The sequence below is a fragment of the Candidatus Methylomirabilota bacterium genome, assembly GCA_028870115.1.
Taxonomy (GTDB): Bacteria; Methylomirabilota; Methylomirabilia; order Methylomirabilales; family Methylomirabilaceae; genus Methylomirabilis.
This window is the reverse complement of sequence record JAGWQH010000082.1, coordinates 1-115,343: the sequence shown is the minus strand read 5'-3', so window position 1 is coordinate 115,343 and position 115,343 is coordinate 1. Positions and strand designations below refer to the sequence as shown.

Below are 115,343 nucleotides of genomic sequence, written 5' to 3'. Positions count from 1 at the left end.
CCTCCCCTCGCCATTATGGGGGCGCGACCAAAGGCGATCGACTATGTGAGCCCAATCGCCAGCGCCCAGGTTAAATCCGCGATCCTGTTGGCCGGTCTCTTTACCGACGGGGAGATGACAGTCACAGAGCCATCCCTCTCGCGCGATCACACGGAACGGATGTTCGAGGCGGTCGGTATACCGATCCACCGTAATGGTTTACGTCTTCGAGTCGGTGGCATCGAGAAGATTCCCGCGTTTCAGATCGCGATTCCTGGCGATTTTTCAGCGGCTGCCTTCTTTCTTGTCGCGGCCCTGGTAATCCCCGGGTCAGAGCTGACATTGCGAGAGGTAGGCATCAATCCGACTCGAACCGGCCTGTTGGATGCGCTGCAATCGATGGGTGCAGTGATTGAGGTCAGCCGAAGGCGTATCGTCTCCGGTGAGCCGGTCGCCGATCTCCATGTCAGGAGTCAAGCGCTGCAGGGGACCGAGATTGCCGGGGCCCTAATCCCCCGGATGCTCGACGAGATCCCGGTGTTTGCCGTGGCTGCGGCGCATGCCGCGGGTGTCACCACGATACGGGACGCCGCCGAACTCCGGGTCAAGGAGGTGGATCGGCTTGCCGCGCTTGTCAAGGAGTTCCGTCGGTTCGGAGTTCAGATTGAGCAACACCCTGATGGTTTGGTGATTCAGGGAAACTCTTCACTATCCGGATGTCACTGCGACAGTTGGGGAGATCACCGGATGGCGATGGCGTTGGCCGTAGCGGCCTTGTCGGCAAGGGGGAGCACCACCATCTCCGATCCAGCTTGTGTCGGCAGCTCGTTCCCGGATTTCTGGAGTCGGTTGGACGCTGTCATACCGGGGGCGGCCGTACCGTTGGAGATCTGACGTCTCAATGCAACGCACGAGGGACAATAACCAATTGAGAAGTACAACGAATTGTCTTGTCATCGCCATCGACGGGCCCGTAGGGGCAGGAAAAAGCACGGCGGCTCGCCTGCTCGCCAAGCGACTGGGGTATCGTTATATCGACAGCGGAGCCATGTATCGCGCGCTATCGTGGAAGGCGCTGCGAGCAGGCCTTGACCTGGACGATGAACGATGCGTGCGGCGGCTGGCCGATGAGACTTCCATTGTCATCGAGCCTGCCGGTGATCGAGAACTGATATTGGTCGATGGACAAGAGGTCAGCCGGCAGATCAGAGAGCGCGAGGTAGAACAGGCAACTTCGAGAATCGCTACCCACCCGAGCGTTCGTCGTGTGATGGTCACACACCAGCGACAAATGGCAGCGCAGGGTGGAGTAGTCATGGACGGGCGTGATATCGGTACAGTGGTCTTCCCGGACGCCGATGTGAAATTCTATCTCACGGCTCATTTAGATGTACGGGCGAAACGTCGTTATCTCGAGGTACAGGCGACAGGCGCGACCCGTGAGATGGATGAACTTGCCGAAGACATCAAGTTGCGGGATACAAGAGATATGGGCCGACGCGACTCGCCACTACGAAAAGCCGACGAGGCCGTTACCATCGATACAAGCGATTTACCTGTTTCTCAGGTGGTTGATGCGATGGAAGAGGAGATCAGACGAAAGCTGACCGCTTTAAAAGGCTTTACCTGAGTGCCCTGAATTTTTTCTTGCGTTTCAGGGAGATAGTCGGATAACATGGGGGTCACTTTCTTTCGGGGTCTTGCTCTCAAAAAGGCGATCGGCTATTCTATCTTTACCTTGGGTCGCCTTCTATGCCTCGGCATTGCAAAGGTCGCGTTCCGTCTCCATGTCGGGGGGCAAGAGTTTATTCCCCGTACGGGACCGGCGATCCTGGCGGCGAATCATGTGAGCTACATAGATCCCATTATCATCGGGATCGCGATTCGGCGTCCGGTTCGTTTCATGGCAAAAAAAGAGCTGTTCCGTTTCCCGTTGTTTGGCTGGCTGCTTCGGCAGTTCGGCGCTTTTCCGGTCAATCGGGCCCGCACCAACCTGCAGACCTTTAAGCAGGCGATCTCTCTTCTGAAAGCAGGGGAGATCGTGGCAATCTTTCCCGAAGGAACGCGCGGAGATGGCGTCGACTTGCGGCCCGCCAAGCCAGGGATTGGACTGATCGCGGCGCGAACTGGCGCACCAGTGATTCCAGTGTTTCATCGGGGAACGGAGAAGGTATTTCCCAAAGGCGCATGGCTTCCGAGACCGTATCGAATCACGATGAATTTCGGGGCGCCATGTCGGTTCGTCGAAGAACAGGCTGGTAAAGAACAGGGCCAAGTCATGATATTCAGCCGGACCATCATGGAGAAAATCGCCGCTCTGAAGACTTGGTCGGAGAGCGGTTCTCGATCAGGAGACGATCGGACTTACGCAACAGGAGAGGCTATGCCGACAAAGAAGCGAGGGATCAATGAGCGGACGTGAAGGAAACGAGTATCTTATCAAAGGGAGGAATTAAAGGGTATGATGTCTGAGACGGACAAGGTGGAAGAGGCTGTGCACACATCGACGGACACGCTGGATCGTGAGATTCCCGCTCAGGAGCACCCCCAGGAGTTAGTTGATTTATACACCCAGAGCCTGCGGGAAATCACTGAGGGGGAGATCGTCAGGGGGACTGTGCTGGAGATCAGGAACGATATGGTCCTGATCGATATCGGCTACAAGTCTGAAGGGGCTATACCAATCAAGGAGTTCCAGACGCCCTCTGGAGAAGTCACGGTCAAGGTCGGCGATGTTGTCGATGTCTATTTAGAGCAGAAAGAGGATAGCGACGGCCTCATTGTCCTCTCGAGAGAGAAGGCGGAGAAGACCAAGATCTGGGATGACATTCGGCGGGCCTACGAAAAGGGCGAAGTGATCAGTGGGATGATCCTGGGCCGCACGAAAGGTGGCCTGACGGTAGATATTGGCGTCAGGGCCTTTCTCCCGGGCTCTCAAGTTGATCTGCGGCCTGTCCGCGACCTTGACAAACTGATCGGGAAGAGCTTCCCGATGAAAGTGATAAAGCTAAACCAGCGCCGGGGCAATATCGTGTTGTCCAGGCGCGAGTTGCTTGAAGAAGAGCGTCGATCCCTCAAGGAGAAGACCTTGCAATCGTTGGAGGAGGGGAAAATTATACGAGGCAAGGTCAAAAATATTACTGAGTACGGCGCGTTCATCGACCTAGGAGGACTGGACGGGCTGCTTCATATCACCGATATGTCCTGGGGCCGCGTCGGTCATCCTTCCGAGCTCTTTTCCGTCGGCGACGAGATCGAGGTCGTGGTCCTCAAGTTCGACCGGGCGGCGGAACGGGTGTCGCTCGGCCACAAGCAGCGCCTGAAGGATCCATGGGAGGATGTCGATCAGCGTTTTGCTGTCGGCTCCCGTGTTCGCGGTAAGGTTATAAGTTTGACTGACTATGGCGCATTCGTTGAGCTCGCCGAGGGGATCGAGGGGTTGGTGCACATCTCTGAGATGTCCTGGACTCAGCGGGTGAAACATCCTTCTAAGGTCGTCTCAGTCGGGGACTCGATAGAGGTTATCGTCCTGGATGTAGATAAGGTGAACAAGCGGATTTCTCTAGGGCTTCGCCAGATCGAACCCAACCCATGGTTGTCGATCGAGGAAAGCTACCCTGTGGGAACGCGCGTCGAAGGGACCGTCAGGAATCTGACCGACTTTGGCGCGTTCGTTGAACTGAATGATGGAATAGATGGACTGATTCACGTGTCCGATATGTCCTGGACCAAGCGGGTCCGCCATCCTTCTGAGGTCTTGAAGCGAGGAGACAAAGTTGAGGCGGTAGTTCTGCACACCGATAAAACGAATCGGCGAATCTCCCTTGGCCTCAAGCAGAGTCAGCCCGATCCCTGGCAATCTACCGTCCTCGATAAGTACCGCGTCGGTATGGACGTGAAGGCCAAGGTGGTTCGGCTTACCGATTTCGGAGCCTTCGTGGAATTGGAAGACGGGGTAGAGGGGCTCCTGCATATCTCCGAGCTGAGTCATGAACGGGTCGCGAAGCCAGAGGATGTCGTCTCCATCGACCAAGAGCTGTCTCTCAAAATTATCAAGTTGGACGCCAACGAGCGCAAGCTCGGGCTAAGTCTTCGCGCCTACCTCGACACCCAGGACGCGTCGGACCAGAAAACTGATCAGCCCTCCCCCGATCAGCACCCATCAGATCGTCAGGAAGAGGGGGTCGAACCCGAGTAGAGGCAAGCGGGGTGGTGAAACGGACTTGGCTGGTCGTCAGTCTGGCAGTGTTCGTAAGCCTGCTGCTCCTGTTCGGCTTGGCCTTCTCGCTCGGTAGATGGGAGCGATTAGGCGGAAGCAAGGTCGCGCTGATCACGGTTGAAGGGGTCATCCTGGATTCCAAGGAGGTTATCGAGCAGCTCGAAAAATACCGAGAGAACCCATCCGTCAAAGCCATTGTCCTCAGGATCAACAGTCCGGGGGGTGGGGTGGCGCCCTCTCAGGAGATCTATGAAGAGTTGCTCAAGACTCGTCAGACCGATAAGAAACCGGTAGTCGCCTCTATGGGGAGCGTCGCTGCGTCAGGTGGCTACTATATCGCGAGCGCAACGGATCTTATTGTGGCGAATCCCGGCACCATTACCGGCAGCATAGGAGTTCTACTTCAGATTCCAAACATCACTGGTCTTATGCAAAAAATCGGTGTAAAGTCGGTGGTCGTGAAGAGCGGCCAGCACAAGGATCTCGCGTCTCCTACCCGCGAGATGACCGCTGCCGAGCGCCAGATCCTTCAAGGCATGCTGGACGATATCCATGACCAGTTTATCGATGTGGTGGCCAAAGGCAGGCAAATAGATCGTAAAAAGATCGAGGCCATGGCAGACGGGCGGATTTTCAGTGGGCGAGAGGCGCAATCGCTTGGATTGGTAGACCAACTTGGTAATCTTCAGGACGCCATCGAGCGGGCAGGAGCGTTAGCCGGGATCCACGGGAAGCCGGCCATCATCCAGGAGCGAAAGCGGGGATTTTTTCTCATTGATCTGCTACGTGGCCTGAATCTACTTAATATCGATTTGCCGATCTTTCCATCCTCAACGCTCTCTGTGAACTATCTTCTCTGGTAATTGAATCGTTCCACCATACCGGGCCGATGCAGTTTCCGAACGCGGAGGAGTTGCCAGTCATGACAAAGGCCGACTTGGTAGAATTGGTTGCTGCCCAAGTGTACCTGACTAAGAAAGACACCGAAGTCGTCATTGATACCATCCTCGAAAGCATCTCGAAGGCGCTCGCTTCGAAAGATGACGGGAAGGTGGAGCTTCGCGGCTTCGGGAGTTTCCGTACCAGGCAGCGCCGCGCGCGGCAGGGTCGTAATCCGCAGAGCGGTGAAGCCGTTCACGTTCCCCCAAAGCGAATCCCCTTCTTCAAACCGGGAAAGGAGTTGAGGCTGCTCATCGATAGCTAGTCCTGATGAGTCGCCTACCGCGTCCGTAAAGGGCATACGCTGCACAAGCCCTATCCCGGCTATCCCCAGATTCTAACATTGCATGAAGAAAGCGTCGATACGAGAGATACCACCTTTATCAGCAACGATAAGCCGCATAAGGGCTTGCCCCCTTCCGGCCAGTACTCTCGAAGTCGCGAAATCCGCTCCCTACCGCGATCGCAACGCCCTAAAAAGATCTTGCGACAGCCAGGATTGAGTGTTAGATTTAGTCAGATACATCAGATACAGTCGTCGGCAATTTATGCCGGCGTTGGTGTAAGGCCGTAGCCTTGGGCAGGTGCAGATTGCCGTATGATGGAAACGCTATGGGCACCATGGAGAATGGTATATGTAGAGAATATCGGGCCTTCCGGCTGCCTATTTTGCGAAGCGCCGGCATCCCAACAAGACGAACAGAATCTCATCCTTTATCGAGGGAAGCTCGTATTTATTCAGATGAACCTGTATCCATACAATCCTGGACACATTATGATCGCTCCATATCGGCATCTGGACGACCTACAAAAGCTGTCGGTGGAAGAACGACTCGAACTGATCCAAGAGGCCGCCAGAAGCACGTCGATTCTGCGTGAGATCATGAGTCCGGACGGGTTCAACCTGGGCATAAATCAAGGAAAGGTTGCGGGAGCCGGTGTCGAACACCATCTTCACTTACACGTAGTTCCGCGTTGGAGCGGAGACACCAATTTTATGCCCGTCGTCGCACAGACCAAAGTTATCCCTGAAGAGTTGACTGTTACCTATCGGAAACTTGCTTCCATCTTTTGTAGGACTTCGTCATAAGGAGAGCATGATGCTCATCAAGATGACCGTACGCGGCATTGCGCTGGATCCGATTACGAATATGCCGATAGTAATCTTGAAGGATCCTGATGAGCGCCGTGCCCTGCCGATCTGGGTCGGGATCTTTGAAGCGAATGCTATTGCGTTGGAACTCGAAAAGGTATCGACGCCTCGACCGATGACCCACGACCTACTCAAAAATATCCTGGACGGTCTCGGTATCACCGTTCAGCAGATTACTGTCAACGACCTGAAAGAAAATACGTTCTACGCGACCATCGACCTGAATCACAACGGTAGCGTCGTCAAGATCGACTCCAGACCGAGCGATGCCATTGCATTGGCCCTCCGCACAAACGCCCCGATCTTCGTCTCTGAGAACGTCGTTGCGCAAGCCAAGAACATCGAGGTCTCAGAAGAGAAAGAAGAAACGGACAAATGGAAGGAGTGGCTTGAGAATCTGAAGCCGGAGGATTTCGGAAAATATAAAATGTGAAGCGCGATTCCCTCAGCTCATCTCTATGTTTTTACCTTCCTTCCCCACCTAGTGTACTGATTCTTCAATTCGTTTACCCAATCCGTAAGTTCCGGTCACACCTCCGTTCTACAGGCAAGCAGCAAAGAATGAACGTCCTGTTATTTATTCAAGTTGAATATAATAGTTGACATAATCTCTCTTATACGACGTTACATACTTAGTCAATACCCCATGCGATGCGGCGTACCCGTAAGCATGAAAGTATGTCGCGAGGCCATGCTACTCAATAAGTTGTCATTGCGAGCGACCAACGGGAGCGTGGTAATCTCAGCGTACTTCAGATTGCGAAGAACGGTGAGATTGCTTCAGTCGCTACGCTTCCTCGCAATGACGTGGGCGGGAGACTGTCGAGACGACAGGCCAGATCTGATGATCGTGCAATACCTGCACCTGGAGCCTGTCTTACTGCCCAAATGAGGGATCAGTCGCGAGGTAAAAGAGAGAGATAAAAGGAACTACAAGCGTTGGATGATTAACGAGAGGTCAGGCCAGACTTATACAATTCGGCTTGTGCACGCTGGGCCCAGCCGGTATTGGGATAGGTCGCAACGATTTTTTCGTACAGTGCGCTCGCCTCTTTCAGTCGATTCATCCCAACATAGGCTGCGGCCAGATGCAGATCCGCCTCAGGAAGCAAGGGCTCTTGAGCAAACTGTTCGATAAGCCTGGAGTACGTCTCGATCGCTTTCTCATAACTTCGCTCCGCCAGATAGGTATCCCCCAGTCCGAGACCGGCCGAAAAGGCAATGAGGCCCTTGGGATTTTTTTCGAGGTAGGTGGTGTACGCAGCCCGCGCCTCGTTGTACTTGCCTGCCGTGTAGTACTGGTTACCGAGACGTAGCGTGGCCTCCGCGGCGGCAGTACTCTGGGGATAACGACTCATCACCTCTTGCAGGAGCCGAATTCCCTCCTCCCGTTTCGCGTCGTCAGAGCCGCTTCGTATACTGGCATCGAGCTGGCTGACTGCCTTATGTAGAAGGGTCGCAGAGTCAGTTTCCTTCCTGCCGCTCCAAGCGAAATACCCGGCGGTCACGGCGGAGAGAGCCAATAGCCCGATCACTGCGGCGGCAGCCAACTTCCACTTGTCAGTGACGAACGTGGTGAGCCGTTTCGCGCTGTCCGCCGCAGAACGGCGTGGATCTGTGTGCCAATCAGGATTGGTGGTATGAAGCCGCATCGTCATTTGTTTTCACTCCCCATGGGACCGCATGGGCTGGTGCGCCCGACAGGACTTGAACCTGCGGCACAGGGTTTAGGAAACCCTTGCTCTATCCATCTGAGCTACGGGCGCCTGTTGCACGTTTGACTCGGTCAAGACGCTGATCAGAACTGGATCAATGAGAAGACTTCCCGATCCCCGAACCGTTCTCTCCCCTGCAGAGATAACAGCTCAATCAGGAAAGCCACGCCAACGACATGGCCGCCGAGGCGAGTAATGAGGTCGATCGCAGCACTCATCGTACCGCCGGTGGCGAGTAAGTCGTCCGCCATCAGGATCCGCTGGCTTGGCAGTATGGCATCCTGATGGATCTCAAGCGTGTCGGCGCCGTACTCCAAAGCATACGTCGTGCGGTGTGTCTTATATGGCAGCTTCCCGGGCTTTCGGATCAACGTTGTACCCGCATGAAGCCTATAGGCCAATGCCGCAGCGACAATGAAGCCCCTCGCCTCTACACCTACCACCAGATCGATATGTCGATCGTGAAATCGCTCAGCAATCTGGTCAATGGCCGCATGGAAGGCCTTACCGTCCGCCAGCAATGGCGTGATGTCTTTGAAAACGATCCCCTTTTTTGGAAAATCCGGGATATCCCGAATTTTCTGCTTCAGCGATTCAGTAGGCATCTCTACTGTCCCTCACTAATGGTGGGGAACCGTCCGATGGCGGCCTGCATCACAATCGTCTGAATAACCGACAAAAAACAAGCCCGCATAGCTTACCGTTATATCGAGCGACGATCCGGGATATCCTGACTGCTGCCGGCACCTATCAGTCAAGAGACTCGCCACATTAGGAAAAATAATGGTCGGGGCGATTGGATTTGAACCAACGACCCCTTGCTCCCGAAGCAAGTGCGCTACCAGGCTGCGCTACGCCCCGACATCATCCGTCCCATCCCTGTTGGCCAATCAATTTGACAAATGCACAATGTCCGAGATCCGTCCACCGTATGGTCGTCCCTCTCTTTACGCCTTTCTTGAGAACCTGATTCCATGGTTGGCCGACCGGCAGCACCAGACGCCCATGATCAGCGAGCTGTTCGGCCAGAGACATCGGGATCTTAGGAGCGCCAGCGCTCACAATGATAGCGTTAAAAGGCGCCTTCTCCTTCCAACCAATGGAGCCGTCCCCTGCACGAATCCACGCGTGGTAGTACCCGAGTGACTCAAGTCGATACCGCGCGCGTAACGCGAGCGTTCGATTCCGCTCAACCGAATATACCTTCACGCCCATTTCCGTCAGGATCGCTGTCTGATATCCGGAGCCAGTCCCGATCTCCAGCACCCGCTGATCCGCTTCGAGCTCAAGCAGCTCTGTCATAAGCGCTACCATAAACGGTTGCGAGATCGTTTGCTTCTCACCAATCGGCAAGGGACAATCGCCGTAGGCACGCCCCCAGAACGCTTCTTCCACAAACAGATGTCTGGGGACCTTGCCCATTGCCTGCAGGACCCCAGGGTGCGTAATCCCGCGTCTCACCAGCTGCTCGGCTACCATTCGCTGCCGGGCAACCGCGTAATCCATTATGCAAACGCAACGCTGTTATTCACACCCATCGACAACCATGTTACGCTGTTGCGCGCCGCCGCCCCGCTGTGGCCGATACGTCGTCCCAGCGGAATTCCCACCTCTGGAGCGCTTCGACAACGCTCGAGTTAGTCAGATCCAGGTGAAGCGGCGTAATCGAGATCGACCCCGCCATCACCGCGGCATAATCGCTGTCTTCCGATGGCTCCCATGTGGGTTCCTTCCCACCGATCCAGTAATAGGCCTTCCCGCGTGGATCGACCTTTCTCACGATAATGTCATCATAGCGTCGCCTTCCCTGTTGCGTGATCGCCACACCTTTAATCGCTGACGGTCGACAATTCGGAACGTTCACGTTCAGCATGGTATTTGATGGCAGTCCATTTTTAGCAATCAGCTTCGCCATCATAACCGCGACCAGTCCTGCAGCCGTAAAGTTGACCCGACGATGAGCCACGACGGACAGGGCAAACGCCGGGACCCCGAGCAGCGTCGCTTCGAAGGCGGCCGACACTGTCCCGGAGTAGGTCACATCATCGCCCATATTCCCGCCAACATTGATCCCCGAGGCGACCAGATCGAACTTCCGGTTGATCATACCCATCAGCGCCAGTGCGACGCAATCAGTAGGCGTACCGTCGACCGTGAACCAGGTCGGTGCAACCTTGGTGACACGCAGCGGCCTGTTTAGTGTAAGGGAGTGGCCGGATGCGCTCCGTTCGCGATCGGGTGCCACTACCCACACCTCACCAAGGTTGGATAGGGCATCCGCAAGCACCCGAAGCCCTCGAGCGTGAATACCGTCATCATTAGAGATCAGAATATTCATTCACAACTGAAAAAAAGAGCAGATATATCATCTGCCCTTCGATGGTCTCGAATACCAATGGGTCAAACTGGTCGGGGCGATTGGATTTGAACCAACGACCCCTGGCCCCCCATGCCAGTGCGCTACCAGGCTGCGCCACGCCCCGAGGATGCCAAGTCTTCACGTCAGGGGGAATCTCTACGCAATAACGAAGAGACTTGCTTCAGTTCTTCCTTCACCAGTCGGAGAGAATCCAACACCGTTGGCGGGAACGGTTCCTGCTCAGATGCGAGATGGCGCTTCGCGCCCGCAATGGTGAAGCGCCTCTGGTAAAGCAACTCCTTAATGCGAAGTACAGCCAACACATCATTACGTCGATAGAGGCGCTGCCCGCTTGGGCTCTTGGTTGGTCGCAGTGTCGTAAACTGTGTCTCCCAGTAGCGGAGGATGTACGGTTGAACCCCGGTCAGCTCAGCAACCTCTCCAATCTTGAAGTACAGTTTTTCAGGGATCTCGGAACCGCTATCAAGACCTGGGAGAAGCCTTTGTAAAGCCCGAGGTTTTGTTCTAACCAACCTCATCCGTGCGCTGGGCACAGTCTTGCCTCTTCCGCCGACTCGAAAGCTACCCGCCGAGGTCGTTCACAGCCTGATGCAGGGCCTTACCCGGCTTGAACTTCAGTACCTTGCGAGCCGAAATAGTAATCGGATCACCGGTCTGAGGGTTCCGCCCTTTTCTCGCCCGCTTGGCTCTGACCTGAAAAGAGCCGAAGCCGACAAGCTGGATCTTCTCCCCTTTCTTGAGGGCGTCTTTCACAATGTCGAGGGTCGCCTCCACTGCTTCCATCGCCTGTTTCTTGGCGAGGCCTCTTTCGGCGACGATCGAAGCTATGTCAGCCTTGGTCATTGTTTTCCTTCCCTCTTACGAAAATACACCATTTCTTTGAGTGCTTCAGTTCCTATATCAGCTTTCGCTACGGATCAGAGAGCTTTCTCAACCTTTCCCCTCCACTTTCGTTGATATGATAGAGAGCACGCGGAAGGTTGTCAAATCCTTTTTCCAGGTGGGTGTACCGGCTACTGAGATGTAGAGTCGTGTCGGCTCGACGAGTCATCGGAAACGAGATGGAGCGGGTCACCTGCAGCCGGAGAAACAGCAGCACGATAGGCATAGCTCAGGGTCCGTCCCATCACCGCCACGTAAATCAGGCCTCCCAGTGCGAGGACCATGGCACCCAGCCGAGCGATCGCCACCTGGGCCGTGATCAGGCCACCAGCCAGCGTCAGGACGCCGACGTTCAGTAAGACAAAGACGAGCGGCCGGCAGCTCTGGAGGGACAGCTCTGCGATTGCCAGCCTGGGCCATCCTCTGCGGTCACGCACACCAACGACGAATCCTGGAAAGAGCTTGAAAGACATCCCGATAATGAGGTTCGTCACCCACCCGAGCAGCCCCAGCACTCCGTACGCTCCCGCAATCCTATTGCCAAGGGCGCTATCCGGATCAATCCACAGCAGCGAGAATCCGAGTCCAACGGCAAGCAGCAAACACACGATGCCGGCCAGCGCGTGCCGCATCGTCCAATCGATCGGTATCCGCCGATGACGCATAAGCGTCTGAAGTATGCCGACATAGGTAAGCAGAGCCAACAGGATCACCACACTCCAGACGGTTATCCCGGGAATCCAGCCAAGAAGCGCCATCGCTAATCCGGCGACGCCGACGGCAAGGCCGTACACTTGCCAGACTGCCACACGCGGTAGCGTCAGTTCGGACAAGAGAAACGCCGGAGCCATCCGATAGGAGACGGAACAGATGGTCAGGCTCACCCATCCGAGCGCCGCAAGATGCGCGTGACCGGCCAGGTTAGTGAGAACGTTGCCGGGAAGAAACCCGCGAGCCTTATCGAACGCCAGGAGAAAGCCGAGCGTTGCCGCAAGCAACAGAAATCCGATCGATATGCACATGCCGGTTTCGGCCGCACTCTTGTGCCAAGCAGGACCAAGGCAGTGCCACATGTTCATCGCAAAGAAGATCACGCTGAGCACAATGGCCGCCGCCGCCATCCAAGTGGGTGGCCATGCTCCAATCAGCATGTGCGCCATGAGACCTGTCGCGCTGAAGATGAAGAGCCCGAACTGCCAGCGCGCTAATCTCGGAAAGCGCAAGGGCCGTTTCGTTATGGCTGGAACGAGCCGGTACATAACCCCCATGATGGCGGAGCTGATCCATCCCAGCGTAAAGGTATGGGTCACGGCCAGGATCCGAGGCTGATAGAAGAACTCCACGAGATCGCCTACCACCCAAGGCACCGACGCGACACCCACTCCGAAGAGGATAATAGCCGACATGAAGAAGTGGATCGGAAGTCGCGCCATTCGGATGACGTCGCGAGACGGCATGCCTTTTGCTATCGGTTCGGTATCCTGCTCCGGAACCACGTTCGCCCCTTCTCTCGGATCAAGATCGATCCGCAATCTTTCGGATCGGTGCAACGTCATGGGATATCCCTTTTCTGACCTCAACCTGCTTGCCCCCCAGCATCTACCAACGAGCCTGATCGTTTTCCAGACACAGCAGACAACGCCATGTTGCCCAGAAAGAGTAGTACGGCTACCACATTGAACAGTCCGCCCGCCAGTCTTCCGGGCTGCCACATCGCCACATCCCCCACTATTCGCAGCACAAGCGACAGATGAAGCAGGATGAGATGGCTGTAGAAGGCGGGGCGAAAAGGCAAAGGAATTCCCAGCACAGACGGAAAGATGATCGGGGCGTGCCCGATAATCATAGAAAACACAAAGCCCACAAATATGGCGTGTAGAGTCGCATCATAGCCGTTCTGAATGTCAGGTCCGTGCATAGCGTGCAAAGTTGCATGATGGTGAGCCGCCACTCCGCCAAAAATTAATGTGAGCATCCCGGCTACTGCCAGCCACACGTAGCCTGAAAGCAGGCTGAGCGCCACAAATCGGTGGAGTCCTGTTTTTTGCACCGCATGTCGCGCCATATCGTGCCGCAATAACCAGACACTCAGCGCAATCAGCCCCAACCCGCTCAGGCGCGCCCCGATGTCGAACGCAATCCCGACGGGAATGAGTCCGGCCACAAACAACCCCAGCGCGGCGAGGAATGAGAGCCGATGTCGTGGCGCAAGAGGGAGAAAGCGGCTCAACTCCAGTCGTTCGCCGGCAATGGTCAGGATCAGGAAGGCGGCCCACCAACTCACTACGCTGGCAATCGACCATCCGTTAAGCCAGAGGATGTTGCCTCCCAGCCACACGAGCGCCCCAAGCCCCATCGTGATTGTAAACAGGGCCGGCTGCTCCCATATGAGGCGAGCGAACGTGACGACCAAGATGAGGCTGCCCATGGTCATCAATGCCGGACCTACTGTACCGGGCACACCGGTAATCAGCGCCACGGCGCCCGCCCCGGTACACAGCGGTCCAACAGCAGACCACCACTTCCCCATTGCCACCGCCCGTTCCAACCCGATAAGCGTCCCTAAGAATCCGGACACCATCAGAGGACCATGTACATCCGGCAACGTCGCAGGGACGATTGACCAGTCCCAACCTAAACGGTAGAGTCCTCCCAGCAATGCAGCGAGCAGGGCGAGCATCCCCGCCGCCATCAGCGGAAACCTGTAGGCGCGTCGCAAAGCCCCTGTTGGAACTTGCATTGTTCGTGGTGGGATCGCCCGTTCCGACAGCGCTAGAGGTCGTATCGTGAGAAACGCACTCAGGCTCAGACTAAAGAGCGACGTCATCGTGAAGGCCGAAAGGACGCACCACGAACAGATCGATTCAATCACTGCGACCTGCAGATAGATCAGCCATGCCGACACCGCGACGCCGATTCCGGCGATTGCGACGATCATCCCCAGCACCCGCCGACTGAGAAGCGTTACGGCCACGATCGAGAGAGTAAGTAGCAGCAGATACCCCCCGATACCGAAGGCGGCAAGAGGGATTCCTCTGATCTCAGAGTATGCGCTTTGATTGACAACATCGCATCCCCCTGCAAGACAGAAGGCCGCAGTGTCCGCGCGATGCTGCCAGAGCAGATAGCTTGAGTCGCCCAGGCCTAACAGGGCGAGTACAGGGAGCGCCAGCAGCCGCCGCAACGTTCGACGGCTACCGACTGCCTCAGTAGACCTCAATTGGAACATGGGCGCGCCGTCGCGCGTAGCCGGCAATCGACTCGAGTACCCCCCTGGAAACCGGCGTCAAGCCGGGGTCGGCTGGGACCCGGTCGAGCGTATAGATATGAACACCACGCGGGCAAATCTCACCCACCCGGTCGGACCATTCGCGAATCGCTAAAGGGGCCGTATTCGCCACTCTCCCCCACACGAACATCGTTTGCAGTAGTACGCCGTCGAGCTCGGCTAACCCCTGGAGCATCGTACCGAAGTCCCACCCGGGGGCCGGCAGATTGATCCGACGCACGAGTGTCTCGCTTCCGGCATCCAACTTCATCAACTTTAGATCGATCCTCAGCAGGGCGGCGCGCACCTCCGGCCGATGCACAGTAGAGCTATTCGAAAGAATGGCGAGCTTGGCGTAGGGCGTATAGAGGTCCCGCAGGTCAGCGGCGGCCTTGACAATCGCCTCCAACTCCGGATGGAGCGTCGGCTCGCCATTGCCTGAGAAAGTGATGACGTCGATGGGGATCTGCTCACGGCGCAGTTGCTGAAGCTTCGTCTCCAAGGCATCGGTAACCTTTTGAGCTGAAGGCAACTCCGCGCTCTGCTCGGTGGGCTTCAGGATCGGATGCACTGTCCAGCCGCACTGACAATAACGACAGTTGAAGGAACAGAGCTTCGCGCCGGCCCCAAGCAGATTCACGCCCAGCGAGCGGCCGAGCCGTCGGGAATGCAGCGGCCCGTAGACCAGATCCTCTTTGACCAGACGGTGTCGGCGTGTGTCCCTCGTCATCACGTTTGGCGTACGACTTCCATCCTGGCGGGGTCTACTGTCTCAAGTACGGCCACGTACGGAAGCCCCCGTCCCTGCCCATACGCGTCGAGGCCGTAGCCGATCATCCAGGCGTCGGGTACCTCAAAGCCGACGTAGTCGGCGTTGATCGCCACCTGTCGTCGACTCGGTTTGTCCAGGAGGACACAGGTGCGCAGCCAGCGTGGGTTCCGGGCGGCCAGGTGCGCGCGGACCATGCTGAGCGTCCGTCCCGAATCCAGGATATCATCGACAAGCAACACCACCCGTCCGTCGAGATCCAATGCGCTGTCCTTGTGGAGCTGTACCAGGCCACTGGAGGCCACCAACGGCCCGTAGTGTGAGACGGCCATCAGGTCAACCTGGGGCTCGATCTCCAAGCGTCCCAGCGCCCGTACCAGGTCGGCGAGGAAGATAAACGCGCCGGTGAGCAGACCGATCAGGACCGGCGTCGGCTCCGGCAGGTCCTGGGCGATCGCGTACGCCAGCTCATCCACCCGCGCTGCAATCGTCTGCTCATCGAACAGAACCCGATGTGTCAGCACACCATTCCGCCTTGCAGGTACAGGGGGGTAGCCCCTGTAATCGCCACTGACACGACGCTCCCGTCCGCTACCCCTCCACCTCCAAAGTGGACAATCTTATTCTGCCGTGTCCGACCGGTATGGCGATCGGTATTCCCCTTGGCATCTTCACGATTCACCAACACCTCGACTGTTCGGCCGAGGTACGCGCGGTTGCGCTCCAGCGACAGTCGGTTCATGAGCGCAAGCGCCTGCTCCAACCAACGGGCTTTCACCTCCTCAGAGAGCTGATCAGGCATCCGTTCCGCCTCTGTGTGGGGTCTCGGCGAATACTTGAACATGAAGGCGCCATCGAACCCAACCTTCTGCATCAGATTCAGAGTCGCCTGAAAATCCTCCTCCGTTTCACCGGGAAACCCGACAATAATGTCCGTAGTGATAGCGATCTCTGGTGTCCTGGCCCGCAGCAGTGCGATCTTTTCCAGGTACTCATCCCGAGTATGGCCGCGCTTCATTTGATGCAGGATCCGATCAGAGCCCGATTGAACCGGCAGATGGATCTGTTCGCACAGACTCGGCAGTTCGGCGATTGCCGCCGCCAGCTCATCGGTCACATCGAGAGGATGCGGACTCGTAAATCGAACCCGCATCTGACCGTCTACGAGCTGATCGATCTGACGGAGCAGTTCCACAAAGCTGACCGGAGGCGTGAGTTTCCTCCCGTAGGAGTTGACGGTCTGACCCAGGAGCGTGACCTCGCGATACCCCTGGCGCTTGAGCCCGCGGATCTCCTCCACGATCTCCTGCGGAGGCCGACTGCGCTCACGGCCACGAGTGAAAGGAACTACGCAAAAGGTACAGAAGTGATCGCACCCCTCCATGATGCTGACCCAGGCCCTGATATTGCTTTGACGCTGAACCGGCGCGTTTACGGGGTAGGAGTAACCTGGTGTTCTTGCGGTCGCAACGCCTCTCGCCGTCCCGGCCTGAAGCAACGATGGAATGGCTGTGAGCTGTCCTGGACCGACAACGAAGTCCAGGTATGGAAAACGATTAAGGAGCGCCTCCCCTTCCTGCTGCGCGACACATCCGCAGATGCCGATCTTCAGTTCGGCGCGCTCCCGTTTCAATACCTGAAAAGACCCGAGGCGGCTGTAGACCTTATGCTCCGCCTTCTCGCGGATCGCGCAGGTATTGAGAAGAATCAGGTCGGCCTCCTCCTCCCGTTCGGTAAGGGTATACCCCTCGCGAAGCAGCAGGCCGGTGATCCGCTCTGAATCAAGATCGTTCGCCTGACAGCCAAAGGTGATCAACTTCAGTTTAGGCATTGCCAACCTCTTGCGGTGTACAGCGTGCGAGCGTGCGGCGTTTTGAGAAGCGATGGAAGCTGACGCACCACGCAGTACGTAATAACGCAATACACGCAATGAGCATCAGCCACGAAGCACGTCAAGGGCCCGCTCGATCCGCTCTACTCCCTTGCTGATACTTTCCATCGGCGTCGCGTACGAAAGGCGAAGATGCGCGTCGCTTCCGAATTCGCTCCCTGGGACCAATACGACACGGGCAGTCTGCAATAGGTAGGTTGCCATCTCGGCGGAGTTCCGAATAGGGCGGCCATTCGCCACTGCTCCGTAGAAGCTGGAGACATTGGGAAAAAGATAAAATGCGCCTTCAGGGTTCGTGCATGTAATACCGGGAATGACATGCAGCCGATCGATGAGATACTTCCGACGTCGATCGAATTCAACCACCATAGCGCGCAGATCATCATGCGGGCCGAGGAGGGCGGCAACCGCTGCCTTCTGCGCGATCGAGGTGGGATTCGACGTGACCTGACTTTGGATAGTGCCCATCGCCTTGATGATCTCCGCCGGTCCCGCCGCGTACCCGATCCGCCAACCGGTCATGGCATACGCCTTCGAGACGCTATTGACAAGGATCGTTCGACTTTTTATCTCCTCGCCGAGCGAGGCGATGCTCGTATGGGCATGCCCGTCGTAGGTCAGCGATTCATACGCCTCGTCCGAAATCACCAACAGGTCTCGCTCCACCGCAAGCGCGGCGATCGCCCGTAACTGTTCCAGCGGGACCATGGCGCCGGTCGGGTTGCAGGGACTGTTCAGCAGGATCGCCTTGGTCTTCGGCGTAATGGCCGGCTCCAGCGCCTCACGGGTCAGGTGGAACCCATCCTCTTCCCGCGTCTGCACGATGACCGGCCGTGCATCGACAAGGCGAATCTGTTCCGTGTAGGTGACCCAGTAAGGGGCCGGGACAATTACCTCGTCCCCAGACTCAAACAGCACCTCGGCGATGTTGAACAACGAATGCTTCGAACCGCACGATACAATCACCTCTGGCGGACTGTAGGAGAGGCCGTTATCGCGCTTCAGCTTGGTGATGATCGCCTGTTTCAACTCGTCGATGCCGGCGGCAGCGGTATATCGTGTGAACCCCTCCCGGATGGCGGTAATTGCCGCTTCCTTGACGTGAGCCGGCGTCTCAAAATCCGGCTCTCCGAGTCCGAAGTCCACAACATCGATTCCGTCCGCCTTCATCTGCTTGGCGATAGCAGCAATGGCCAGCGTGGCAGAGGGACTGGCATTCCTGGCGCGACTTGACAGATTTATGGTCATTGTCCTTGTCTCCGTTTTTCTCCCTAACGTAAGGTGACCTGCTCCTTCAGCATCCTTTCCACCATGGGTGTGACGAATTGGGAAACGTCCCCGCCCAGTAAGGCGATCTCTTTCACGAGCCGCGAACTCAGGTAAGAATACTTTTCGTGGGGCATAAGGAATACCGTCTCGATCTCTTCGTTGAGTTTTCGATTCATCAACGCCATCTGAAATTCGTATTCGAAGTCGGAGAGAGCGCGAAGACCACGGATAATCACGCGCGCTCTCCTTCGTTGCATGTAGTCCACCAGGAGGCCGTCGAAGGAGTCGATAGAGACACCTCGCATCCCCCGAACAGCGTTCCGGATGATCTGTTGCCGCTCCATAAGGCTGAACAGCGCGGCTTTCTCCGGGTTGGTGCTCACAGCGATAATAAGACGAGAAAAAAGGCGATGGGCCCGCCTGGCGATATCAATATGACCGAAGGTAAACGGATCGAAGGTCCCGGCGTAGACAGCCAGCGTCGTCACATTGCCTCCTGTTGGTAGAGCTGAAGGGCTGTGCCGCCATGTCGGACCTCGCGAATAAGCGTCAGCCCGGCAGGGACGTGGATCGGGACGGCCTTTACAGATCGTTCCAGAATCGTCATGCCGGTCGGTGCAAGGATCCTAGTCGACGCGATCAAACTAATGACCGCCCCCGCATCAGTGTGCAGGTAAGGCGGATCCAGAAATATCAGATCGAATTGTCGTGATCCGCAGACCGACCGGCGCAGGTATCGGAGAACTTCCATCGGAACTACCTCAGCCCGGTCACGAAACCCCGACGTGTCGAGATTTCGATGCAACATCGTAAGGGCCGACCGATTATGCTCAACGAAGACCGCCACAGCCGCGCCACGGCTCAGGGCTTCGATCCCCACCGCTCCGGTCCCCGCGTACAGGTCGAGAAACGTCCTGCCTTCTATCTGTTGCGCCAGCAAATTGAATAGGACCTCCCGCAGATAGTCCGAGGTCGGCCTCGTCCTTCTTCCGCGAGGAGCCAGAATCCGTCGCCCCCTGGCGAGGCCGCCGATCACCCTCATGAGTCGTATGAAGCAGATGTGTGCGTCTGCGCTTGATTTTACTTCGTGGTCGCAGTATAATTATTGGTCGTTGCGAATAATCATTCAGTGGTCACCAACCATCGGAGGTGCTTCAATGCCGATCACGCATGCCAGTCAATGTGAAATGTGCGGACGAGGTCCGCGAGTAAGCAGTCAGGTCAGCCATGCCCACAACGTCAGTAAGCGCCGTCAGCAGATTAATATCTCGCGTCATCACATTGTCATGAACGGCACTCGCCGCTACATGGCACTCTGCACTCGCTGTCTGCGATCCGGGCGCGTCCAGAAGGCCGGATAAACAAAAGCGCCATTAACTGGTAATCATTAGCTCATGGCTGATCTTGGTCAGCCGCGAATGCGCTCTACTCCCATCACCCCGTCGATCTGGCGGATCGCTCCCATCGCTGACTGAAGCTGCTTCAAATTGGCTACCTCAAGCGTAAAGGTGTTTAATCCCTTCCGGTCTTCCGTCACGCGTATATCAGCCTGAGCAATATTAATCTTCGTGGCGGAGATTGCCGAGCTGATTGCAGCCAGAATCCCTGGTCGGTCCTTCCCGATCATCACGCGGATTTTGACCTGATGGGCGGTCTTCGGTGCTGCATCCCAGGAGACGTTAATCTTTCGATCCGGGTCGTACAGGAGTTGGTCTATATTCGAGCAATCCGCCGTGTGGACCGAAACCCCGCGTCCACGGGTAATGAAACCGACAATCTCATCACCAGGGAGCGGGCTGCAACACCTGGCGAACCGAATGAGAAAATCGTGTGCCCCTAGAAGAGTCACGCCCTCATCGGGCTGCTGGCGGACCTTTCGCTCCGGCTTTATCTCCCCTTCATGGGGTAGCTCTTCTGCGGGCAGGAGCTTGGCTATGGCCTGGCGAGGGGAGAGCTTACCAAATCCGACGGTGGCGAAAAACTCGTCCGGGGCCGCATAGCCATAGCCGACGAGAACCTTGGTGATCGCGTCCGGCTTGAGGATCTGAGAGGGGCTCTTACCCAACCGCCGAAGCTCCTTTTCCAGCAGGTCTTTCCCGAGACTGATACTCCGGACCTTCTCCTCATTTTTGATCCACTGCTTGATCCGCCCCCTCGCCCGCGAGGTCTTCACGAGTTTCAGCCAGTCGCGGCTCGGATGGTGCTTTGAGTCGGTCAGGATCTCGATAATGTCGCCATGTTGCAATTCGTATCGCAGGGGGACCAGACGGCTATTCGCCCTGGCCCCCACACAGGTAAGGCCGATATCGGTGTGGACACCAAAGGCAAAGTCAATGGGGCACGCCCCCTTGGGGAAGTTCTTCACATCTCCTTTCGGCGTAAATACATAGACTTCTTCAGGGAACAGATCAACCTTCACCGTTTCCAAAAACTCCCGGCTGTCTTTCAGATCGCGCTGCCACTCCAGGAGCTGTCGAATCCAGGCAAACCCTTTGTCGGCCGGGTCAAGCGCCGCCTTCCCCTCCTTATACACCCAATGGGCCGCTATCCCCTCCTCCGCCGTTTTGTGCATCTCATGGGTTCGGATCTGTATCTCCACCGGTTCGCCGACCGGGCCGATCACGGTCGTGTGCAACGATTGATACATGTTGGACTTCGGCATCGCAATGAAGTCCTTGAACCGACCCGGAATCGGCTTCCATAGTGAGTGGATCACGCCCAGCGAACCGTAGCAATCCTTGACTGATTCGGTGATTACCCGGACCGCGGTCAGATCATAGATCTCATCGAATTCTTTATGTTGATCGTGCATCTTCTTGTAAATACTATAGAAATGCTTTGGCCGACCGATGATCTGGGCCCGAATACCGACCTCGGTTAACTTCTGCTGAAGGATCCCGATGGCCTCATTGATATCCTTCTCACGCTCCCGCCGTTTCTTCGCGATCCGTGCTGACAAGTCCTGGTAGACCTCGCGTTCAAGGTGGCGGAGCGCCAGGTCTTCGAACTCGGCCTTCATCCAATAAATTCCAAGGCGATGGGCGATGGGCGCGTAGATGTCGAGTGTTTCCCTGGCAATCAGTCGACGCTTCTCCTCTCGAAGCGGTTCGAGGGTGCGCATATTGTGAAGCCGATCAGCCAGCTTGATCAGGATGACACGGATATCTTTCGACATCGCCAGCACCATCTTACGGAGGCTCTCGGCCTGGTGCTCCAGGCGACTACCAAAGGGGAGCTTACTGATCTTCGTGAGACCGTCGACGAGATCCCCGATCTCATTGCCAAAGGCCTGCTTGACCTCCTCCAGAGAGGCGTGGGTATCTTCTACCACATCGTGCAGGAGAGCCGCCGCAATGCTCGCTACATCCATCTTCAGATTCAGCACAATCTCAGCCACCGCTATCGGATGCGACAGGTACGGCTCCCCAGAGATTCGCTCCTGACCCTTGTGGACCCTGGCGGCAAAATCGTAGGCACGTTGCAGCAGGGCCACATCCGCATCAGGTGATGCTGCGCGAACGCGTTCAATAATCGGCTCAATTCCCATGGCGCTTGTACCTATCGTTGCTGATCTATGCTGTCAATATCCCATAGCCCTTTGTAACACTTTATTTTTAGCACATTTTCGCGGACTTTCCAAAAGCTTTCAGGAAGTTTCAATTCGACGTCACGCCCGCCTTCTTTGTAAAGTGTGCCTACAGTCCTAGCAGTCTCAGGATCTCTTCTTGCCGGACTGGACCACGTCTTACAATGACGGGCGGGCTGACGGTAACGTCCACAACGGTTGACGGACTCCGACCGGCCACAGGACCCCCATCCAGAACCAGGTCCACCTGATCCCCCAACTGCCGTAGCACCTCATGGGCGTCCAAGGGATCTTTATCCCTCGACCGGTTCGCGCTTGTTCCGGTCACCGGGCCGCCGAACTGGCGGATCAGCGTAAGCGCAACGGCTGCATCCGGGGCCCTGAGGCCGATTCGACCGGTCCCTGCAGTGAGCAGCGTGCAGATCCCGCGAGGGGCCCGCACGATGAGGGTAAGCGGACCGGGCCAGTAGCGCTCGGCAAGCCGAACGGCCGCCTCAGGCAGTTCACCAACCAGCCTGGTCGCCATCATGAGGTCGGCTACCAGCAGCGGGATAGGACTCCTCAGACTACGACCCTTCGCGACAAAGACGCGCCTGACGGCAAGCGGGTTTGAAGCATCAGCTCCGAGGGCGTACAGGGTGTCGGTGGGAAACGCGACCAGACCCCCCTTCCGGAGAACCAAGACGGCGCGAGCCACCGCAGAAGCTGACGGGATCTCAGGTACGACCGCAGGTCTTATCGCTTGAGCGTTCGATCGGTCACCTGTTCGAACCATCCTTGAAAGCTACCCCCTTTCTTGACCTGATAGATTACATAGGGTGGCTTGACCAGATCGCCCTTATGGTCCCACCGGAGCCGGCCGAGAGCGCCCATGTAGGTCATCCGATGCAAGACCTGCGAGACCCGAAGTAAATGAGGCCGCGACGGAGTTGTTGGCCTGGCATCGGCAATGGCCGTAAAAAGCGCGCCTGCCGCGTCGTACGCGTACAGCGAATATGGGCCGATGGCGCTGTACCGAGCGTGAAAGCGCTTGATGGCGGCCTCAGCAGTTGGCAGCAGCATAGGGTCGGGAGCGAAGGTCAGATAGGTCCCTGCCGCCGCAGCCTCTCCGGCCAGATTGACGAACTCCGTTCCGAACACCCCATCCCCACTGACCAGAGTAGCCTGGACACCCTCCTCCCGGAGCCTTTTCGCCAGCAGACCGCCCTCGTGATACAGCCCCCCGAAATACACCAGGTCCGGCTCCTTCGCCTTGATCTGTTCGACCACAGAGTTAAGATCTTTCCTGTCCGACGAAAGCGCCATGCTGGTCACACGAAGGCCGCGCAGCGCATGTACGATCCGCCGCTTGAAAGCCTCTGCAAGCGCCTGACCGTAAGCCGTTCGATCGTACAGGATCACTATCCGGCGAGGGTGAAGCCTGTCAAGGACGAACTCGGCCGCCACCCGTCCCTGCTGATCATCTCGACCGCACGTACGAAAGAGGCTCTGGAACCCCTGCTCTGTGAGTCGCGGGTCGGTGCTTGAGGGTGTGATCTGAGGAATTCCGGCTGCCTGATAGATCGCTGAAGCCGGAAGCGAGGCGGCTGACGTCAGGTCGCCGATCACACCCCAGACCCCTGCCTGCACCAATCGTTTGGCTGCAGCAACCGCCTCCAAGGGATCGTTACGATCGTCCTCCAGTAGGAGTTGAATGCGATGCCCCTGGATACCTCCCTTCTCGTTCCACTCCTCGACAGCCAATGCCGCCGCCTCCCGTACATAGCGGCCCAGGTGCGCCATGTCGCCCGACATCGGACCCACGATCCCGATCGTAATGTCGGAAACCCTCTGTGCGTCCCCCGCCGCTGACGTCTGCGGAATGTACGCCAAGGCGAGCGCCAGGAAGGCCACGACGATACGGGCTACAGAACAAGCCGACTTTTTCCGGCGATTACTCCCCAAGGTAGGCGCTTCGAACTTCACCATTGGCCATAAGGTTTTCAGCTTCATCGCTCAGTACGATCCGACCGACCTCCATGACGTACCCTTTGGCCGCGATCCGCAGGGCCATGTGCGCGTTTTGCTCGACCAGCAGGATGGTTGTCGATTGGGCATTAATCTCTCGAATCACCTCGAAGATTGTCTCTACCAATTTGGGGGCCAGTCCGAGCGAAGGTTCATCCAGCAGCAAGAGCCGTGGGCGCGCCATCAGGGCGCGACCGATAGCCAACATCTGCTGTTCGCCGCCGGAGAGGGTTCCGCCCGGTTGCAATCGGCGGTCTTTCAGCAGCGGGAAGAGTTGAAATACCCGATCGAGGTCCTGACGGATCTCTGCGCTATCAGCGCGGGTGTAGGCGCCCATCTCCAGATTTTCCAGGACGGTCAGCGTTGGAAAGATTCTCCGCCCCTCGGGGACCTGTGAGATGCCACGCTCGACGATGGCATGGGGTGGCAGGTGAGTCAGATCCTCATCCTCGAAGATGATCCGTCCGTTAGTTGGTCTCAGGATTCCGGAAATCGTCATTAACGTCGATGACTTCCCGGCCCCGTTGGCACCGATCAGTGTAACGATCTCACCCTCCTTCACCTCAAGACTTATCCCCCTGAGCGCGTGGATGGCGCCGTAATGGACATGTACCTCTTGCAGGCTAAGCATGTACCGACTCTTTCCCGAGATAGGCGCCGATCACTCTGGGGTCGGCCTTGATCTCTTCCGGTCTGCCTTCGGCGATCTTGATCCCGTGGTCGAGAACGACTACCCGTTCCGAAATGCCCATCACCAGCTTCATGTGGTGCTCGATGAGCAGAACGGTAATGCCCCGGGCGCGAATTGCATGGATCAACTCCATGAGGGCGTTGGTCTCCTGAGGGTTCATCCCCGCGGCCGGCTCATCCAGGAGTAAGAGGGTCGGGTCGCTTGTCATCGCCCTCGCGATCTCAAGGCGTCGTTGGTCGCCGTATGGAAGTTGGCTTGCCCATAGATCGCTTTTTTCCTCGAGGCCTACGAACCGCAGCAGGTCACACCCTTTTGCCACCAACTCCTCCTCTTCTTTGATCACGCCTTTCGGTCGGATGATCGCGCCGATCACTCCAGCCCGCATCCGACAGTGGCCCCCTACCATAACGTTCTCGAGCACCGTCATGTCGTGGAACAACCGAATGTTCTGAAAGGTGCGGGTCACCCCCTTCGCGGCCACCTGATTTGGCCTCAGGCCGACCAGGTTTTCACCGCGATAGCGGATCTCTCCGGACGATGGAGCGAAGAGGCCTGTCACACAATTAAAAAAGGTGGTTTTACCGGCCCCGTTGGGGCCGATCAGGCTGACAATTTCCCCCGCCTTCACGCTGAGATCGACCATATCAAGTGCTCGGAGACCGCCGAAATCTATCGACAGCTTTCGTGTTTCAAGTAGGATCGTGATCGTATCACTCGGCAGTTGTGGGGTCGGACCGACCCGCCGTAAGTCCGCCGAATGGGCCTGAGGCCCGCTCGCCACTGAGGCGCGAGACAACCCCTTATGCCCGATGGGGATCGTCCGTCGGCGCGCGGTAAGCAGCCCCCTTGGTCGAATCACCATCATCCCAACCATGGCCGCCCCAAAGACCAACATGCGGTACAGCGCAAACTGCCGCATTATCTCGGGCAGGATCAACAGCAGTGCGGCCCCAAGGATCACTCCTGGTATGCTTCCCATCCCGCCAAGCACGACCATACAGAGAACGATGACCGATTCAAAAAATGTGAAGCTCTCAGGAGAGATGAATGTCATCTTACTCGCAAAGAAGACACCCGCAACTCCCGCCCACGTCGCGCCAAGACCGAACGCGAGCAGCTTCGTCTTGACCAGGTCGATCCCCATCGCCTCAGCGGCGATCTCGTCATCGCGCATCGCGGTCCAGGCGCGACCAAGACGCGACTGATTGAGCCGATTGACTGCGAAGATTGTGAGCAGAACGACAGCAAGGATCAGGTAGTAGTAGTGGATCGGGTGGGAAAAGGTGAATCCGAAAAGACTCGGGCGTGCGATCCCGATAATCCCGTTAGGTCCGCCTGTCACGCTATCCCAATTGTTCAGAACGATCCGGATCATCTCACCGAACCCGAGCGTGACAATCGCCAGGTAATCGCCCCGCAGACGCAGGGCCGGGAAGCCGAGTACAACGCCGAAGATGGCCGCCAGAACCGCCCCCAACGGCAAGACCTCCCAGAACGAGAAGCCAACCCGGGTTGCGAGCAGACCGTACGCATAGGCTCCTACGGCATAAAACGCGATGTAGCCGAGATTCAGCAGCCCCGCCAGGCCCACGACGATGTTGAGTCCGAGCGCCAGCGTCACATAGATCCCCACCTGGGTCAACACATCGATGTAATACCGATTCAGACCAAGGGGGATCACAATCGCAGCGGCGAGCATCAGAATGTAGAGCGGGCGACGATTGATGCGCTGGGTCAGGCTGCGAACAGTAGCCCCACCGGCCTCCACCAGACGATCCATCCACACCGGTGATTTTCTTCGCCATTGGGAAACGAACCACTGCATGAGGCCGAGCAGCGCCACAACGCCGGTAACCATGAGGGGACGTCCCAGGCCAAAATAGTGGGCGTCCAACTCTATCATGAGAGGCAGCGACAGCAGTCCCAGCCACAGACTGGTTAGAATGATTTTCGCCAAAGGGCGGCGATAGAATGGAAGAGAATGCGACAAGGTTCGCATGGTGTTCCTAGGCGCGTTTTGATGTGTCCGTACCCAATAGGCCCGAGGGGCGAAAGATCAGTACAAGAATCAGGATAGCAAACGCGAACACATCTTTGTACTCACTGGAGATATAGCCCGCCCCCAGGCTCTCAATGAGACCCAGCAGCACTCCTCCCAGCATCGCGCCGGGAATGCTGCCGATCCCCCCCAGCACAGCGGCGGTAAAGGCCTTAATGCCGGCGATGTAGCCGATGTAGAAGTTAATCAGACCATAGTACATTCCGACCATTACGCCAGCCACTGCCGCGAGCGCCGAACCGATAAGGAACGTCACACTGATCACTCGGTTCACATCGATACCGACTAGGCTGGCCATCTGCTTATCCTGGGCTGCTGCCCGCATCGCCTTACCGATCTTGGTCCGGCGCACCAACAGGTGAAGCCCGCACATCATCAGGACAGAGGTGACTATGATGAAGATCTGGATTGCGCTGATCCTGCCACCCGGCAGGTCGATTCCACCCTGGATGAACAGTTCAGGGAACCCCTTATCCCTGGGCCCCTGGGCCAGCATGACGAAATTCTGGAGAAAGATCGAGACGCCCAGAGCGCTGATGAGCGGAGACAGACGCGGGGCGCTACGCAGCGGCCTGTAGGCCAACCGTTCAATGGTGATGCCGTAGGCGCCGCAGAAGAGAATCGCCGCGATCATCATGCAGAGGAGGGTGATGCCGGAATCCGGAGATGTCAGATGAAGCGTGGTCAGGAGACTGAAGGTGATGATTCCAATGTAGGCGCCCAACATGTAGATTTCGCCGTGGGCGAAGTTAATCAGCTCAATGATCCCGTAGACCATGGTATAGCCCAGCGCGATCAGCGCATAGACACTACCAAGCGTTAACCCGTTCACCAACTGTTGAAGCAGCATGTCCCCTCAACGCAAAGGGAGGGAAGAGATGGCTCCCTTCCCTCCCTTTTACGTCACAAGTACCCTTTCCGCCTACTGGAGTTCCACAAACTTTCCGTTCTTCACCTCCCAGATCACGTAGGGCGACACCAGCACGTCACCCTTTTTATCGAACTGAATCGGTCCGAGAGCGGTTTTCCATTTCGTCTTCCTGATATAGTCCGCGATCTTGACGCCATCGGTAGATTGAGTCGCGGCAATCGCATCGAAGAGAAGCACGGCGGCCACATAGCTATACACGGTGTAGGCTCCCACCGCGGTGCCAAACTTTTCTTTGTGCCGCTGGATGACTCCCTGGGCTTCCTTGATCTTTGTTTGGTCCGGGGTGAACGTGATAAAGGCGCCCTCCGCAGCCTTACCCGCAATCTCAACGAACTCCTTGGCCCAGACGCCGTCGCCACTAATAAAGATCGTTTTCATTCCCAGTTCGCGCATCTGCTTCGTGATCAGGATGGCCTCCGGATAGATGCCGCCGTAAAAGAGGACTCCCGGATCGGTCTGTCTGACAGCGGTCAGAACCGGTCGGTAGTCTTTTTCTCCCTGCGTAATACTCCCGTAGTAGACAGGCTTGATCCTGGCCTTTTCCAGGGCCTTCACCGTTTCATCTGCCAGCCCTTGTCCGTATGTGGTCTTATCGTGCAGGACTGCGACCTTCGCCTTCTTTAGCTTCTTCACAATGAAGTTGGCCGCCACACCGCCCTGCTGGTCATCCCTGCCGCATACGCGGAAGACGTTCCACAGGCCGCGTTCAGTGAATTGCGGATTGGTCGACGCAGGGGTAAGCTGCACAACCTTGCCGTCGCGATAGATAGTAGACGCCGGAATCGAGCAACTGCTGTTGAAATGGCCGATCACCCCGACGACCCCTTCATTGACAAACTTATTGGCGACCGCAACGGCCTGCTTAGGATCGTGTTGATCGTCACCCCAGACGATCTCAATCTTCTGTCCCAGGAGACCCCCTTTGGCGTTCCACTCGTCTGCGGCAATGATGGCGCCGTTCTTCAGCTCCTGTCCCAGAGCGCCTTGATCCCCCGTCAGTGGTCCGGCCACACCAACTTTTATAGCACCGGCCGCCTGGGCGTTTGCGGCAATGAGTAGGATAAGCGTGAGAGCCTTCCACAGCCACAACCACCGCCGTCCCATTCTTCCCTCCTCGATCGAATTAGTGGCAGCATGATGATGCTATGCAACGGATCCGATTCCATACACACATCGAATCGACAAGCACTTACGAGCGCAACCTTATTGCCGACTATAGAAATATTGTGAAAAGATTGCCGTTGGCTTCCTACTGTATTAGCACTCGCCCTTCGCTTGTCGAATCGCTGTTGCGAAGGCCTGAGTCGCTGTGGTGATGTCATCGGCGCCGACGATCGCCGAGATTACCGCGGCTCCGGCCGCCCCGGCTCGAATGACGATCCCAACGTTGCTCAATGTGATGCCGCCGATGGCCACGAGCGGAAGATCGACCCGGGCCTGCACCTGTCGGATGATCTCGCAGCCTTTTGGCTCGTAGCCGGTGGCTTTCGTTCCGGTCGCGAAGATCGGCCCGATGCCGAGATAATCGGCGCCCTCCTCTGCGGCCCGAACCGCCTGCTCCACGGAGTGAGTCGAAACCCCCAGAATCTTGCCGATTCCAAGGAGTGCGCGGGCGGCCTTTGGCGGCAGGTCGTCCTGCCCAAGGTGGACCCCATCGGCATCGACCGCCAGGGCCAGGTCGAGTCTATCATTGACGATGAAGCGTACTCCGCGCTCTTGACACAGTCGAGCGATCTGACGCGCCTCCTGTAGAAGCTCACGGGGTCCGGCCACCTTGTCCCGAAGCTGGATCATCGACGCACCGCCCTCCACCGCTCGCGCCGCGATGTTGAAGTGGCTCAAGCCGCGAGCATACCGGCGGTCGGTGATAACACACAGGCGACATGCCTGCCAGGGAATCACGGAGCTATCTCGCAGAGCAATACTGCATGTGTCTGCGATACGCCCATAGGCATATATTTCTCACAAGACACTGCAACTCAATGAGCTGTCATTGCGAGCGACCAACGGGAGCGTGGCAATCTCACCATCGTTGTTCTGAAGGACTGTAAGATTGCTTCGGCTTCGCCTCGCAATGACGCGACAGGTTGTCGACCCAATACAGAGATCGGTGAATCGCCTCAGGCTCGCTCTACATAACTACCGAAGCGCGTGTCTACACGAAGTAGATCCCCGACGTTAATGAACAGCGGAACCTGGATCGTGGCGCCCGTCTCGAGTGTCGCCGGCTTGGAGCCGCCGGACGCCGTGTCGCCACGGAAGCCGGGGTCCGTCTGGACCACCCTGAGCTCAACGAAGGTCGGTAGCACCACACCGATCGGTTCCCCACGATGGTTTAGGACCGAGATAATCATCTCTTCCTTCAGGAAGCCGCTGGCCTCTCCGAGCTGTTTCTCATTCATCGTGAATTGGTCGAAACTCTCCGTATCCATGAAGTGATAGACGTCACCGTCGTGGTAGAGGAACTGTACTTTGCGATCCTCTACCTCCGCCTTCGGAAGCTTCTCCTCGGTTCTGAATGTGCGGTCAATGATGGCGCCGGTCTTCATATTCTTCAGCTTGGTGCGCATGAAGGCGCCGCCTTTGCCGGGCTTGACCCACTGAAAGTCTGTGACAACGAAGGGACTGCCATCCAATTCAACCTTCACCCCAGGGCGCAGATCTCCTCCAGAAATCATCATCTCTTTTCTCCATGAGTAAACGAGACCTGAGCGTTCATCTCACGATCCCTTTTTATCAAGTAGCTGAAGGGCAGCCTCTAGCCCCAGCCGATAACTAAAGGCGCCGAATCCAGTGATCTGTCCGGCGGCAACATCGGCGATCAAAGAACGATGGCGAAACTCTTCACGGCGGTAGATGTTTGACAGATGGACCTCGACCGCCGGGATAGCCGCGGCAACGATCGCATCCCGCAGCCCCACACTCGAATGGGTTAAGGCGGCGGCGTTGACAATCATGGCATCAGCCCATCCCATGGCCTTGTGGATCGTATCGATGAGCTCGCCTTCGTGGTTGGACTGAACGAAACGGATTTCGACTCCTCGTGAGTCCGCATAGGACCTCAGTTCATCCTCAATCTCCTTCAGCGTTGTACGACCATACTGATCCGGTTCTCGACGTCCCAACAGGTTCAAGTTAGGTCCGTTCAACACCAGAATACGTTTTCCCGAGCTGCTTTTCACGTCACCCATGGTCACCGACTCCACGCCGCACGGAAGGCGGCCTTCAGCTCACCAAGGTCCGAAATGGCCGCTAATGTCGCATGGCCGATCCCCTTGGTTACGACGAAATAGATCATCTGATTTCTCACCTTTTTATCATAACGTATTGTGTGTAAAAGACTCGATGTATCTGCATGGGCGCTTGTCGGTAATCCGATTCTGGTCAGGAGGCTCCGCAACCGATCCAGATCTTCGTGTTCGCAAAGGCCTCGGTTAACCGAAAGCATTGTCGCTACGACCATTCCGATTGCTATCGCTTCACCGTGAAGAAGTCGATGATATCCGGCGGTGGTTTCAAGGGCGTGACCAACGGTATGCCCGAAGTTGAGGATTGCGCGCACCCCCTCCTCCCGTTCATCCTGTTCGACGACTTGCGCCTTGATCGCGCATGAGCGGGTCACAAGATGGGTCAGGGGCTCTTCCTCTGCGCGGAGGATTGCATCCAGGTGCGTTTCGACGTACGCGAACAGCTCCCGATCGGCGATCATGCCGTATTTTATCACTTCGGCCAGCCCGGCCCGCATCTGTCGCGGCGGCAGCGACCTCATGGTCTGAACATCAGCCACGACCAGCGACGGCTGGTAAAAGGCGCCGACCAGATTCTTCCCCGCTGGCAGATTGACGGCAACTTTTCCGCCGACACTACTGTCCACCTGGGCCAGAAGCGTCGTTGGAACCTGCACCAACGGCAGACCTCGAAGGAAGGTCGCGGCCGCGTACCCTGCCAGATCTCCGATCACCCCCCCACCCAGGGTAACCACGGCAGAGCGGCGATCCATCCGATTATGCAGGAAGGCCCGATACAGGCCGGCCGCCTGACGCAGCGACTTCGCCCGTTCCCCTGCCGGAACCTCTGTGATTGCCACCTGGAACCCGGCCTGCCGCAGCGAGGCTGACGCTTTGGCCTCGTAGAGTCGCCTTACGACGGGATTTGTGACAATCATCACTCGCCTGCTCGGAAGCAGCTCACCACACAGAGCGCCCAGTTGCTTCAGTAATCCACTCCCAACGACAATCTGGTAACTCCTGCTGCCGAGCGCTACGGGGACTCTGGCCACACTCTTCATCGCCCTCTATCCACGCTCCCGGCTGTCTCCAGGCGGAGACGGCACACGATCCGATCGACGATCTCTTCTATATCCGCTCCGCTCGTATCAATAGAGAGATCCGCTTGGGCATAGGCGACACCTCGCTGCTCCAGCAGCTCCCGGATCCTGGCGAGCCGGTCCGGAATGTGTAAAAGCGGACGATGGGTGTCGGCGCCCAGCCGCTGCAGGATAACGGCCGGCTCAGCTACGAGACACACGAGGACCGCTCCAGTTCTGAGATTCCGGACATTCTCCGGGTCGAGCACGGCGCCGCCTCCGGTGGCAATCACACAACTCCGGCGATTCGCCAGGCCCGCAATCAACTCCCGCTCTCTCCTCCTGAAGCCGGACTCTCCCTCAATCGCAAAAATCTCCGGGATCGCCATATTCGCCGCCGCTTCGATCGCGTCGTCCAGATCGATAAAGGGCAACGCAAGCCGTTGGGCGAGTCGACGACCCACCACACTCTTCCCTGTCCCCATGAATCCGGTGAGTACGATCTTCATATTAGCGTTCGCGAATCGAGGTGATATACCCCTGGTAATTGCGTGTCATCTCCTGTAAGCTGTCGCCGCCAAACTTTTCACGAAATGCCCGCGCAATCTCAAACGCCACAACGGCCTCCCCGATCACCCCGGCGGCGGGAACAGCGCAGATATCCGATCGTTCGATGCTCGCGTGAAATGGCTCTTTTGTGCGGAGATCCACTGAGGCCATCGGGGTGTACTGCGTGGCAATCGGCTTCATCGCGCCCCGAATGAGGATCGGCTCGCCGTTTGACATCCCCCCTTCCAGCCCACCTGCCCTGTTGGTCTTCCGCATGAAGCGACCGTTCTCGTAGAAGATCTCATCATGGGTTTCAAACCCGAATCGCCTGGCACCCTCAAACCCCAGACCGATCTCCACCCCTTTGATCGCCTGGATGCTCATCACCGCTTGGGCAAGCCAGCCGTCGAGTTTGCAGTCCCAATGCACATAACTACCGAGCCCAACCGGGAGATTGAGCGCGACCACCTCGAATACGCCCCCGAGGCTGGTGCCTCTGCTCCTTGCCTCGTCGATCTTCCGCATCATCGCTTCGCCAGCCTGCTGATCCGCGCATCGCACTGGGGAGGCCTCGGCGCGCTCTCGAATCTCCGTAAACGAGAGGTCATCAGTCTTAGCCGCGACGGGTCCGATCCCAACAACATGACTGAATACCTCAGCGCCGAACTGCAGCAGTAACCGCTTGCAGACGGCTCCGACAGCCACACGGGCGGTCGTCTCCCTAGCGCTCGCTCGTTCAAGTACATTACGGATATCCTGTTGCCCGTATTTGAGAGCCCCGGCCAAATCCGCGTGTCCCGGTCTTGGACGAGTGACGGCCCCTTTTGGATCAGCTTCCCTCCCTATCGGCGCTGGGTCCATCGTAAGCTTCCAGTTTTCCCAATCGCGATTTGCGATCAGGATCGCGATCGGTCCACCAAGAGTCAGACCATGACGAACGCCGCCTACAATGTCGGCCTCGTCATTTTCGATGCGCATCCTGCCCCCGCGTCCGTACCCCTGCTGCCTTCTCACGAGCTCACGCGTAATCTCCTGGACGGTAAGCGGAAGACCGGCTGGGATACCCTCCAGGATCGTCGCAAGCATAGGACCGTGAGATTCGCCCGCGGTCAGATAGCGCAACATCCCATCACTCCGTCACCGGTTCCTTTGGCGGCTTGAGAGACTCGATCTTGGAGCGCTGGAGCAGATACTCGACGCAATTCTGCGCAAAACGATCCCGATCCTTCCAGTCGCCGGTGAGTGTCATGTCCAGCGCAATCGCCAGGATAGTTCCTGGGCCGATACTGCGCTCAGCAATAAGCGGCATGGGGCGACGCCCGCCTCCCGCAATCTCTCCGCCTCCAGGGTCGCCCCCACCTGCAAAGGCTGCCTTGGATGCCTTGCGGTACTGTGCGATTTCCTGAGCGCCGCTGTTCAGGTCGAGCTCGTTGAAGAAGGCCATTGTCGGGATTACGACGTCTCTCAGGATCGGATGGCTAGGCTGAAAAATCAGCGTCGGGCCGAAGGGGTGTGGAACCCAGTCATCCCGTGATGGCTTGAGCGGCAAAAGGTCCGCTAACGGTGTACCGGCATATCCCCCACTCCCGTAAGACTGCTGTCCACCAGTGACCAGCAATGAACCCCCGCGCTCCAGATAGTCAGCAAGCCCATCGCGCACCGCCTCCGGCAGGCTGTCATAGCTCACGTTCGAGAGGATAACCACGGAGAACGCGGCAAGTGGGGAATCTCCGAGTTCGCGTGTGACGACCGCGCCGGTCTTCGACTCCACCTCTGACCAAGTGAGATAGGAGTCATCGCCCAGCGAAAGGATCATCGGCTCGTTCTCGGCCATGAGGTTACACGGATCAAGGAACCCCCAGCCCAGGACAACGCCAACTACGATCACAATCAGCCATGTGGCCGATACCCCATTCACCGGCGGTGCGCCTATGGGTATTATGCTCCCTCGTACCCCCTCACCTCCATCCTCTCCCTGATGAGGAGAGGAGTCATCTCTTATTGCCCCTCGCCCCCCTTGGGGAGAGGGAGAGGGTGAGGGGAATTTTCTAACCGAGGAGAAATACTTCAGCAGCGTACGCATGATGTATCCTTTACAGGCCGGATTGTACCCCAAGTGATAACACGATAAAAGGGAAAACCCAGCCGACAAGCGTGTTGGGGAGGAGATTCAGGTGAGCGGTACGTTGAGCGAGGCGGATTCGGCAGGCAGTCCTTACTTGGCCAACAGCTCAGCAGTAGTCTTGATCTTCCGATAGCAGAGCCGAACGCCCGCGTCGGCTTCACTGAGGCGCTCTAACTCCTTGAGTAATCTGGCCGGCAGCGGCTGATCGACCGAAGTACTCTCATCAAGCACAAGGATATTCGGCAACGGGGCATCACCATCCTTATCTCCGATCTGAAACTTACCCCGGCGTCTCCCCTTTACGGAAACTTCAACGTCGATCCACGGTCTCCACGGAGCCTTCGAGAGGTTTGTGACGACCCCGATCAGATGACCGTCCACGACCTCGACTTCACTCACCGCGAATTCAACCGGCTCCCCAGGACATAGCCCCTCACCCGATCGGCTTTTTGCCAGACGTTCAGGGGCAATCTCGATGACACCTCGCCGATCAACCTTAGCTAGTTCATCTCGCTTCAACCCATAAATATCGACACCTTTCTCTTCGACGACCTTTGCGTTTACAAAGCTCTCGTCACGATTGGTGATCAGGTAATCTTCCAACGGCATGGTGGCGCCAGACGGCTTAATCGGTTGGAGACTTTTTGTTCCGAGGATAGCATAGACATCGTCGACGTTCAGCTCTCCAAAGTACCCATTAGTCGTGCTCCAGAAGATTTGGCTCCTTGGCTTCCCCTTCGTGCAGTCTTCCACGAAGATTGGCTGCTCGCTGGCCTGGAGACCCTTTCCAACCCCCTGGCTGGTGGAAAAGGTGCAATCATCAGCTACGATGAAATGCCCCCCCTTGAGATAGATGAGGTATTCAGCATTCGAGGCGGAGGGCAGGCTGAGGAGGAATGCTATAGCCAGGGTTGTTATATGACGATTCGCTATCATTGCGCTAGAGGCTGTCGCAACTGGTTGACTCAATCTGTCCACCGGCATTGAGTCGGCTGTCAACGTCAGCTATGAGCCGAAGGATGTGAAGTCGCTCTGCGCCTGATGAGAGCAGCCTGATTTCGCAGAGGATCCGAAGCCTTTGATGCAGGCATGATCGATCGGCAACCTGGCACTCGAGCCATTTTGAATACTCTGTCAGTAGTTCCAGTCGCTTCTTCTCAAGGAGATTAGCGAGCGCTTTTCTTTCGTCAATAAGGGTGAGAATATGCGCAGCTTCTTCAGAGCGGATGGCCTCTTCAACACTGTCGATGGCCCCTCGCAACGCTTCGACACGTCCTGAGATCTGCTTTCGAATAGCGTTCCACTCCTCAGCGCCCATGAGTGGTAACTGAGCAATGGGAGCCTTTTCGTCAGGGCGGTCGAGGAGCCTCCGGAAATCTTGTGATTCGGCAAGGCGATCCTTGAGGTCTTTGAACGTTTGCTGTTGATTCGCAAGCTGTGCCGATCCCTCCGAGGGGATATCGAGCAGTAATTTGGCAAGTTCCCGTTCAGTTCTGTAGAAAGCGTCTTGCAGCCTTATGAGATCGCCTGGGGTTCCGAGCGCAATATACCGTACTGTATTCTCTCGTATCCCCGCATACAGCTCTGTCAGGCCTGCCTCTTCAGCGCGGATCGGCGCTGAAGACCAGAGCAGTACGCCCAATCCTACCGTGAAAGCGAGAAACGATTTCTTACGCTTGTGCTGAGGCCAACTCATTGTTACCGCCTCCAAAGAGTTTACTCAGTTCTAGAGCCGAGACTCTTGAAGGACAGAGGGTGTAAGGAAAATCAGAAGCTCTACTCGCTCATCCGGTCCGATCGAACGGCGCTTAAAGAGCCAACCCAGGATTGGGATGTCACCGAGAGCCGGTACTTGATCTGTGGTAGTCGCCTCGGTGGACTGCAGCAGCCCGCCGATAACCACAGTCGAGCCGTTCTGAACCATAATGTTGGTCGTGGCCTTGCGCGTGTTGATGGGGAAGACGAATCCCTGCGAGAAGTCTACCCGTTGCCCGGGGAAGGAGCGCTCCGCCTCGACCTTCATCGCGACCCGACCGTCTGGTGTGATGTGGGGCTTCACCTTCAGGCTAATAAATGCATTCTGAAACTGAACAACCGTACGCCCCGAGCTGTCGATCGTGGTATACGGGACTTGTGTCCCCTGCTTGATCTCTGCTTCTTCATTGTCCTGAGTTGCCACCCTCGGCGACGACAGGGTCCTGATCTTGCCATTGTTCTCAGCCGCTGAAAGCTGGGCTCCTACAAGGAATCGATTCGCGAGACTACCGATAGTCATGCCGAGCGCGAAAGCCGGCGACGTGACCGGAAGATTCACTGCGAGCGGGACTGGCCCGAGAAATGGGACCCCTCCTCCTGTGACGGGAAATGGATTGCCAGTAGGTGACGTAAAATTGGGGAACTGAATCGGAAGGGAAGTTCCTCCGGATGAGGAGCTTCCGCTGGATGAGGAAGTTCCTCCGGATGAGGAGCTTCCGCTGGATGAGGAAGTTCCTCCGAAAGCCGTTACCCCCGTTGTACTCCCCGCTCTCGTCGGAATCCCTGTCCCACCCCATTGAATTCCAAGACTTTGAGAGAACTGGCGGGTGGCCTCGACAATCCTTGCTTCGATCAGGACCTGCGGCGTCGGAATATCGATCTGCTTCAAAAACGCCTCGATCCGCTCCACGGCCTCAGGGAGGTCTTTCACGATGATACGGCTTGATCGCTCATCGACGATCACACTGCCTTCCTTCGTCCTCAGCGCAGTCAGGTGCGTTTTCAGATCGGTAGCTTTCGCGTAATTAAACGGCAGCAGCTTGGTCACGAAGGGATCTTTCGGCGGCGCATCAAGCTCTTTGGCGAGGGCAGCCATCTTCGTGCATACCGACTGCACATCGTTCACAATCAGGGTGTTGGTCGTCGCCTCCAATTCAATGCTTCCTCGCCGCGTTTTCAGCCGTTCCAAATGCCTTTTGACGTCAAGGGCTTTGGTATACGCCAGACGTATCACCTTTGTGCATGGAGGCTCCTCAGCGTATCGGCGCTCTTCTTCTTCAGCCTTCCTTCTTTCCTCCTCGACCTTCCGCTTCGCCTCCTCGCCCTTCCGCTTCTCCTCGTCTATTCGCAGATCTTTGAGCGCCGCCGTCTCAATGTCTTTCGCCCGGTCTTCCTTGCTCTTTTGGATCTCGCCCTTCGAACCCACATAAATCAGATTACCATCCTGCTCGTAGCTGAGGCTCTTGGCCCTGAGGATCACGTCCAGCGCTTGACGCCACTCGACATTGTTCAATCGCACGGTGACGTCGCGATCTTTCCGATCCTTGAGGCCATGCGCGACGACGATGTTCAGACCGCTCACTTCAGAGATGAGGCGCAGCAGGTCGTCGAGATCGGCTCCTTTGAAGTCCATCGATAACCGTTTGTTGGCGGCGGCGATTGTCGGAGGCGGTGGCGTCCCCTGCCCCGGTTTGCCGGTTGCCTCGCGGCTGGGGCGGTTAGCCGCTGTCGGAAGAGCAGCGGGCTTCGGCGATAGCGTTTCCTCTTTCGGAGCAGGGGGTAAGACGACTGGAGGCTGCTCGGCCTGCACCGAGCCTTTTGTCATCGGTTCGACAGGGCGGACCACGGGTTCGGCGGCCTGCTCCAGTTGTGTCGGTTCTTGCGCTATTGGCGCGTGCTCGGAGACCTCCTGGCTGACTAGAATCTGCAAGCCGTTGCGGGTTAACTCTACGCGATACGGCAGCAGGCGGTTGAAATCGAACATCAAGCGAAGAATGGGGAAAGGGGATTGCTGAAGCTCCATCGTCTCCACTCGCAAGACAGGGGAGCCGGCCGCCAGCGTGACAGGCCGGCTGATCGCGTTCCGGGCATGAGGGAGATCGATAACGAGGCGGGGCGGGGCGTGCTCCGCAAACGAGGTATAATCGACCAGCGCCGCATCAGCTGTGACAATGATGGATATCCCGTCCGGTCCATCCGCCCGGACCTGTACGCCGGTTACACCGATAACTGCCGCTGCAGAAGAGGCAACCCGAGAAGATGGATCGCCTGGGGAGCGCCGCAGCGTCTGATTCGTTGACACCCCAGTGGTCGCGCACGACGTGGAAAAGACGAAGAGGACTGCGGCCGCGAGCCAACGCTTTCGTACCACGTTGTTGCCTCCGGTTGCCTTCATCTGGACTGTACTGACAGCATATGTTTTTCTACGTAGCGGGTGAGCAACTTGCCCTCCGAATTCTTTGTGTGCACCTCAAATACGACACTATCCTTGGTAATCTTGACGACTTTGGCCGAATCAACCACGTCGTTTTCATGGATGATGTACCCCATACCGGGTGATGAATCCGACTCCACCAACGCATAGTAGGAGTGAGCTTCCCGGACAATACCCGTTAGATTCAGATGTACCGTCGGGGGCTTTTCCGCCGTCATGGCCCGAGGTGGCCGAAACGGATCGCGACGCCCCCGGGACTGGTACGACGCGGGACTCTGCTTCTCCTCTTGAGGTAAGGAGGTAACGGGAGGTACAGGCTTGGGCAGGCTCTGAACAGGCGAAGGCGCGGGCGGCATTGTATCCCTGCCGCAGGCCAGGGCGGTCACAAAAATAGGGGTGATCACGATGCCAACAGCCATCTTGCGCAGGATCCTATTTTGCCACACTCGCAGCCTCACCACTCTTCGCTGCCGAAGTACCTGTGTAGGTGTAGGTCACCACACCAAACTCGGCCTGAATGCTGTCTCCAGCCCTCTGCCCTTTCGCTGCCTGGCGAATCGTCAGGTCGGCCACGTTGACAATCCGTTCCAACCGGCCAAGTCGCTCAAAGAGCAGTCCGAGGTCGTGGTATGTCCCCATCACCTTCAGTTGTACTGGAACCTCAGTATAGAACTCCTTCGCCACCGGGGTTCCTGGCTTGAATAAGGCAACGTCGAGATCCGCCTCCTGGCCGAGAGTGGCAACCCGTTTCAGCAGCGATGGAATCTCCTTTTCAGTCGGAAGCTGCAGGACCGTACGCTGGAGCTGTGCTCGCAAGAGCGTGATGTCTTGTTCCAGGCGAGGTTTTTGGCTTGCGATCTGCCTGGTCTGCTCCACCTGTGCTTTCAAGCGGAGCAATTCAGCCTGAGCCTCGCTCCGTGCGGTCCACTCCGATCCGAGAATGAATTGCCAATAGACGACGGCCGCAAGCGTACCGAATATGACGCCGAGAGCAACCTTTTGCTTCAGCGGGAAGTTGGCAGTGTAGGCCGATAGATCAACAGAAGACAGCATCCCTCTCCTCCTTCTGTCTACACCGACAAGGTCATAAGAATCTCAAATCGTTCGACTGGCCTGCTTTCGTGCGACGCGAGCTCCGAAAATTTTAACTCAACGCTGTTAATAATCGGCTTGAGTCTCTGAAGCGCCAACATCAATTCGGCGACGACAAAGTGTGAGGAGGCATATCCTTGAATGATGAGCTTTCCAGAGTCTTTTTTGATTTCAGTGAGCCAACCGCCCTCAGGCAAGGCCTGGGCGATGCCATCAAGCAGACGGACCGAATTATTTTGGGCGGCGGCCAATTGCTGAACGAGTGTCAGGCGGTCCTGAAGCTGTTTCTTGTCGCGGGTATACTGCTCAACCACTTTGATAGCCTGTTGGTTGCTGGCGATCTTGCTTTTTGTCGCGGCGATGTCCGTCCGAAGTCGTTCTACGTCCCGCTTTACAAACCACCAGTATCCCCACATGCCACCAACAGTAAGAATCACCAAGGCAACGATCGCTGCCTGAGGGACCTTGACGCGACTCTTTCTTCGTCGCTTCTCACGCGGCAGAAGGTTGATCCTGATCATCCGGCATCATCCTCCGGCTCGCGAAGGGCCAATCCCACCGCGACTGTCATCTGGGGCGCGATACTGGCCAGGTATTGGATATCGAACTTCTTTGAATCGGCAACGATGTATTGAAAAGGATTGGCGATCTCAACCGGAAGCTCAAGCGCTCTTGAGAGAGAGGGCGCAAAATCCGGCAACAGCGCGCACCCACCGCTCAATACGACGCGGTGAATCGTATCCTTTTGGCTCGTTGAGTGATAAAAATCGAAGGAGCGTCGTATCTCCATAGCCAACTCGCCATTGACCATTTCAATTATAGGTGTGGATTCCGCGAAGCTGTGCCCGTCAACCGGCTCCCCCTTCTTTAACGCCTCGGCTTGTTCAAAACTTAAGCCCACGCTCTTCTGTAGTGATTCAGTATGTCGATTACCCCCCAGTGGGCTATCCCTGGTAAAATCTGAGATACCACCGTGAAGGATATTGATATTGGTAACGGCCGCTCCGACGTTCACAAGGGCCACTACCTCATCCGACTGGACCTTCTTAGGCATCGTGAAGGCATTCTCGATGGCAAAGGCGTCCACATCAACGACTGCGGCACTCAGCCCAGCCCCCGAAATTACCGCGAGATAGTCGTTCAGGGTGTCCTTTTTCACAGCGACCAGCAGCACATCCATCTCCTGCTCGTCTGGACCGACCTCTCGCAGAATCTGGAAGTCAAGGTTGACGTCCTCGATCGAGTACGGAATGTGCTGCTCAGCCTCCCACGCGATCCCTTCGCGCAGTTCTGCCGTCTTCATCTTGGGAACTTTAATCTTTTTGATAATGACCGAATGCCCGGAAACAGAAAAGGCCACATCCTTGACGGCAATGCCATGCTTGTCAAAGAGTTGCCGAATGGCGGTGCTGATGGCAGCAGCATCCATGATGATTCCATCTACGATCGCCTCGGGATGGATTTGGACGATGCCTAATTCGGCTACCTTATAAGAACTTCGTGATCGTAAAACATGCACGGCCTTGATAGAACTGGTCCCGATATCCAATCCAACTAGTTCCCTTTGACGCGCCATCCATGAAAACATTGCTATTTCCTACTGTTAGCAACCATCTGTTATTGAAACGTAGTCCTATATCAACCTTCATACGCCGTCACTGGGGGGTTTGTCAAGCAATATCGGATGGAAGAGTCACATCCATGCGTAGTGATAGGTAGTTACAGATATGAACCGGAAGGTTTCTACTCGATGGTCGACGTCTTCAACAAAGCAACAAAATCACCCGCGCGTTTCAACTGATCTGCTTGCCCGGCTGTTTGTTCCAGCAACGAGACAATGGCGCTTCCTACGATTACGCCATCCGCCACCCTCGACACCATCCGCACCTGCTCGGGTGTTGAGACGCCAAACCCTACCGCAAGCGGCAGGTCGGTCTCAGCTCTGATCATCCGAAGGCTGGTTTCGAGATCCTCGCTCAAGCCGGTACGCGCCCCGGTCACGCCTCGCAAGGAGACATAGTAGATAAAGCCCTTTGAGGCGGCCGCGATCGTCCGTACCCGCTCGGGTCGACTGGTCGGAGCGATCAGGAAGATGGTGTGAAGGTCATAAGCGCCCGCCGCCTCGATCAACTCGGTTGCCTCCTCAGGCGGCAGATCCGGCACGATCAACCCATCGACACCCGCCGCTGCAGCCTCCTTGGCGAACCGACTAAACCCGAAATGAAAGATCGGGTTCACATAACTCATTAAGAGCAGCGGCAGCCGACATTCCGCGCGAAGCTCCCGTATCATATCGAGGATTCGCGGGAGCGTCGTGCCACTCAGCAGCGCCCGTTGGGACGCCCGTTGGATGGTCGTACCATCCGCTAGAGGGTCCGAGAACGGTACGCCGATCTCTATCAGATCCGCGCCGCGCTTTTCGAACTCCAAGATGAGTAAACGAGTAGTATCAAGGTCAGGATCGCCGGCCGTCAAGTACGGCATCAGGGCCCGCTCACCGGATTTCCTGAGACGACGGAAGCGCTCATCAATTCGATTCATGCTCATCGCACCCCAAATCCCTCCGTGCCCCCCTTTTGTAAAGGGTGGTTGGAGGGATTTTGCGACTCAGACTCCAATAGATTCGCCACAACCTCTACGTCTTTGTCGCCTCGGCCTGATAGGTTCACGACCACAATCTGGTCCTTGCCCAGCGTCGGGGCCAGCTTCTTCACGTAAGCGATGGCATGCGCGCTCTCCAACGCCGGGATCAGCCCTTCAAGCCGGCTCAGAAGCTGAAAAGCCTCCAGCGCCTCAGCGTCGGTAGCCGAAACAAAATCGATCCGCCCGAGGTCTCGGAGATAACTGTGCTCCGGACCGACGCTCGGATAATCGAGACCGGCTGAGACTGAGTGGGTCGGTCGAATCTGCCCATCGCCATCCTGCAGAACGAAGCTCAGCGTTCCGTGCAGGACGCCCAGTTCACCCGACGCAAATCGGGCGGCGTGACGACCGGTGTCGATGCCGAGTCCACCCGCCTCTACTCCGATCATTCGGACAGTCGGCTCATCAAGAAAGTTGTGGAACAAGCCGATCGAGTTGCTGCCGCCGCCGACGCAGGCTACCAGGCAGCTCGGCAGTCTGCCCTCGAGCTCCAGGATCTGTGCCCTGGTCTCCTTGCCGATGACCGACTGAAAATCTCGAACCATCATCGGGTACGGATGAGCCCCCAGGACTGAGCCCAGCACATAATGAGTCGTCTCGACGTTGGTGACCCAGTCACGCATCGCCTCGTTAATGGCGTCCTTCAGTGTCCGACTGCCCGACTCAACCGGGGTCACCTTGGCGCCCAGCAGCCGCATCCGGACGACGTTCAAGGCCTGTCGCCGCATATCCTCGGTACCCATATAGACTTCACAGGTCAGGCCAAATCGGGCCGCGACCGTGGCTGTGGCCACCCCGTGCTGCCCGGCCCCGGTCTCGGCGATGACCCGAGACTTGCCCATGCGGCGGGCCAACAAGGCCTGGCCCATAGTATTGTTGATCTTGTGCGCCCCGGTATGACACAGATCCTCACGTTTGAGATAGATCCGCGCCCCGCCCAGATAGTTGGTGAGCCGTTCTGCGAAATAGAGCGGCGTCGGGCGTCCTACATAATGCCGGAGATAGTTCTGCATCTCCGACTCAAAGCCGGGATCAGCCTTGGCATGGAGATATACCGTCTCCAGTTCCGCAAGCGCCGCCATCAGGGTCTCCGGAACAAATTTCCCTCCGTACCTCCCGAAGTGTCCGCGGGCATCGGGAAGCGAACCCTGATGGGGCGTCTCAGCGCGCGTCGGCTTTTCTGGCTTGCTCAATGAACTCCCTCACCTTGTGATGATCTTTCCGACCCGGAGAGGCCTCGACACCGCTACAGACATCGATTGCATAGGGCCTCACTTGTGTGGCCGCTAGGGCGACATTGTCCGGGGTCAAACCGCCGGACAGGATGACCCTGGTCTGCCGCGCTGCCTTGGCGGCGACCTCCAAGGGAAAGGTTCTGCCCGTCCCGCCAGGTCGGCCAGCGACGTAAGCGTCCAGCAGGAACGCCCTCGCCTGCGGATAGATGTGTAAGCCCTCCAGGTCGCGCTCATCTCGAATCCGGATAGCCTTGATGAAAGGAACGCGCAAATGACCGCATGTGTCTGGACTCTCATGGCCGTGCAGTTGCGCGAGACTTAGACCTGATCCACGCACGATCCGCTCGATATCCTCAGGCGTTCGGTCGACGAACACCCCTACCGTGGCGACAAACGGCGGCATCAGGGCGGCAATGGCGGCCGCGGCCTCCGGCTCAACGTACCGAGGCGTCCCCTCCACGAAGATGAAGCCAAGGGCATCGGCACCGGCCTCCACCGCAGCCAAGGCATCTTCACGCGACGTAATGCCGCAAATCTTGACCCGTATCACCTTTCGACTCTACTCAGCATTCGGCTCCCACCAATAACTCACGAAGTCTGCCCCCAGGATCCGGGCTTGTCAGCAAGGCTTCACCGACCAGGATCGCGTCTACGCCGGCTTCAGCCAGGCGCCGGACATCTTCCGGCCGCCTGATACCGCTTTCACTCACGACCACAGCCTCCCGGGGAAGGTGTGGGAGGAGCGCAAACGTCGTCTCCAATCGGGTCTCCAACGTCGCTAGATCGCGATTGTTGATCCCGATCAGCGCAGCCCCCACGGCCTTCGCGATTTCGAGTTCCGCCAGGGTGTGGATCTCCACCAGCGGGTGCAGGGAGAGCGACTTGGCCAGCGAATAGAGGTCTTGCAGTTGTGAGGCTTCAAGGGCCGCCGCGATCAGCAAGATCGCGTCTGCCTGATGCGTGCGGCTCTCATAAATCTGGTAGGGGGTAATGATAAACTCTTTCCTGAGCACCGGCAGATCAACTGCCGCTCTGGCGGTCGCGATGTCCTCCAGACTTCCCATGAAAAACCGGCCATCCGTAAGGACCGAGATCGCGCGTGCGCCGGCCGCCCGGTAAGACGCCGCAATCTCAGCCACGTCAAGCGGCTCGCGGATGACCCCAGCCGACGGCGAGGCGCGTTTAATCTCGGCAATGGCCTTCAGAGGCTCAACAACCCCCGTCTCCATTCGCCTCCTCGTCACAGCCGTCGTGAAATCGCGCGGAGGCGGTGAGTCGAACGCTTGCGCCCTCATCTCCGTGAGCGGGACGCCTGCCTCCCGCTCCGCCACCTCCTGCCGCTTGTGCTCAAGAATGCGACGCAGCATCATCACGCACTATGCGGGCGCAGCAAGCAGCGCCCCTACACACCTTGCCGGCCATGTCGCTCACTGAACTCCACCAGGCCGCGAAGCTTCTCCATGGCGGCGCCCGTATCGATCGAGCGAGCCGCCAGTCCGGCGCCATCCCGGAAGTCATGGGTTTTGCCGCCCGCGATAATGGCCAGCGCAGCATTCATCAGCACCACGTCGCGTTTCGGCCCCTTCTCTCCATCCAGGATTCGCCTGATGGTCTCCGCATTCTCCTCCGCACCGCCACCCTGCAAGTCGCTGAGGCAAGCCCGTGTGAGACCGAAATCCTCCGGCGAAAGCATGTAGGTATGAACGCGCCCATCTTTGACCTCAGAGACCCGGCTCTCCGCCGCTGGTGAGAGCTCATCAAGCCCATCCAGGCCACAGACGACAAACGCCCGTTTCGATCCCAGATCGATCAGGGCTGTCGCCAACAGTTCGGTGAGGCACGCATCATACACGCCCACTACCTGAGCCGGCGCTTGGGCGGGATTGGTGAGTGGGCCAAGGATATTGAATACCGTCCGGATCCGTATGTCCCGGCGAGCCGTCATCACGTGCCGCATGGCCGGGTGCAACAGCGGCGCGTACAGAAACCCGATGCCGACTTCGTCGATGCACTCCCCCACCTGCTCCGGCGTCAGCGTGAGATCCACGCCCAGCGCCTCCATGACGTCGGCGCTTCCGCACAGACTCGACACGGAGCGGTTGCCATGCTTGGCTACCTGGACACCCGCTCCAGCCACTACGAAGGCAGCCGCCGTTGAGATGTTAAAGGTGTGACTGGCGTCGCCCCCGGTGCCGCAGGTATCGACCAGTCTCCCGGTGTCAGTCCCGGAACCTGAAGCGTCGACCCGGCTGCGCACCCTGATTCGGGAGACCTGCTCCCGCATCGCCCTCGCAAAACCGGTGATCTCAGCCACCGTTTCGCCCTTGAGCCGGAGCGCCGTCAGGAAGGCCGCGATCTGCGGGTCGGACGCCTTCCCCAACATCATTTCTTCCATGGTCATGAAGGCCTCATCAGGGCTGAGGTCCCTTCGCTCGACCAGTTTCTGTAGCGCTCCCACAATCATTGTCTACGCTTACCGCTCCTTCAGGAGAGGGAGAGGAAGTTTCCGAGCAGGGCCTTACCCTCTTTCGTGAGGATCGATTCAGGATGGAACTGTATCCCTTCGATCCGATGCGTCTTATGGCGAACCCCCATGATCTCCCCTTCTGCAGTCTGTGCGGATATCTCCAGGCAATCCGGGAACCCCTCCCGATCTACGAGAAGCGAATGATAGCGCGTCGCCTCAAATGGGTTCGGAAGTCCCGAGAAGATGGTTCGACCGTCATGGTGGATCGGAGAGGTCTTGCCGTGCATCAAACGAGCCGCCCTCACGATTCGGCCCCCGAACGCGGCGCCGATGCACTGATGACCGAGACAGACGCCGAGGATCGCAACCTGTCCGGCAAACCGTATGATGAGATCGCAACTGATGCCGGCTTCCTTGGGACTCTTCGGTCCAGGCGAGATGACAATCCGATCCGGATGAAGGGCTTCAATCGCCTCCAGCGTGATCTGGTCGTTCCGGAAGACGCGAGGGTGTTCGCCGAGCTCGCCCAAATACTGGACCAGGTTATAGGTGAAGGAGTCGTAGTTATCGATGACGACCAGCATATTCATACTCACACAATACATAAAACGGCGCTGCGAGGGAGCGTAGCAACCGAAGCAGTCTCGCAGTGAAAGTCATGTAGCGTTTTGTCTGCGCCCGGTATATTTCATCCTTTCCAGCCGCTGAGCAGATCACCAGATTGGGCCATCTGGATCGCCTTGAGCATCCCCTTGGCCTTGTTCATCGTTTCCTCGTACTCCCGCTCCGGGTCGGAGTCGGCAACGATCCCGGCGCCCACCTGAACATGCGCGGTCCCGTCAGCGACGATAACGGTGCGAATGGTAATGCAGGTATCCATGTTGCCAGAGAAGCCGAAATATCCGATCGCGCCCGCATACGGCCCCCGACGAACGGGCTCCAGCTCCTCGATGATTTCCATAGCCCGTATCTTGGGAGCGCCGGTCACGGTCCCCGCGGGAAAGCAGGCGCGCAGCAGATCGAAGGCGTCATACCCCTCAGCGAGCAGTCCCTTGACGTTGGAAACGATGTGCATCACGTGCGAATATCGCTCGACCGCCATCAACTCCGACACAGCGACCGATCCGACCTTTGCTACCCGCCCCACATCGTTGCGTCCCAGATCTACCAGCATGATATGTTCTGCCCGTTCTTTGGGATCCGCGAGGAGTTCCTGCTCCAGAGCCAGGTCCTCTGTATCGTTGCGCCCCCTGGGGCGGGTGCCGGCAATGGGACGGAGGTCGATCCTCCCCTCCTCCAATCGGACGAGCAGTTCAGGCGAACTGCCGACCACCCGGAAATCGCCCAGCCGCAGGTAGTACATATAGGGCGACGGATTGATAGTCCGGAGGGCCCGGTAGATATCGAATGGATCGGCCGTCGTTTTAGTTGACAGACGCTGAGAGATTACCGCCTGAACAACGTCTCCCGCGCGCACATATTCCTGCGTCCGTTGGACGGCCTGGATGAACTCCGCGTGGCTCATAGTCGAGCACAGTTGCAACTCCCCCTCGTCCGCGTCCGGTCTGTAGCGCGCATCGAGCGGGCGCCGCAGCGCCTCGATGACTTCATCGATCTTCCTGACGGCGTCATCGTATGCCTCCCGGAGCCGCCGGGGGGTAGCCTCCGGAACAAAGGCATTGGAGACAACCTTGATCCGGTGAGAGACGTTATCGAAGATCAGCAGGGTATCGGGCAAGAGGAAGAGCGCATCGGGCAGATCGAGATCGTCCTTGGTCGTCATCGGAAGCCGTTCGAACTGTCGAACGACATCGTAGGCCAGAAACCCTACCATCCCCCCATAAAATCTGGGGAGATCGTCGGCCCGCACCGGCCGATACCGCTGAAGGATTGCCTTCAATGGCTCAAGCAGGTCTTTTTCAATCGTATGGGATTGGATCCCATCCGCGGTGATGACCTCAACCGTTGCCCCTTTTGCTTTAAAGACCAGACCGGGGTTACTGCCAAGAAAGCTATAGCGGCCCCACTTTTCTCCCCCCTCAACGCTTTCCAACAGGAAGGCATACTCACCACGATCGATCTTCCGAAAGGCCGACACCGGCGTCTCCATGTCGGCGAGGATCTCACGATAGACCGGGATCAGATTCCCGTCTTCGGCCTTTCGTGAAAACTCATCGAACGATGGATGCAACATCTCCGCCATGTCTGGGCACCGTGATGCAAGGCTGAAAAACAGGGCTCACCCTACCATACGGGAGAAAAAGCGGTCAAGGACAAACCCGGATAGAGCTCGATAAAGATCGCAGGCGGGGTGACAGGGTCTCCGACAGAGCGGTACGTTACAGATGCTGTTGCACCTTTGCCTTAATGGCTGATTTTGGCAGCGCGCCGATGATCTGCTCGACCTGCGCCCCATCTTTGAAAAAGAGGATGGTCGGAATACTTCGGATGCCGAATCGAGCCGAAGTCTGTCGATTCTCGTCTACGTTCAGCTTGGCGATGGTGATCTGCCCCTCGTATTCGGTTGCCAATTCATCAAGGATGGGCCCCACCATCCGGCATGGACCGCACCATTCAGCCCAGAAATCAACCAGGATCAGGCCTTTCCCTTTCATGACCTGCTCATCAAAATCGTGATCCGTGATCTGAACGACATTGTTCGACGCCATACGTCCCTCCTGATTACGCTTAATGCAGTAATGCCCTCGCCGGGCTCCCCGACAAGGGCAAACGTGCGTTCAGTCGTATACTAGAGGAAGAGAGATCGACTGTCAAGCTGTTTGAAAAGACTGTGTAAACAACGAGGATCAGGCCCTACATTCACCCGAGCAACCTGTTTTCTTTGACCGGACTCTTCCCTTGGGCAGCCTCTGCCCCGGGGCGCCAGCCCAGGGCCAGGGTGGCGGCCGCCGTGCGCGTCTCGACGCCGAGTTTCTTGAAGATGTGCTCCAGGTGCGTCTGTACCGTTCGTGGACTCAGACCGAGGATTGCTGCAATCTCTGCATTGGTTTTGCCCTGCGCCACCCAGTGGAGCACCTCGGTTTTACGCCGTGTGAGCCCTAAGGGTTCCAAGGAGGCCGGTAGGACGGTCGTCTGTCGCTCTTCCAGGAACAGCAGACACTGCTCCGCCTCGCACAGGTGTCGCACCACCAGGCGCGCTCCGTCTCGCTCCAACACCAGCGGTGTTCGTGACGGCGGGGCGTCGTCGGCGTGCGCCAATTGGGTTTCCTGGTGCGTGATCCATGACCTGAGCGTCTCCGGCAGATAATCCGACGACTGTGAGCGACTACCGAAATACTCCGTGAGCCAGGCTCGCGCTTGCCGGGTCATTAGTCGGATTCGTCCCTCTTTGGCGAGGACCACCACTCCCTGATTGCCCATCTCCATCGCTCGGCGCAGAAGCGCGGTTTCCTTCTGTATCTCCGTAATCGCCTGCGCGTTCTGATACGCCTGGACCAAGTGCGGGCGAACGAGGTTGAGGAGGAGTCGGTCTCGCTCTGAGAAGTCCCGTCGGCTGCGACCGAATCCGATCTGGATCTCGATCTGCGACGGCGTGGCTAACGATACAGCCATCTGATGGTCCTTATCTACCAGTCGAAAGAGCTCGTTGTACAGGCCAAGGCGGTGGAATTGATGTTGGGTGAGGAAGTCCGAGATTTTGATCGCACTGCGGTCTCCCGTGCGCTGGCGATAGGTGACGAAGGGGTTCTCGTGGAAGTAGTGCTCGAAGATCTGCCGGGCCTCCGGGAACTCGACGTGGGAAGGCTCTACCCTGGTGGCATCGAGCAGCTTCCCGCTCTCAAGGCTGATCTCAGCATAGCTCGTACTCTCCGCGGGGATCAGCATCGAGATCCCGTGGAGGAGATAGCGGACGAACGCCTCCTGATCGTGGCAGGCGTAACAGCCCAGCACGAAGTCGAGAAAGGCCCTGAGTTGCTGCTGCTTGAGCCGTTCCATCTCCTGGCTCCTGCTGGTCAGAACCGCGGTATACGCCAAAACGCGTATTTACAGTACGGCGGGATCCGAAGTATGTCAACAGCAACGTGCTTCGAACACTGAATCCTGGCTGGATCAAAGGGGGCGAGCAGGGTGAACAGCTGTCGTGCGAGACTCGCGATGATTGGGGGCGGGGCGGCCATCGGGTTCTCTCTGGCCTTACAGGCCAGCGTCGGGCCGAACCAATGGCTGCTGAGGTTGGCCGGCCTGCTACTGGGAGCCTGGTGCGGTGCGGTGGTGAATCTCCTGCAGCGCAAGTTTCATCAGACCTCCGTCACAGTCATCATCAGCGGTATTATCGGGTTCGTCTTGGGCCTGGGCCTGGCCGAACTCTTCTTTGGCGCCATCGCCGGCCTTTTCGGCTTTATCCCAGCCTTTATTGCGATGACCATGCGGGCCATGGTTACTATCGGGACAGCGTACCTGGGGGCGGCGGTCGCAATCGAGAAGAGCCCCGCGTTCAGTATGGCGCACTTGGCGCGGCTGGTCCGGGAGGCGCCGCACGGGAAGGGCTACAAGATTCTGGATACCTCGGTGCTTATTGACGGCCGCATCGCGGACATCTGCGAGGCCGGATTTTTAGAGGGGACGCTGCTGATCCCCCAGTGTGTCTTACGGGGATTGCAGCAGGTTGCCGACTCCTCGGATCCGCTCACACGCAACCGGGGCCATCTGGGGCTGGATCTCCTGCAGCGAATCCAGAAGAAGCTTGGGGTGCCGGTCGAGATCAGCGACATAGACTTCCCCGAGTTCCATGAGGTGGACGCAAAATTGATCGCGCTGGCCAAGACCCATCACGCCAAGGTCGTGACCAACGATTTGAATTTGTATAAGGTAGCCATGCTCCATGGGATCGGGGTGTTGCACATCAATGAGCTGACTACGGCGCTCAAACCGATGGTGCTGGCGGGGGACGAACTGCGGGTCTACATCCTCAAAGAAGGCAAAGAGTACAACCAGGGTATTGCCTACCTGGATGATGGAACGATGGTCATAGTCGATGGCGGCCGCCGTCACATCGGCCAAACGGTCGAGGTGTGCGTCACCTCGGTGGTCCAGACGGCCGCGGGGCGTCTGGTCTTCTGTCGCCTGAAGGAAGAGGCCGAGGCGGCGTAAGAACGGGCCACCGTGAGATCGCGACAGGTGGCCGGCAGTCGCAGGCTGTCACCGCATACGTAAGGTTCCCAAGGCAAGCATGCGCGCGGCGGCCGCGCGTGTCTCAACCCCCAGCTTCTCAAAGATGTGCTCCAAATGCTTTTGCACAGTCCGCGAACTCAGACCGAGGATCGCCGCAATCTCTGTATTGGTTTTGCCCTGCGCCACCCACAAGAGCACCTCGGCCTCTCGTCTGGTAAGGCCTGACGACTCGAAAGATACCGGCTGGATAGTCACAGATCGCTCTTCCATGAGCAAGATGCAACGATTGGCCTCGCACAAATGCCGAACCACCAGACGCCCCCCCTCTCGTTCCACAACGAACGGCTTGCGAGGCAGCGGGGCGTCATCAGTTACATCCATGGAGACCTCCTCGTGCATGAACCAGGACCCGAACACCTCCGGCAGGCGATCCGCTTGTCGTGATGAGCGTCCGAAATACTCCGCCAGCCACTGTCTCGCTTGACCGGTTACGAGTCGGACACGCCCGTCTTTGGTGAGGAGTATCACCCCCTGACCTTTTGCCTCCATGGCCTGCCCCAGGAGCCCGACCTCCTGTCGCATCATCCTGATCACCTCGGCGTTCGCGTAGGCCTGAACCAGGTGTGGGCGGAGGAGGTTCAGCAAAAGCCGGTCTCGCTCCGAGAAGTCGCGGCGGCTCCGATGCAGCGCGACCGCAATCCAGAAGGGCCGGGGACTGGAAAGCGCTACGCTCATCGCGTACTCCATCCGCATCGGCCTGTACAGCTCGCTATACAGTTTCAGGTTGTGAAACTGACGTTGGGTGAGGAAATCCGACAACTTCATGGCGCCGCCGTCGCCGGTCTGTTGGTAGTAGGTGAAATGTGGGTGTTGTGGGAGGTGCTGCTCAAAAAGCTGTCGGAAACCCTGGAACTTGGCGGTGGATGGCTCCGCTCTCGCATCCATGATCCGTCCGCTACCATCGATCTCCGCAAATGTTACCAACCCTGTGGGGATGAGCTTCGAGATCCCGTACAGAAGATAACTGACGAACGCATCCCGATCATGACAGGCATAGAAACCCCGCACAAATTCGAGGAGAGTCCGGAATTGCTGTTGCGTCAGTCGGTCCATTTTCTGCTCCTACTGAGCACGAATACTTCATAGGTTATATACCGTCAATACGCATTATGGCGTATAACATCTTATATTACTCAGAAAATAGATCATATACGCCATAATGCGTATTGACTATACAAATGCCATTTGATTAACTCACTTGCACCATATCATTGTAATAATGTTGAATGGATGACGACAAATGTCGAAAAGATCACAGAAAGCATGATGATACATAAAGAAAATATGAAAGAGCACTCAAAGGCGGTTTTAGTAAGCGTACCGGTCTTACCGATCCTGCGCGTGGGATCTTATGATGCGCTACGCCATAGATCGAGAAAGGAGGGAGGGCAAGAGCGACAGCGTACGACAAGCAGTCTACCGGAGTGATGGGGATGAAATAGTAAGATTCCGATAACAACAGGAGAACAGGGGGGATTATGTTGAGACGTCTGAGGTTTATCGTTATAGCAGGTGTTGTGGCGATATTCGCAGTGGTCACTATGGTTTCTCAGGGTTACGCGCACACCGCCGTAGGAACATGCAAAGATCTTGGTGGGCATTGGGATAAGATTGTTAGTTTGACCGCAGCTACAGGCAAGTGGACCATCCTCGCGCATGACGAGATTGACCATTCAAAATCGGTAGATGCAGACGCGTGGATGTACAATGGGACCGTACCAGGACCGACCATGACAGTGACCGAAGGCGATAAGGTCTGCGTGCAGTTTACAAACAACCTCCCTGAGAGCACGAGTGTCCATTTTCACGGTATCAAAGCCCCGTATATCGAGAATGCGAATGACGGGGTGCCCCCAGTGGGTGCGGGGCTTGATATCCCGGGTAACGGAGGCATGGGGGCAATGCACTTTACAGCGCCCTCTGCCGGAGGCTATATGTATCACGCCCATGAGGACACCACCAGGCAGATTTTACTCGGGCTCTACGGGAAGATCATCGTAAAGTCGAAATTCCCCACCGATAACGGCTATGCTTTTGATGATATGTGGATGCTCTCCGAGTGGCGCATAGACAAGGACCCCAAGACTAATGATTATATTGACACTGTGCCGGCGGGCCTTGATGCGGACACTCTTCCCGACTACTTCACGATTGACGGCAAAGCCTTTGACCCTGTTGCGTTAGGGGATAAGGACGACGGGGTGAGCAAAGGCAACAAGCTCATCGTGCTCAAGCAAGGGCAGCGCGCGCGACTCCGGATGACCGGGATCGGCCAGTGGCCCCATGCCATGCACATGCACGGGCGTAATTTCCAGGTCGTCGCCAAAGACGGAACTGCCTTAGCGAATCCTGAGACCATGAATACGATTACGGTCCATCCAGGAGAGATATACGATATCGTCTTTACAGCGGGGTTCACCACTGAGGATCTGGGGATCTGGGTCTTTCACTGCCACCTCCTCGACCACGCCACGAACCACGATGTGTATCCCGGAGGGTTGATCAGTGCGGTTGTGATCACCAAGTAGACGAGTCCCTGACTGTCAGATCAGCCGGCGGGCTGTGGCGCCGCGTGAGCACGCCACAGCCCGCTGCTCTTCTCAATGTCTCCTTGCGTCCAACCAATCATGTTCTGTTGTATCGCGCTTCATCGCGTGTTACCATAACCGCTACCTCTAGCTACGGGTGAGATTCACGATCGCGATTCGTGGTCCAGAAGCATCCGTCCGTCACGACACAACAGTTGAAGGGAGGAACAGGTATGACGCTTATGAAACGTGTGAGTACGTTGGCGTTCATCGTAGTGCTTGGAGTGTCGGGGTCCGCCCTCGCGCAGCAGCCTGGACCAGCATTGATGAAACAGCTCCACCAGATGGGTGGGGGACAGCGGATGCGAAGCAAGGCCCTGACAGAGATGTACCAGAAGATGCAAGAGATACTTCGCCATTCCAAGATGATGGAAGGGATGACCGACCAACAGCAGTTCATGGAGGAAATGAAGAAACATATTCGAATGACGGATACGCTGATGGAACAGATGATGATACAGCAACATCCGTGGATGGTGCGCCCTCAGCCAAAGCCGACGTATCAGGAGTCCCATCCCGGGAAGAGTCAGCAGGTCGAGCCGCAGGCGAGCCCGGAGGACACGAAGCAGCCGGAGCATCAGGAGTCCCAACCCGGCAAGAGTCAGTGATCCGGATCCCTTCCCCTCCTCTCGCCCTCTTCGGCCACCGGTTCCGAGACCCGACGCTCCTCGAAGCCGCCCTGACTCACCCCTCTTCCACCGATCCTGCGCAGACGGACCTCCGTCTTCGTTACCAGCGGCTTGAGTTTCTAGGCGATGCCGTCTGGAATCTCTATGTCAGCGACGCCCTCGTCTCTCTGCTTCCGACAGCCTCTGAGGGTGAACTCACCCTGCGTCGAGCCAACCTCGTGAGCGCCGCTGCCCTGGCTGACATGGCGCAACTCCACGGCCTTGCGCCGTTAGTCGTACTGAGCAAGGGAGAAGAGTTGACGGGGGGGAGGCAAAAGGCCAGGGTCCTCTCAACGACCTTCGAGGCTGTAATAGGAGCCATCTATCTGGATGGCGGCGCCAAGACGATCCGTGATCTGGCGCGGAAGGCCTGCGTCGGAACCCTTGAAGGAGAAAGGTTGACCCTCGATCCGAAAACCGCCTTGCAACAACTCGCTCAATCGCGCCTGCACTCGACCCCCCGTTATCGTCTCATTCGCCGGTCAGGCGCCGCCCACGCTCCGACGTTTGAAGTTGAGGTGATGGTCGGGCGGTTACCGATTGCAAAGGGCAAGGGGCGAAACCGACAAGAGGCTGAGCGGGAGGCCGCTCACACCGCGCTCGGATCATTGACGGACCAGTTATCTACAACATCTGGTAGTCATAATATAATTGACTACTGATTCTTGTATTTTTCTTGACAAGGATATTCTGGATTTGATAAGGTGTGATTGATTTATCTCATTTTGGCCTCGGATTGTGGAGACGTCAGCGTGGGTCACAATAGTCCGGTCATCATGCCGGCTGACAGTGGTGTCAGGCGATGCGGCTTCTGCGATTAACCGCGTTTGGCTTTAAATCGTTCGCTGAGAAGGTCGAGGTGACCTTCGAGCCCGGCGTGACTGCTATCGTGGGTCCGAACGGCTGCGGCAAGAGTAACCTCTCCGACGCAATTCGATGGGCGCTCGGCGAGCAGAGTGCGAGGCTGTTACGCGGGGATCGAATGGACGACCTGATCTTTGCAGGTAACAGTATCCGAAAGCCGCTTGGTATGGCGGAAGTCTCTCTGATCTTCACTGATAACTATGGCAACATCCCGACGGAATTTCACGAGGTGACGGTCACCCGCCGCTTGTATCGGTCCGGCGAGAGCGAGTACCTCCTGAATCACGTTCCGTGCCGGTTGCGCGATATCACCGATCTCTTCCTGGATACCGGGTTGGGGGCTGAGCCGTATGCACTGATCGAACAAGGCAGCATCGGCAGCATCGTCAGCGCCAAGCCGGCCGAACGTCGGCTCCTCATCGAGGAGGCTGCCGGCATTATGACTTACAAAGTGAGGAAGAGGTCCGCTCTCGCGAAGCTGGAAGCGGCAGAGCAGAACCTGCTCCGAGTGAGCGATATTATCCGAGAAGTGGAGCGGCAAAAGAACTCCCTCAAACGACAAGCGAGCAAGGCGGAACGCTACCGCGCCTACCAGGACCGGGCGCTCGAGCTCAAGGGCTTTGTAAAGTTCTCCGAGCTTCAGCGGTTGCGACAACAACTCACGCTGCTCCAGGATACAGCCCTGACCGCCCGGAATGAGGTAGATTCGGCACAGGCGGCAGTGGTTGCCGTGGAGGCTGAACAGGAGACCATACGTATTCGCGAGCTGGAGCAGGAACAGGCGAGGGCGGTCTCACAGGAGCGACTGCACGAACTGAGGAGCTGTCTGTCTCGCGATGAAGCCGAACTCAACCACGTGCGGCAGATGCTGAATGAATCAGCGCTTCGAAAACAGGAGCGGCGGGACCGCTCGGCGCACCTGCAAGGCCGACGTATAGTATTGGAGCAGCAGGAGACTGACGCAAAAGCGCAGGAACAGACTCTGGCCGGCGAGCTTGAAGCCAGCCGTACGCAGCTCGATCTCAAATCTTCGGAACTGCATGCGCTGGAAGAGACGATCGCGGCAGCGACGCGAGCGCTTGAGGCCAAGCGGCGGCGTCTCGTCCAGGGCGCGGCAGGTCTGGCAGACCGTCGCAATCACCTGACCAGCCTCCGGGAGAGGGCGCGCCTCTACGGCACTCAACGTGATCTGGCCATCGAACGCAAAGCCCGGCTCGATCACCAGGACTGCGACCTCGTCCCTTTGGAGGAGGCGCAGCGCGCGGTTCTCGATCAAGTAGTCGAACGACTGAACGCGCTGCAGACAGAGCGCATGGCGCTCACACAGCAGGCGGCGGAGGAGGAGACCGCCCGGGAGACCACAAAACCTCAACTGGAGGCGCTCCGGGATGAGACGGCCAAGCTCCGCAGTCGTCTGGCTTCGCTCATCGAGTTGAGTCAGAGTTTCGAAGGATACGCCGACGGCCACCGGTACCTCCTCACGCAAAAGGCCAAGGGAGAGGCGAGGGTCGAAGGGCTGAAGAGCTCGCTGGCCGATCTGCTTGAGGTGCCAGCCCGCTACGAGCGCGCCATCGAAGCGTTGCTCGGCGATGCCTTGCAGGGACTCGTAATGCAACGGACGGAAGATGTCCAAGAGGCCATTCGACTGCTTATCGAGCGGGGACAGGGTCGCGCAACCTTCCTCCTTCACCCCGAAACTCTCAGCCTTCAGCCTTCAGCCTTCAGCCTTCATGATGGGACATCGACGACTCGGCTGCGTGAGGCCCTTCCCTCTTCAACGACTTCAGTCGAGGGACTTGCGCTTGATCTGGTCCGCTGCGCCGAAGGCGATCGGCCACTCGTGGAAGCGCTCCTGGCCGATGGGATCGTCGTCAAGGAGCTGCCGGATGCGCTCGCTCTCAGCAACGGCCTCCCCGCCCCGTTTGCGATAGCCACACTCACCGGCGAACTCGTCACCAGCAAGGGGATCATCGCCGGCGGTCCGGGCGGGGGTTCCGGCATCCTTCCGAGACGGCGGGAAATCGCCCGGCTTCGAGATCGCGTCCGGGAGTTGCACGACAACCTTCAGGCGGTCGAAGCCTCATGGGAGGCGTCCTGCCAACGCTCAGCCCGTTTTGCGGAATCGTTGGAGTTGCTGAACCAGCGCCTGCACGAGCTGGAGATTGAGCGCCTCAAGGCGGAGACTGCATTTGCCCATACGAGCGCAGAACGGCGACGCCTTGTGCAGCAGATCGAGGTGCTGACCTATGAAGCCGGGAGTCATGAGGAGGACCTTCGCGCGCTCGGCGAAGAGATCCGCTCGCTCGAGGGCTCTCTCATGGAGCTCGAAGGCCAAGAGCAGGCTACTCAGCTCGAGACGGTGAAGCTCGAGGCCGAAGCGACCGCCCGGCAGCAGGAACGGGACGGCCTCATCCGGGAGGCGGGAGAATACCGCGTCCAACTCACGGCGCTGCAAGGTCAGCGGGAGATCCTGACCCGCGGTCTTGCCAGGACGGTCGAGGAACTCGGCGAGGTAAGTAGTGAACTGGAGTCGCTCGAAGCCGGGCTCGCCGAACAACAGCTCCGCGAGACGAAGATGGAGACTTCCACAATACAGCTTCAGGAGCGGCTAACTTCCCTGGTGGAGGAAGAGCAGGAGGCGCAGCGACTCGTCGTCGCACAGGATGAGAGACGTCGGGAGCTGAATGAGAGTCGGCAGTCGATCGACGAAAACCTTCGCATACTGAAGCAGTCGCTGGCCGAAAAACAGCAGGCCTGCAGCGACACGGCGATCCGGCTTGCCGAACTGCGAAATACGACCTCGCTCCTTGAGCAGGCACTGCGGGAAGAAGGGCCTCCCGATCTGGATGCCATTGTCCTGCGACTGACCGGCAGCGGCCTTGGAATCGACGCGGCCAACATCGAACTTGCGGATCTCACGACCAGGATTGCCGAACTGGGTGCGGTCAACATGGCCGCCCTGGAAGAATATCAGGAACTGGCCGAACGCCACCGCTTTCTCTCAGCTCAGGTCGAAGATCTCTCATCGTCTGTCCAGTCTCTCCGTACAGCCATTTCGGAGATTAACCATACCATTCAGCAGCGGTTCAGCGAGACCCTCGAGACCGTAGCCGGCCATCTGGACCGACTCTGGCGCTGCCTCATTCCGGGAGGCCAGGCGTCTCTCAGTATGGCCGAACCAGAGGATGGCGAAGAGGAGCCGGGGGTGGAGATGGTGGTTCGGATCCCCGGTAAGCGCCCAACCCTCAATCTGCTATCCGGAGGCGAGAAGGCGCTAGCCGCGCTGGCGCTTCTGCTGGCGCTATTCCACACTCGCCCCAGCCCCTTCTGCCTGCTGGACGAGGTCGATGCCCCCCTCGACGATGCGAACGCCGAGCGGTTTGCCTCGCTTCTGAAGGACATGGCCGCCAGCGCCCAATTCCTCCTCATCACTCACAACAAGCGGACGATGTCAGCCGCCGACCTTCTGTACGGCGTCACCATGGAGGAGCACGGGGTTTCAAAGCTCCTCTCTCTCCGTATGAACCGCGCAGCCTGACAAAAGGCGGACAGGAAGGTCTGTATGTTCACCAACGACTCTCCACGCCAAGGCCTTTTCGGACGATTCGTGGCCGGCCTCGCTCGAACTCGCCAGGGGTTAGCGGGACAGATCGGACGGCTATTCGGCGCGAATGCCCCCAGCGCCGCTGATCTGGAAGCGCTGGAAGAGGCCTTAATCGCCGCCGATTTCGGCCCGGCACTGGCGCAACAACTTATAGCACCCCTCCATCAACGCCTCAGCCGCAGTGATCTCAGCAACCTCGATCAAGTGGAAGTGGCCCTCAAGCGCGGCGTACTTGGTATTCTGGGCGGGGTCGCCCAGCCTCCTTCAGCCACAGACCATCAGACCACACCTCAGGTCTTACTCTTTCTTGGAATCAACGGGTCCGGAAAGACCACCACCATCGGCAAGTTGGCCAACCGCCTTATCAGCGAGGGTGGGCGCGTGGTGTTGGCCGGGGCCGACACCTTCCGGGCAGCCGCCATCGAGCAACTGGGGATATGGGGCCATCGCGTGGGCGCCGATGTCATCTGCCACCAGGCCGGGGCCGATCCTTCTGCTGTGGTCTTTGACGCCGTGCAGGCCGCCTGCTCACGCGGCGCAAGCCACCTGCTCATCGATACGGCCGGCCGCCTGCACACCAAACGAAACCTGATGGAGGAGTTGAAGAAGATTCAGCGAGTGATCTCACGACAGATGCCGGATGCGCCTCACGAACGGATCATGGTTCTTGATGCCACCTCCGGCCTGAACGCGCTGGTCCAGGCGAAAACCTTTCACGAGGCTGTGGGATTGACGAGTCTGATCTTGACGAAGCTGGACGGTACCGCCAAAGGGGGCGTCGTCGTCGCTATCGCCGATCAATTGAAACTTCCAATCAGTTTTGTCGGTCTGGGCGAGGGTGTTGACGACCTACAACCGTTCGCGGCAGAAACCTTTACGGACGCCCTGTTCGCACGATCCTAATACCCCATCCGATCTGTTTTCGACTTGACACCCCTTGTCGCCCGATGTTAAGTTAACCTAGTGTATTTCCTCAGAAAGTTCGCTTTCCTGCAATGAGGTCGGATGTTCACGCCTGACGATGTGCGCTTCATGCAACGCGCCCTGGTTCTTGCGGTTAAGGGACGCGGCCGCACAAGTCCCAACCCGTTGGTCGGCGCGGTCGTGGTACAACACGGTCGAATCATCGGGGAGGGCTACCATGCGCGTGCCGGTGAGCCTCACGCGGAGGTCATGGCGCTGGATAACGCGGCCGAGACGGCACGCGGCGCCGAACTCTATGTCACGCTTGAGCCGTGCTGCCATCACGGTCGGACCCCACCATGCACCGATCGGATCATTCAGACCGGTATTCGGCGGGTCATCATACCAACTCTTGACCCTAATCCATTGATCTCCGGAAAGGGCGTGCAGACGCTGCGCGACGCGGGAATCGTAATAGACACACTCACGCTGTTCGCCGAAGAGGCGACGCGCCTTAACGAAGCCTTTATAAAATTCATCAAAAGTCGCATCCCGTTCGTAGTCCTCAAGGCAGCCGTCAGCCTTGACGGTAAGATTGCCACTCGGACCGGAGACGCTCGGTGGGTCTCCGGCGAACGTTCGCGCAAGCATGTGCATGCGCTGCGGGACCAGCTAGACGCAGTGATCGTCGGGATCGGGACGGTTCGGCGCGACAATCCCAGACTTACAACCAGGCTGCCGGAAGGCGGACGCGATCCAATCCGGGTAATCGTAGATGGAGTCGGTCCGCTCCCACTGGATGCGCAGGTCTTTCAGGACGGCTCCGCAACACGAACCTGGGTCGCCGTAGCTGCTGATGCGCCCGCCGAACGGATAAGAAGCCTGGAACGCCGCGGGCTGACAGTACTCGAAGCGAGCGGCTCCCGTGGAAAAGTCCGCCTTGAACACCTTCTGAAACACCTTGGCGAGCGCGAGGTCACAAGCGTGATGATCGAGGGTGGCGAGGCTATCTTCACCTCCGCCATTGAAGAGGGGATCGTGGACAAATTTCTGCTATTTATGGCGCCAATTCTTGTTGGGGGGAAAAGCGCACCCAGTCTGCTTGGTGGGGCGGGTATTGAAGAAATCGGCCAGGCCCTACGACTGCACCGCTTGCGCATCGAACAACTTGGGGAAGACCTGCTGATTGAGGGATACCCTTCAACACATGAAGGGACCTGCTAAGCAAACGAGATGTTTACCGGACTGATCGAAGAGATAGGGCAAGTTCAGCGGGTACGCCGGGAAGGCGGCATGGCGAAGCTTGCCATCAAAGGGCAGCAGACGGCCTCCTCCCTCGCCATCGGGGACAGTATCGCGGTCAATGGAACCTGTCTCACGGTCACGAGAACGGCGCCTACCCTGTTCGAGGCCGATCTGTCCGAAGAGACCTTGGCGCGCACAACTCTGGGAGAGCTCCAAGCCGGTAATCCCGTCAACCTGGAACGGCCATGCCGACCGACAGATCGACTCGGAGGCCACTTCGTGACCGGCCACATCGACGGGGTCGGAACCATCTGTGAGATTCGGGAGACGGAGGGGATCTGGTGGTTCTCGATTGCCTACCCTGGGGCGCTGCGGCCTCTGCTTGTAGAAAAGGGTTCCGTTGCGGTGGATGGAATCAGCCTGACGGTGGGCAGCCTCAACGATCAGTCCTTTGGAGTAGCCATCATCCCTCACACGTACCACCGCACCACGCTTGACAGCAAGCAGGTCGGGCGACGTGTGAACCTGGAAGCAGATCTTCTTGGCAAGTACGTCGTCCGCTATCTCGAGGGACTTGGGTCTCTGACACAAAAGACAACCCTTACTGAATCGCGACTCCAAGAGTTGGGGTTTAGCTGAACCGGTTCCGGGGGGAGTAACTATGGAAGATACGATCGAGTTTCACACGATCGAAGAAGCGATCCGAGACCTGCGCGACGGCAAGATGGTGATCGTCGTAGATGATGATGACCGGGAGAATGAAGGCGACCTCACGATGGCCGCCGACAAGGTGACGCCGGAGGCGATCAACTTCATGGCCACACAGGGGCGGGGGTTGATCTGTATGCCCGTTATCGGCGAGCGATTGGATGAACTCCGCATCCCGCCGATGGTGACGGACAATACCTCTCCCCACGAGACCGCCTTCTGTATTTCCGTCGATGCCAAGCACAAGGTCACGACCGGAATCTCGGCCTACGACCGGGCCATCACCATCCAAACGATCATCGATCCAAAGGCAACGCCAGATGATCTGACCAGCCCGGGGCACACGTTTCCGCTTCGCGGACGAGACGGGGGAGTGCTGACCCGGGCGGGGCATTCTGAAGCCGCTATTGACCTCGCCCGTTTAGCCGGCCTGTACCCCGCCGGGGTGATCTGTGAGGTCATGCATGACGACGGGGCGATGGCCAGGACCCCCGAGCTGTATCGCTTCGCCTGCAAACATGGCTTGAAGTTGATCACTGTTAAGAGCCTGATCGAGTTTCGACTGAAGCGAGAGCGCTTTATCAGTCGCGTCGCCACGACGACTCTTCCGACCCTATACGGTCGATTCACCGCGATCCTATATCATAGTCACATCGAGAACAAACACCATCTCGCCCTGGTCATGGGAGAGATCAACGCCGTTGAAGAGACGCTGGTGCGCGTCCACTCGGAGTGCCTCACGGGTGACGTCTTCGGCTCTCTCCGATGCGACTGCGGGTCGCAACTGGATAAGTCGCTCGAGCTGATTGCCAAGGAGGGGAAGGGGGTCTTCCTCTATATTCGCCAGGAAGGGAGAGGCATCGGCCTGGCAAATAAGATGCGCGCCTATGAGCTGCAGGACACCGGCCTGGATACGGTGGAGGCGAATATGAGGCTCGGGTTTAAACCCGATCTGAGAGAGTATGGAATCGGCGCCCAGATCTTGTCCGACCTTGGATTGTGCAATATCCGGCTGCTGACCAACAACCCACGGAAGATCGTAGGGCTCGAGGCATATGGTCTTCATGTTGTACAGCGGATCCCCATCGAGATTCATCCCAACGCCGAGAATCGCGCATACCTGCAGACCAAGTTCGCAAAGCTGGGTCACCTGCTCGAAACGGTGTAGTCAGCATGGGAGGTGTACGTTGAAAACGACCGAAGGCACATACCAAGCCGGAGGGTATCGATTCGCCCTTGTGGTAAGTCGTGTGAACGAATTGATCGCTAAACGGTTGCTGGAAGGAGCGCTTGACTGCCTGCTCCGCCATGGCGCGGAGGAAGGCGATCTGCACCTGGTGAAGGTACCTGGTGCCTTCGAGCTGCCCTACGCAGCAAAGCGCCTGGCGGCCTCAAACCACTACGACGCCGTCATCGCGCTAGGCGCCGTCATCCGAGGCGCCACCGCCCACTTCGATTACGTCGCTGGGGAGGCGGCGAAGGGAATCGCCGCAGCCAGTCTCGATACCGGTGTGCCTATTATCTTTGGCGTCATTACCGCGAATACGCTTGATGAGGCAATCGAACGGGCCGGGACGAAGGGCGGTAACAAAGGGTTTGAGGCCGCGCTTTCAGCCATTGAAATGGCCAGCCTCTTCGCCCAACTCAAATAGTGCGCAAAAGAGCGAGTCAGCTCTACAATAAGGGACAATGGGGAAGCGTCACCGAGCCAGAGAGCTTGCGCTCTCACTGCTGTATCAACTAGAATTTTACCCCCTGGAAGCTTTGGAGGTGCAGTCGGCCGGCTTCTGGGCGGATCACCCAGCTGGGCCGGAGATCCGGTCGCTGGCTGAGGAGTTGGTCCAGGGGACGCTGCAGCATCAAAAGCCGATCGATGATCTGCTCGCCTCGCACGTCGAGCACTGGATCCTCTCGCGGCTCGCTCTCGTCGATCTCTGTATCCTTCGCTTGGCCGCGTTTGAGCTGCTCTTTTACGGCAAGACACCCTGGAAGGTCGCGATCGATGAAGCCATTGAGTTAGCAAAGGCGTTTGGCGGAAAGGACTCCGGCGCCTTTGTCAACGGTGTCCTGGACAAACTCGCCGCCCTCGCGAAAGACAACTCCCCTGCTCCGCTCGGATAAAGGCAGGCGCTCAGTCATCAGCGATCAACCAACGCCCCGCCATCCACCCCTTCGCCTCCCCTCCTCGTATCAGGGACCAAGGATAGCGGTATGCCGATCTTAAAGAAACGCTTCAGGTGCCGTAGCTGAGGGGGATGGTGGGCTAGTGCCTATCGAGGGAATTCGAAACCTGGATCACTTCACGTGACGGCAGGATCAGACAGGTTAGTTTGTTCCCGTAGACGCAGGCCGTATCGATGCCGATCCGGTCCTCATCCATCAGGACCTCTCGCATCGGCGTATGACCGAAGATGACTGTCTTGGGGTAGCGACCCGGATAGGCGTAGAACTCCTCGCGAATCCACAAGAGGTCGCTCTCGTCTTGATCCTGCAGCGGGATTCCAGGTCTGATCCCAGCATGAACGAAGAGACAGTCCTCCGTCTCATAGTACGGCCTCAAGCGTTCCAGAAAGGCCAGATGAGCGGCCGGGATGCGGCTAAGCCCACCGTAACTTTCCAATGTGGCGGTTCCGCCATTATATAGAAATAGAGCCCGCTCTTTTCCCTGAAGAAAATCAAGAAACATACGCTCATGATTACCCATGAGGAAGATGTACCGCCCGCCAAGGGTCAGCAGGTAATCAACGACCCCCTTTGAATCCGGTCCCCGATCAACGTAATCTCCCAGGAAGACTACCTCGTCCGCCTCCGACAGACGAAGTTGGGCGATGAGGCGGTGCAGCGGCTCCAGACAACCATGAATATCACCGATTACGTAGATCATGATAGTTTCGGCGACCGACCCACAGGGCGAGCGAAGGATCGCGCTGTCACAAAAAACAAATGCTTGCAAGAATCTTGCAAGCTCTATGAAGTCAGCCCTGCCTGGGTAATCTGAGCTATTTGTGACCGATGGCGTCCAGGACTCGAGCGATCTCTTCCTTCACGTGTGTGTTGATTTTGAGCCGTGCGAGAATATCCGGATGGTGTTCAGCCAGGTATTGAATAATGGCGATTCCGTCGAGCGGCGACCCGTGCGGCTGTGTATCGAGAATCCAATCGCTGAGGGCATCTTTGTGCGATCGGCGCGTGCCCGGATCGGAATATAAGATATCCAAAATTTCCTGAGCTAATGACTTTCGCATCGCACCACCTTTATGCTGAACTTCAATGTTAATATAACACCTCTTCATCTAATCCACAAGTGAGAAACCTCACTGGAGCCAAAGAAAGGGTCATACCGTATCATAATGGGATCAGCGTTGAGTGCCAGAGGAATCGCCCCAGAAACTCCCCAATGGCGCCGGTGAGAATCGCGAGGTAGAAAAAACCGGTTGCGGACTGAACGTTCGGAATGCGCAAGGTATCCCAGATCACACACGCCAGGACGAATGACCCAAGAATCCCGACACATACACGACTAAGGAAAACCGCGAGGTACGAACTCGAGAGAAGTCCGATCCTGAACGCAGCCTCTGCCCCGCCAAACAGGTACAGCGACCCAAGAGTTACGATGATCAACAGACCCTGCAGCGCAGTGGACAACAGAAAGAGGGTGGCCAGCCGGCGAATCAGAGCTACGGGCAGGCGGGGATCTCTGAGATAATAGTGGCCAAGCAACATGCCGGTCAGGGCCGAGCCCATGAGGAGGGCTGACGCAAAGGTCGTGGCGATTTGGACAGCGATTTCAAGCACGCTGGACGATTCTTGGGCAAGCAGCAGAGATGGGATCAGCATTCCTACCGTTCCGACCGCCAGGCTCACCCAAAGGATCCGCCTCGGCCATTGCCCATCCGGCATCCAGAAGGCGCCCGCATACAGCAGAACCAGAACAAAAAAGACCAGTGAGGTTGGCGTTTGGCTGACCCAAAGCCCTACACCGAGCGCACTCACCAGGGTCAGCGCGCAGGTCTGAAAAAAACCTCGCCTGATCGGTGGCGAATGCAGGAAGCTCAGACAGAACAGGCTGCCGACGGCCGCCTCTTGTATCGCTTGAAACGCCGGGAGAGCAACAGGCGTCATCAGTCGATCTCCAGCTCGCTGATCCCTTTTGGGAAGTTGGTCAGATTCCGGCACCCTGTCGCAGTGACGACCACAAGGTCTTCAATTCGAATGGCCCCTGCATCCAGGTAGTAGAGTCCAGGCTCGACGGTAACCACATGGCCGGTTCGCAAGACTGCACCTGTCTTATTGATACGAGGAGGTTCGTGGATGTCGAGGCCGACCCCGTGACCGGTGCCGTGGAAAAATCCTTGCATCCGACCGCCGACCATGCCGGTCGTGAAGCCGTCTTTTTCCAACACTGCATTGACTGTGGTGTGTATGACACTACCGTCGGCTCCGTCCCTGATTAACTCCATTCCGTGTTCCTGGGCGTTGAGAACCGCTCTGTACATCGCCCGAAGTTTCGGTGATGCCTTCCCCTTCACCACGGTCCGGCTCATGTCGGCAAAGTAGCGGCTCCGTTCGGATCTGGGAAAGACGTCGATCACAATCGACTCGTTTGCCCTGATGGGCCCCTGTCCATGATGGTGGGGATCGACCCCTTGCAGGCCGGGCGCCACAATCGTATGTTGGGCCACGCACTCGTGTTCCATCAGCTTCAGGTGCATGATCTTCTTGAGCGCCTCGGCGGTCAACGGCTCGCCGTTGAGGTAGAGGCGCCCGCCATCTTCCACCTTGGCCGCCTGAACCGCCGAGATTGCCGTGCCCATAGCGTCTTCGGTGGCGCGCTGGGTCGCGGCAATCGCCTCGATCTCTCCTTCGCTTTTTACCAGGCGCGCATCGAAGAACGGCTCTCTCTTCACGCTCAGGGTGTAGCCCCTTGTCCGCAGACCATCGGCGTACTCGACGCTGAAGTTGGCGGGGACCAGCAGATGGCGCGCGCCTCGCTCCCGCAGCACCAGGTCCAGGACATCCAGCACAGATGGCGCGTCGATACCCTTCCCTCTCGCCATTTGTTCATACACGCTATAGGATAGCACCGTATCTACCCTCGCCTGGCTCCTGGCCCGATCCATCTCCAGGTCGCTCATTACGACGATCTTTTCTTCCCCAGCCTGGACAAAGATAAACGGGTCCGGCGCCGCAAACCGGGTCGCATAGTACAGGTTCGAATCGATCTCGCTGGTTGAGATCATGACGATCGCATTATATTTCGGCTCTTGCATTCTACACGCCCAATGAACTACCCCGCAGCAAGCTGCAGGGTATCGTCTTCTGTTCTGGCGCGTCATTCCGCCTGCCTGTGCGTTTCCGCACGCAGACAGGTGCGTGACACGGAATCCAGTCGAGCCCACTGGATACCGGCTTCCGCCGGCATGACGAACTCGCGGGCAAGCCGCGGGGACTGAACCCCCAGTGGATTCAATCGGACATGATTACCTTACCCATTCCGATCGCCGCCAGCAGCCCCAGCGTCCACAACCAGGGAAACGCGTCGGTATAGTACCAGGTCACCACCGGATAGACCAGGGTTGATAGCGGCAGCAGCGCCATGGCCCCCAGCATGCCCCTGATCCCCCACACATCGCCGTACCCTGTCAGCATGGAGGCAAAGAGGGCGAGCATCAGCGCCACCCAGGCGAAGCCATAGCAGCCCCCCCAGAACGTTGGACCCTTCGATCTTGATCTCGTCATCGATACGAGCATCTTTAGCAAGCGGATCGCAATCGTCTGAAAGCTTGGACCCTTCGATCTTGCTCTCGCCATCAGCAGCGATGTCGCCCCCGTCCCGTTAGGATGGCTTACGATCAGCCGGTGGCTCGCCAAGATGCGACGAGATATGCATCGAGCAGAACTTCGGACCGCACATCGAGCAGAACTCGGCGCGCTTAAACGCCTCGTTGGGCAGGGTCTCATCGTGCATGGCGCGCGCCGTCCCGGGGTCGAGCGCCAGCGCAAACTGGCCTTCCCAGTCGAAGTTAAACCTGGCACGAGAGAGCGCGTCATCGCGGTCGCGCGCGCCCTTCCGGCCTCGGGCGATGTCGGCCGCATGGGCGGCGATCTTGTACGCGATGCACCCCTGCTTCACATCTTCCAGCGTGGGTAAGCCGAGGTGCTCCTTCGGCGTCACATAACAGAGCAGCGAGGCGCCGTGCCAGCCGATGATCGCTGCGCCGATCGCCGACGTGATGTGATCGTAGCCTGGCGCGATGTCGGTCACCAGCGGACCCAGCGTGTAAAAGGGCGCCTCCTGGCAGATCTCCTGCTCCATCCGTACGTTCATTTCGATCTGGTCCATCGGGACATGCCCGGGTCCTTCGATCATCACCTGGACATCGTGAGCCCAGGCGACCTTCGTGAGTTCGCCCAATGTCCGAAGCTCGGCGAACTGCGCCGCATCGGAGGCATCTGCGGTACAGCCTGGTCTCAGGCCATCGCCCAGGCTGAAGCTGACGTCGTATTGTCGGAAGATCCGGCAAAGCTGCTCGAAATGGGTGTACAGCGGATTCTGCGCATCATGGGCGAGCATCCATCTCGCCATGAGGGCGCCGCCTCGACTGACGATTCCGGTGATCCGAGACTGTACGAGCGGCAGATGCTCCAGTAAGACGCCGGCATGAATCGTCATGTAGTCCACGCCTTGCTCGGCCTGGTGCGCAATCACGTCGATCATATCGTCGGCAGTGAGATCTTCTACCTGATTCACGCTCGCGACCGCCTGGTAGAGCGGGACGGTGCCGACCGGAACCGGACTGGCCGCGATGATCGCATGACGGATTTCATCGATACTCCCACCTGTACTCAGGTCCATAACCGTATCGGCCCCGTACTGAATGGCCAGCTTCAGCTTTCGCAACTCCTCATCGATGTCGGAGATCAGGGCCGAGTTGCCGATGTTGGCGTTGATCTTGACACCGGCTACCGTCCCGATTCCTATCGGCTCGAGGCTGCTGTGATGAATATTACAGGGAATAATGAGTCGGCCACGGGCGACCTCGGCCCGGATAACCTCGGCATCGAGACCTTCCCGCTCGGCGACGTAGGCCATTTCCGGAGTGATAATCCCTTGGCGGGCGTAGTGCATCTGCGTAACGCAGTCCCTATTACCATGAATCGTCCGTGCGACCATGTGAGTCCCCTCCCCAGAAAAGCAAAAACGCCGGCAACACACTGCCAGCGTTACACGTCAACCGTTTCAGGATGCTCCCTACGCTGGCATAACCCAGATCAGGTCAGACGGTCGGCAACGGTGTCAGTCGCCCTCTCAGCCTGCTCCCACAGACTCCCGTACTCGCTTCCTATTGGTTTCCAATCTACCCCCAATCAACAAGGGTGTCAAGAATCCACAAATCCCCCCTCGCCCTCCTTTGATAAAGGGGGGTTGGGGGGATTTCGGTCGCGACGCTCGCCGTAACACATTCCAATCTCTATTTCTGGGCCAATAGGCTTATTCGGCCTCATCGATGTCGAAGGTAGTCAAGGCGCGGGGCCTCTGATCAATCGGTTGCAGTTCCTGGATCTCCTTCTTGCCTCCGGCTCCGAACGCCTGGAACTTTCTGGTCGTAGGGAAGACACGACTTTCAAACGAGGCCACCGCCGCATTATATGAATCCACGGCTTTGCCAATGGCTCCACCGACCCTGACAAGGTGCTCTGCAAGCGTCCCCATCCGGTCGGCGAGTTCCTGGCCCAAGGCGCAGATGCGCTGGGCGCTTTCCGCGACCAGTTCCTGTCGCCATCCATAGGCGATGGCTCGCAGCAGAGCGATAAAGGTCGTGGGTGTGGCGATGACGACCTTTTTTGAGAGGGCAGATTCGACCAGAGCCGGATCTTTCTCGGCGGCGGCGGCGAGAAAGGAGTCGTTCGGGATAAAGAGTACGACGAACTCCGGAGCTGCCGTAAACTGGTCCCAGTACTCTTTCGAAGCCAGTTTCACGACGTGCTGATTCACCTGAGCCGCATGCTTGAGGAGGGCTACGTCGCGATCCTCATCAGTCTTGGCTTCCAGCGCCTCGAGGAAGCCGGCAAGCGGGACCTTGGCATCTACCACCACCTCGCGCCCGGCCGGCAGCTTGACGACCATATCCGGGCGGATGCGCCCCTCATCGGTAGTCACACTCTCCTGTTCCACAAAATCGCAGTGGGGCGACATCCCGGCAAGTTCGGCTGTCTTCCGCAGCGCGATTTCGCCCCATCGGCCTCGAACCTGTGGGGACCTCAGGGCGTTGACCAGCTTGGCGGTCTCACTCTGAAGGGTTGTCTGACCCAGCGCGACTGCGCGCAGTTGTTCGCCCACCGTACTGTACTCTCTGAGCCGCTTGTCTTCGAGCGCCTTAGTCTCTTGCTGATAGGCGAAGAGAGTTTCGCCGAGCGGCTGGATCATCGTCTCGATCGCCTTTCTGCGCGCCTCCAAATCGACGGCCGCTTCATCCTTCAGCGCCTTGAACTTCTCCTCGGCGAGGATGAGGAACCCCGCGTTGTTGCCGGCCAACGCTTCAGCCGCCAGCGATTTGAAGGTATCGGACAGCCTGATCTTCGCGTCTTCCAAGAGAGCTTTCTGTTCAACAAGATTCTTTTCGATCTCAATCGCTCGGGTTTCGGCGGTAGCCTTGGCTGTCTCAGCTTTTCGCAAATCCTCGCGGAGGGTCTCGAAGTCGTTTCTGGCTGCGACGAGCTGTTGTCGTACCTCTTCAATCCGCGCCTCTGCAGCGGCGGTCCGCGCCGTCTGCTCTCGGAGGATTAAGCCTACTTGACCCTTAGCCCGGGCTACACTTATCGCCCATCCAAGCGCGGCTCCAATCCAGAGTCCCAACAACAGGGTCAGCCATTCTGTCATTGCCGGCTCATCCTTGGTTGTGTTGTCTTACCGTTGAGACTGAGTTTCACCTTTCACCCTTTGATGACTCCCATAGGGCGGAGACGAGCCACCATCTTGGAGAGCCCGGCATGATGCACAACCGTCACCACCTGCGTGGCGTCTTTGTACGCCTCGGGCATCTCCTCTGCCAGCGATTCGCGACCCGATGCCTTGACGATGATCCCCTGCTCCTCAAGCTCGCGATGGATGGCCCGACCCTTGGCTGCCCTGATGGCGGCATGTCGGCTCATGACCCTCCCGGCCCCATGGCAGGTGCTCCCGAAGGTCTGCTCCATGGCGCCCGTTCCCACCAGCACAAATGAGGCGCGGCCCATGTCGCCCGGGATCAGCACAGGCTGGCCGATGGCCTGGTAGTGAGCCGGCAGTTCCGGGTGTCCAGGCGGAAAGGCCCGCGTCGCCCCTTTGCGATGGACCGCCAGCTTGAGCCGTCTTCCCTCGACCTCGTGTTCCTCAACCTTGACGATGTTGTGGGCGACATCGTAGATCGTTGAGAGTCCCAATGCCTTTGGGGAGATATTAAAGACCTTCAGCAATACCTCCTTCGTCCAATGGGCCAGACATTGGCGATTATTCCAGGCGAAGTTAGCGGCGGCTCGCATGGCGCCAAGGTACGCCTTGGCTTCGTGCGACTTCCAGGGCGTGCAGGCGAGTTGCCGATCGGGAAGCTCTATCCCGTACTTGATGACCGCACGCTCCATCTCGACCAGAGAGTCTGTACAGACCTGATGTCCCAGACCTCGAGAGCCGGTATGAATCATCACCGTCACCTGGCCCTCGAACAGGCCGAGGACCTCTGCGACCTGGGGATCGTAGATTTCAGCGACCGTCTGAACCTCCAGGAAATGATTGCCTGAGCCCAACGTTCCGAGCTGGCTGCTCCCCCGCTCAAGAGCTTTATGGCTTACAGCATCCGGGTCAGCGTCCGGAAGGCACCCGCCGGATTCGATGCAGGCGAGGTCTGCCGGCTCTCCGTACCCCTGCTCGACGGCCCATGCTGCGCCCTTGAGCAGCGGCGCCTCCGCCTCTTTCTTGCTCAGGCGGATCCGGCCTCGCGAGCCGACACCAGTCGGAATTTCGCTGAACAGGGCGAGGACCAACTCCTTCAGCCTTGGCCGCACCTGCTCCTTTGTCAGCTCCGTCCGAAGCAATCGGACCCCGCAGTTGATGTCGTATCCGACTGCTCCTGGTGATACGACGCCATCAGTAATATCCGTCGCTACCACCCCACCAACCGGAAGGCCGTACCCCTGATGGATGTCGGGCATGGCGAAGGAGGCCTTGACGATCCCCGGCAGGAAGGCGCCGTTGGCCACCTGTTCCAGGGAGAGGTCCTTCATGATCGCTTCCATCAGGCGTTCATCGGCATAGATGATCCCCGGAACCCGCATTCCTGGTTTGTAGTCTTGCGGAAGCAGCCATCGATAATCATCGAGCTTCTGTACAACCCTGTTCATCGTTCACCCTTGCCGTGCTGTGCGCTTCGGTTAGTCTTCTGTAGGGGCAGAACTTGCCCTGCCTCAATAGGCGTAGCAAGCAGCGCCCCTACAAAGGGAATTATTCCAAGAGTTGATACCGTGTGTTGCGACGCTTCGGAACAAAACCGGCATCTCGAACGTTTCGCCGGATTTCCTCGATAGACATCAGTTGCCGCGTAACTGGCGTCCTCACCACATTCTCTTCAAGGACGGTACTCCCGAAATCGTTCACGCCGTACTGCAATGAAAGCTGTCCGATCTTCGGGCCCATCGTCAACCAGGCAGCCTGGATATGCTTCACATTGTCCAGCATGATCCTGGAGACGGCCACAGTCCGAAGATAGCTGTAGCCGCTGCCGCCCTGACCTCCAAGCGCGTCGCCATTGGGTTGATAGCTCCAGGGAATGAAGGCCGTAAAACCACCGGTTTGATCTTGTAGCTCTCGAATCTTGATAAGGTGTTCAACGCGCTGCGCCGGCGTCTCGCCTACCCCGTACATCATTGTAGCCGTGCTGGGTATCCCAAGATTGTGGGCGATCTGCATAACGTTCAACCATTCGGACGAACTCTCCTTTAGCGGCGAAACCCGCTGCCTCACTTCATCGACTAACAGTTCGGCTCCAGCTCCGGGAATCGAATCGAGACCCGCCGCCTTGAGTCGCTTCAAGCTGTTTTTGAGGGATATCTTGGAACTATATGTAATATAACTGATTTCCACCGTAGAGAGTGCGTGTAGATGAACCGGATAGCGGGCCTTGATTGAGGCGAGCAGATCCTCGTAATAGTCGATCTTCAGGCTGGGATTCAGCCCCCCTTGCAGCAGGACCTCCGTTCCGCCAAGTTCGATCAGCTCTTCGATTTTCTGAAAGATTTCCTCCTTAGACAGGAGATATCCTTCCGGAGAGATTGGCAGCCGGTAGAAGGCGCAGAACGAACATTGGACCCAGCAGATGTTGGTATAGTTGATGGTGCGGCCGGTGACATAGGTCACAACGGGCTCCGGGTGCAAGCGCCAACGCACACGGTCAGCCATGGCGGACAGCTCAAGCAGCGTCGCCCGTTCGAAGAGCTCAACCCCATCATCGAAAGTGAGCCGCTCCCCCGCCTCGACCTTCTCCGCGATCGCCTCGATCCTCTCGTTCGATCTAGCCATGCCTAAAACTCCTCAGCTCCATCCGGTACTTGTTACCCGTTGTTGCGCGTCATTTCGATTTTAACGGAAACCTCTCCGGGTGCTCTATCATCTCAGTCGTAAGATCGATATCCAGATCCGGCCAATAGAAATGACCGGGTGTCGGCTCTTCAACAGTGAGGACCTTGCCAACAGGAACATCCTTGAACCAAGGGAAATCCTCGTAGGACAGGAACAATTCCCTCTCCCCGGCCAGAAGCCATACACCGTGGCTGGAAATGTTGGTGACCTCAACCGGTGACGTGTTTTTTCCAAGCGGTTTGGATCTCATTCTTATGTACCTCGATTAGCTGTTCAATTTCCTTCAACTGAGTGCGGGAGAGGTGATAGTTCTTCGCCAACTCGATATCCGGCTCCAGCCAATATTTTGCTTCACCATCCGCACAAATCGCATGCACGTGCATCCGCAGTTCCTCGCGCGAGAAGAAAAAGAAGCGGTATCCTTTCTCCCGAAAAATCGTCGGACTCATATATCAGCTTTCGTATCCCTTTCCTGACGCCGGTCGGCGTTGCGGATCGGCGGCGCGGGCGTATCGACTACCGCGCTTACCGCACCAGGCCGTTCCTACGCGTGGTCAGATTGCCGGCTTTACAACCGCGGCGAACCGCCGCCGAGGCTGATCCCGCGGGCGTGATCCCCGCGCGCTCAGCCAGCGTCGAGTTGGCACGGGCCCATCGCCTGACCCACCGGTCGATTCCGAGGAACGTGAAGTACCTCCACGCGAGGTCGGGCCGGAGGTCGCTCAGCCGGCCCTGCTCGACCGCCTCCACTCGGTACCGGGGAATCTTGGCCGCCGTCGCCGCACTCCGGGTATCCATGCCCTTCTCCGCTCGCGCCTGGCAGCAACGCGCCTCCACCGCCCTCCAGCGGACATGGTCCTCGAACCGCGGTGTCCCGACGCCAAGCCGCTCCTCCAGTTCCGCACCAAAGAGCCGACGTGCTTCGGTAACCAGAACCTGGACCTCATCTTCCTTCAGGATGCCGGCAGGGTTACGGCGCAGTTTGCGGGCAAGCTTTACCCTGGGGTCCATACTCCTCTCGCACTCTCACGTCACGCATCACCGGCATACGGAAGCGCCTTCGCTGCATGGGATTGCCGACCTATCCAAGTTTCTTCCTGGCTGGTCGAACTTCATAGAGGGCGTGATCCTCCTTGACAAGGCTCGCCGTACCGATAGCCGCCTTTTCAAACAGGAGCTTCGCGGTTAAGAAAAGATCGGCGGTTTCAGCCTTCAGGTGGCGAGCTGTCATTCGGCAATATTCCGGGTCGATCTCAACGCCGATGCTGTTTCGGCCTGTCCGTAGTGCCGCAACCATTGTGGTCCCGGACCCGCAAAACGGGTCCAACACGGTGTCTCCGGTGAAGGAGAACATGCGCACAAGACGTGTGGCGAGTTCCAATGGGAACGGGGCAGGATGCTGCTTAGTCGATGCACCCGTGATATTCCATATCTGCTGGAACCATCGGTCAAAGTCATCTTTCCCGATTCGGCTTGCCTCTCGCTGTGTACTCGTTGGCTTCCTATATCCGCCTGGCTTCCGCTGCATCAGTATGAATTCCATATCGTTCTTGATGATGGCATTTGGCTCGTAGGGCTTCCCGAGGAACTTGGACCCGTTCTCGACCTCGTAGGAGGCGTTAGCGATCTTGTGCCAGATGATCGGGTTCAGGTTATCGAATCCGATGCGCCGGCAAATGACGCAGATGTCGGCGTGCAGGGGAAAAACCAGGTGGCGTCCGAAATCGCGCCTCGCGACACAGACATCCCCGACGACGCACACCAAACGTCCACCGGGAACAAGGATTCGGTAGACGTGCCGCCAGACTTTCTCCAACTCGAACAGGAATGCTTCGTAGTCCTGGATGTGGCCGAGCTGGTCGGGGTTCTCGTTGTACCGCTTGAGATTCCAGTAGGGGGGCGAGGTGACGACGAGATGGACCGAACTGTCACTGAGGAAGGAAAGGTCCCGTGAATTGCCGTTGACCAGTCTGTGAACGGTCGTTTCCATGTGGTTATACAAACGCCGCCAAATGGGCCACAAGGATTCTGGCGAAACGTTCAAGGGAAAGGTCATCCGCTGGTGTTGAATAACGTCCTCTAATTCCACCGTCGGCCGTCGAGCCGATATAGGCCGCTGCCGTGTAGTGTCGCTCAAGCACAAGCTTCCGGCAGAAGAGTTCATACCGGTGCAGATATGAAGCGCCCACGAATTCCGGGAACACCTTGAAGTGCGGCTCCTGCACCTTGACCGGTCGGTTGGATGCCTCACAGTCTTCCAGCATAAAGAAGTAACCAAGAAATGGCTGGGGACTTGTCAGATAGGCGCCTTCCCGGTAAGCGGTCCACAGATCGAGGGCGCTTCCCATCGCCTCTTCGGTCCGATTGTTGAAGTTGTTCCCGAAAGATGGGCCGACCTGTGACTTCGCCTCGATGGCAACGAGAAGCGTATCCTCACGCACGACAAGCAAATCCCATTCTTTGGTGGGGCGGAAGAATCCTGGAAGCTCAACCGCCTTCTTCCTGAAGATGTACCGCTCGCGAATACCGGAATCCGTGATGAGTTCTGTGAACAGGTCGATGAAGCCATCCATCTGCGCACCGCCGGTTACTGCGCTGCGCAACCCCTGGTCAGCTTTCCCGGTCTGCTTCTGCTTGTCTCTCTGGCCTGCCCGCGTCTTCCAGTAATGGGCCACAGCCCGACCGGAGCGTTCAGGCAGATCCCGCAATATGTGGTCCTGTTTCATGGGCATGTTGTGTCACATATCCCGTACTCTTTCAACTAGCTAACTGGGCTGCAGATCTGTGGCGAGAGAAATAGGAGTAACGGGGTTGTAGAGTGCGTCGCGCTCGACTGGCTGTCGGCCTGTCTCGCGGATCATGGCAAGAAGCTGATCATGGCGGAGTTCCTGATGGTGGGAGTTGTCGCCCAAGGCGTGCGTAATTTCGTAATGCGTAACCGTCCCATCGAGATCGTCCGCCCCGTACCAGAGCGCGAGTTGCGCCACCGCAGGAGTGGTCATGACCCAGAACGCCTTAACGTGAGGAATATTATCAAGGAACAGACGGGCGATCGCAATCTCGCGCAGGTTGGCATACCCGGTCGTGATCGGCAGGTGGCTGAGCTCAGTGCCGGTTGGATCGAACGCCAGCGGGACAAAGCACATAAAACCGTCTGTTTCGTCCTGCAGTTCGCGAATATGGAGTAAGTGAGCAACCTTTTCCTCGACCGTCTCGATGTGGCCGTAGAGCATCGTGACGTTCGAGCGGATGCCGGCTCGATGCACGGCCCTGGCTACGTCGAACCATTCCTCATTGTCCAGCTTGGCTCTGAACAGTTCTTCGTGGACGCGGTCACTGAATACTTCTGCTCCGCCGCCCGGACAACAATCGAGCCCAGCCGCCTTCAAGTCGGCCAGCACTTCTCCCATCGGCTTATTGGCTACTCGCTGGATCTGCGCCAACTCGATCATCGTAAAGGCTTTGACCTGAACGCCAAGTCTAGCATCCTTTACTGCCCCAATGATGTCTAGATAGTATTGATATGATAGCTTCGGATTGATCCCGGCCACGATGTGGATCTCACGGATGGGAACCTGGTCGTGCTTACGGATCTGATCCTGGATGTCCTGGATGCTCAGCACATACCCTCGCGGGTCGCTGGGCGGGGCGTAAAACGAGCAAAACTTACACCCCTTATTACAGATGTTCGTATAATTGATGTGCAGGTTGCGGACGAAATAGGTCAGATTCCCGTTTATGCGCTCCCGGACCAGATTGGCGAGAAATCCTACCGAGGTCAGGTCGTGCGTCCGATAGAGCGCCAAACCGTCACAGAAGTCCAGGCGCACACCATCCAGTATCTTCTGATGTACCTTGTCCAGGCCGGAGACCGTTAATCTGGACTCCATCAGGCGACTCATCGGCTTCGTTTCCCTCGAGACCCTACGTCGTGGCTTCCTCGTTGGTCACTCAGTCGATCGATCTCTTGGAGGATGGCAATTGCCCTCAGTTCATAGCTATGGCGCGCCTGCTCATAGTCTTCCAGGCTGAGATTCCCGGCCTGGTGATCGAACTCAAGCTCCTTGATCGCGGCATATACCGTATCCTTCTCCGCCAGGAGCTCCTGCAACTCGCTCTGTTCTAATCCTAGTGGAGTTCCCTCAGATGATCTGAAGAATGGAATGAGCACCGGCAAGAGGGCAAGAAACACAAGCAGGATGATAATCAGGATTTCCACGTCGTCAGCGTTCCCACTCCTTCAATTCCGCGTCGAGTCGGCTGGTATACCGTGGATCAGGGGGGCGTAACTGTTCCGCATTCGATTTGCGACCTCTCCTGATCGAGTGCCGGACCGTGAGGACGATGATCCCACCTCCGCCCAGGAGAGCGACGAATGGCAGCAGCCAGGCGAGCCAGTTAAATCCTCGACGCGTCGGTGAGAGCAGTATCCACTCGCCGTAGCGGCTGACGAAGTAGTTTCGGATCTGGTCCGGGCTCTCGCCGTTCTTCAGCTTCTCGTGGATCACCTCGCGCATCTGGGTCGCCATCTCTGAGGGCGAGTCGGCTACCGAAAGGTTCTGGCACACCGGACAACGCAACTCAGCAGCCAACCGAAGGGTCTGCTCCTCCAAGCTGCCCGCAAGTGTGGCAGAAGGCCGTGCCCAGAGTATAATCGCCAACAACAGGTATACAGCCAAGCGCTGCTTTTTATCCTTCATATTCTGCATTTCTTATTACCCTATACCCTAGTCCCTATACCCTATACCTCAGAGCATCTCCTCGATCTTCTTCTTCAGTACGCTCTCGTCCAGGGCGCCGACATGCTTGTAATGAATCGTGCCGTCTCGACCGATAAAGAAGGTCTCCGGCACACCATAGACGCCATAATCAATGGAGACCTTTCCCTGCGGATCAGGACCGTTTGGAAAGCTGAGCTTGAACCGCTCAACGAACGCCTTCCCATCAGTGTCCCGATCCTGAATATCTACCCCGATAAACACTACTCCTCGATCCCGGTAGGTTTGCCAGGCCGCCTCCAAGTGTGGCGCCTCCTCGTAGCATGCCGGGAAGCACCAGGACGCCCAGAAGTTCAGGACTACGGGCTTCCCGCGAAGCTGCTCCAGGCTGTGGCTGGTCCCATCAAACATGGAAAAGGCAAACGGAGGAGCCTGGCGCCCCACAAGCGGCGATGGTACCTCCCTCGGGTTGGTTTTGAAGCCGTAGGCCAGAAGCAGGAGGAGCGGGATAATGCTGAGGAGCAGGATTAGCTTCTTCCAGGTTGCCATGCCATATACTCTTCCACTGAATCAGCCGCAACAGCCCGTCGTCGATCCGGCCAGATCGCGATCAACGAGCCCACAACCATCACCCAGCCACCAACCCAGATCCACATCACCAGCGGGCGAACCAGCGCCTTTACGGTGGCGGACGTTCCATCCTGCGCAAACGACGAGAGGACCAGATAGAGATCCTCCCGCGCGGTCGAGCGGACATCGACAGTGCCGATCGGCTGCTGCTCGGTAGGATAGAACCGCTTAGCGGGTCGCATCTCGGCTACCTTATGGTTTGAGTTGAAGATCGTAAAGTTGCCCTGCACCACAAAGCGATGCGGCTCTTGCCAGGCGCTGAGTTCATCAAATCGAACCTGGTACCGACCAAGCTGGAGCGACTCACCTTGCTTCAAGGTGACCTCCTGCTCCAGCTTAAAGACCGACGAGGCGGTGATGCCGATCACAACCAACGCCACCCCCAGATGAACAATGAGGCCGCCATAGCGCCGTCGGCTCCTGGTGGTGAGTTTCGAGAGCGCGGTCAGGTACCCTTCTCCAGTATTCCGACGCCGCGTCATGGCGCCACGAGCAAACTCCTGAAACACGGTAATGGCGGTAAACAAGCTGAGGCCGAAGGCCAGGAGCGGGTACAACCCCCGCACCCCGAGGAACCCGCAGATGCCTGTGCCCAAGATGGCGAGGAGCAAGGGACCAGCGAAGGTCTTTCGCAGACTCTCGAGCGAGGCGTGCCGCCAGGCGATCAGCGGCCCAATGGCCATCAGGAAGATCAGACCCAAGCCGATGGGGACGTTTACGGTGTTGAAGAACGGCTCGCCCACGCTGACCTTGACCCCGCGAACCGCCTCAGACAGGAGGGGAAACAGCGTGCCAAGGAGAACCGCAAACGCAAATCCCAGGAGTAGTAGATTGTTCACCAGAAACGCGCTCTCGCGGGAGACTAATGAGTCGAGATCACCCTCCGCCTGTAACTTGTCGCTTCGATATACCAGGAGGCTGAAGGAGGTAAACAGGATCAGGCCAATGAAGCCAAGGAATAACGGCCCGACTGCAGAATCGGAGAAGGCATGAACAGACGACAGGATGCCGCTTCGCGTGAGAAAAGTGCCGAAGACGGTCAGCGCAAAGGTGATGATGACCAGCGCCACGTTCCAGAACTTCAACATCTTTCGCCGCTCCTGGATCATGATCGTGTGGAGAAATGCGGTGCCGGTGAGCCAGGGCAGCAGCGACGCGTTCTCCACCGGGTCCCATGCCCAGTAGCCGCCCCATCCCAGTACCTCATAGGACCACCGTCCCCCGACGATGATGCCGACCGTCAGAAAGCCCCAGGACGCGATCGACCAGCGGCGTACGGACCTGATCCAGGTCTCCCCGAGCCGACCGGTCAGTAGAGCGGCCATGCCGAAGGCATACGGAATCGACCAGCCGACATAGCCGGCGTACAGGCCGGGCGGGTGAACGGCCATCAGCGGATGGTTTTGCAGGAGCGGATTCGGCCCGCGCCCGTCTGGCGGCACCGGGAGTATCGTGGTAAAGGGGCTGGCCGGAAAGGCTACCAGGAAGAGGAAAAACGCCGAGATACACAGCAGGATCGTCGTCGCGTACGGAATCAACTCGCGCTGCCGCTTCCGCTCGATTAACACCGTGAGCAAGGTCATCAGGGCCAGCAACCAGACCCAGAGCAGGATTGAGCCTTCGAGCGCCCCCCACAGCGCGATGATCGTATAGAATAGCGGCGTCTCAAGACTGGCATTCCGGGCGACGTACTCAAGGCTGAAGTCGTGGCCGACCAGTCCGGCCTCCATCAGCAGGACTGCGAAACTGCTCAGACCGAACAGCGAAACGACCGCCCCTTGCCCGCTTTCGATCAGAGCCGGCCGACCTCGTCGCGCTCCAAGGATGGAGACAACCGCACCATAAACTGCGATGGCGAGAGCCAACCAAATACTGAATCGGCCAAGCGTCGCGATCATTATTGTGTGCTTCGTGGTGTGACTGATGTTCGGTGGATATGCTCCGCTTGGGCTTGCCCTTTCCCAGGCGGATGATACTCTTCGGAGTGCTTGGCCATAATCATGCTCGACTGAAATGGACCACCCTTCACACACTTCCCCTCGACTACCGCGCCAGCGCCTTCCTTGAAGAGGTCAGGCGGAGAGCCCGTATGCTCGACCGCTACCTCCTCCTTCCCGTCTGTCAGACGGAATGTCAGCTTCAGCGTCTGCGGCTCCCAGTGGAGCGACCCCGGTACCACCATCCCACCGAGGCGCAACGATCGATCGGATACCGCGTCGCCCTTCGCCTTCAACTCAGAGGGCGTGATATAATAAACGGCAGCCTCGCGGATCCCGCTGTTGATCAGGTACGCGAGGGCCGCCACTATGATACTTCCGCCCAATAGCAGTTTGGTCTTCTTCGTCATCCTGTCGTATCCTTCCGTTGCCGTCTGAGGGCATCACGCTGAGCGCTCAGCGCCCTCTTCCGCCAGTTAAGCGATAAGAGATAGACGAGGATACTCATAGCAGTAAGTAGATACCCGGCCAGAACATAGGACCATGGATTCACCCCAGTAATTCCATTTGCAGCCTGAACAGCTCTTCTCTTGCTCCCTCGATCTGAAGTCGCTTGATCAGGAGATAGACGTACAGCAGGCCGAAGGCCACAACGTTCGAATACAGCGCCACCTGCATGTCCATGGCTACCATCGATGGGCCAGGCCTCAGGATCGACGCGGGCTGGTGCAAGGTGCGCCACCACACGACCGACATGTGGATGATCGGAACATCGAGAAAGCCGATAATCCCCAGCACCGCACAGAAGGTGGCCCCTCGTAACGGATCGTCCACCAGCGCCCGAAGCATCAGATAGCCGAGGAACATCAATAGCAGGATGGCGGTTGTGGTTAGCCGCGCATCCCACGTCCACCACGCCCCCCAGGTCGGTCTCCCCCATATAGAGCCGACCGCGATCGACAGGGCCGTGAAGAGCACCCCGATCTCAGCGGACGAGCGGGCGATCGCATCATGCTGGCGGTGACGGCGCCACAGATACAGGACACTCGCGACGAACACGACAAAAAAGGCCAGATAGCTGACAAGGATCAAAGGCACATGCAGGTACATCAGCCGCTGCACCTCTCCCTGCGCCGCATCGGCCGGCGCATAGATAAAACCTGCATACAGGCCGACCAGCAATCCAAGGGCCGCACCAAGACCCAGTATCCGTTCGACCTGTCGTCGGATCATTGCCTTATTCCTCAACCAGCAGTTCAAATGTCAGCAAGGATCCCACAAGAAACAACACATCAAACGCCGCCATCAGCTTGAGCCAGGGCATGGCGAGTTCGAATGCCTCACGTCGCAGTATGACCTCTGTTCCCCTGACAGCCGACAATATCAACGGGATCGTCATGGGAAACAGGAGAAACGGCAGCATAGCCTCCCGCGCCCTCAGACCCACCGTCATGGTAGATAACAACGTTCCGGCCGTCGCGAATCCGAGCGTCGCCGGCACGGTGATAAGCAGGAGTTTGGGGAGTTGCGACCAGATGTCCATGTTGTACAGGACCGCAAAGATGGGAAAGCTGATCAGCTCTACCAGGAGGATCACGCTGAAGCTGCCACACAGTTTCCCCAGAAAAATCGCCTCCCGCTCGGCCGGATACAGGAGCAGACCGTCCAGACAGTCATTCGCCAGTTCGCCCTGAACCGATCGAGCCAGGCCAAGCACAGCGGTGAAGGCAAAGGCCAACCACAATAGGCCGGATGCGGCTCCCCGGATCAGTGTCTGATCCCCGCCGAGCGCAAAGTTGAAGAGGAACAAGACCAGGAACGCGAAAAAACACATGGCGGTGATGCTTTCCCGATCGCGCCACTCCACCACCAGATCCTTCCATGCGATCGCCAGCACCATTCGGGCAAAGGTCATTCGACCCCCCACGACTCCCCATGAATCGTAAAAAGAGAGCGCAACGATTCCTGGCTCACCTCGTTCCGTGGGGCGTCAAAGACTACTCGCCCCTGCTCTAAGACGGCCATGCGATCCGCTACGGCACATCCCATCGTCAGGTTATGAGTAGCCAACAACGTCGTCACACCCGTAGTCTTTGAGACCATAAGGAATTCTTCCAATAGCTTCATCGCCTGGATGTCAAGATTAGTGAACGGCTCGTCGAGCAACATGACCTGAGGCTCACGGAGCATCAGTTTTGCCAGGGCAAGACGCCGCTTCATCCCGCTGGAGAATGTCCTGACCCGACCCTCTGCCGCGGCCTCCAGTCCGACCTTCGCCAGAACCCCCGCGACTCGCTCGGCGGGACGATCCAGCCCCAGCATGGTTGCCGCAAATAGAAGGTTTTCACGCCCGGTCAGAGTCTCGTACAGTTGATGACCATGGGCAAGCACACCGACAATACGCCTGACGCCATCGTTGTTCCTGCCTACTTCGAGTCCGTCGATCCGCACTGATCCGGCAGTCGGGCGCACTAATCCGGCCACAATTCTCAGCAGGGTACTCTTTCCTGCTCCGTTTGGGCCAAACAGCGCCAGGATCTCTCCAGGGCCAACGCACAGGTCAACGCCTCGCAGCGCCGGATATACGCCATACCACTTGACCAGACCCTTGATCTCGACGGCCGGCACACCCTCGTGGTGCCCCCCTGCTCCGTCAACCTTCGCCATACGAGACCCCGAATACGGGAGATCCAGCGCCATCGCAGGCTCTATGGTGCAAGACGGCGCAACCCGACCGCGGATTCACGGAGATGGCAAACATAAGATCAAATAGAGATTCACACCCGATCCTCAAACTCGATTTAGTCTAGCAGAGATTGCATGGAGGAACAACCGAAAAGGGGTCGAACAGGCGTCCAGCTAAGGCCGCCGGGGTCTCAGCTTTTCCAAACCCACCAAGGTCTCACCGGACTGCAACAAGCCGATAAACCGGTCTATTAACCTGGGGTCGCATGAACCCTCCTCCGATGCCTGTCGCATGATCGAAACGACCTGGTGGATATCAAGTTGGGGCTTATAGGGCCGAGCCGTTATCAGCGCGTCGTAGATATCAACGGTCTGAATGATCCTCGCAGTAAGCGGAATCTCCTGCCCCCTCAAGCCGTCAGGATACCCACAGCCGTCCCACCGTTCATGGTGGTAACGAATGATCGGAAGGACGAATTTCAGCGATTTGAGCGGCTTACAGATCCGCTCTCCGATCACCGGGTGTTCTTGTATGATCCGCGATTCTTCCTCGGTCAATCCCGCCTTTTTATTCAGAATCGATTCCGGAACAGCAATCTTACCCACGTCGTGCAGATAGCCCCCGCGGTGAAGCGCCTTCAACTGCTCCTGGGAAAGGCCTAGATTCCGGCCGAGGGCTACCGAGTACAGAGACAATCGCTCGCAGTGTCCCTCTGTATAGGCATCCTTGGCCTCGACACTCAGGGCCAACGTGCACAAAACGTCCTCCGCATCTTCTAACTCATCAGTAATCTGTTTGAGCTTCAGCAGGGATCGTACCCTCGCGCTCAACTCCGCCGGGTGAAAAGGCTTGCTCAAAAAGTCGTCGGCCCCAACCTCAATTCCACGAATTCTGTCTTGCAGATCGCTCAGAGAGGTTACCATCACGATGGGAATCAGTCGGGTGCGTTCGTCCTCCTTGAGCCGAGTGCATACCTCGAACCCGCTCATACCCGGCATGATGACATCAAGCAGGATCAGATCGGGCGGCCGCTCTGCTACCAGTTCGAGGGCGCGCTCCCCATCCAATGCCGAGATAATCTCATAACCCTCAAGGGCCAGGACGGTCTCGACCAACATAGTGTTGACCTCCTGGTCATCGACAATCAAGATCGTCCCGCGAGGGGGAGGCGCAGAGTCCATCACCGCGCGCCCCCGACGAGAGCCGCCTCATCCTTGTCGCTCATGCCGGCGCGGCGCCTCGCACTGAGAAGCTCAGGCAGCGACGTCGGCAGAAGCGATACGCCGAACTCAGTCTTGAAACGTTCGGTAAGAACTGCCGTTACCTCACGCATCGAGATCGGACAGGATAACTCCCGCGCCATACTAGTTACCTTGGCGCCCTGGATACCGCAGGGGACGATCAGCTTAAACGGCGCCAGGTCCACATCAACGTTCAGCGCGAAGCCATGGCGGGTGATCCAACGGCCGACATGAATGCCTATCGAGGCGATTTTGCGATCGTCGACCCAGACGCCCGTTCGACCGAGTGAGCGACCAGCCGTGATCCCGAAGCTCGATATAGTTACGATGAGAACCTCTTCGAGCTGCCGAAGGTATCGATGCACATCACGACCGTGATCGGCCAGATTGAGAATCGGGTATCCCACTAACTGGCCAGGGCCATGATAGGTCATATCGCCACCACGCTCTACGTCAAAAAACCTTACTCCCAGCGTAGCAAGGGAAGATTCCGGTACACGGAGGTGAGCCTTCCGTCCAGCTCGTCCAAGGGTGATAACCGGCGGATGCTCGACGAGGAGCAGGACATCTCCCAAGCGGTCCTCAGCTCGAAAGGTTGCCAACCGTCGTTGCAGGGTGAGCGCTTCGGCGTAGGATACAAGTCCGAGGTTGATTAGGCTGCAAGCCTTCACTGTCACACTTCCAAACGTACGAACGAAGGCGTCATTGCGAGGAGCGCAGCGACGAAGCAATCTCGACGTTTTTTAGTAGGAGAACGGTGAGATTGCCGCGCTTCCGTTGGTCGCTCGCAATGACGACGTAACAACTACCCTCCACCCGACACCCCGCTTTACACGTGGAGGGCCCGGCCAAGCGCGGCCAGGGCAGCCTCACCCATCGCCTCGGAAAGCGTCGGATGGGCATGGATCGACCGGGCAATCTCCTCCGGCGTGGCCTCCAACGCAATCGCGAGCCCGGCCTCGGCAATCAGCTCGGTGGCATGGGCGCCGATGATATGCACCCCCAGGATCTCTCCATGCGTCGCGTCAGCGATTACTTTGACCATCCCTTCGGTCTCGCCGAGGGTAATCGCCATCCCGCTGGCGCTGAAGGGAAACCGACCGACACGTATCGTGTACCCCTTGGCCTTCGCCTTTGCCTCTGTTAAACCGATGCTGGCGACTTGAGGGTGACAGTAGGTGCAACTCGGGATTCTCCTGGGATCCACTGGCTCCACGTCATCCAGCTTGGCCATCTTTTCGATCGCAACGATCCCATCGTGAGAGGCCTTGTGGGCCAAGAGCGGCGCACCAGCAAGATCGCCGATAGCATAGATGCCTGGGACGCTGGACTCCATCCACTCGTTAACCGTGACAAACCCATTCCTTGTCGCAACGCCCAGCTCTTTCAAACCGCCCACCTCGGAGTTCGGCATCCTGCCAACCGCCACCAGGACCGTCTCGCCAAGCAGCTCTTGGCTCTCGCCGCTGCTCGATATCCTGACCTTGGCCTTCCCTGCCTCAACAACTACCCGCTCAACGCTTGTGTTGGTGAGGATCTTGATCCCCTTTTTGGTCAAAGCGCGGTGGAGTAGCGCGGCAATTTCCTCATCCTCATAAGGGAGGATCGCCGGCAGCAGCTCAACGAGTGTCACAGCCGTTCCATAGGCCTGATAGATGTCGGCGAACTCCACGCCGATCGCTCCCGCGCCGATGATGATCATGGAGGCAGGGGCCCGGTTGAGCAGCATAGCCTCGGTGCTGGTGAGTACAACCTTGCCGTCAATCGTCACGTCCGGCAGCAGCCTGGGCCTCGATCCGGTTGCCAAGAGGATCTTTTCGGCGCGGATCGCCCCACTCGTCTTTCCTCCGTCCCTGTCTGTAATCTCGAGTTCCTTGACCGCGGTGAAGCGGGCTTCCCCGGAGAAGACGGTGACTTTATTCTTACGCATCAGGAACTCAATCCCCTTGGACAGGCGCTCGGCTTTCTCGCGACTACGCTTGACAGCGATGCCGAAGTCCGCCCGGAGGTTGTCGGCGTAAATCCCAAACTCTCCCGCCCGGCGCATGAGGGACAGTACCTGCGAACTCTGAAGCAATGCCTTCGTCGGGATGCACCCCCAGTTGAGGCAGGTTCCACCCAGGCGATCCCGCTCGACCAGGGCCACCCGCATCCCGAGTTGCGCGGCGCGGACCGATGCGACATAGCCGCCGGGACCCGCCCCAACCACCGCCAGATCAAACGTTCGCTCGTCCGACCTCATCCATTCTCCGATTACAGAACGAGGTGAAACGGATGCTCAAGCAGCCACTTCACCTCTTGAAGGAATGTTGCTCCCGCCACGCCATCTACCGCCCGATGATCGCACGACAACGTCATTCGCATCCGCTGGCCGATCTGTACGGCTCCATTCATAACGACCGGCTTACTCTGAATCCTGCCGATAGCCAGGATGGCGGCCTCTGGAGGGTTGATGATCGCGGTGAACTCATCGATCTCATACATGCCCAGGTTCGAAACAGTGAAGGTCGCTCCGGTATACTCTTCAGGCCTCAGTTTCTGAGCCCTGGCTCGCTCGACCAGACTCTTCGACTCTCTGGCGATTTGCACCAGGCTTTTCTCACCGCAGTTGCGCAACACCGGGTTGATTAATCCCTCTTCAAGAGCAACCGCAATACCGAGATTGACTTGGGAGTAGACGCGAATCCGATCGCCCGTGAATGATGCATTCACCGCCGCATGTCGTCCCAGCGCAATCACCACGGCCCTGATAATGATGTCGGTGAAGGTCGCCTTGAGGTCCGGCGCCTGGATCTGCATCGCGTCACGCAACTCCGTCGCCTTGTCCATTGCCACCTCGACCGTCAGGTAGAAGTGGGGCACAGTCGCCGTACTCTGGGCCACGCGCTTGGCAATCGCTCGACGCATCGGGGACAGCTCCCGATCCTCAAACTCTGGCGATGGCGTAGATACGGTAATCGCAACGGCTCGCTCAGCAATCGGCGGCGCCGGCGAGATCGATGGCACCCGCTGACCGACCGCGGCGGTTGCTGACATCATGGCATCCACATCGCGGCGGATGATCCGTCCGCCGGGGCCGGATCCCTTAACTATCGACAGTTCGATCCCCTGCGCTCGCGCAAGCCTCTTCGCCAGAGGTGAGGCTTTGATGCGTCCTGGAGTGACCGCCTGAAGCGTGGGAGGGACTGGCGCAGGAGCCTCCGGCTCACCCGGCCTCGCAGCTTGACCTGCTACGCCTGTGATAGGAGATAGCATCGTCGAAACATCCTCATCCTCCTCCGCGATCACCCCTATCGGCTGGCCGACCGGCGCTGATTGACCCGCCCCGACAAGAATCTTCCGAAGCGTACCCGATCCAAAGGCTTCCATCTCAATATCGGCCTTGTCGGTCTGGATCTCAGCGATGATTTCACCGCCCTCGACGCGATCCCCCTCTTTCTTCAGCCATCGAAGGATCTTCCCCTCCTCCATGGTATCGCTCAACCGGGGCATGACCACAGAAATGGCCATCGTGCGCATGTCTCCTCTTTTTATTCTTGTGTGTACCGCGTGTTCTATCTAGCCTGTCTGGTCTATTTCGTCTATTTGGCCTAGACTAACCAGACCAACCGGCCTAAACGGCGAGGACCTTCTTCACCGCCGCTATCAGCCGTTCCTTGCTCGGGATCTTGGCGCGTTCCAGATTCTTCGCATATGGCGTCGGAGCGTTCGCGCCGGTGACCCGCTCTACCGGCGCGTCCAGGTAATCAAAGGCCTGTTCAGAAATGATGGCTCCGATCCCGGACCCGATCCCGGCAAACCCGGCGCCGGACTCCATAACAATAGCCCGATTGGTCTTTTTGACCGATTCCATGATAAGCGCAGTATCCAGTGGGCGGAGCGTACGCGGATCCACTACCTCCGCGGAGATTCCTTCCTTCTCCAGCTCCTCTGCCGTCTGTAAGGCCAGCAGGAGCATTGTGGAGTAGGCCACAATAGTAACATCGCGCCCTTCTCGCTTGATTTCGCCGACCCCGAGTGGGATGGTGTAGTCGCCATCCGGCACCTCGCCCTTCGTTCCGTACAGCAGCTCTGACTCAATGAAGATGACCGGATCATCGTCCCGAATCGCACTCTTGAGGAGTCCCTTCGCATCCTTGGGAGTCCCCGGACGAACAATCTTGAGACCGGGAACATGGTAGAAATACGACTCCATGCTCTGGGAGTGCTGAGCGGCCAATTGATGCGCCGGGCCGCCGGGACCTCGAATGACCATCGGGACATTATACTGGCCGCCGGACATATACAGGATCTTCGCCGCTTGATTGACGATCTGATCGATCGCCACCAGCGCGAAATTAAAGGTCATCATCTCCACAATCGGTCGCAAGCCGACCATGGCTGCGCCGATGCCGACGCCGGTAAATCCGGCCTCGCTGATCGGGGTATCGATGACCCGCTTGGAGCCGAACTCCTCAAGCAGACCTTGGCTGACCTTATAGGCCCCCTGGTAGAGGCCGACCTCCTCCCCCATAAGGAACACACGAGGGTCCCGGCGCATCTCTTCGCGGAGCGCCTGATTCAGGGCCTCTCGATAGGTAATGATCGCCATACTCTCGTTCCCTCCCTCAGCGCTCTGAGACGTAGACGTCGGTACACAGCCACTCCACGGGCGGCTCCGGGGAGGCATCGGCGTACCGGACCGCCGCCTCTACCGTGATTCGGACCTCCTTTTCCAGCGCCTTCCAATCCGACTCCTTGATCACCGCCTCAGCCATGAGGTGATCCCGGAAAAGCAGGATGGGGTCGCGTTGCTTTTCCCGTTCGACCTCATCTTTCGTTCGGTAGGTCCCCGGATCCGCCATCGAGTGCCCCCGGAATCGATACGTCTTAGCCTCAATCAGAGATGGGAGACGTTCTCGTCGCGCCCGTTCAACAGCCAATCCTACACACTCCCGAACGGCCAGGACGTCCATCCCGTCTACCGCCTCGCCAGGCATTCCATATGCCTCAGCCCGCCGATACAGCTCCCTGACCGGGGTAGCGCGTTCTACAGCCGTACCCATGCCGTAGCGATTGTTCTCGCAGATATAGACGATCGGTAGGTGCCACAGGGCCGCAAGATTGAGCGCCTCGTGAAATACCCCCTGGTTGACGGCAGCGTCTCCAAAGAAGCAGAGTGTGACCTGATCCTTTCCCTCGTACTGGCTCGCAAAGGCGGCGCCGGTCCCGATCGGGATCTGCCCGGCCACGATCGCATGCCCGCCCAGGAAGTGATTGGCCTTGTCGAACAGGTGCATGGAGCCACCTTTACCTTTACAGAGGCCGTCTGCCCGCCCGAACAGCTCCGCCATAATCTTCCCCGGATCGCAACCCTTGGCCAAGGCATGGCCGTGTTCCCGATAGCTGGCAATGACGTAGTCATCCGGCCGCAACACTGAGATGGCGCCCGTCGCCACCGCCTCCTGACCGATATACAGATGGAGGAAGCCGCCGATCTTTCCCATAGCGTACATCTCCGCGCACTTCTCCTCAAATCGGCGCATCAGGAGCATCTGCCGAAGCAGATCCACCAGCTCCTTCCGCTCTAACTTCAGCATAGCTCAGTCCTCCCGCTCTCACGTTTCCGGCTGACGTTCTCAGCTTGGCCGCGGGCATGGTACGAACTCCGGACCAATGGCCCGGACTCGATGTACTTAAAGCCCATCCCTTCCCCAATCATCTTCAGTTCCCCGAACTCCTCCGGGGTATAGTATCTTCTGATCGGCAGGTGCGCCTGGCTTGGCCGGAGGTATTGGCCCAGCGTCAGGATATCGCAATCTACCGCCCTGAGGTCCGCCATCGTCCGGAGCAGTTCTTGCCATGTCTCACCGAATCCCACAATTACCCCTGACTTGGTTACCAACTCCGGCGCTATTCGCCTCGCCTTGGCCAGAAGTTCGAGCGATCGCTCATAGCTCGATCCAGGGCGGACCTCTTGATACAATCTGGGAACAGTTTCTACATTGTGGCTGAGTATAGCCGGCGCGGCTTCAACAACGGTTCTCAGGGCTGCCTCACTGCCACGAAAATCCGGAACGAGCACCTCAACACTACAACCCGGTGAACGCTCTCGAATTCGATGAATCACCGCCGCAAAGATCCTCGCGCCACCGTCAGCCAGGTCATCGCGATTCACCGAGGTGACGACTGCGTGGACCAACCCAAGCTCACAAATCGCCTTGGCCACACGTTCCGGCTCGGCCAGATCGAGTTCGGTCGGCCGGCCGTGCGTGGCAGCGCAGAAACCGCAGTTGCGAGTGCAGATCTCACCCAGGATGAGGAAGGTTGCGGTGAGCTGCTGCCAGCACTCGCCGATATTGGGACAAAGGGCCTCTTCACAGATGGTATGAAGCTGCCCCTCTCGGACGAGTCGCTTCAACCGAAGGTAATTGGGCGAACCTGGAGCTTTAACCTTCAGCCACGGTGGCTTAGGTGAGCCAAGGGTCTCGGGATGCGACAACAGCGGCGTTGCCTCAGCCGATCTGAGCACACATGCCTCGTTCGAGCCCGTAAAGATAATTGGTCAGGTCGCCGTTTAGGAAGGCTGAATACGGACACACTACATGTCCTTCTACCATGTCTTAATCCCTCTGTCAACATTCGAAGGGCGCACATTCACCTGACCTGGACAATCACCCGCCGCTCGCGCGGGCCGTCAAACTCCATGAGCATAATACTCTGCCAGGTTCCCAACACCAGCTTCCCGTTCTTCACCGGCACCGTTTCACTCGGGCCGAGGATGGCCGCCTTGATGTGGGCCGCCGCGTTATTGTCGATCCGATCGTGGCGCCAGATTCCCTCCGGGATCAACTTCCCCAGCGCTTCCTGAAGATCTTCGCCGATGTTCGGATCGGCATTCTCGTTAATTGTGACAGCCGCGGTCGCGTGCGGCACAAAGACACAGCACAGCCCCTCGTCTGCGCTATCCTGCGCCACGATCTCCCGAATCCTCGCCGTAATGTCGATCACCTGAGATTTCTGCGTCGTCTTGACAAAGAACTCGCGTATCTGCAGCGTCATCCCACGCCTACGCTCGAACAGGAGGGATGCGGGAGGCAGCCCTTGCCGCGAGCAATTGTTCGAACCTTGCATCCGGCAAGGCCGGCCTCCCAAGCCCGATCGAGCGAAGGCCTCCGGTGCCGTGGTAGTCAGAGCCACCGACCGCCAATAGACCGTATTCCACGCACATTCGTTCGTAGCGGAATAACGATTCGCTATTATGCTCCGGGTGAAACACCTCCAGTCCATTCAGTCCATGCTGTACGAGGAATGGAATGATCTCGTCACGGCCATATTCTCCAGGATGCGCGAGGGATGCCACACCTCCGGCTTCCTTGATGGCGCGAATCGCCATAGGCGCAGGAATCCTGGAACGTTCTACGTAACCTGGCTTGCCGGACGTCAGATACCGATCGAAGGCATCCTTCAGCGACGCCACATATCCACGCCTGATCATCGCCTGTGCCACATGAGGGCGCCCAACTGAGGGACCTGCCGCCAGGCTCAAGACCTCATTGATGTCCAGTGGGAGACCGAGAGCCCAGAGCTTCTCGATCATCCGATGAACCCTCTCGATTCGGTCGTTACGGGAGGAGGCAAGAAATTCAGTGAGTCGGTAATCATCCGGATCAATGAAATGCCCAAGGATGTGAACCTCCAGATCCTCGACATGGGCTGTAATCTCGACACCCGCAACAACCTGCAGCCCCCCTACCCGCTCGGCTTCCGCCATCGCCGCCGGGATACCCTCCAGTGTGTCATGATCGGTGATGGCTAGAACGGAGATATTGCAGTTCTTGGCGAAGCGTACCAATTGTTGCGGAGAGAGGACGCCGTCAGAAGTAGTCGTATGGGTGTGCAGATCGATAAGGCGCATGGGGCGACTAGAGAGTGGCTGGCGTCTAGTCACCAGTCACGAGGCACTGGTCACCGGTCATTAGCGCCACCCGCTGTGAAAGCAGACGCTCCGGATGGCTATAGACATTAAATCCTTCGCCCCGGCAGTAGCCGATCACGGTGATGCCGAAGCGCTTGGCCGCGACGATGGCGAGGCTCGTGGGTGAGGTTCGAGAGATCACAAATGGGGTCCGCATGTGGGCGCCCTTACGGAGCATCTCGGATGAGATGCGACCGGTGGAAAGGAGGATATTCCCGGCGGTCGTCATCCCATGCAGCAGCGCTTCGCCGTGGATCTTATCCAGAGCATTATGCCGGCCGACGTCCTCAGCGACGAGCAGCAGGCGCTTACCATCACTCAGGGCCGCGGCGTGAATGCCACGCGACTCCCGATAGAGATACGCCTCGGCATACAACTGTTTCATGAGATCAAACGGTTGCTCCGGGCGCAGGGTCGCCTCCTCTGGGAATGCTTTAAATCCCTCCATCGGCATGCCAAATGTAATGCCTCCGGTGCATCCGGAGGTGAGGATGCGGCGTCGCGGGGGGGTGAATGCCTTGGTCAGTCTCACGTCCGCCACCGCCTCTTCGGGAAAGACCTCCAGCGACTTGACCTCGTCGAGCGCCTGGATGATCCCCTCAAAACTCAAAAATCCCACGACCAGGCAATCGAGCTTTATCGGCGTACACAGCAACGTCGCCAGTTCATACCCGTTGACATAGATCGTGAGAGGCTGCTCCCCCACTACAGGAATCTCAACCGTCTCGAACGATCCGCCGCGATACCGAACGATTCGATGCATAGACATCTTATTAGTGCCAGAGGGCGCCGAGGACGTGCCCGATGCCGTAACCCGCAACCGCAACCAGGAGCCCGATCCCCATCATCTCAAGCCCGCTACTCCACCAGGCTTTCCGCGTCAGAAGCGTTTTACCCGCCCCGGTCGCGAACAGGGCTGACGCGGCCAGACCGACCGAGGCCGTAAACGCCCATCTGAGTTCGAGGAAGAAGTAAGGAAGGATCGGGAGGAAAGCCCCAACAAAGGAGGAGGCCCCTATCAGCAGGCCGATCTTGAGCGGGTTATCGAATCGCTCCTCAATCAGTCCCAACTCCTCCATCATCATCACCTTGAGCCACAGTTCCCTGTTCGCCGTCACGCGCGCAACGACGATCTCGACCTCATTGTCCGGAAAGCCCTTACTCCGATAGATCTGACGCATCTCGTCGCGTTCGTTCTCCGGCGCTGTCTCGATTTCCAACCGTTCCCGAGCAATCTCTCGCTGGTAGAACTCACGTTCCGATTTGGTCGAGAGATAGGCCCCGAATCCCATCGACAGGGTTTGGGCAAATGCCCCCGCCAAACCGGCGATCACAATCACGCGCCAACTGGCGCTTGCGGCATTGACCCCCGACAGAAAACCGATTGTCGTAATGAGGCCATCGTGCACCCCAAAGACGACTTCACGTATGGCCCGTCCCTTCGGAGAATGCCAACCTTGCTCAAATTCAGTAGTTCCAGGGCCAGCCGCGTTCATGCTCTCGCCGCTTACGCCAGTCTGCGTGCGACGCACAGGTAAGCTGGGTTCCGATGCCGACCTCTTATTCAGCCAGTATCTGGAGTTGGATCTGTCGCTCTCTCGGTCCGTCCAACTCGGCGAAGATAATAGACTCAAAGGTCCCAAGGCTCATCTCCCCATCGACCACCGGAACCGAGAGCTGCCGGCCAAGCAAGAGAGAGCGAAGGTGCGAGGCGGCGTTGCTCCGATCGCAATCAGAGTACGATGGATCGTTGTGGCGATAGCCGTCCCCCTGCCCGACCAGGCGATCCAGCAGGATCTGAAGGTCATGGAGCAAGGCCTCCTGCCACTCATTGATGAACAGCGCAGTCGTCGTATGAAGGGAGTTGAGGATGATCAACCCCTGTTTGACCTTATACCCCTGGAGCAGATCTCGCACACGCTTTGTCAGGTCCATAAACTGGAGTCGATCCTCCGTCGCTACCGTAAACGTTTCGTGCCTGATTACCATGCCCTCCCTCCGTTAATGTGCGAACGCTTCATGCAGATACCTACCGCCTCGGATGACGGCACCACCCTCCTCACACCTAGATACGCACTACTTTCAATCATGAACGCCGCACCTCCGCATCGACTGCCCCTCCCCCACTCGCTTCGATTTAACTACCAGTCAAGGTGGAGGTCTGGCCGTTGCTTCAGCGCTTCCGCTAGTGGCGTCATCAGACGCTCCTTTCCGAATACGAAACTATCCCTGTTGTAGGAGGCAAGCTCATACTGTTTGCCCAGCACAATCGCCTCCTCCGGGCAGGCCTCCTCACAGTAGCCGCAAAAGATGCAACGCAGCATGTGGATCTTATACACCTTGGCGTAACGCTCACCCTTGGAGTGGCGCTCCTGTTCGGTGTTCTCTGCTGCCTCTACATAGATCGCATCTGCCGGACAGGCGACCGCGCACAGTTCGCACCCCACGCACCGCTCCATCCCGTCGTCGCCTACCACGAGCATGTGCAGGCCGCGGTAGCGAGGCGCCAGAGGAAGCCGTTCTTCCGGATAGGAGACCGTCACCGGTTTCCGGAAGATATGCTTGAATGTGGTCGCCATCCCTTTGACGATCTCGGTAATCATCGTGGCCACCTATGACGCGCACGCGCGATGTTCCTATGCCGCCCTTCGCCACGGGAGGTGGAAGAGGCCCTGCTTGCTCGGCCGCTCCTTCGCAATCTTTTCCTGCAGCAGCATGATCCCGTGGATCAACTGCTCCGGCCTTGGCGGACAGCCGGGCACGTAGACATCAACCGGAACGATCTGATCTACGCCCTGAACGATGGTATAGGTGTTAAAGATTCCGCCGCAGGACGCGCAAGCTCCCATCGCGATCACCCACTTCGGCTCCGGCATCTGATCGTAGATTCTTCTCAGGACTGGAGCCATCTTGCGACTCACGCGGCCCGCCACAATCATCAGGTCAGACTGCCGTGGCGACCCCCGAAAGACCTCCGCCCCGAATCGGGCAAGATCGAAACGCGAAGCCCCCGTTGCCATCATCTCAATGGCGCAGCAGGCAAGTCCGAAGCTCGCCGGCCAGATCGATGACTTCCTCGCCCAATTGACCAGACTGTCCAGCGTTGTCAGGAGGAGACCCCGCTCGAACTCCTCCTCTTCTGCCTTGGAAGGCGGAGTATCTATATCCGTCAACTGAGACATAGCAGTTCGCTTTCGGTCAAAGTAATCATTGGAAGCTCGTTCTATCGAGAGCCGTTCGTCAAAGCCTTGGCTCCCCGGCAAAGATCTCGCGTCGTTGGCTTACGCCAACCATGATACACCTTCGACGCCTACATGGTGCTGACAAATCGCCCGCTACTTAATCCCTGCACGAGCTTGTAATAATGGTAGTGCAATATACAGTTTACGATGTATCCACTTACAAAACTTGGCATGATGTCGGCCTTCAATGCCCGCCACAGTCGTTTGCGATACTCGCGTCGTAACCCCTTCTCTTTAATATTCTTAATGAGCCGATACATTAACACCACTGCAATAATGGCATTCATCACCTCATACTTTACTCGCACCCATGGATGCCGTTTCAAGTACTTCTCGCCACCCAACTGCCCCTGTCCCAAATATCCTCTGAGATACAATGCCTCTAAACGGTCAAAGTACGCATCGGCCTCATACACCGATTGCATGGTATTGATATAGCCATCCAGCAGTTGGCGCCGACTTAGATTGCGAGGAATCACGTTTGTTCCAAATTCCGAGGTATCAGACCGATCAAGACGGCCTTCCCTGTTTAATCGGTCGTACAGGGGTGTTTTAGGAGTGGCATAGAGCAACCCGAGCATCGCGTGAGGAATATAGGCCTCTGAGAGGAACTGCTGTTGCGCTTGGAAGATCGTCGCATCGTCGTGATCGAATCCAACAATCATGCCGCAGGTGACCTCAATGCCAGCACGCTGAATTTTATGTACGCGATCCAGGAGGCTACCCGCCGCCGGCCTGATATTATGATGCTTCTTCGTCTCTCGTAGCGACTCTTCATTCGGACTCTCAATTCCGACAAAGACCCCTTCGATGTTCGCCTCGGCCATCAAGCCGATAAGCTCGCCGTCTTCCGCCAGATCGATTGAGGCTTCCGTAAAGAAGTTAAATGGATACCCATGCGCCTGTTGATACTTGATGATGTCTCGTAGCACAACTTTAATGACGGCCTTATTCCCAATAAGATTGTCATCGACGATAAACACTTGTTTTACGTTTTGAATACGCAAACTATCGAGTTCCGCCAGGACTTGCGCACTCGTTTTTATCCGCGGAAGGCGCCCAAATGTGACGATGATGTCACAAAATTCGCAGACGAAGGGACAACCCCTGGAGATTTGAATGCCCGCATAAAGATAATCGTGCATCTTAAGCAGATCAAAGCGAGGCGTGGGGACACGAGTCATATCCGATTTTGTGCTTTGCTCGTAACGTCGTCTCCACTTACCCACTTGCCAATCGTGTAAGAATGCGGGCCATGTTTCTTCCGCTTCTCCCACAAAAATAACGTCCGCCAAATCTTCAAAGTAGTCTTCCTGGACCGTAATCCAAGCGCCTCCGACAACCGTAAAACAGCCCCGCTTCTTCAATTCGCGAAGAATGTGTGTCATGCGGAAACGCTGAACACTCATCCCGGTCACACCGATAATATCCATGTCCGCCAACGCGTCATAGTTAATGGACTCTATGTTTTCATCGATCAGCGTGACCACATGCTCCTGGGGCGTCAGCGCCGCCAGCAGCGGCAGCGCCGCGACCGGCGTAATCGCTCGTTTGTCGAGGAAGCCTAATGCATACTCGTGCCCCCAATATGACACCTCAAACCGTGGGCTGATGAGCGCAATGCGAGCACTACGTTCTCTTCTACCGTTTGTGCGCTGGCGTTCCTCTTGGGCCTCTTCAATGGCCATCTCGGCTTTCTTGTTCATAACGAGAACGGTTCGCTATCGTCTCGATAATCCTGACACGCGACGAACCGCGGGTCTCTTGCGCTACCCCCCACTAACAGGTCCGGAGACTCCATTGTGTGTCTTTGACGTCGATCCCCTCAAGCGCCATCTCATATAAGGGTGACAGCGCCCGCAGGCGGGTTACATTTTCTATCACTCGGGCGGCGACGTAGTCCACCTCTTCCTCAGTATTCGATCGGCCGAGACCAAAACGGATACTGGCATGCGCCAGCTCTGCGTTCAGGCCGATCGCCAGCAGAACGTACGAGGGCTCAACCGTGGCGCTGGTGCAGGCCGAACCGGAGGAGACGGCTATCCCTTTGAGTGCCATAAGCAGCGACTCTCCCTCAACAAACCTAAAGGAGATATTCAGGTTGCCGGGAAGGCGCTCGGTCGGGTGCCCGTTGAGGTGCAGGTAGTCAAGCCCGGACCAGAGGTCATTCCGCAACCGCTCGCGAAGCGAGAGGAGCCGCGCGGGCTCGGTCTGAAGCTCGCGCTCGGCGAGGGCACAGGCCGCGCCGAAACCGACGCACCCGGGGACATTGAGCGTCCCTGAGCGACGGCCCTTTTCGTGGCCGCCCCCATCCATCTGGGGGACCAGCTTGACGCGAGGCTTCGTCATCCGCACGTAGAGTGCACCCACGCCCTTCGGACCATAACATTTATGCGCCGACGCCGAGAGAAGATCGACCTGCCAGTCGTCTACTGAGAGTGGGAGTTTGCCCACGTACTGAGCGGCGTCGGTATGAAACAGCACGCCATGGCGCTTAGCAATCCGGCCGATCTCGGCAACAGGTTGCAGCGTTCCAATTTCGTTGTTCGCCGCCATGATTGAAATGAGAACCGTATCTTTCCTGATCGCCCGCTCGACGTCGCCCGGATCGACGCGTCCGGTTTTGTCCACGGGGAGATAGGTAACCTGACAACCCTCGTGCTCCAGACGCCTGCACGTATCAAGGACAGCGTGATGTTCGGTTCGCGAGGTGATGATGTGCCGTCCCTTCTCCCGATAGGCAGCCGCCACCCCTTTTATCGCCAGGTTATTCGCCTCGGTGGCGCCGCTCGTCCAGACGATCTCTGCCGCTTTACAGCCAAGCAGGTGCGCGACCTGGGCGCGGGCCTGTTCTACCGCCTCTTCGGCTACCCAACCAAAAGGGTGATTACGAGAGGCCGGATTGCCGAACCGCTCGCAGAAGTACGGACGCATCGCCTCGAACACCTCTGAGGCAACGGGCGTAGTCGCCTGGTGATCCATGTAGATCGGAAGGGTTACCGCCATGAGTGTCTCCGTAATTATTCGGCTCTCAGCCGGCCACTTTTACCAAAAACACCGGCGCTGGAAGCACATCCAGCACGCTCCACGGGTGCGCCTAAATCATAGCCTATCGTCTCACCTGGTTGCGCTGGCTGCTCAACATTTCTATTGTAAGAATACTATGATGCAACTGTCAATTTCAACGTTGATCTCGCCGCCGTCGTCCGTTTCCGGCTTCATGCTCCGAACTTCTTGAATCTCAAAGCGTTGGCCATTGCAAGGGGTATAAGATCGACAGCTCGCATCGTCGCCAAGGGTCCCTGAGCGCACTCTCGCTCCGTAAATCTGATGACCCCGGCAGAACGAGACCATCGTGACCGGAGCAGAAAGGGAACCGGATGCCAGCTATGTCCTTTCAGGACAGCCGGCGTCGAATGATCGCCGGTCACGATAAATACATCGGGTTGTAGCGCAAGAAAATCAGGTATTCGCCGATCCAGCTCCTCCAGCGCGCCTACCTTCGCGTCAAAGTCGCCGTCCTCGCCGGCCCGATCGGTCCCCTTAAAATGTACGTAAAAGAAATCGTATTGGTTGTAGTTGGCTGACAAGGTTTTGAGTTCGTCATCCAAGTCCATGCAAAAAGGTAACGCCTCCATCCCGATAAGTTTGGCGAGACCACGATACATTGGATAGCAGGTGATCGCCGCCGCCCGGAGCCGCAGCAGTTCCGGAAATGCGGGGAGTTTTGGCGGCAAGGCAAAGCCTCTGAGCAGGATCATATTGGCCGGTTTCTCGTCCTTCAGGATTCCACGAGCCTGATCCAGAAACTTATTGACGAGCGCAGCCGCCTGTTCCGCTCCAGGGCTGGTAACCTTTACAGCAAGGGGTCGCTCGCCTATGGTAAGGGGATCGGAATCGGAAAGGGCATCAGAGAGCCGCTCCCCCCGAAATACAACCACGAACCGATGCTCCTTGACGGGTCTGACAATGACATCCACCCCTTCGATCCGGATCTGATCGAGCTGACAGCACAGGCGTCGGCAGATCTCAGTCGTGATTCGACCGGCGCGCCGGTCGACAACTCTTCCCTCTTCATCAAGTGTGCAGAAGTTGCCCCGACTTGCCACATCGTTTGAACGAAGTTCCAGGTCGATGCCGCACGCTTCAAGGACCCCTCGTCCGATCTGGTACGTAAAAGGATCGTAGCCAAAGAGGGCGAGGTGCCCTGGTCCACTACCGGGAATAATCCCTGGGCCCACCATATCGATGAGACCGCAGAGGGAGCGAGCAGCGAGGGCGTCGAGATTGGGAAGCCGGGCCACCTCCATCTCACTTCGACCGTCCGTCTCTCTCGGCAGGCCTCCCAGCCCATCAGCCACCAACAGAACGATCTTAGAGGACGAGGGAATAGCCAGTTGCTTGATAAGCGTCAAATCCATGAAGATATCGCCTCCAGACAGTACTGCCAGAACATGGCACCGAGGACGACCGGATGGATGGTCAAAACAGAAGGACCTCCACAACTTCTCCCTTCTCGAGGAGGTCCACATTGGCAGGAATCTCGATATACCCCTCTGCGTCAGCCATCGAGGTGATGGCGCCTGACTCTTTGAAGACCGGGACGACCTCCCCACCATCGAGGCGGACAGGCAGGTACTGATGTCGTCCGATCGTCGAGGTGTACCGACGGGCCATCGGGGCTTTCAGCGATGCCAGCGCGCGCTGGCCGAGCCTTGCCATCTTCCGAAGCGCGGGCGCCAAGATCCCATACCCGTTGGTCAGGCATGACGTGGGATAGCCCGGCATCCCCAGCAACAGACGGCCTTCCACAATGCCGCACAGGGTGGGTTTCCCGGGCTTGACGGCGATGCCGTGAAACTTCATCTCCCCCATCCGCTGTACCGCCTCTACCATCATGTCCCGCTCACCAACAGAACTGCCGCCTGACAGGACGATGAGGTCGTACGAGAGGGCCTCTCGTATCGTTGAGATCGCCGATTCCAATGTATCTTTCATGATCGGGAAGATGTGCGGAAGGCCACCGTTCTCGCTGATAAGCGCAGAGAGGGTGTAGGAGTTGATGTCGTAGATCTTCCCGGGACTGAGCACCTCTCCGGCCGTGACGATTTCGTTGCCGGAAGGCACTACGGCCACCCGGGGCTTCTGATAAACCGCTACCTTTTGCAACCCGAGCGCAGCCAGCACACCGATCTTGCTTGGATCCAGGCGCATCTCGCGCTGCAGGACAAGATTTCCCGCTTTGATATCCTCGCCCATCGGTGAGGCGTGCTGTTGCGGATAGACGGGTTTGTAGACCCTCACCTTGGTCCCGTCCAGCTCCGTGTCTTCCACCATCACGACGGCATCGGCGCCCTCGGGCATCGGGGCGCCCGTCGCTACCTGGATGCAACTCGACGAGCGGACGCTGAGGCGGGCGGACTCTCCGGCGTGAATCACCTCAATAAGCTCTAGAATTCTCGGTGAAAAATTACCCGCGCCGAACGTATCCTCTGCCCTGACGGCATAACCGTCCATCGCCGCCCGGGCAAAGGGCGGGACATCCATCGATGCGCAGATCTCTTCGGCCAGCACTCGGCCCACCGCATCAAGCAGCGTCACCTGCTCAGCCCGCTCTATCGGCTGGGCCGCGTCCATGACGATCCGCATCCCCTCCTCCAGATCGAGGAGCGTCTTCATCGGTTTCATCGCCATAGAACCATCCTCGCCTTACAGGCTCTCCAGATAGCGTTCGGCATCCAGGGCGGCCATGCACCCCGATCCGGCGGCGCTGACGGCCTGCTTGTAGACATGGTCCTGCACATCGCCGGCAGCAAAGACACCAGAGACGCTGGTCATCGTCCCATGATGCGTGACAATGTACCCTCGCTCGTCCATCTCTAACTGTCCCGTGAACAGCTTCGTATTGGGGGAATGCCCGATCGCAACAAACACACCGTCGCAGACGAGTGTCTCCGGTGAGGACGAACCATCGACCCTGGTTTTGACTCCGGTCACCTTTCCCTGTGACGTATCAAGGATCTCCACAACCGTTCGGTTCCATAAGAGCTCAATCTTGGGATTTGCGAAGGTCCGTTCCTGCATGATCTTCGACGCCCGGAGCTTGTCCCGTCGATGAATAAGTGTCACCTTCGTCGCGAACTTCGTCAGGAAGAGCGCCTCCTCAACCGCCGAGTCGCCCCCACCCACAACCGCTACCTGCTGATCTCTGAAAAAGAACCCGTCGCACGTTGCGCAGGTCGAGACTCCATGTCCCAGCAGCTTGCGTTCAGATTCGAGCCCGAGCAGATTCGCCGACGCCCCCGTCGCGACGATCAGCGCTCTGGTCTGATGCGGTTCATTATCTACCATCAGGGTGAACGGGTTGCTGCTCAGATCGGCGGCTGTCGCATCTCCCTTCAAGAACCTTGCGCCAAATCGCTCCGCCTGTTGTCGCATCCTGGAAATCAGCTCAGGCCCCATAAGCCCATCCGGGAATCCTGGATAGTTCTCCACCAACGTCGTTAGGACTAACTGCCCGCCGGTCTCGTTCCCTTCGATGACAAGGGGATGCAGATTGGCTCGGGCGGTATACAAAGCCGCGGTCAGGCCCGCCGGGCCTGACCCAAGAATAATCACCTCTTCTACTGGTGTGCTCATCTCACGAAGAGGGGGCCGGAGCCGCAACCTCTGCCTTCTCTGGCTCTGGCTCGACGGCCGGTGGGACCGGCTTTTCTGGAGTCGTCGGAGACGGGTAGAAGCGCTCTGCCGTCAGGGCTTTCAGATCGAAAACCAGACCGCTGCGGACAGGGGCGCTGAGTTCGCCGATCCGTGTCCACATCGTAATGGCGTCGAAGGGGCAGACCTCGACGCAGAGGTTACAGTACATACAGAGGTTGTGGTCGATGGAAAAGGCAGATGGGTGACGATTCTTTCCCTTACCGGTCCCGGTCAGCTCGATACAGCGCGTAGGACAGATCCTCGCGCAGGCCTCGCAGGCGGTACATTTGAGCTGCCCGGTCGTCTCGTCGATCCTGAGTACGTGACGATTCAGCGCGCGCAACGGTTGTGTCCGCTGCTCATCGGGGTACTGGACGGTGATGGCTGGGGTGAAGAGGTACCGGAGTGTCACCCACAGAGAGCGAAGAATACTCGCGCTGCCGCCGAATAGATCTGAGAAGTAGCCTCCCATGGTATCCCCCTTACGCCGCCGCCAGGGGCTCGGGCAGGGTCGGCCGGCGGCCTGGTTTCGCACGCTCGCCGCGGGTGATCTGTTCCTGGAGGGTGAGGATGCCGAAGATAAGCGCCTCGGGCGTCGGTGGACAGCCCGGAACATAGACATCGACCGGGACGAGCAGGTCCACTCCCTTAACAACGTGGTACGCGTCGTAGTAGAAGGGACCGCCGGAAATCGCGCAGGCACCCATGGCGATCACCCACTTGGGGTCCGGCATCTGCTCATAGAGGGTCTTGATGCGAGGCGCCATCTTCTCAGTGACGGTCCCGGCCACGATCATCACGTCGGACTGGCGCGGCGACGGGCGGAAGACGCCGGCTCCCAGGCGGTCAAGGTCGAAGCGGGAGGCGCCGGTGGCCATCATCTCGATCGCGCAGCAGGCCAGACCAAAAGTCATCGGCCAAGGGGAGGACTTGCGGGCCCAATTAAAGAGCCACTCGACCGTCGTCGTGATGACGTTCGGCTCTATTTGTCTGTTGTCGAACAACCCCATGAGTTGTCTCCTTCGTATGTAAGCAGTCTGCTATCAGCACTCATACAAACGATTTGTGCCGACGGCTGACAGCTTCCGTACAGCCACTATCTTGCCACCGGCGTATCCGCCAACGGCATTCCCAACTCACCAATACTCTCGTACGTCACGCCTTCACATACCGGAACCGAGCGGGCGAGTTCATTCCACACCGCTTCTGTATTCCCTTCCACCAGGGGAAGTTCCAGTCGGCATGCGAGACGCTGCAGGAACTCGACAAGCGGAATCGCGCGACCGAATGGTTCCAGCGCCGGATGGAGGCGCTGAACCCGCCCCGCGAAATTTGTGAACGTCCCCTCCTTTTCGTAACAGCTCAATCCCGGTAGAACAACATGCGCCAGCTTTGCCGTCGCTGTCAAGAATAAATCGTGAGTGACAAGCAGATCCAGCTGCTTAAGCGAGTTCGCAACGGCGAACTCGCCGGACAGCGCAGCCACCAAGTCCTCCTCAAAAACGAGTAAAGCGGCCAGCCGACCTTCGGTTGCAGCGCCCAGCATCTCTCTGGTCCCCATCCCTTGGATCTTTGGGAGCAGTCCCAGAGTTCGCATCCCGACCGAGTCAGGATACTTATCGGTTCGCCGAAGCAGGTGATCTTCCGGCATATCGCCGCCGGGCTCCTGAGATCGCCTCACCCGGTAATCGATGTTTGGAATACCGAGTCTTTCTCCAAACAGTTGTCGAACGAGGAATGCCTCTTCATTGGTCAGCCGCGCCGATGCGACCACACCGATGGCCTCCGGCCCCTTCTCTCGGAGGATCCTGGCGAGGTCGCCGGCAATACGATCGATCGCCTCGTCCCAGCTCGCCGGCAGCAACTCACCATTTCGCTGTATCAATGGCGCACCGATCCGTCCCGGGTCCTCAGCGAAATGAAACCCAAAGCGGCCCTCGTCACAGATCCAGTGGCCGTTGACCTCATTGTTGACTCTCGGGCGAATGCGGAGCATCTGCGCGCCCCGCTCCTTATGCCGAACATCCACCGTGATGTTACACCCGGCACTGCACAGCCCGCATATCGACGGAACCTGTGTAATCAGATCCCATGGCCTGGCGGCAAAGCGATAGTCCCGGCTCGTCAGTGCCCCTACCGGACAGAGGTCGATCACATTTCCGGAGTATCCGTTATCCAGGCTTCGACCAGGAAAGAGGCCGATCTCAGATCGATCGCCTCGGCCGAACACGCCCAGCTCCGACGTCCCGGTCACATCCTGGCAAAATCGGACACAGCGCGTACACAGAATGCACCGCTCGGCGTCGAAGATGACAGAGGGGCCGATCGGCTGGTGCTTGATCCGATGGATCTTCGGTTCGATAAAGCGGCTCTCGCCGGGGCCGAACCTGAGCGTGTAGTCTTGAAGCGGGCACTCTCCGCCCTTATCGCAGACGGGGCAATCGAGCGGGTGGTTCAGCAACAGAAACTCGAGCACCGCATTCCTGGCCTTCTTCACGCGTTCGGAGGCCGTGAACACCTCCATCCCATCCGCAACCGGGGTGGCACACGAGATCACCAGCTTTGAAGTTCCTTGTACCTCCACCAGGCACATCCGACAACTACCCACCACGCGGAGCTTCGGATGATAGCAAAAATGCGGGATCTCGCCGCCGGTCTGCAGAACCGCCTCGAGAATTGACGTCCCGGCGGGAATCTGTATCGGCACACCATCAACAATCAGCTCAACCAACGTCTTTTTCTCCACCTTCCTCTGAGGCGCGCACAAGTAAATTCTTGCGCTCACAACGCACCGATACAACGCGCTTCTCACTGACTAAACTATAGTAGAGCCCCCAGACACTGTCAACTGCAAAGCCGCCCGTTTTACGCGCCTCGCATGCCCTCTTCCCGGCTTTGACCTTGACTTCGCGCCACACGAAGACTATCGTTAAGATGAAAAGAAAGTATGGAGTGGAGGCGAGGTGGAAAAGGGAAAGACTCGGCGTTTCAGAGCACTCCGGTGTCCAGATCGGGAGGCTGAGAATCATGGGTATTGCGGCAAGCGAATTTGAAGATGCATATGAGGACGAGGACGTTGATACGCATAAAGACGTTGAGAAGATATGCTGTGCAATCTTAACGGAGCCGATTCGAGAATTGGAATTGCGAGAGCCGATTTGCATCCATCCGGAATCCGCCGTGCGAGAGGCGATCACGGGGATGAACGGCGCCCGCGTCGGCTGCGTGCTGGTGACAGAGGGCGATCGGCTTATTGGGATCCTTACGGAGCGGGACATCCTGAAGAAGGTCGTCGGACAGCTCGACCTGGACAGTCCAGCCAAGCAGATCATGACGCCGAATCCTGAGACCGTGGGCATGGACGACGGGATCGCGTACGCCCTCAACAAGATGCACACCGGCGGCTACCGTCATATTCCGGTACTCGATAGACACGGCCGACCGGTGGGCGTCGTGTCGATACGGGACGTTGTCAAGTATATCGTCTCCCTGTTCCCCGCCGCAGTACTCAATGTGCCGCCCGAGCCCGGCCTCGCGGCGCGAGGGCTTCACGGTGGCTAGGGGACGATTAGACCATCATAAGAATGACAAGAATGAAAGGACCTAGATGAGCGAAATCGAGAGTACGCAACCTGCATCTGGAGTCCGGCACCGACCGATGAGCGAGTTGGAGACCGTCGTCGTCCGCTTTGCCGGCGATTCAGGCGACGGCATGCAGCTTACCGGAACGGAATTTACTAAGAGCGTTGCGCTGGAAGGGAGTGACCTGGCGACATTTCCGGATTATCCGGCTGAGATTCGGGCACCGGCAGGAACGCTTGCAGGCGTCTCGGCGTATCAGGTTCATTTTTCCAGTCAGGAGGTGTTCACCCCGGGCGATCAACCCGACGTCCTGGTGGTCATGAACCCGGCCGCACTGCGCATCAACCTGCCGGACCTGCCGCGCGGCGGCATCGTCATTGTTAATATCGGTACGTTCACTCAGCCCAACATTGAGAAGGCAGGATATACCTCAAACCCGCTTGAGGACGGCAGCCTTTCCGGTTACCAAGTGTTCGCGATCGACATCTCCAAGCAGGTCGCGCTCGCGCTGGAAGGGATGGGGTTGACGGCCAAAGAGGTCGGACGCTGCAAGAACTTTTACGCGCTCGGCCTCATGTTCTGGCTGTACAATCATCCGACAGAGCGCGAAGAAAAAAGTATCCGGTCCAAGTTCCAGAAGAATCCAAAGCTCGCCGAAGCCAACATCAAGGCGTTCCGGGCCGGCTACTATTATGGCGAGACTGCTGAGCTGTTTCCTTCTCGCTACGTCGTGCCCGCTGCTGTTATTGCGCCAGGCACCTATCGTCACATCACCGGAAACGAAGCCACCGCGATCGGCCTCGTCACCGCGGCGCAACTCGCTTCACTGCCGCTCTTTTACGGAAGCTACCCCATTACGCCGGCTTCCGATATCCTGCACAACCTTTCCATGTATCGCCACTATGACGTGACCACGTTTCAGGCTGAGGACGAGATCGCAGCAGTGACCGCTGCGATCGGGGCTTCGTACGCGGGCGCCATCGGCGTTACCGGAACCTCCGGTCCAGGCCTGGCGCTCAAGAGCGAAGCGATCGGCCTCGCGGTGATGGCTGAGCTTCCGCTGGTCATCGTCAACGTGCAGCGCGGCGGACCGTCGACCGGCCTTCCGACCAAGACCGAGCAGGCCGACCTCTGGCAGGCAATGTTCGGACGAAACGGCGAGTGCCCGGTGGCAGTAATCGCCCCGGCGACACCGGGCGACTGCTTCTGGATGGCCATTGAGGCTGTACGGATCGCCATACGCCATATGTGTCCGGTGATATACCTCTCGGACGGCTACCTGGCCAACGGCGCCGAGCCTTGGAAGCTCCCCGAAATCGCATCGCTTCAGAAGATTCGGGTAACGTTCAGGACCGACCCGCAGGGCTTCCACCCGTATCTACGCGACCCCAAGACGCTGGCGCGCCCGTGGGTCATTCCGGGCACGCCCGGCTTGGAGCACCGCATCGGCGGTCTTGAAAAGGAAGACATCACCGGTAATGTTTCGTACGATCCGCAGAACCACGAGAAGATGGTTCGGATACGAGCTGAGAAGGTCTCGCGCATCGTCGACGAGATCCCGGAGGCGACGGTCTACGGCGATCCCTCCGGCGACCTGCTCATCGTAGGATGGGGATCAACCTATGGGGCGATCACGCATGCGGTCAAGAGCCTCCACCGGCGGGGTCACCGGGTTTCGGCGCTCCATCTGCGTTACTTGAACCCGATGCCGACAAACGTTGGCCAGGTACTGGCGAGCTTTCGACGCGTGCTGGTCGCGGAAATGAACCTCGGCCAGTTACTGATGATGCTGCGGGCGCAGTTCCTGGTCGACGCGGTGGGGTTCCAGAAGGTCCAGGGCCGGCCATTCAAGGTCTCCGAGATCGTCGTCAAGGCGGAAGAACTTTTAGGTATGCGTGAACACGCCGAACTCTTCACGCACGCAGAGGCGGTATAACGATGCCTCAATGCAACCTTGAACACGCTCCCACACTCACACGTAAGGATTTTATCTCGGACCAGGATGTCCGCTGGTGCCCCGGCTGCGGCGACTATGCTATCCTGGCCAGCGTACAGCGGGTAATGCCGGACCTGGGTATCCCGCGCGAGAAAATTGTCTTCATCTCCGGAATCGGCTGCTCGTCGCGGTTCCCGTACTACATGAACACCTACGGATTCCATTCGATCCACGGACGGGCGCCGGCGGTGGCGACCGGCATCAAGATCACGCGCCCCGATCTGATGGTATGGGTGATCACCGGCGACGGCGACGGCCTATCAATCGGCGGCAACCACCTCATTCATACGATGCGGCGCAATGTCGACCTGAAAATCCTGCTCTTCAATAACCGTATTTACGGCCTTACCAAGGGTCAGACCTCGCCGACCAGCGAGCAGGGCGTAAAGACCAAATCTACGCCATACGGAGCGCTCGACCGCCCCTTTAATCCGCTTTCGGTGGCGATCGGGTCGTCGGCAACGTTCGTCGCGCGATCGATCGATATCGACAGTCCACATCTGCAATACGTGTTGCGGCGTGCCGCCGAGCACAAAGGCACGGCCTTCGTAGAAATCTACCAGAACTGCAACGTATTCAACGACGGGACATGGGAATCGGTCACCGACAAGGATGTGCGGAGCGACCGGCTGCTCGTCCTGGAACACGGTAAGCCGCTCGTGTTCGGCAAAGAGCGGAAGAAGGGCATCCGGATGCGCCCCGATATGTCCCCGGAGGTTGTCGAGATCGACGGCAATACGTCGGGACTATTGGTTCATGACGAAAGGCGGCAAGACGAGGGCTACCACTTCATGCTGTCGCGGCTCACGAGCCCGGAGTTCCCTCAGCCGATCGGCGTGCTACGCGCCGTCCGCGAGCCGACCTATGAGGAGTTGATTGCCGAGCAGGGCCGCGCCGTCACCCAGCAGCAGGGCAAAGGCACCCTTGAGAAGCTCCTATACGCCGGCGAGACCTGGGTGGTGTCGTAAGCAACCAGACGCAGCCAGTTCTCCGTATGCGAGGAGGGCAATGTGAAGCAGGTGGAGCCGCAGGTTTTTCTCCTGGCCAGGCCGACGATAGATGCCGACGGGCTCGCCGCCTATCTACAGGCGGTCGGCGCACCCGGGTGGTCAACCGATGCCCCGTCAGCCGCCGAGCAACTGATCGAGGTGGCGGGGCGCGCGTGCTACCGCTCGTTTGAACCGGGCCTCAATCCCAATGTCACCAAGGTGCGAGAGGGCAGCCAAGCCTACCTGGAGAATATCCTGAAGGTCAAGCACGGCAGTGTCCTGGAGCACGTAAGCTGGACTTTTGCTTTCTTCCATGTCAGCCGCGTCTTGACCCATGAACTGGTGAGACATCGCGCCGGTACCGCCATCAGCCAGGAGAGCCTGCGCTTCGTGCGACTGACCAATATCCCGGTGTGGCTACCGCCTGAGATTCGTGATAACCCGGAGGCGCGCGCGATCTTTGAGGAGGCGGTGGTCAACAGTGAGAAGGCACAACAGCAATTAGCGGACGTCTTACAGATTGAAGGGCGACCGTTTCACGAGAAGAAGGTCCTCACCTCCGCCATGCGCCGAATCGCTCCGGATGGTGTCGCCACGACCATCATCTGGACGGCGAACGCCCGGACGCTCCGCTGGGTGATCGAGGCGCGAACCACGCCGGGGGCTGAGGTGGAAATTCGAAGCGTCTTCGGGAAGGTGGCCGAAATCATGACCCGGGAGGCTCCCAACCTCTTCGGGGATTTTACCGCAATCCCCTTACCGGACGGCACCTGTCAGTGGCAGCCCGTTCACAGTAAGGTGTGAGCTACGCCCCCTTGGAGGCGATAGCTACTCTTCGACAATTATCCCTAACGCTTTTAAGAAAGACTCGACCTGCGCTTTCTTAATTCTCGTTGAACCGCCACGTCCCCAAAACTTCACGTGAAAGAGGTCGGCGTCAGTCAGGTGGGCGCCCGCCAAGTTGGTGCCCGCGAGATTGGCGTCGCGGAGATTGGCGCCCCTGAGGTTGGCGCCGGCAAGGTTCGCGTCGCGGAGATTGGCGCCCTGGAGATTGGCGCCCTGGAGGTCGGCATCCCGAAGGTCGGCGCCTCCGAGGATGGCGCTCGCGAGGTCGGCATCCCGAAGATTAGCGCCCTTGAGATCGGCGTTCATGAGGGCGGAGTCCCTCCTGACTGCTTCAACCACAGCATCACGAACCGACTCTTTCGCTGATTCGTACACAACCTTGTCGCTTTGGTACCAAGACACAATTCTCATGATAGCTACCTTTGGTTACCGATATTATGAATGATTCGACTAATACCGCTACCGCGGCCTATTCACACTCGCCCACTTCGGCCGCGGGTTCCCGCGCGGCCGCCATGGCTGCGCCTTCCCACACTGCCGCAGAACAGGAAACGATGAAACGGAAGTTAATATAATCGGGCTCAGCGGCGTGTCAAGAAAAAAATGACGTCCTCGAATGAGGTCGGGGGAACCGTGGCGGCCAATCGATAGATGAAATCATACGACCCTGAATACAGGCGCCATCTGTGCCGCACTTATTTCGCTTGACCATCGGAGGCCGATACCCTCAGAATGATTCCCTAAATCAGTCTCACCGAGCCTCAAGTGCCCGGAATGCGATATGGCCAGATTGATAGCGCGAGGAAAGTCGTAAACCGTACGATCTACCCAGGAGGAGAACCATGGACTTGATCGATCGCGCGAAAGCTAGCGTTGGACTTGTGATGGGATTCCTTGCGCTGTTGAACTGCCAGGCCGCGCCGGCCCAGGCATCGCCATCGGTCTCTTCCGGTTCCTTTGCCGCCCCCAACGCGGCCACTGAGGCCAGCCTGCTGACGACATACGGTAAGTTACCCATGTATTTCGAGGCGAACCAGGGTCAGACTAACCCCCAGGTGAAGTTCCTGGCTCGCGGTCACGGCTACACCATCTTTTTGACCGACACCAAGGCCATATTGGTCTTACGCCAGCAAAGCCCACAGGCCGGTCCCACGATTCTGCGGATGGAGCTTGTGGGCGCCAGCCCCAAGCGCCAAGTGGTGGGGATCGAGAAGCTGCTGGGTAGAATCAACTACCTCCGCGGTAACGACCCTACTATGTGGCGCGCCGATATCCCCACATACGCCAAGGTACGCAATCAAAGCGTGTACCCGGGTATCGACCTTGTCTACTACGGCAATCAGAGCCAACTGGAATACGACTTCCTCGTCGCGCCGGGAGCCGATCCTCAAGCTATCACCCTACGCTTTGAGGGAGCCAAGCAGCTCAACATAGGGACCCAGGGCGACTTAGTCATACACACCGAGGGGGGATTCATTCGTCTTCAGAAACCCATCCTCTATCAGGAGCTGGAGGGTACGAGGCGGGCGATTTCGGGCGGCTATATGATCAAAGACGCGCACCATGTCGGCTTCCAGGTGGGCGCCTACGATCCGGGCAGACCGCTGGTGATTGACCCGGTGGTGGCCTACTCCACCCTTCTGGGGGGAAGCGGCGACGAATTAGGCCTCGCCATTGCCGTAGATGCGAAGGGCCACGCCTACGTCACAGGAAGGAGCGAGTCGTCCGATTTCCCAACGTCTAAGGGCGCGTTTCGTTCTAAGCATGCCGGCGCTGCGGACGTGTTTGTAACGAAGCTCGCTCCCGACGGCGCCAGTCTCGTCTACTCGACATTTCTGGGCGGGAGTGGCGATGACTGGGGCCACGGTATCGCCGTAGATGCGGAGGGCCATGCGTACGTAACGGGAGAGACAACCTCCGCCAACTTCCCCACCACCCGCGAGGCCTTCAGTCGCAAGCACAATGGTGACAGGGATGCCTTTGTGACTAAGCTCGCCTCCAACGGCGCTCGCCTTATTTACTCTACCTTCCTGGGCGGGAGCAGCGAAGACTGGGGCCACGGTATCGCCGTGGACGCGGAGGGCCATGCGTACGTAACGGGTGGGACACGCTCCGCCAACTTCCCCACCACCCGCGAGGCCTTCAGTCGCAAGCACAATGGTGACAGGGATGCCTTCGTGACGAAGCTTGCGCCCAACGGCGCTCGCCTTATCTACTCCACCTTCCTGGGCGGGGTTCAGTATGATTGGGGTTATGGCATTGCCGTGGATAGCGAGGGTCATGCCTACGTAACGGGAGAGACAACCTCCGCCAACTTCCCCACGACGCCTGGAGCGTTCGATACTAAACCGTACAGCGACAGAGATGTTTTTGTAACGAAGCTCGCTCCCGACGGCGCCAGCCTCGTCTACTCTACCTTCCTGGGCGGAAGTCGGTCTGATTGGGGCCACGGCATTGCGGTGGATGCGAAGGGCCATGCCTACATAACAGGGGGAACCCTTTCCGCTGATTTTCCCACAACCCCAGGCGCGCGTGATACCTCCTTTAAGGGCCATGGGGACGCCTTTGTGACGAAGTTCGCTCCCGACGGCGCCAGCCTCGTCTACTCGACCTTTCTGGGCGGGACTGACTATGATGTAGGCTTCGGCATTGCCGTCGACGACGAGGGTCATGCCTATGTGACAGGAAGGACAAAGTCCCTCGACTTCCCCACCACGCCCGGGGCGGTCAATACCTCCTACAACGGCTGGGGGGATGCCTTTGTGACGAAGCTCGCCCCAACGGGCTCAGCCCTCGTCTACTCTACCTATCTGGGAGGCAGTCAGCATGATTGGGGAGAGGCCATTGCCGTGGACAAGGAGGGCCATGCGTACGTGACTGGAGGCACCAAGTCCTCCGACTTCCCCACCACGCCAGGGGCATTCAGTTCCACGCTCAAGGGGGATGGAGATGCCTTCATTACCAAGTATGAGTTTTAGCGCCTTCCAACCCACCAGGTAGGGGCGAAAGATGTTTCGCCCCTACTGCCCGATTCGTGTGGCTTCAGGGACCTCGACGAGCTGACCGGTCTTTACGTCGTAGATGTAGCCATAGACAGGAATATCGCGTGGGACCAGCGGATACGTCCTGATGCGGCGTACGTCCGCGCAGACACTCTCGACCTGGTCGGCGATGGTCAACCAGTCGATAAACGCGCCTTCCGTTGATCCAGGGCCTTGACGGGTATCATGCCATCCGCCGGCATCGATGGACGCAGTCTTCAGACTCTTAGTCAGCAACCCGCGCATAATTTCGTCGGTAAAGATCTCCATTCCGCAATTGGTGTGGTGGATGACAAACCATTCTCGGGTCCCGAGGAGTTTATAGGAAATCACCAGCGACCGAATCGCGTCGTCGCTGGCGCGACCACCCGCATTGCGGATCACGTGGGCATCCCCTTCCGAGAGTCCCGCATACTTCGCCGGATCGAGCCGCGCATCCATACAGGTCAGAATGGCAAACCGCCGCCCCGGCGGCATGGCTAGTTTGCCCTTGTCCCCAAAGTTCGCGGCATAGGCCCTGTTCGCGGCGAGTACCTCGTCCAGAATTTTACTCATGACACACCCTCCTCTGTGACCGTAGTTGAAACATTATCGCATCGCGCCCCTCGTACAATTGTTCGGTTGATGAGAGTGTCAGGCAACACGTTGGTCAGCGACGCGGACCGGGACCCATGCCTCCTGGTCCCATTCCGCCGCCTGGTCCCATGCCTCCACCCATAGCAGGCGGCTGATCCGGCAGCGTGATGCCACGCTCCTTGGCGCGCGCCTTCATTTGCTCATGAAACTCCTTGCGGATTTGCTCCCGCTCCTCCGCAGTCTTGGCTGCGCGCATTTTTTTTCGATGCTCTGCGCGTTCTTCTCGTGTCATTAATTCGCGGCCACGCACCCACTCTGATCGGCTCTCCGTCTTCACGGCGTCTCCCGGTTTCGCCTCGCTCTGAGCCGGCTTGTCATCGGCCGCAAACGCGAATCCGGCGGACAATACCATTATCGAAACCCACGAAAACAGCTTGACCATCTTTTTCATTACGATTGCCTCCTTTAAGTTTGGGTTGGTTCCTGATTTCTCGCGCCACCGCAACCCGTTCGGTGGTCGCGCCTCACCATTGAGTGCCGTAGGCTTGGATGAAAGGCATATAGCCCCTCAAAACGGGTGAATCAGGGTCAGCGGCGCGCGCCCGTGTTTCCGATAGGCCGAAAAATCGGAGTCTAGTGTAAATACTGCGTGGTTTTCATATAGCTCGGCCATGCGCACGATGCAGGCGTCAGCGAGAGACATCGGGCGATCACGATACTTGCGATGAAGCGCCCGCAGCGCCATTATCTGTTCGTCGATGTGCAAAGCCATTCGAAGAGCGCCATTTTCCAACAGCTCCCACAAGGCCTCCGGGGCTTTCGGCAACCGCGCTAGCAGGAACATCGCTTCCGCCAGCACCGGTTCACACACCAACAACGGTGCCTCCAGTTCAGCGACCCGCTCCACCACCCACGCATGATGTCGCTCGGCCCGGTCGAGCAACGCCACCAGCGGGCCGGTATCAGCGATGGCGACGCGCATGGCGGCCAAACCCTGCGAGGCGTTTCGGGTTGGAGGCAAGGTCCGAAATGCCGGAATCCACCACTCCGCAGGCGTTCTGCATAAGCTCCCGTAATGTGGGCCGTGTGACCCGTTTGCGGGGGCTCTGGATCACCAAACGCAAACCCTCCTCCACCAGCTCTCTAAGCTTGCGCCCACGCAAGGCCGCCTCGGCTTTGGCGTGCCGGTAGAGATCATCCGAAATTTCGACGGTGGTCTTCATGACTTTCTCCTTCCGCACGCGTTGTGTGTTGTAAATATATCTTTACAGCTTTCCATATATCTGTCAAGACCGACTTTTGTGTTTTTTCGCGTCAAGCACTCAGTTGAATGCGATAATGAAATATGAGGTCTTGTCAAGAGGTGTGCAAACAAAAGTTAGGCGGCAACCCTCCACTCGTGCTCCATCACCCGGACACCATTGACAAAGGTGGCGCCGTGATACACCTCCTGCAACAACTCCGGGGCGTGCAGT

119 protein-coding genes, 3 tRNA genes, 1 pseudogene and 1 riboswitch (1 of these 124 running past the window's edge) are annotated in these 115,343 nt (G+C 57.9%); of the genes and pseudogenes, 25 read left to right on the top strand and 98 right to left on the bottom strand.

Annotated elements, in window-relative coordinates:
- The 8 genes from aroA to KGL31_09580 form a co-directional block, all read left to right on the top strand.
- Positions 1–873: the 3' portion of a 3-phosphoshikimate 1-carboxyvinyltransferase gene (gene aroA, locus KGL31_09615; protein MDE2322153.1), read on the top strand. It extends 432 nt beyond the left edge of the window; the window shows 873 of its 1,305 coding nt (coding positions 433–1,305); the start codon falls outside the window, past its left edge; the stop codon is at positions 871–873.
- A 34-nt stretch (positions 874–907) separates the two neighbouring features.
- Complete coding sequence (locus KGL31_09610; protein ID MDE2322152.1) at positions 908–1,609, top strand: (d)CMP kinase; 702 nt, start codon at positions 908–910, stop codon at positions 1,607–1,609.
- A 45-nt stretch (positions 1,610–1,654) separates the two neighbouring features.
- Positions 1,655–2,401, top strand: coding sequence for a 1-acyl-sn-glycerol-3-phosphate acyltransferase (locus tag KGL31_09605; GenBank protein MDE2322151.1), 747 nt, complete (start codon positions 1,655–1,657; stop codon positions 2,399–2,401).
- A gap of 39 nt (positions 2,402–2,440) precedes the next feature.
- Complete coding sequence (locus tag KGL31_09600) at positions 2,441–4,177, top strand: 30S ribosomal protein S1 (protein ID MDE2322150.1); 1,737 nt, start codon at positions 2,441–2,443, stop codon at positions 4,175–4,177.
- Positions 4,178–4,191: 14 nt separating this feature from the next.
- Complete coding sequence (sppA, locus tag KGL31_09595) at positions 4,192–5,061, top strand: signal peptide peptidase SppA (protein MDE2322149.1); 870 nt, start codon at positions 4,192–4,194, stop codon at positions 5,059–5,061.
- 59 nt (positions 5,062–5,120) lie between these two features.
- Positions 5,121–5,402, top strand: coding sequence for an integration host factor subunit beta (locus KGL31_09590; protein ID MDE2322148.1), 282 nt, complete (start codon positions 5,121–5,123; stop codon positions 5,400–5,402).
- 336 nt (positions 5,403–5,738) lie between these two features.
- On the top strand, positions 5,739–6,227 hold the full coding sequence (locus tag KGL31_09585; protein MDE2322147.1) for an HIT domain-containing protein: 489 nt from the start codon (positions 5,739–5,741) through the stop codon (positions 6,225–6,227).
- A 10-nt stretch (positions 6,228–6,237) separates the two neighbouring features.
- Positions 6,238–6,723, top strand: coding sequence for a bifunctional nuclease family protein (locus tag KGL31_09580; GenBank protein ID MDE2322146.1), 486 nt, complete (start codon positions 6,238–6,240; stop codon positions 6,721–6,723).
- Positions 6,724–7,237: 514 nt separating this feature from the next.
- Here the strand turns inward: KGL31_09580 and KGL31_09575 are convergent.
- The 17 genes from KGL31_09575 to rsmD all read right to left on the bottom strand — a co-directional run bounded on the left by KGL31_09575 (position 7,238) and on the right by rsmD (position 19,506).
- A complete protein-coding gene (locus KGL31_09575) occupies positions 7,238–7,948 on the bottom strand; it encodes a tetratricopeptide repeat protein (GenBank protein ID MDE2322145.1) in 711 nt (236 codons plus the stop codon).
- Positions 7,949–7,979: 31 nt separating this feature from the next.
- A tRNA-Arg gene (locus KGL31_09570) sits at positions 7,980–8,056 on the bottom strand.
- 32 nt (positions 8,057–8,088) lie between these two features.
- Positions 8,089–8,610, bottom strand: coding sequence for an adenine phosphoribosyltransferase (locus tag KGL31_09565; GenBank protein MDE2322144.1), 522 nt, complete (start codon positions 8,608–8,610; stop codon positions 8,089–8,091).
- A gap of 179 nt (positions 8,611–8,789) precedes the next feature.
- A tRNA-Pro gene (locus tag KGL31_09560) sits at positions 8,790–8,866 on the bottom strand.
- Positions 8,867–8,869: 3 nt separating this feature from the next.
- Positions 8,870–9,511, bottom strand: a complete 642-nt coding sequence (locus tag KGL31_09555) for a protein-L-isoaspartate(D-aspartate) O-methyltransferase (GenBank protein ID MDE2322143.1) — start codon at positions 9,509–9,511, stop codon at positions 8,870–8,872.
- A 43-nt stretch (positions 9,512–9,554) separates the two neighbouring features.
- Positions 9,555–10,343, bottom strand: coding sequence for a 5'/3'-nucleotidase SurE (gene surE, locus KGL31_09550; GenBank protein MDE2322142.1), 789 nt, complete (start codon positions 10,341–10,343; stop codon positions 9,555–9,557).
- Between the two features lie 68 nt (positions 10,344–10,411).
- Positions 10,412–10,488, bottom strand: a tRNA-Pro gene (locus KGL31_09545).
- 19 nt (positions 10,489–10,507) lie between these two features.
- Positions 10,508–10,903, bottom strand: coding sequence for a MerR family transcriptional regulator (locus KGL31_09540; protein ID MDE2322141.1), 396 nt, complete (start codon positions 10,901–10,903; stop codon positions 10,508–10,510).
- A gap of 43 nt (positions 10,904–10,946) precedes the next feature.
- Complete coding sequence (locus KGL31_09535) at positions 10,947–11,228, bottom strand: HU family DNA-binding protein (GenBank protein ID MDE2322140.1); 282 nt, start codon at positions 11,226–11,228, stop codon at positions 10,947–10,949.
- Between the two features lie 170 nt (positions 11,229–11,398).
- Positions 11,399–12,823 (bottom strand): hypothetical protein, encoded by a 1,425-nt coding sequence (locus KGL31_09530; GenBank protein MDE2322139.1) that lies wholly within the window; start codon positions 12,821–12,823, stop codon positions 11,399–11,401.
- Between the two features lie 20 nt (positions 12,824–12,843).
- Positions 12,844–14,496, bottom strand: a complete 1,653-nt coding sequence (locus tag KGL31_09525) for a vitamin K epoxide reductase family protein (protein MDE2322138.1) — start codon at positions 14,494–14,496, stop codon at positions 12,844–12,846.
- Complete coding sequence (locus KGL31_09520) at positions 14,474–15,265, bottom strand: radical SAM protein (protein MDE2322137.1); 792 nt, start codon at positions 15,263–15,265, stop codon at positions 14,474–14,476. Before KGL31_09520 ends, KGL31_09525 begins: the two co-directional genes overlap by 23 nt.
- Positions 15,265–15,828, bottom strand: a complete 564-nt coding sequence (gene hpt / locus KGL31_09515; protein ID MDE2322136.1) for a hypoxanthine phosphoribosyltransferase — start codon at positions 15,826–15,828, stop codon at positions 15,265–15,267. Before hpt ends, KGL31_09520 begins: the two co-directional genes overlap by 1 nt.
- The gene (miaB, locus tag KGL31_09510; protein MDE2322135.1) at positions 15,822–17,135 is read right to left on the bottom strand and encodes a tRNA (N6-isopentenyl adenosine(37)-C2)-methylthiotransferase MiaB; all 1,314 of its coding nucleotides are present in this window, start codon (positions 17,133–17,135) and stop codon (positions 15,822–15,824) included. The genes hpt and miaB overlap by 7 nt, the downstream gene beginning before the upstream one ends.
- Before the next feature lie 105 nt (positions 17,136–17,240).
- Positions 17,241–18,443 (bottom strand): pyridoxal phosphate-dependent aminotransferase, encoded by a 1,203-nt coding sequence (locus KGL31_09505; GenBank protein ID MDE2322134.1) that lies wholly within the window; start codon positions 18,441–18,443, stop codon positions 17,241–17,243.
- A 23-nt stretch (positions 18,444–18,466) separates the two neighbouring features.
- Positions 18,467–18,952, bottom strand: coding sequence for a pantetheine-phosphate adenylyltransferase (gene coaD / locus KGL31_09500; GenBank protein ID MDE2322133.1), 486 nt, complete (start codon positions 18,950–18,952; stop codon positions 18,467–18,469).
- Positions 18,949–19,506 (bottom strand): 16S rRNA (guanine(966)-N(2))-methyltransferase RsmD, encoded by a 558-nt coding sequence (gene rsmD / locus KGL31_09495; protein ID MDE2322132.1) that lies wholly within the window; start codon positions 19,504–19,506, stop codon positions 18,949–18,951. The genes coaD and rsmD overlap by 4 nt, the downstream gene beginning before the upstream one ends.
- 115 nt (positions 19,507–19,621) lie before the next feature.
- Between rsmD and rpmB the strand changes: the two genes are divergently transcribed.
- Entirely contained in the window at positions 19,622–19,825 is a 204-nt protein-coding gene (rpmB, locus tag KGL31_09490) for a 50S ribosomal protein L28 (protein ID MDE2322131.1), read from the top strand.
- Between the two features lie 47 nt (positions 19,826–19,872).
- Here rpmB and KGL31_09485 read toward each other — a convergent pair whose 3' ends face one another.
- The 30 genes and pseudogenes from KGL31_09485 to KGL31_09340 form a co-directional block, all read right to left on the bottom strand.
- Positions 19,873–22,011, bottom strand: a complete 2,139-nt coding sequence (locus KGL31_09485; protein ID MDE2322130.1) for a bifunctional (p)ppGpp synthetase/guanosine-3',5'-bis(diphosphate) 3'-pyrophosphohydrolase — start codon at positions 22,009–22,011, stop codon at positions 19,873–19,875.
- Positions 22,012–22,159: 148 nt separating this feature from the next.
- Positions 22,160–22,825 carry a threonylcarbamoyl-AMP synthase gene (locus KGL31_09480; GenBank protein ID MDE2322129.1) on the bottom strand — a complete coding sequence of 222 codons (666 nt, stop codon included), beginning with the start codon at positions 22,823–22,825 and terminating at the stop codon, positions 22,160–22,162.
- Positions 22,786–24,042, bottom strand: coding sequence for a branched-chain amino acid ABC transporter substrate-binding protein (locus KGL31_09475; protein ID MDE2322128.1), 1,257 nt, complete (start codon positions 24,040–24,042; stop codon positions 22,786–22,788). Before KGL31_09475 ends, KGL31_09480 begins: the two co-directional genes overlap by 40 nt.
- Complete coding sequence (locus tag KGL31_09470) at positions 23,984–24,688, bottom strand: ABC transporter ATP-binding protein (protein ID MDE2322127.1); 705 nt, start codon at positions 24,686–24,688, stop codon at positions 23,984–23,986. Before KGL31_09470 ends, KGL31_09475 begins: the two co-directional genes overlap by 59 nt.
- An 880-nt stretch (positions 24,689–25,568) precedes the next feature.
- A pseudogene (locus KGL31_09465) lies at positions 25,569–26,651 on the bottom strand (branched-chain amino acid ABC transporter permease).
- A gap of 103 nt (positions 26,652–26,754) precedes the next feature.
- Entirely contained in the window at positions 26,755–27,657 is a 903-nt protein-coding gene (locus KGL31_09460) for a branched-chain amino acid ABC transporter permease (protein MDE2322126.1), read from the bottom strand.
- Positions 27,658–27,729: 72 nt separating this feature from the next.
- Positions 27,730–28,842: a branched-chain amino acid ABC transporter substrate-binding protein gene (locus KGL31_09455; GenBank protein MDE2322125.1), complete on the bottom strand. Its 1,113-nt coding sequence runs from the start codon at positions 28,840–28,842 to the stop codon at positions 27,730–27,732.
- A 153-nt stretch (positions 28,843–28,995) separates the two neighbouring features.
- Complete coding sequence (gene thiE / locus KGL31_09450) at positions 28,996–29,640, bottom strand: thiamine phosphate synthase (protein MDE2322124.1); 645 nt, start codon at positions 29,638–29,640, stop codon at positions 28,996–28,998.
- A gap of 218 nt (positions 29,641–29,858) precedes the next feature.
- A complete protein-coding gene (gene efp / locus KGL31_09445) occupies positions 29,859–30,416 on the bottom strand; it encodes an elongation factor P (GenBank protein ID MDE2322123.1) in 558 nt (185 codons plus the stop codon).
- Between the two features lie 42 nt (positions 30,417–30,458).
- The gene (gene aroQ / locus KGL31_09440) at positions 30,459–30,929 is read right to left on the bottom strand and encodes a type II 3-dehydroquinate dehydratase (protein ID MDE2322122.1); all 471 of its coding nucleotides are present in this window, start codon (positions 30,927–30,929) and stop codon (positions 30,459–30,461) included.
- A gap of 2 nt (positions 30,930–30,931) precedes the next feature.
- Positions 30,932–32,026, bottom strand: a complete 1,095-nt coding sequence (aroB, locus tag KGL31_09435) for a 3-dehydroquinate synthase (GenBank protein MDE2322121.1) — start codon at positions 32,024–32,026, stop codon at positions 30,932–30,934.
- Complete coding sequence (locus KGL31_09430; protein ID MDE2322120.1) at positions 32,023–32,553, bottom strand: shikimate kinase; 531 nt, start codon at positions 32,551–32,553, stop codon at positions 32,023–32,025. Before KGL31_09430 ends, aroB begins: the two co-directional genes overlap by 4 nt.
- 1 nt (position 32,554) lies before the next feature.
- Positions 32,555–33,715: a chorismate synthase gene (aroC, locus tag KGL31_09425; protein MDE2322119.1), complete on the bottom strand. Its 1,161-nt coding sequence runs from the start codon at positions 33,713–33,715 to the stop codon at positions 32,555–32,557.
- Between the two features lie 7 nt (positions 33,716–33,722).
- A complete protein-coding gene (locus tag KGL31_09420; protein MDE2322118.1) occupies positions 33,723–34,511 on the bottom strand; it encodes a hypothetical protein in 789 nt (262 codons plus the stop codon).
- Positions 34,512–34,808: 297 nt separating this feature from the next.
- On the bottom strand, positions 34,809–35,654 hold the full coding sequence (locus KGL31_09415) for a hypothetical protein (protein ID MDE2322117.1): 846 nt from the start codon (positions 35,652–35,654) through the stop codon (positions 34,809–34,811).
- A gap of 4 nt (positions 35,655–35,658) precedes the next feature.
- The gene (locus KGL31_09410; protein ID MDE2322116.1) at positions 35,659–36,414 is read right to left on the bottom strand and encodes a hypothetical protein; all 756 of its coding nucleotides are present in this window, start codon (positions 36,412–36,414) and stop codon (positions 35,659–35,661) included.
- A gap of 30 nt (positions 36,415–36,444) precedes the next feature.
- Positions 36,445–38,844 carry a type IV pilus secretin PilQ gene (gene pilQ, locus KGL31_09405; GenBank protein MDE2322115.1) on the bottom strand — a complete coding sequence of 800 codons (2,400 nt, stop codon included), beginning with the start codon at positions 38,842–38,844 and terminating at the stop codon, positions 36,445–36,447.
- Between the two features lie 20 nt (positions 38,845–38,864).
- A complete protein-coding gene (locus tag KGL31_09400) occupies positions 38,865–39,326 on the bottom strand; it encodes a hypothetical protein (GenBank protein MDE2322114.1) in 462 nt (153 codons plus the stop codon).
- 13 nt (positions 39,327–39,339) lie between these two features.
- Positions 39,340–39,960 (bottom strand): type 4a pilus biogenesis protein PilO, encoded by a 621-nt coding sequence (gene pilO, locus KGL31_09395; GenBank protein ID MDE2322113.1) that lies wholly within the window; start codon positions 39,958–39,960, stop codon positions 39,340–39,342.
- Positions 39,961–39,977: 17 nt separating this feature from the next.
- On the bottom strand, positions 39,978–40,520 hold the full coding sequence (locus KGL31_09390) for a PilN domain-containing protein (protein ID MDE2322112.1): 543 nt from the start codon (positions 40,518–40,520) through the stop codon (positions 39,978–39,980).
- Positions 40,517–41,575: a type IV pilus assembly protein PilM gene (gene pilM / locus KGL31_09385; protein ID MDE2322111.1), complete on the bottom strand. Its 1,059-nt coding sequence runs from the start codon at positions 41,573–41,575 to the stop codon at positions 40,517–40,519. The genes KGL31_09390 and pilM overlap by 4 nt, the downstream gene beginning before the upstream one ends.
- 167 nt (positions 41,576–41,742) lie before the next feature.
- A complete protein-coding gene (trpA, locus tag KGL31_09380; protein MDE2322110.1) occupies positions 41,743–42,540 on the bottom strand; it encodes a tryptophan synthase subunit alpha in 798 nt (265 codons plus the stop codon).
- Positions 42,541–42,542: 2 nt separating this feature from the next.
- Positions 42,543–43,724, bottom strand: coding sequence for a tryptophan synthase subunit beta (trpB, locus tag KGL31_09375; GenBank protein ID MDE2322109.1), 1,182 nt, complete (start codon positions 43,722–43,724; stop codon positions 42,543–42,545).
- Between the two features lie 79 nt (positions 43,725–43,803).
- Positions 43,804–44,427, bottom strand: coding sequence for a phosphoribosylanthranilate isomerase (locus KGL31_09370; protein MDE2322108.1), 624 nt, complete (start codon positions 44,425–44,427; stop codon positions 43,804–43,806).
- 13 nt (positions 44,428–44,440) lie between these two features.
- Complete coding sequence (trpC, locus tag KGL31_09365) at positions 44,441–45,244, bottom strand: indole-3-glycerol phosphate synthase TrpC (protein ID MDE2322107.1); 804 nt, start codon at positions 45,242–45,244, stop codon at positions 44,441–44,443.
- Positions 45,245–45,279: 35 nt separating this feature from the next.
- Positions 45,280–46,341, bottom strand: coding sequence for an anthranilate phosphoribosyltransferase (gene trpD, locus KGL31_09360; GenBank protein MDE2322106.1), 1,062 nt, complete (start codon positions 46,339–46,341; stop codon positions 45,280–45,282).
- A 20-nt stretch (positions 46,342–46,361) separates the two neighbouring features.
- The gene (locus tag KGL31_09355; protein ID MDE2322105.1) at positions 46,362–46,928 is read right to left on the bottom strand and encodes an aminodeoxychorismate/anthranilate synthase component II; all 567 of its coding nucleotides are present in this window, start codon (positions 46,926–46,928) and stop codon (positions 46,362–46,364) included.
- Between the two features lie 104 nt (positions 46,929–47,032).
- Positions 47,033–48,538 carry an anthranilate synthase component I gene (gene trpE / locus KGL31_09350; protein MDE2322104.1) on the bottom strand — a complete coding sequence of 502 codons (1,506 nt, stop codon included), beginning with the start codon at positions 48,536–48,538 and terminating at the stop codon, positions 47,033–47,035.
- 145 nt (positions 48,539–48,683) lie between these two features.
- Complete coding sequence (gene trxA, locus KGL31_09345; protein ID MDE2322103.1) at positions 48,684–49,013, bottom strand: thioredoxin; 330 nt, start codon at positions 49,011–49,013, stop codon at positions 48,684–48,686.
- A 151-nt stretch (positions 49,014–49,164) separates the two neighbouring features.
- Positions 49,165–49,917: a helix-turn-helix transcriptional regulator gene (locus tag KGL31_09340; GenBank protein MDE2322102.1), complete on the bottom strand. Its 753-nt coding sequence runs from the start codon at positions 49,915–49,917 to the stop codon at positions 49,165–49,167.
- 543 nt (positions 49,918–50,460) lie between these two features.
- On the opposite strand from KGL31_09340, the gene KGL31_09335 reads away from it, so the two are divergent.
- Positions 50,461–51,456, top strand: coding sequence for a TRAM domain-containing protein (locus KGL31_09335; protein ID MDE2322101.1), 996 nt, complete (start codon positions 50,461–50,463; stop codon positions 51,454–51,456).
- A 48-nt stretch (positions 51,457–51,504) separates the two neighbouring features.
- On the opposite strand, the gene KGL31_09330 is transcribed toward KGL31_09335, so the two are convergent.
- Positions 51,505–52,422 (bottom strand): helix-turn-helix transcriptional regulator, encoded by a 918-nt coding sequence (locus KGL31_09330; GenBank protein MDE2322100.1) that lies wholly within the window; start codon positions 52,420–52,422, stop codon positions 51,505–51,507.
- A 593-nt stretch (positions 52,423–53,015) separates the two neighbouring features.
- Between KGL31_09330 and KGL31_09325 the strand changes: the two genes are divergently transcribed.
- The 10 genes from KGL31_09325 to nusB all read left to right on the top strand — a co-directional run bounded on the left by KGL31_09325 (position 53,016) and on the right by nusB (position 64,238).
- The gene (locus KGL31_09325) at positions 53,016–54,065 is read left to right on the top strand and encodes a multicopper oxidase domain-containing protein (protein ID MDE2322099.1); all 1,050 of its coding nucleotides are present in this window, start codon (positions 53,016–53,018) and stop codon (positions 54,063–54,065) included.
- A gap of 233 nt (positions 54,066–54,298) precedes the next feature.
- Positions 54,299–54,733 carry a hypothetical protein gene (locus tag KGL31_09320; GenBank protein MDE2322098.1) on the top strand — a complete coding sequence of 145 codons (435 nt, stop codon included), beginning with the start codon at positions 54,299–54,301 and terminating at the stop codon, positions 54,731–54,733.
- Entirely contained in the window at positions 54,730–55,455 is a 726-nt protein-coding gene (rnc, locus tag KGL31_09315; GenBank protein ID MDE2322097.1) for a ribonuclease III, read from the top strand. Before KGL31_09320 ends, rnc begins: the two co-directional genes overlap by 4 nt.
- A gap of 140 nt (positions 55,456–55,595) precedes the next feature.
- On the top strand, positions 55,596–59,195 hold the full coding sequence (smc, locus tag KGL31_09310) for a chromosome segregation protein SMC (GenBank protein ID MDE2322096.1): 3,600 nt from the start codon (positions 55,596–55,598) through the stop codon (positions 59,193–59,195).
- Between the two features lie 24 nt (positions 59,196–59,219).
- Positions 59,220–60,164 carry a signal recognition particle-docking protein FtsY gene (gene ftsY, locus KGL31_09305; GenBank protein ID MDE2322095.1) on the top strand — a complete coding sequence of 315 codons (945 nt, stop codon included), beginning with the start codon at positions 59,220–59,222 and terminating at the stop codon, positions 60,162–60,164.
- Between the two features lie 102 nt (positions 60,165–60,266).
- Positions 60,267–61,388 carry a bifunctional diaminohydroxyphosphoribosylaminopyrimidine deaminase/5-amino-6-(5-phosphoribosylamino)uracil reductase RibD gene (gene ribD, locus KGL31_09300; GenBank protein ID MDE2322094.1) on the top strand — a complete coding sequence of 374 codons (1,122 nt, stop codon included), beginning with the start codon at positions 60,267–60,269 and terminating at the stop codon, positions 61,386–61,388.
- A gap of 9 nt (positions 61,389–61,397) precedes the next feature.
- Positions 61,398–62,048, top strand: a complete 651-nt coding sequence (locus KGL31_09295) for a riboflavin synthase (GenBank protein MDE2322093.1) — start codon at positions 61,398–61,400, stop codon at positions 62,046–62,048.
- Between the two features lie 22 nt (positions 62,049–62,070).
- Entirely contained in the window at positions 62,071–63,285 is a 1,215-nt protein-coding gene (locus KGL31_09290) for a bifunctional 3,4-dihydroxy-2-butanone-4-phosphate synthase/GTP cyclohydrolase II (GenBank protein MDE2322092.1), read from the top strand.
- A gap of 19 nt (positions 63,286–63,304) precedes the next feature.
- The gene (locus KGL31_09285; GenBank protein MDE2322091.1) at positions 63,305–63,769 is read left to right on the top strand and encodes a 6,7-dimethyl-8-ribityllumazine synthase; all 465 of its coding nucleotides are present in this window, start codon (positions 63,305–63,307) and stop codon (positions 63,767–63,769) included.
- A gap of 37 nt (positions 63,770–63,806) precedes the next feature.
- Positions 63,807–64,238: a transcription antitermination factor NusB gene (gene nusB, locus KGL31_09280; GenBank protein MDE2322090.1), complete on the top strand. Its 432-nt coding sequence runs from the start codon at positions 63,807–63,809 to the stop codon at positions 64,236–64,238.
- A gap of 142 nt (positions 64,239–64,380) precedes the next feature.
- Here the strand turns inward: nusB and KGL31_09275 are convergent, their stop codons facing one another.
- The 45 genes from KGL31_09275 to KGL31_09055 all read right to left on the bottom strand — a co-directional run bounded on the left by KGL31_09275 (position 64,381) and on the right by KGL31_09055 (position 105,584).
- Entirely contained in the window at positions 64,381–65,001 is a 621-nt protein-coding gene (locus KGL31_09275) for a serine/threonine protein phosphatase (GenBank protein MDE2322089.1), read from the bottom strand.
- Positions 65,002–65,116: 115 nt separating this feature from the next.
- Positions 65,117–65,362, bottom strand: a complete 246-nt coding sequence (locus KGL31_09270) for a hypothetical protein (GenBank protein ID MDE2322088.1) — start codon at positions 65,360–65,362, stop codon at positions 65,117–65,119.
- 100 nt (positions 65,363–65,462) lie between these two features.
- A complete protein-coding gene (locus KGL31_09265; protein ID MDE2322087.1) occupies positions 65,463–66,239 on the bottom strand; it encodes a hypothetical protein in 777 nt (258 codons plus the stop codon).
- Positions 66,239–67,387, bottom strand: a complete 1,149-nt coding sequence (locus tag KGL31_09260) for an aminopeptidase P family protein (GenBank protein MDE2322086.1) — start codon at positions 67,385–67,387, stop codon at positions 66,239–66,241. The genes KGL31_09265 and KGL31_09260 overlap by 1 nt, the downstream gene beginning before the upstream one ends.
- Positions 67,388–67,583: 196 nt before the next feature.
- A complete protein-coding gene (locus tag KGL31_09255; protein MDE2322085.1) occupies positions 67,584–67,856 on the bottom strand; it encodes a hypothetical protein in 273 nt (90 codons plus the stop codon).
- Positions 67,857–67,953: 97 nt separating this feature from the next.
- The gene (thiC, locus tag KGL31_09250) at positions 67,954–69,291 is read right to left on the bottom strand and encodes a phosphomethylpyrimidine synthase ThiC (GenBank protein MDE2322084.1); all 1,338 of its coding nucleotides are present in this window, start codon (positions 69,289–69,291) and stop codon (positions 67,954–67,956) included.
- Between the two features lie 58 nt (positions 69,292–69,349).
- A riboswitch (TPP riboswitch) is annotated at positions 69,350–69,461 on the bottom strand.
- Positions 69,462–69,609: 148 nt separating this feature from the next.
- On the bottom strand, positions 69,610–70,998 hold the full coding sequence (gene rmuC, locus KGL31_09245) for a DNA recombination protein RmuC (GenBank protein MDE2322083.1): 1,389 nt from the start codon (positions 70,996–70,998) through the stop codon (positions 69,610–69,612).
- A gap of 53 nt (positions 70,999–71,051) precedes the next feature.
- Positions 71,052–72,494, bottom strand: coding sequence for an RtcB family protein (locus KGL31_09240; protein MDE2322082.1), 1,443 nt, complete (start codon positions 72,492–72,494; stop codon positions 71,052–71,054).
- Between the two features lie 100 nt (positions 72,495–72,594).
- Positions 72,595–73,668 (bottom strand): dehypoxanthine futalosine cyclase, encoded by a 1,074-nt coding sequence (gene mqnC / locus KGL31_09235; GenBank protein ID MDE2322081.1) that lies wholly within the window; start codon positions 73,666–73,668, stop codon positions 72,595–72,597.
- A gap of 49 nt (positions 73,669–73,717) precedes the next feature.
- Positions 73,718–73,978: a DUF2442 domain-containing protein gene (locus KGL31_09230; protein ID MDE2322080.1), complete on the bottom strand. Its 261-nt coding sequence runs from the start codon at positions 73,976–73,978 to the stop codon at positions 73,718–73,720.
- On the bottom strand, positions 73,938–74,177 hold the full coding sequence (locus KGL31_09225; GenBank protein MDE2322079.1) for a DUF4160 domain-containing protein: 240 nt from the start codon (positions 74,175–74,177) through the stop codon (positions 73,938–73,940). The genes KGL31_09230 and KGL31_09225 overlap by 41 nt, the downstream gene beginning before the upstream one ends.
- Before the next feature lie 76 nt (positions 74,178–74,253).
- A complete protein-coding gene (locus KGL31_09220; protein ID MDE2322078.1) occupies positions 74,254–74,739 on the bottom strand; it encodes a hypothetical protein in 486 nt (161 codons plus the stop codon).
- A gap of 70 nt (positions 74,740–74,809) precedes the next feature.
- Entirely contained in the window at positions 74,810–75,718 is a 909-nt protein-coding gene (locus KGL31_09215) for a site-specific DNA-methyltransferase (GenBank protein ID MDE2322077.1), read from the bottom strand.
- Positions 75,719–75,722: 4 nt separating this feature from the next.
- The gene (locus KGL31_09210; GenBank protein MDE2322076.1) at positions 75,723–76,454 is read right to left on the bottom strand and encodes a PaeR7I family type II restriction endonuclease; all 732 of its coding nucleotides are present in this window, start codon (positions 76,452–76,454) and stop codon (positions 75,723–75,725) included.
- A gap of 39 nt (positions 76,455–76,493) precedes the next feature.
- Complete coding sequence (locus KGL31_09205) at positions 76,494–77,630, bottom strand: CofH family radical SAM protein (protein MDE2322075.1); 1,137 nt, start codon at positions 77,628–77,630, stop codon at positions 76,494–76,496.
- Entirely contained in the window at positions 77,627–77,947 is a 321-nt protein-coding gene (locus KGL31_09200) for a hypothetical protein (GenBank protein ID MDE2322074.1), read from the bottom strand. Before KGL31_09200 ends, KGL31_09205 begins: the two co-directional genes overlap by 4 nt.
- A gap of 4 nt (positions 77,948–77,951) precedes the next feature.
- Positions 77,952–78,428 carry a cytochrome c-type biogenesis protein CcmH gene (locus KGL31_09195; protein ID MDE2322073.1) on the bottom strand — a complete coding sequence of 159 codons (477 nt, stop codon included), beginning with the start codon at positions 78,426–78,428 and terminating at the stop codon, positions 77,952–77,954.
- Positions 78,429–78,476: 48 nt separating this feature from the next.
- Positions 78,477–78,995, bottom strand: a complete 519-nt coding sequence (locus KGL31_09190; protein ID MDE2322072.1) for a TlpA family protein disulfide reductase — start codon at positions 78,993–78,995, stop codon at positions 78,477–78,479.
- Positions 78,974–80,974, bottom strand: a complete 2,001-nt coding sequence (locus KGL31_09185; protein MDE2322071.1) for a heme lyase CcmF/NrfE family subunit — start codon at positions 80,972–80,974, stop codon at positions 78,974–78,976. Before KGL31_09185 ends, KGL31_09190 begins: the two co-directional genes overlap by 22 nt.
- Positions 80,974–81,423: a cytochrome c maturation protein CcmE gene (locus KGL31_09180; protein MDE2322070.1), complete on the bottom strand. Its 450-nt coding sequence runs from the start codon at positions 81,421–81,423 to the stop codon at positions 80,974–80,976. Before KGL31_09180 ends, KGL31_09185 begins: the two co-directional genes overlap by 1 nt.
- Before the next feature lie 139 nt (positions 81,424–81,562).
- Positions 81,563–82,246, bottom strand: a complete 684-nt coding sequence (gene ccsA / locus KGL31_09175; GenBank protein ID MDE2322069.1) for a cytochrome c biogenesis protein CcsA — start codon at positions 82,244–82,246, stop codon at positions 81,563–81,565.
- 4 nt (positions 82,247–82,250) lie between these two features.
- Entirely contained in the window at positions 82,251–82,928 is a 678-nt protein-coding gene (locus KGL31_09170; protein ID MDE2322068.1) for a heme exporter protein CcmB, read from the bottom strand.
- The gene (gene ccmA / locus KGL31_09165) at positions 82,925–83,680 is read right to left on the bottom strand and encodes a heme ABC exporter ATP-binding protein CcmA (GenBank protein MDE2322067.1); all 756 of its coding nucleotides are present in this window, start codon (positions 83,678–83,680) and stop codon (positions 82,925–82,927) included. Before ccmA ends, KGL31_09170 begins: the two co-directional genes overlap by 4 nt.
- A gap of 192 nt (positions 83,681–83,872) precedes the next feature.
- On the bottom strand, positions 83,873–84,883 hold the full coding sequence (locus KGL31_09160; protein MDE2322066.1) for a response regulator: 1,011 nt from the start codon (positions 84,881–84,883) through the stop codon (positions 83,873–83,875).
- Positions 84,880–85,611: a lipoyl(octanoyl) transferase LipB gene (gene lipB / locus KGL31_09155; GenBank protein MDE2322065.1), complete on the bottom strand. Its 732-nt coding sequence runs from the start codon at positions 85,609–85,611 to the stop codon at positions 84,880–84,882. The genes KGL31_09160 and lipB overlap by 4 nt, the downstream gene beginning before the upstream one ends.
- A gap of 158 nt (positions 85,612–85,769) precedes the next feature.
- Positions 85,770–87,182: a dihydrolipoyl dehydrogenase gene (gene lpdA, locus KGL31_09150; protein ID MDE2322064.1), complete on the bottom strand. Its 1,413-nt coding sequence runs from the start codon at positions 87,180–87,182 to the stop codon at positions 85,770–85,772.
- Positions 87,183–87,193: 11 nt separating this feature from the next.
- On the bottom strand, positions 87,194–88,450 hold the full coding sequence (locus KGL31_09145; GenBank protein ID MDE2322063.1) for a 2-oxo acid dehydrogenase subunit E2: 1,257 nt from the start codon (positions 88,448–88,450) through the stop codon (positions 87,194–87,196).
- A 103-nt stretch (positions 88,451–88,553) separates the two neighbouring features.
- Positions 88,554–89,531: a pyruvate dehydrogenase complex E1 component subunit beta gene (locus KGL31_09140; protein MDE2322062.1), complete on the bottom strand. Its 978-nt coding sequence runs from the start codon at positions 89,529–89,531 to the stop codon at positions 88,554–88,556.
- Between the two features lie 16 nt (positions 89,532–89,547).
- Positions 89,548–90,519 carry a pyruvate dehydrogenase (acetyl-transferring) E1 component subunit alpha gene (gene pdhA, locus KGL31_09135; GenBank protein MDE2322061.1) on the bottom strand — a complete coding sequence of 324 codons (972 nt, stop codon included), beginning with the start codon at positions 90,517–90,519 and terminating at the stop codon, positions 89,548–89,550.
- Entirely contained in the window at positions 90,513–91,451 is a 939-nt protein-coding gene (gene lipA, locus KGL31_09130) for a lipoyl synthase (GenBank protein ID MDE2322060.1), read from the bottom strand. Before lipA ends, pdhA begins: the two co-directional genes overlap by 7 nt.
- A gap of 125 nt (positions 91,452–91,576) precedes the next feature.
- A complete protein-coding gene (locus tag KGL31_09125) occupies positions 91,577–91,981 on the bottom strand; it encodes a secondary thiamine-phosphate synthase enzyme YjbQ (protein MDE2322059.1) in 405 nt (134 codons plus the stop codon).
- 7 nt (positions 91,982–91,988) lie between these two features.
- Positions 91,989–92,837 carry a PHP domain-containing protein gene (locus KGL31_09120; protein ID MDE2322058.1) on the bottom strand — a complete coding sequence of 283 codons (849 nt, stop codon included), beginning with the start codon at positions 92,835–92,837 and terminating at the stop codon, positions 91,989–91,991.
- A 25-nt stretch (positions 92,838–92,862) separates the two neighbouring features.
- Complete coding sequence (fdhD, locus tag KGL31_09115) at positions 92,863–93,660, bottom strand: formate dehydrogenase accessory sulfurtransferase FdhD (protein MDE2322057.1); 798 nt, start codon at positions 93,658–93,660, stop codon at positions 92,863–92,865.
- A gap of 10 nt (positions 93,661–93,670) precedes the next feature.
- On the bottom strand, positions 93,671–94,393 hold the full coding sequence (locus tag KGL31_09110; GenBank protein MDE2322056.1) for a VIT1/CCC1 transporter family protein: 723 nt from the start codon (positions 94,391–94,393) through the stop codon (positions 93,671–93,673).
- Between the two features lie 64 nt (positions 94,394–94,457).
- Complete coding sequence (locus KGL31_09105) at positions 94,458–94,886, bottom strand: secondary thiamine-phosphate synthase enzyme YjbQ (GenBank protein MDE2322055.1); 429 nt, start codon at positions 94,884–94,886, stop codon at positions 94,458–94,460.
- 152 nt (positions 94,887–95,038) lie between these two features.
- Complete coding sequence (gene nuoI / locus KGL31_09100; protein MDE2322054.1) at positions 95,039–95,500, bottom strand: NADH-quinone oxidoreductase subunit NuoI; 462 nt, start codon at positions 95,498–95,500, stop codon at positions 95,039–95,041.
- Positions 95,501–95,533: 33 nt separating this feature from the next.
- Complete coding sequence (locus KGL31_09095) at positions 95,534–96,079, bottom strand: NADH-quinone oxidoreductase subunit B (GenBank protein ID MDE2322053.1); 546 nt, start codon at positions 96,077–96,079, stop codon at positions 95,534–95,536.
- A 128-nt stretch (positions 96,080–96,207) separates the two neighbouring features.
- Positions 96,208–97,827 carry a B12-binding domain-containing radical SAM protein gene (locus KGL31_09090; GenBank protein ID MDE2322052.1) on the bottom strand — a complete coding sequence of 540 codons (1,620 nt, stop codon included), beginning with the start codon at positions 97,825–97,827 and terminating at the stop codon, positions 96,208–96,210.
- Positions 97,828–97,918: 91 nt separating this feature from the next.
- The gene (locus KGL31_09085) at positions 97,919–99,145 is read right to left on the bottom strand and encodes an IscS subfamily cysteine desulfurase (protein MDE2322051.1); all 1,227 of its coding nucleotides are present in this window, start codon (positions 99,143–99,145) and stop codon (positions 97,919–97,921) included.
- 212 nt (positions 99,146–99,357) lie between these two features.
- Positions 99,358–100,560: a 2,3-bisphosphoglycerate-independent phosphoglycerate mutase gene (locus tag KGL31_09080; GenBank protein ID MDE2322050.1), complete on the bottom strand. Its 1,203-nt coding sequence runs from the start codon at positions 100,558–100,560 to the stop codon at positions 99,358–99,360.
- A gap of 61 nt (positions 100,561–100,621) precedes the next feature.
- Complete coding sequence (locus KGL31_09075) at positions 100,622–101,833, bottom strand: molybdenum cofactor biosynthesis protein (protein ID MDE2322049.1); 1,212 nt, start codon at positions 101,831–101,833, stop codon at positions 100,622–100,624.
- 15 nt (positions 101,834–101,848) lie between these two features.
- The gene (trxB, locus tag KGL31_09070) at positions 101,849–102,778 is read right to left on the bottom strand and encodes a thioredoxin-disulfide reductase (GenBank protein MDE2322048.1); all 930 of its coding nucleotides are present in this window, start codon (positions 102,776–102,778) and stop codon (positions 101,849–101,851) included.
- Position 102,779: 1 nt separating this feature from the next.
- Complete coding sequence (locus KGL31_09065; protein ID MDE2322047.1) at positions 102,780–103,310, bottom strand: NADH-quinone oxidoreductase subunit I; 531 nt, start codon at positions 103,308–103,310, stop codon at positions 102,780–102,782.
- 10 nt (positions 103,311–103,320) lie between these two features.
- The gene (locus KGL31_09060; GenBank protein ID MDE2322046.1) at positions 103,321–103,848 is read right to left on the bottom strand and encodes an NADH-quinone oxidoreductase subunit B; all 528 of its coding nucleotides are present in this window, start codon (positions 103,846–103,848) and stop codon (positions 103,321–103,323) included.
- Positions 103,849–103,934: 86 nt separating this feature from the next.
- Positions 103,935–105,584 (bottom strand): molybdopterin-dependent oxidoreductase, encoded by a 1,650-nt coding sequence (locus KGL31_09055; GenBank protein ID MDE2322045.1) that lies wholly within the window; start codon positions 105,582–105,584, stop codon positions 103,935–103,937.
- A 281-nt stretch (positions 105,585–105,865) separates the two neighbouring features.
- On the opposite strand from KGL31_09055, the gene KGL31_09050 reads away from it, so the two are divergent.
- From KGL31_09050 to thyX, 4 genes are read left to right on the top strand one after another with little or no spacing between them, the layout of a single operon-like run.
- The gene (locus KGL31_09050; GenBank protein MDE2322044.1) at positions 105,866–106,399 is read left to right on the top strand and encodes a CBS domain-containing protein; all 534 of its coding nucleotides are present in this window, start codon (positions 105,866–105,868) and stop codon (positions 106,397–106,399) included.
- Between the two features lie 46 nt (positions 106,400–106,445).
- Positions 106,446–108,356 (top strand): 2-oxoacid:acceptor oxidoreductase subunit alpha, encoded by a 1,911-nt coding sequence (locus KGL31_09045; GenBank protein MDE2322043.1) that lies wholly within the window; start codon positions 106,446–106,448, stop codon positions 108,354–108,356.
- A gap of 2 nt (positions 108,357–108,358) precedes the next feature.
- A complete protein-coding gene (locus tag KGL31_09040; GenBank protein MDE2322042.1) occupies positions 108,359–109,384 on the top strand; it encodes a 2-oxoacid:ferredoxin oxidoreductase subunit beta in 1,026 nt (341 codons plus the stop codon).
- Between the two features lie 42 nt (positions 109,385–109,426).
- Positions 109,427–110,209, top strand: coding sequence for an FAD-dependent thymidylate synthase (gene thyX / locus KGL31_09035; GenBank protein MDE2322041.1), 783 nt, complete (start codon positions 109,427–109,429; stop codon positions 110,207–110,209).
- Positions 110,210–110,233: 24 nt separating this feature from the next.
- On the opposite strand, the gene KGL31_09030 is transcribed toward thyX, so the two are convergent.
- Entirely contained in the window at positions 110,234–110,662 is a 429-nt protein-coding gene (locus tag KGL31_09030) for a pentapeptide repeat-containing protein (GenBank protein MDE2322040.1), read from the bottom strand.
- Between the two features lie 431 nt (positions 110,663–111,093).
- On the opposite strand from KGL31_09030, the gene KGL31_09025 reads away from it, so the two are divergent.
- Positions 111,094–113,229: an SBBP repeat-containing protein gene (locus tag KGL31_09025; GenBank protein MDE2322039.1), complete on the top strand. Its 2,136-nt coding sequence runs from the start codon at positions 111,094–111,096 to the stop codon at positions 113,227–113,229.
- 42 nt (positions 113,230–113,271) lie between these two features.
- Here the strand turns inward: KGL31_09025 and KGL31_09020 are convergent, their stop codons facing one another.
- The 4 genes from KGL31_09020 to KGL31_09005 all read right to left on the bottom strand — a co-directional run bounded on the left by KGL31_09020 (position 113,272) and on the right by KGL31_09005 (position 115,091).
- Positions 113,272–113,847, bottom strand: coding sequence for a carbonic anhydrase (locus tag KGL31_09020; protein MDE2322038.1), 576 nt, complete (start codon positions 113,845–113,847; stop codon positions 113,272–113,274).
- A gap of 94 nt (positions 113,848–113,941) precedes the next feature.
- Positions 113,942–114,319, bottom strand: coding sequence for a hypothetical protein (locus KGL31_09015; GenBank protein MDE2322037.1), 378 nt, complete (start codon positions 114,317–114,319; stop codon positions 113,942–113,944).
- Between the two features lie 117 nt (positions 114,320–114,436).
- Positions 114,437–114,850, bottom strand: coding sequence for a PIN domain-containing protein (locus tag KGL31_09010; protein MDE2322036.1), 414 nt, complete (start codon positions 114,848–114,850; stop codon positions 114,437–114,439).
- Positions 114,831–115,091, bottom strand: a complete 261-nt coding sequence (locus KGL31_09005; protein MDE2322035.1) for a hypothetical protein — start codon at positions 115,089–115,091, stop codon at positions 114,831–114,833. The genes KGL31_09010 and KGL31_09005 overlap by 20 nt, the downstream gene beginning before the upstream one ends.
- Positions 115,092–115,343: the final 252 nt, after the last annotated feature.

Coding starts and splice junctions, on each gene's coding strand:
- KGL31_09080 (MDE2322050.1), bottom strand. CDS start 100,560: ATGGATTTGACGCTTATCAAGCAACTGGCTATTCCCTCGTCCTCTAAG.
- KGL31_09065 (MDE2322047.1), bottom strand. CDS start 103,310: ATGGGAGGCTACTTCTCAGATCTATTCGGCGGCAGCGCGAGTATTCTT.
- KGL31_09410 (MDE2322116.1), bottom strand. CDS start 36,414: ATGAGTTGGCCTCAGCACAAGCGTAAGAAATCGTTTCTCGCTTTCACG.
- trpD (MDE2322106.1), bottom strand. CDS start 46,341: ATGATTGTGGGAGCGCTACAGAAACTGGTCGAGCGAAGGGACCTCAGC.
- KGL31_09050 (MDE2322044.1), top strand. CDS start 105,866: ATGGGTATTGCGGCAAGCGAATTTGAAGATGCATATGAGGACGAGGAC.
- nuoI (MDE2322054.1), bottom strand. CDS start 95,500: ATGATTACCGAGATCGTCAAAGGGATGGCGACCACATTCAAGCATATC.
- KGL31_09210 (MDE2322076.1), bottom strand. CDS start 76,454: ATGAAACAGGACCACATATTGCGGGATCTGCCTGAACGCTCCGGTCGG.
- KGL31_09460 (MDE2322126.1), bottom strand. CDS start 27,657: ATGCTGCTTCAACAGTTGGTGAACGGGTTAACGCTTGGTAGTGTCTAT.
- KGL31_09585 (MDE2322147.1), top strand. CDS start 5,739: ATGGAAACGCTATGGGCACCATGGAGAATGGTATATGTAGAGAATATC.
- KGL31_09230 (MDE2322080.1), bottom strand. CDS start 73,978: ATGAGATCCAAACCGCTTGGAAAAAACACGTCACCGGTTGAGGTCACC.
- KGL31_09590 (MDE2322148.1), top strand. CDS start 5,121: ATGACAAAGGCCGACTTGGTAGAATTGGTTGCTGCCCAAGTGTACCTG.
- KGL31_09045 (MDE2322043.1), top strand. CDS start 106,446: ATGAGCGAAATCGAGAGTACGCAACCTGCATCTGGAGTCCGGCACCGA.
- KGL31_09005 (MDE2322035.1), bottom strand. CDS start 115,091: ATGAAGACCACCGTCGAAATTTCGGATGATCTCTACCGGCACGCCAAA.
- surE (MDE2322142.1), bottom strand. CDS start 10,343: ATGAATATTCTGATCTCTAATGATGACGGTATTCACGCTCGAGGGCTT.
- KGL31_09010 (MDE2322036.1), bottom strand. CDS start 114,850: ATGCGCGTCGCCATCGCTGATACCGGCCCGCTGGTGGCGTTGCTCGAC.
- KGL31_09525 (MDE2322138.1), bottom strand. CDS start 14,496: ATGTTCCAATTGAGGTCTACTGAGGCAGTCGGTAGCCGTCGAACGTTG.
- KGL31_09485 (MDE2322130.1), bottom strand. CDS start 22,011: ATGGGAATTGAGCCGATTATTGAACGCGTTCGCGCAGCATCACCTGAT.
- KGL31_09605 (MDE2322151.1), top strand. CDS start 1,655: ATGGGGGTCACTTTCTTTCGGGGTCTTGCTCTCAAAAAGGCGATCGGC.
- KGL31_09480 (MDE2322129.1), bottom strand. CDS start 22,825: ATGGTTCGAACAGGTGACCGATCGAACGCTCAAGCGATAAGACCTGCG.
- KGL31_09600 (MDE2322150.1), top strand. CDS start 2,441: ATGATGTCTGAGACGGACAAGGTGGAAGAGGCTGTGCACACATCGACG.
- smc (MDE2322096.1), top strand. CDS start 55,596: ATGCGGCTTCTGCGATTAACCGCGTTTGGCTTTAAATCGTTCGCTGAG.
- KGL31_09355 (MDE2322105.1), bottom strand. CDS start 46,928: ATGCTGGTCGTCATCGATAACTACGACTCCTTCACCTATAACCTGGTC.
- mqnC (MDE2322081.1), bottom strand. CDS start 73,668: ATGGCTAGATCGAACGAGAGGATCGAGGCGATCGCGGAGAAGGTCGAG.
- KGL31_09400 (MDE2322114.1), bottom strand. CDS start 39,326: ATGGCTGTTGGCATCGTGATCACCCCTATTTTTGTGACCGCCCTGGCC.
- pdhA (MDE2322061.1), bottom strand. CDS start 90,519: ATGCTGAAGTTAGAGCGGAAGGAGCTGGTGGATCTGCTTCGGCAGATG.
- KGL31_09225 (MDE2322079.1), bottom strand. CDS start 74,177: ATGAGTCCGACGATTTTTCGGGAGAAAGGATACCGCTTCTTTTTCTTC.
- KGL31_09140 (MDE2322062.1), bottom strand. CDS start 89,531: ATGGCGATCATTACCTATCGAGAGGCCCTGAATCAGGCGCTCCGCGAA.
- KGL31_09030 (MDE2322040.1), bottom strand. CDS start 110,662: ATGAGAATTGTGTCTTGGTACCAAAGCGACAAGGTTGTGTACGAATCA.
- KGL31_09075 (MDE2322049.1), bottom strand. CDS start 101,833: ATGGCGATGAAACCGATGAAGACGCTCCTCGATCTGGAGGAGGGGATG.
- KGL31_09335 (MDE2322101.1), top strand. CDS start 50,461: ATGATTGGGGGCGGGGCGGCCATCGGGTTCTCTCTGGCCTTACAGGCC.
- KGL31_09180 (MDE2322070.1), bottom strand. CDS start 81,423: ATGACGAAGAAGACCAAACTGCTATTGGGCGGAAGTATCATAGTGGCG.
- KGL31_09415 (MDE2322117.1), bottom strand. CDS start 35,654: ATGATAGCGAATCGTCATATAACAACCCTGGCTATAGCATTCCTCCTC.
- KGL31_09260 (MDE2322086.1), bottom strand. CDS start 67,387: ATGCAAGAGCCGAAATATAATGCGATCGTCATGATCTCAACCAGCGAG.
- pilO (MDE2322113.1), bottom strand. CDS start 39,960: ATGCTGTCTTCTGTTGATCTATCGGCCTACACTGCCAACTTCCCGCTG.
- aroB (MDE2322121.1), bottom strand. CDS start 32,026: ATGAAGAGTGTGGCCAGAGTCCCCGTAGCGCTCGGCAGCAGGAGTTAC.
- lpdA (MDE2322064.1), bottom strand. CDS start 87,182: ATGAGGTCGGACGAGCGAACGTTTGATCTGGCGGTGGTTGGGGCGGGT.
- KGL31_09190 (MDE2322072.1), bottom strand. CDS start 78,995: ATGGCAACCTGGAAGAAGCTAATCCTGCTCCTCAGCATTATCCCGCTC.
- KGL31_09110 (MDE2322056.1), bottom strand. CDS start 94,393: ATGAACGCGGCTGGCCCTGGAACTACTGAATTTGAGCAAGGTTGGCAT.
- KGL31_09565 (MDE2322144.1), bottom strand. CDS start 8,610: ATGCCTACTGAATCGCTGAAGCAGAAAATTCGGGATATCCCGGATTTT.
- trpB (MDE2322109.1), bottom strand. CDS start 43,724: ATGGCGGCGCTTGCGGAACTGGAGACGGTATATCTCCATGCCAAGGCT.
- KGL31_09320 (MDE2322098.1), top strand. CDS start 54,299: ATGACGCTTATGAAACGTGTGAGTACGTTGGCGTTCATCGTAGTGCTT.
- KGL31_09475 (MDE2322128.1), bottom strand. CDS start 24,042: ATGAAGCTGAAAACCTTATGGCCAATGGTGAAGTTCGAAGCGCCTACC.
- KGL31_09430 (MDE2322120.1), bottom strand. CDS start 32,553: ATGAAGATCGTACTCACCGGATTCATGGGGACAGGGAAGAGTGTGGTG.
- KGL31_09535 (MDE2322140.1), bottom strand. CDS start 11,228: ATGACCAAGGCTGACATAGCTTCGATCGTCGCCGAAAGAGGCCTCGCC.
- KGL31_09015 (MDE2322037.1), bottom strand. CDS start 114,319: ATGAAAAAGATGGTCAAGCTGTTTTCGTGGGTTTCGATAATGGTATTG.
- KGL31_09105 (MDE2322055.1), bottom strand. CDS start 94,886: ATGGTAATCAGGCACGAAACGTTTACGGTAGCGACGGAGGATCGACTC.
- KGL31_09120 (MDE2322058.1), bottom strand. CDS start 92,837: ATGCGCCTTATCGATCTGCACACCCATACGACTACTTCTGACGGCGTC.
- miaB (MDE2322135.1), bottom strand. CDS start 17,135: ATGCCTAAACTGAAGTTGATCACCTTTGGCTGTCAGGCGAACGATCTT.
- KGL31_09455 (MDE2322125.1), bottom strand. CDS start 28,842: ATGGGACGGCGGTGGTTGTGGCTGTGGAAGGCTCTCACGCTTATCCTA.
- KGL31_09275 (MDE2322089.1), bottom strand. CDS start 65,001: ATGATCTACGTAATCGGTGATATTCATGGTTGTCTGGAGCCGCTGCAC.
- KGL31_09580 (MDE2322146.1), top strand. CDS start 6,238: ATGCTCATCAAGATGACCGTACGCGGCATTGCGCTGGATCCGATTACG.
- KGL31_09505 (MDE2322134.1), bottom strand. CDS start 18,443: ATGACCATAAATCTGTCAAGTCGCGCCAGGAATGCCAGTCCCTCTGCC.
- trxB (MDE2322048.1), bottom strand. CDS start 102,778: ATGAGCACACCAGTAGAAGAGGTGATTATTCTTGGGTCAGGCCCGGCG.
- KGL31_09025 (MDE2322039.1), top strand. CDS start 111,094: ATGGACTTGATCGATCGCGCGAAAGCTAGCGTTGGACTTGTGATGGGA.
- KGL31_09520 (MDE2322137.1), bottom strand. CDS start 15,265: ATGACGAGGGACACACGCCGACACCGTCTGGTCAAAGAGGATCTGGTC.
- trpA (MDE2322110.1), bottom strand. CDS start 42,540: ATGAATCGAATTGATGAGCGCTTCCGTCGTCTCAGGAAATCCGGTGAG.
- KGL31_09125 (MDE2322059.1), bottom strand. CDS start 91,981: ATGACGCTGCAGATACGCGAGTTCTTTGTCAAGACGACGCAGAAATCT.
- nusB (MDE2322090.1), top strand. CDS start 63,807: ATGGGGAAGCGTCACCGAGCCAGAGAGCTTGCGCTCTCACTGCTGTAT.
- KGL31_09040 (MDE2322042.1), top strand. CDS start 108,359: ATGCCTCAATGCAACCTTGAACACGCTCCCACACTCACACGTAAGGAT.
- KGL31_09240 (MDE2322082.1), bottom strand. CDS start 72,494: ATGAACAGGGTTGTACAGAAGCTCGATGATTATCGATGGCTGCTTCCG.
- KGL31_09295 (MDE2322093.1), top strand. CDS start 61,398: ATGTTTACCGGACTGATCGAAGAGATAGGGCAAGTTCAGCGGGTACGC.
- ribD (MDE2322094.1), top strand. CDS start 60,267: ATGTTCACGCCTGACGATGTGCGCTTCATGCAACGCGCCCTGGTTCTT.
- KGL31_09555 (MDE2322143.1), bottom strand. CDS start 9,511: ATGGATTACGCGGTTGCCCGGCAGCGAATGGTAGCCGAGCAGCTGGTG.
- trpC (MDE2322107.1), bottom strand. CDS start 45,244: ATGCTGCGTCGCATTCTTGAGCACAAGCGGCAGGAGGTGGCGGAGCGG.
- KGL31_09340 (MDE2322102.1), bottom strand. CDS start 49,917: ATGGCTGTATCGTTAGCCACGCCGTCGCAGATCGAGATCCAGATCGGA.
- KGL31_09540 (MDE2322141.1), bottom strand. CDS start 10,903: ATGAGGTTGGTTAGAACAAAACCTCGGGCTTTACAAAGGCTTCTCCCA.
- rsmD (MDE2322132.1), bottom strand. CDS start 19,506: ATGAGGGTGATCGGCGGCCTCGCCAGGGGGCGACGGATTCTGGCTCCT.
- KGL31_09195 (MDE2322073.1), bottom strand. CDS start 78,428: ATGAAGGATAAAAAGCAGCGCTTGGCTGTATACCTGTTGTTGGCGATT.
- trxA (MDE2322103.1), bottom strand. CDS start 49,013: ATGGCGTCGAACAATGTCGTTCAGATCACGGATCACGATTTTGATGAG.
- KGL31_09390 (MDE2322112.1), bottom strand. CDS start 40,520: ATGATCAGGATCAACCTTCTGCCGCGTGAGAAGCGACGAAGAAAGAGT.
- pilM (MDE2322111.1), bottom strand. CDS start 41,575: ATGGCGCGTCAAAGGGAACTAGTTGGATTGGATATCGGGACCAGTTCT.
- KGL31_09330 (MDE2322100.1), bottom strand. CDS start 52,422: ATGGATGCGAGAGCGGAGCCATCCACCGCCAAGTTCCAGGGTTTCCGA.
- KGL31_09575 (MDE2322145.1), bottom strand. CDS start 7,948: ATGACGATGCGGCTTCATACCACCAATCCTGATTGGCACACAGATCCA.
- KGL31_09270 (MDE2322088.1), bottom strand. CDS start 65,362: ATGCGAAAGTCATTAGCTCAGGAAATTTTGGATATCTTATATTCCGAT.
- ftsY (MDE2322095.1), top strand. CDS start 59,220: ATGTTCACCAACGACTCTCCACGCCAAGGCCTTTTCGGACGATTCGTG.
- KGL31_09290 (MDE2322092.1), top strand. CDS start 62,071: ATGGAAGATACGATCGAGTTTCACACGATCGAAGAAGCGATCCGAGAC.
- rpmB (MDE2322131.1), top strand. CDS start 19,622: ATGCCGATCACGCATGCCAGTCAATGTGAAATGTGCGGACGAGGTCCG.
- KGL31_09220 (MDE2322078.1), bottom strand. CDS start 74,739: ATGGACCCCAGGGTAAAGCTTGCCCGCAAACTGCGCCGTAACCCTGCC.
- rmuC (MDE2322083.1), bottom strand. CDS start 70,998: ATGACAGAATGGCTGACCCTGTTGTTGGGACTCTGGATTGGAGCCGCG.
- KGL31_09085 (MDE2322051.1), bottom strand. CDS start 99,145: ATGGCGGTAACCCTTCCGATCTACATGGATCACCAGGCGACTACGCCC.
- KGL31_09170 (MDE2322068.1), bottom strand. CDS start 82,928: ATGACCTTTGCCCGAATGGTGCTGGCGATCGCATGGAAGGATCTGGTG.
- KGL31_09145 (MDE2322063.1), bottom strand. CDS start 88,450: ATGGCCATTTCTGTGGTCATGCCCCGGTTGAGCGATACCATGGAGGAG.
- efp (MDE2322123.1), bottom strand. CDS start 30,416: ATGATTTCTGGAGGAGATCTGCGCCCTGGGGTGAAGGTTGAATTGGAT.
- KGL31_09325 (MDE2322099.1), top strand. CDS start 53,016: ATGTTGAGACGTCTGAGGTTTATCGTTATAGCAGGTGTTGTGGCGATA.
- ccsA (MDE2322069.1), bottom strand. CDS start 82,246: ATGATCCGACGACAGGTCGAACGGATACTGGGTCTTGGTGCGGCCCTT.
- KGL31_09185 (MDE2322071.1), bottom strand. CDS start 80,974: ATGATCGCGACGCTTGGCCGATTCAGTATTTGGTTGGCTCTCGCCATC.
- KGL31_09090 (MDE2322052.1), bottom strand. CDS start 97,827: ATGGCCATTGAAGAGGCCCAAGAGGAACGCCAGCGCACAAACGGTAGA.
- fdhD (MDE2322057.1), bottom strand. CDS start 93,660: ATGCATCGAATCGTTCGGTATCGCGGCGGATCGTTCGAGACGGTTGAG.
- thiC (MDE2322084.1), bottom strand. CDS start 69,291: ATGGTCGCACGGACGATTCATGGTAATAGGGACTGCGTTACGCAGATG.
- aroQ (MDE2322122.1), bottom strand. CDS start 30,929: ATGGGTGACGTGAAAAGCAGCTCGGGAAAACGTATTCTGGTGTTGAAC.
- KGL31_09020 (MDE2322038.1), bottom strand. CDS start 113,847: ATGAGTAAAATTCTGGACGAGGTACTCGCCGCGAACAGGGCCTATGCC.
- KGL31_09255 (MDE2322085.1), bottom strand. CDS start 67,856: ATGACGAGATCAAGATCGAAGGGTCCAACGTTCTGGGGGGGCTGCTAT.
- KGL31_09265 (MDE2322087.1), bottom strand. CDS start 66,239: ATGACGCCTGTTGCTCTCCCGGCGTTTCAAGCGATACAAGAGGCGGCC.
- ccmA (MDE2322067.1), bottom strand. CDS start 83,680: ATGGCGAAGGTTGACGGAGCAGGGGGGCACCACGAGGGTGTGCCGGCC.
- KGL31_09060 (MDE2322046.1), bottom strand. CDS start 103,848: ATGGGGTTGTTCGACAACAGACAAATAGAGCCGAACGTCATCACGACG.
- KGL31_09095 (MDE2322053.1), bottom strand. CDS start 96,079: ATGTCTCAGTTGACGGATATAGATACTCCGCCTTCCAAGGCAGAAGAG.
- trpE (MDE2322104.1), bottom strand. CDS start 48,538: ATGTTGCATCCATCGTTCGATGAGTTTTCACGAAAGGCCGAAGACGGG.
- KGL31_09470 (MDE2322127.1), bottom strand. CDS start 24,688: ATGCTTAGCCTGCAAGAGGTACATGTCCATTACGGCGCCATCCACGCG.
- KGL31_09530 (MDE2322139.1), bottom strand. CDS start 12,823: ATGACGTTGCACCGATCCGAAAGATTGCGGATCGATCTTGATCCGAGA.
- KGL31_09205 (MDE2322075.1), bottom strand. CDS start 77,630: ATGAGTCGCCTGATGGAGTCCAGATTAACGGTCTCCGGCCTGGACAAG.
- KGL31_09215 (MDE2322077.1), bottom strand. CDS start 75,718: ATGGAAACGACCGTTCACAGACTGGTCAACGGCAATTCACGGGACCTT.